This window comes from Amycolatopsis sp. NPDC051903, assembly GCF_044452505.1.
Classification (GTDB): Bacteria; Actinomycetota; Actinomycetes; order Mycobacteriales; family Pseudonocardiaceae; genus Amycolatopsis.
Genome location: NZ_JBITBT010000003.1, coordinates 1 through 114,643, shown reverse-complemented (window position 1 = coordinate 114,643; position 114,643 = coordinate 1). Strand labels below are relative to the sequence as shown.

Here is a 114,643-nt window from a genome sequence, read left to right as displayed (position 1 = left end):
GACGACCGCTCGACGTTCCGTGCGGGACAGGGTGAAGTTGAAGCCGCTACCCGCGAAATCTCTTACCCATTGACCAATCTCAGTCGGTGGACGTCAGCTACTCCGGTGCCCACGGGCACGTTCCGCTGGCCCTGCTGCCGGCCGCGGTGGCGGGCGTCCTACCTCACCGGGCTGTCGGGCAGTGCGCGGATCATGCAGTTGCGCGCGACCGCCCGCAAGCACCGCCGGGCCGACCGCAGGGCTGTGAAGGCCGAGGCCAAGGACTCGTCGAAGGCCCGGCGGTAGCCCGGACTACCGGGAGCCCGCCACAGGGTGCGGCTTGTAGAAGGACTCCTCCAGGTAGGCGGCCTCGTGCGGCTGGTAGGGCTCCGCCAAGTAGGCGGCCTCGTCTTCGTCGAGTTCGACATCGACCGCGGCGAGGGCGTCGGCCAGCTGGGCCGGCTTGGTGACCCCGACGATGGGCGAGGTCACCGCCGGGTTGCGCATGACCCAGGCCAGGGCGACCTGGGCCGGGGACAGACCCCGCTTGCCCGCGATCTCGTGGACGCGCTCGGCCACTGCCTGGTCCCCGTCGCGGTAGAGGATCTTGCCGCCCTCGTCGGTCTCGGCCCGCGCCGTGGCGGTGTCCCGGGTCCGCGTCAGCCTGCCCCGCGCCAGCGGGCTCCACGGGATCACGCCGATGCCCTGGTCGGTGCAGAGCGGGAGCATCTCCCGCTCTGCTTCTCGGTGGATGAGGTTGTAGTGGTCCTGCATCGACACGAACCGGGTCCAGCCGTTCAGGTCAGCCAGGTACAGGGCCTTGGCGAACTGCCAGGCGTGCATGGAAGAGGCTCCGAGGTAGCGGACCTTGCCGGACTTGACCGCGTCGTGCAGCGCCTCGAGGGTTTCCTCGATCGGGGTGTCGTAGTCCCAGCGGTGGATCTGGTACAGGTCGATGTAGTCGGTCCCCAGTCGCTTCAGGGAAGCGTCGAGCTCGGCGAAGATCGCCTTGCGGGACAGCCCGGCGCCGTTCGGGCCGGGGCGCATCCGCATCCAGACCTTGGTGGAGAGGACGACCTCCTCGCGCCGGGTGAAGTCCTTGACCGCCTGGCCGACGATCTCCTCGCTGCTTCCGGCGCTGTACCCATTGGCCGTGTCGAGGAAGTTGACGCCGCCCTCGAGGGCCTGCTTGATGATGTCCCGGCTGGCGTCCGCGCCCAGCGACCAGGGCTCGCCGCCCCGGTCCGGCTCGCCGAAGCTCATGCAGCCGAGGGTGATGGCGGAGACTTCCAGTCCGGTCGTTCCGAGTTTGATGTATCGCATGCTGCCGAACCTAGGAGCTGGAGTGCGCTCTAACGCAACACGTCTCGGTCCGGAATTCGGAGGCGTGGGGCATGTGTGCCCCTGTCAGGTTTCGTCCGTTTCGGCCAGAAGCACCAGAGAACCCCGTGGTAGCGAGTGACAAACTGTCGATTCTCGGCCGAGCGCGTGGGGCACTACTCAGCCCCCCGACGGCAAATCGCCCTCGCGGGTCCGTCGCCACGACCGATCATCGCTCGATCACCCAGGGATTCCGATGGTCCGGGCGGCGGTATCGCGGCGCTCGCGACGGCACCCCACCCGCGGGATCTCCAAGACTCCGACGGCTTTCCGCCACCCGCACCGGCTTCGCACGGGCGGAGACGATTGTCCGGACCGGGCGTGCGGGGTCGAGGGGTGCACCGTGCCATGGGCTTCGAGCCGGCGGCGGGCTGGGTGTCCCGACCCGCCGTATCCGTCGGTTCGGTCAGCCGCGACGTCGGCGGCTTTCCGCCACCCATACCGGCTTCGTACGGGCGGAGACGATTGTCCGGACCGGGCTTGCGGGGTCGAGGGTGCACCGTGCCATGGGCTTCGAGCCGGCGATGGCGGGCCGGGCGTCCCGACCCGCCGTATCCGTCGGTTCGGTCAGCCGCGACGTCGGCGGCTTTCCGCCACCCGCACCGGCTTCGGAGAACCGTGGCCGGGCCGGGTTTCGGAGCACAGCGTGCATCGCGGGCATGGGCCACGTCGGCGGAGTCGACGTGTCGGCCCCGAAGCTCGTGCATAGCTGGTTGTCCGGACCGGGCCCGCCGGGGGTCGGGGCGAGCGCACCCGCGGCGTCGGCCCGGAAAGCCAGGCCGGGCTGCGCTGCGGGCAGCCCGGCCGACGAGGTGGCGGCCGCGGGTCAGCGGCGGGGCTTCGCCCGCAGGTACTGGTCCGGCCAGGTGACCTCGCCGCCCAGGGTGTGGGCGGCGCGCTGGGGCCAGTGGGGGTCGCGCAGGAGGGCGCGGGCGAGGAACACCGCGTCGGCCGCGCCGGTGGCGACGATCTGCTCCGCCTGCTCCGGTTCGGTGATCATGCCGACCGCGCCGACGGGCACGGCGGTCTCGCGGCGGATCCGCTCGGCGAACGGCACCTGGTACCCCGGGCCGATGGGGATCTTGGGGTGGGGCACGTTGCCGCCGGAGGAGACGTCGACGAGGTCGGTGCCGCGGTCGGCGAGCAGTTTCACCAGGTGCACGGAGTCCTCGACGGACCAGCCGCCGTCGGCCCAGTCGCTGGCTGAGATGCGGGCGAGCAGCGGCACGTCGGGGCCGATCTCCTCGCGGACGGCATCCGTGATCTCCAGCGCGAGCCGCGTGCGGCCCTCGAAGTCGCCGCCGTAGCGGTCGGTGCGGGAGTTCGACAGCGGGGACAGGAACTGGTGGCCCAGGTAGCCGTGCGCGAGGTGCAGCTCGACCAGGTCGAACCCGGCGGCGAGGGCGCGGCGGGCGCCGGCGGCGAAGTCGGCGGGGATGCGGGCGACCTCGTCGGTGCTCAGCGGGCGCGCCGGGGCGTAGTCGCCGAACGGCTGGTCGTCGGCGCCCACGCTCTGCCAGCCGCCCTGGTCGGCGGGCACGGTGCCGGTGCCCTCCCACGGCCGGTGCGTCGACGCCTTGCGCCCGGCGTGCGCGAGCTGCGTGCCGATCACCGTGCCGCGCGCGTGCACGAACTCGGTGATCCGGCGCCAGGCGGCGACCTGGTCGTCGTTCCAGATTCCCGCGTCCTGCGGGCTGATGCGGCCTTCGGGCGTGACGGCGTTGGCCTCGGTGAGGATCAGCCCGGCGCCGCCGGTGGCGAACTGGCCCAGGTGGACGAGGTGCCAGTCGTTCGGCAGCCCGTCGGTGGCGGAGTACTGGCACATCGGCGAGACCCACACGCGGTTGGGCAGCGTGACGCCTCGCAACGAGATCGGGGTGAAGAGTCGGCTCACGATTCGATGTAACACCCAGTGGTGGTGGTCTCGTCCCGGTGCGGTGGCGATACTCACGAGTAATGTCAGTGACATGGGTCTTGCGGCAGACGAGCGCCAGGCGCTGAGCGCGCTGTTCGAAGAGGTCGGCCCCGAAGCGCCGACGCTGTGCGAGGGCTGGACCGCCCGCGATCTCGCGGCGCACCTCGTCGTGCGCGAACACCGGTTCGACGCCGCGCCGGGCATCATGGTGCCCGCGCTCGCCGGGTACACGCAGCGCGTGCAGGACCGCTACGCCGCCAAACCGTGGCCGGTGCTGGTGGACCAGGTCCGCCGCGGCCCGTCGCCCTGGTGGCCGACGGCCATCGGCCCGCTGAACGAGCTCACCAACGGCGCCGAGTTCCTCGTCCACCACGAGGACGTCCGCCGCGCCCAGCCGGACTGGCAGCCGCGCCCCGCGGACCCCGCCCGTGACGAAGCCGCGTGGCGCCTCGTGCGCCAGTCCGCGAAGCTCAACCTGCGCAAGGCGCCCGTCGGCGTCGTCCTCAAGCACACCGACGGCCGCACCGCGCAGGTGAAGTCCGGCACCCCCGTCGTCACGATCACGGGCGATCCTGTGGATTTGCTGCTGTTCGCCTTCGGCCGCGACGCCGTCCACGTCTCGTTCGACGGTGACCCCTCCGCGGTCGACCGCTTGAAGGCCATGAGCCGCGGCCTCTGACCCGGTGGTCTGGAGTTCGTGAGCACCCGTCCGGATCGGGCTGATCACGGCGTCAGTACGATCCGTCCCGATGCTCATCAACGCGCGCCGTGCTCCCGGCTGGGTCAACGGGACCGGCTGGAAGGTGCGGCTGCGGGAGGTCCGCCCGTCGGACCGGCGCACCCTCACCGGCTTCGACCGCGACGCGGACAACCCGGGCGGCTACCGCCACTGGGCCCGCCACCGCCGCGGCGCCGATCTCCACTTCGCCATCGAGGCGCTGCACAACCGCACGCTCGTCGGCTCCATCTGGGTCTCGGCGGACCCCACCACGGGCACCTTCAGCTACGGCATCGGCGTCGGCGCGCAGCACCGCCGCTGCGGCTACGCCGCCGACGCCGTCACCATCCTGCTCACGCACATGTTCGGCCGCTGCGGGTACCGCAAGTGCGAAGTCAGCGTCAGCGGCAGCAACTTCGCCTCGTTGTCCCTGCACGGCGAACTGGGCTTCCGCGAGGAAGGCCGCCCCCGCGACACCGAACTGCTGCTCGGCGAGGTCAAGTTCCCCGTGCTGATGGGCCTCACCGCCGCCGGCTTCGCCGCGCACCACCCGGCCTTCACCGCCTCCCGCGTCCCCCCGCGCCCCACCCGGGGCCGCCACTGGCGCACCCCCCGCCGCGGCCGGCACTGGCGCGCCCGCACCGCCGCGGCCTGAACCACGCCCTGGCCCGCCCTTCGCTCGACGAGCAGAACGGCGCCGGCTTCTCACGCCTCGGCTGGTGCCTGGCGCGGGTGTGCCTTCGCGCGCGGTGGCAGTACCCACCCTCCCGGGGCCTGCCCATGATCCATTTTACCGCCGAGCACCGACAAAACCCGCTGCTCAGCCGACCTGTCCACACCCGACGCGAGTTGTGGACAAGCCCGCAGCGCTGGAATCCGGACGAGGCGGCTGCGAAGGAGTCTCGACAGCCCCGCCGCGAGTTGGGCACGGGCCCGCAGCGCTGGAATCCGGACGAGGCGGCTGCGAAGGAGTCTCGACAGCCCCGCCGCGAGTTGGGCACAGGCCCGCAGCGCTGGAATCCGGACGAGCCGGCCGTGAAGGAATCTCGACAGCCCCGCCGCGAGTTCGGCACAGGCCCACAGTGCTGGAACCCTGACGAGTCGACTGCGAAGGAATCTGGACAACCCGCCGGCGGGGAGACCTGGAATGGCCTTGCACAAAGGAATCCGGACAAGCCCGCGGCGAAGGAATCCGGACAATCTGCCGCGTGGCGAATCGGGCGAGCGCTCCTCGGCGGCTGCCCGGTGACTATGCGCTTCGCGCGTCGGCAGCACAGCGCTGCCTGCTCATGCCTCGCCGGACGCCAGGCGAATGTGACCTTTGCGCGAGGGCAAAACGGCGCCAGCTGCTCGTGCCTCATCGCCTCCTGGGCGGGTGTGCCCCGCGCGCGATGTCAGCACCCACCCTCCCGGGGGCCGCCCATGATCCAGTGTACCGCCCCACACCGACAAAACCTGCTGCTCAGCCGACCTATCCACACCCACCACAAGTTGTGGACAACCCCACCAAACCCCCACCTAACCCGCCCGCAACCGCTCCGGCCACCGCAACTCCAGCGGCTCGGCCGAAGACGCCCACTCACCACCCAGCTCCGCCAAAATCGAAGCCACCCGCCGCACGTCCGCTTCCGCGTACGGGCACGGCTCGGCGCGCAGGATGCCCCAAGCTTCGCGCACGTCGCGCAGCAATAGCCGCCGGTGGGTTTCCGCGGCGGAGTGGGCGACGCCGACCAGGGATTCCGCCAGGGAGATCGACCGACGGGCCGCGCGGAGCACCGACGTGCTTCGCGCGCGGGCGTCGCGCCGGGGGCGGCCGGACAGGACGGTCATGTTCGAGAACACCGCGCCCGCGGCGATGCAGCCGAAGATGCCACCCGGGAGGTCCAGCGCGCGTTCCACGGCGAAGTGCGCGAGGTCGTGCGGTAACCGGAACTTGCGCGACACCGAGGGCAGCCCGAGGACAACGCCGTCGACTCGGGTGAGCCGCGTGTACGACTCGCCGCGCGGGTCGTGGGAGAAGGTCACCAGCACCACCCGAGGATCGCGCCCCGGGTGGTGCGGTGCCAGCGAATTTAGCCGATGGCGCGCAGCGCGAAGTGCACTTCGATCGACGTCTGCTTGATCGTCTCGGCGATCACGAGCGAACCGTGGCCGGCGTCGTAGCGGTAGAACTCGTGCGGGGCGCCGCGGGAGCCCAGGCGGTCGAGGTAGTTCTCGATCTGCCGGATCGGGCAGCGCGGGTCGTTGTCGCCGGCCAGGATGAGGACCGGGGCGGCGACGGCGTCCACGTAGGTGATCGGCGAGCACTCGCGGTAGACGGCCGGCACGTCGGCGGGCGCGCCGCCGAACAGCGCGCGGTCGAAGGAGCGCAGCTGCTCCATCTCGTCCTCGTACGCGGCCACGTAATCGGCCACCGGAACGCCCGCGACGCCCGCCGCCCAGCGCGTGGGCTGCGTGCCCAGCGCGAGCAGCGACAGGTAGCCGCCCCACGAGGCGCCGTTGACGACGCACTTGTCCTTGTCGGACAGTCCACTTTCGACTGCCCAGTCCTGCACCGCGGCGACGTCCTCGAGCTCCGTCAGTCCCGGCCGGCCCTCGATCGCGTCGCGCCACGCCGAGCCGTAGCCCGTGGATCCGCGGTAGTTCACCTCGACCACCGCGAACCCGGCGTCGAGCCAGGTCGCGCGGTACGCGGAGAAACGGTCCTCGTCGGCGGCGTGCGGGCCGCCGTGCAGGGAGAACACCGTCGGCAGCGGACCGTCGGGCGCGTCGACCGGACGCGAAACCAGCGCGTGGATCTGCCCGCCGATGCCTTCGACGAACGCGTCGGTCACCGACGCCGAACCCGGCGCCTGCTCACCCGGCGGCGCCAGCAGCACGGCGTCGGCACCGTCGGCCGCTCGCCGGCGCACCGCCGTCGGCTCTGCGGCGCTGGACCACGAGTACTCGATCGTCCCGTCGGGCCGCACGCTCGCACCGCCGATCCGGCCGGGCGGAGTGTCCAAAGAGGACAGCTCGCTCTTGTCGAGATCGTAGCGGTACAGCGAACTCCGGCCCTGGTGGAAGTGCACCACCAGCAACGCGCGGCCGTCCGGGTACCACTCGGCCACGACCTCGCCGGGCAGGTCGATCTTGAGCTCGGTCTCGGTGTCCGCGCGCACGTCCCAGATCAGCAACTCCTCGCGACCGCGCCGCTCGTGCAGGACGAGCAGCCGCTGATCGCCCGGCAGGGGAGAGAACTCCAGCGCCGACAGGCCCTTGCCGTCGCCGTCCCACTTGTCGGCGACGGTCGCGAAGCCGTCCGTCGACAGCACGCGCAGCGCGGGGTGGCGCGAGTCGCCGTGCTCGGAGTGGGAGATGGCAACCAGGCTCTCGTCCCGCGAGAGCGACGCGACGCCGGCGTCGTCGGAGTGGCTGTAGAACCGCTTGGTCTCGTCGCCGATCTTCGCGAACAGTTCGCTGCCGTCGTCGGTCGAAACGCCGACGGCGATCACGCGCTGGCCGAGTTCGAGGCCGGCCGGGTAGCCGTCGTGCACTTCCGGCAACGGCTTGACCGCGGCGGTGCTGTCGCCGTCGAAGGGCTGGCTCACCCACGACCCGAACTCGTCGCCGTCGGTGTCGTCGAACCACCAGATCGCGGAGCCGTCGGGGGCGGGGGTGGCGTGGAGGGTGCCGTTGGGCCGGTCGGTGACGCGGCGGTGACTGTCGGTGGCGCGATCCCACGCGTAGACCTCCCAAACGCCGCTGGCGTTGGAGACGTACACGTTGGCGTCGGGGGCGTCGCGGGCCCATTCGGGCACGGAGATGCGGGCCGCGTGGAAGCGGGCTCGCCAGCGGGACTCGGCGTCGGCGTCGGCGAACAGGCGGTCGGGGACCACCGCGGGCGGATATTCGTTGCCTGACTGCGTGCTCACCCCTCGATCCTGCCACCTCCGGGGCCGTACTGTGTGCCGGGTGGTGGAGGGAAACCCGCGGGACGCGGAGTCGAGGCGAGCGGCACGCACGGCGGTGGAGCGGGCGGCGTTCGCCCAGCCGCTCTTCGCGCCGGGCATGCGGGTGGTCGACCTGGGCTGTGGCCCCGGCGCCATCACGCTGGGTTTCGAAGCCGACGGTTCCACAGTGGACTACTTCGAAGCGTCCCCGCTCGACCTCCCCTTTCCCGACGCCTCGGCCGCCGTCGCCTTCTCGCACGGTCTCCTCGAACGCGTCGCGGACCCCGTGGCCGTCCTGGCCGAGCTGCGCCGGGTGCTGCGCCCCGGCGGCAGGCTCGCGCTGTCCACTTCGGACTGGAGCCGCGCCCGGCTGCGGCCAAAGACCGCCAACGTCGACGCCGCCCTCCGCGGTTACTACCTCCTCCTGCGCCGCACCGGCGCCAACCCGTTCGCGGGCCGCGCCATCGCGGACCAGGTCTCCGACGCCGGCTTCACCGCCGTCGTCCCGCGCACCCGCCACCGCTCCGATCTGGCCTACCGCGACCTGGCCACCTTCGTCGAAAACGCACTGGCCACCGCCTTGGCCGACCCCGCGCACCCCGACCGCGACCAGCTGACCTCCGCCGCCCGCTCCGCCTACTCCTGGACGCGCACCGCCGGCCCCGGCGACTTCCTCCAGTGCTGGACGGAGCTCACCGCCACCCGGTAGCCCGCTCGCACCCGCGGCGCCGAAAACGGGGCTCACCACCAGCGCTCCCAGGCCACCGTCGACCTTCGGCTATCGCCACAACCCCGGCTGCACCGAGTTCGGCGTCGTATACACGCACCTCAACATCGCCAACGCGATCCGCCAAACGCCCTCACGGCCTTCCTCCCCCCATACCTCACCGATCCGCACCTCACGACCATGACCGCCGCGCAGGTCACGCGCCTGACCTTCGAGTTCGGGCAACACCAACACACCGTCACTGATGATCGACGACCGCTGCGACCGGCTGATCTTCGATACCCGACGTTGCCAACGCAACCACGCGCCGGGGGTCCAGGGGGCGAAGCCCACCTGGCGGGGGTCTGGGGGTTCGACCCCCAGAAGACACACGAGGAAGGCCCCTAGTCCGCGCTTTCCGCGGACAAGGGGCCTCCGGACTTACTCGTCGGGGTGGCGGGATTTGAACCCACGACCTCCTCGACCCGAACGAGGCACGCTACCAAGCTGCGCCACACCCCGAGGTACTGCTTAACGGGTCGTGGAGAAGTTTAGCGGATGGTCTTGGCGGCTTTGCGCGGGGCTGTCGTTACGGCGTCTTCCGCGCTGACGCCGCGCGGGACCAGCGTCAACAGGCTGGCTTCCGGCGGGCAGGCGAAGCGCGCGGGCGCGTACGGCGAGGTGCCCAGACCCGCGGAGACGTGCAGCCACATGTGCGCGCCCCAGCGAGAGGCGCCGCGGGCGCGGGTGCGGTCGAGCTCGCAGTTGGTGACCAGCGCGCCGTAGCCGGGCACGCGCAGCTGGCCGCCGTGGGTGTGGCCGGCGAGGACGAGGTCGTAGCCGTCCGTGGCGAACGGGTCGAGCACGCGCGGCTCGGGCGAGTGCGTGACGCCGAGCCGCACCACGGCGCTCGCGTCGGCCGCGCCCGCGATCTCGCCGTAGCGGTCGCGGTGCAGGTGCGGGTCGTCGAGACCGGCGGCGAACACGGCCCGGCCGCCGACGTCGATGGTGCGGCGCACGTGCGTGAGGTCGGTCCAGCCGTGCTCGACGAACGCGGCGCGCAGGTCGCGCCACGGCAGCTTGGTGCCGTGGATGCGCTTCTTCTTGCCCTTCGGCATGAGGTAGCGCGCGGGGTTCTTGGGCTTGGGCGCGTAGTAGTCGTTGCTGCCGAAGACGAACACGCCGGGCCGGTCGAGCAGCGGGCCGAGCGCGCGCAGCACCGACGGCACGGCCGTGCGGTGCGACAGGTTGTCGCCGGTGTTCACGACCAGGTCGGGTTCGAGCTGGTCGAGCGCCGCGACCCAGCGCTGCTTCGCGCGGTGTCCGGGCAGCATGTGCAGATCGGAGACGTGCAGGATCGTGAACGGCTTCGAGCCCGGCGCGAGGACCGGGAGCTCGGCCGTCCGGAGGGTGAACCGCCGCCGCTCCACCCCCACGGCGTAACCGAGGGTCGCGGTCCCGAGGGCGAGCGTCCCCACCGTGAGCTTCTTGACGGTGCTGGTGTTACTGAGCGTGCGCACGACCGCGAGGATACGTGTTCGACGGTGGTCCGCGTCGGCGCGGGGACACCGGGCTGCGGTGATCACGCAGCGTGCGCGCGAGCCTCCGGTTGCGTGCTCAACAGGTGGCTGAAGGCGGCCGGTTCGGGGGAACGGGCTGGTTGGCATCCGCGTCGGCTCGGTGACAGGTGGGCAAGCCGGGGCGAGCACGATGGAACAGTCCGGGCAGCACCGGATCGAGGCGTTGCTGGGCCTCTCGTACGACAACCTCGCACGACCGCGTGGTGGCGCTGAAGTGGCTTTCGGAGGCGTACATGGCCGACGAGAGGTACCGCGCGCGGTTCCGCCGGGAGTCGCGGGTGGTGGCGCGGCTGCGCGAGCCACACGTGATCCCCAGACACGCCTACGGCGAGATCGACGGCTACCTCTACCTCGACCTGCGGCTGGTCGAGGTAGAGGACCTCAAGGACATGATCGCGGCGGGACCGCTGGCGCCTTCGCGCGCGGCTGCCTTGGTGACGCAGCTGGCCAGCGTGCTCCTGCAGCTCGCCACCAAAAAACGCCGGCCGGGAGTCGAGGCTCCCGGCCGGCGTTCGGATCAACGTCCGGTGTACTTCGGATCCTCCGGTGGCAACGGGGCGATCGGCTGGCCGGCCATGATCTTCGACATCGCGCCGAACCAGGTTTGCGCGGGGGTTTTGCCGCCGAACATGTTGCCGGTGCCGCAGGTCGTGACGGTGCCGACGGAGCGGAAGCAGAGGCCACCGGAGCCGCCTTCGGGGCGGAAGACCATGGCGACGCCGGCCATCTGGGGCGTGCCGCCGACGAAGGTCGCGGAGCCGTTGTTCTGGGTGGTGCCCGTCTTGCCGAGGATCGGGCGGTTCCAGCCGACGGCCGCGGCCGCCGCGGCGGAGGTGCCACCCGGCTGGTCGTCCTTGCTCATGCCGACGACCATCGAGTTGGCCAGCCCCTCGGGAACGGCCTGCTGACACGCTTCTTCCTTGTACGACACGGGTTTCCCGTTGCGGTCGCTGATTCCCGCCAGCGGGGTGGGCGGGCACCAGACACCGCCGCTCAGCAGCGTCGCGGCGACGTTCGCCAGTTCCAGACCACTGGTCGGGCTGAAGCCCAGCGTGAACGCGCCGAAGCCGGGGCTCTTGTCAGTCGGGCCGTACGCCTTCGACTGCGACACGCTCTTCGGGTCCTTGGGGTCGACCGGGTTGCCGCCGGTGTCGCTGGCCATCGTGTTCTTCATCCCGAGCCGGCTGGCCATGTCGATGCCCGGGCCGGTGCTGCCCAGCCTGTCTTCGAGAGCCACGAACGCAGTGTTCGGCGAAGTCGCCAGCGCGCCCTGCAGCGTGTTGGAAGCGCCGTAGTGTCCGGCGTTTCCAACGCAATACCACCGCGACCGCAGCGGCGGGCCCGTCGGCGGACATTGGTCACCACCACCGGGGAACACGTGCGACACGTAGCCGTCGCCGACCGGGATGTTGCTGTAGATCCCCGCGATCCCCCGGTCCAGCACCGCCGCCGTGGTGAAGATCTTGTAGCTCGACCCCGCGCCGCCGGTGTTGTAGACGCCCGAAGGCAGCGCGTAAGTGGTCTGGCCCTCGTCCGCGTCGATCCCGTAGTCGCGGTTCGCCGCCAGCGCGACGACTTCGTGCCGCGTTTTCCCGGGCCGCACCAGGGAAAGCGTGTTGGCCACGTTCTTCTGCGTCTTCTTGACCTGCGTCTCGGCCGAGACCTTGGCTTCGTGGTTGGCTTTTTCGTCCAGCGTGGTCTTGATCGTGTAGCCGCCGGTGTACAGGTCGTCCTTCGAGAAGCCCGCCTTCAGCAGGTAATCCTCGACGTACTGGCAGAAGAAGCCGTTCTCCGGGCCGGCGCCGGTGCAGTTCGAGGCGGGCTTCGCGGGCGCGTCGGGGACCACGTTCAGCGGTTCGGCCTTGAAGCGCTCGGCGTCGGCCTTCGCGAGCTTGCGGTTGTCGACCATGCGGTCCAGCACGAGGTTGCGCCGCGCGGTCGCCTTGTCCGGGTGCTTCCACGGGTCGTCGCCGATCGGGTTGTTCACCAGGCCGGCGAGCAGCGCCGCCTGCGGCACGGTCAGCGCTTCCGGCGTGGTGTTGAAGTACGCGTGCGCGGCCGCGCCGATGCCGAAGATCTGGCGCGAGAACTCGACGACGTTGAGGTACCCGGCGAGGATCTGCTGCTTCGACAACTTCGTCTCGAGCTGGATCGCGATCCGCGCTTCCTTGAGCTTGCGCGCGAGCGTCTGCTCCTGCGCCTTCTCCTGGCCGGCCTTGTCGCCGCGGTAGACGACGTTGATCAAGTAGTTCTTGACGTACTGCTGCGTCAGCGTCGAGGCGCCCTGCGTGTCGCCGCCGGTGCTGTTGGACACCGCGGCGCGCAGCGTGCCCTGCCAGTCGACGCCGTGGTGCTCGTAGAAGCGCTTGTCCTCCACCGAGACCAGTGCCCACTTCATGGCCTCGTTGATCTGGTCCGCCGCGACCGGGATGCGGTACTGGTCGTACAGCGTCGCGATCGGTTTGCCACCCGAGTCGGTGATGGTCGTGACCAGCGGCGGCGGGATGTCGGCGAGGTCGGACGACGTCTTCTCCACCGTCTCGCTCGCCTGGTTCGAAGCCACCCCGGCCGCGCCCACCACGGGGAACAGGATTCCGGCGACGAGCACCCCCGCGAGCAGACAGAGGCCGATGAGCTTGAAGAGACCGTCCGTTTTGCGCACGCAGCCAGGGTACTGAAGACCGGTGGTGCCGCCGTGACCCTCACACCCGAGCGTGGCGGTCAGCGCCGGCCGGCGTCGGTCAACGGTGACAAAACGGACCCCAAGAGGTGACTTCCGGTAACGGAATGCATGCTAGGGCTTGGCGAGGGGAACCGACGACCCCTACAGTCCGTCAACGTCTCACGAAGAATTGCCGACGGACGGACCAGCGCGAGAGGGAGCTGTGCTGGGCTGAACGGAGGCAGCGGCACCGGGGAGGTGCCGTCACCGACGTGGGACGCAGAGGGAGACACGCTCGCGGGGGTGGGAGCGGGAGCTTCGCCTCCGCTGGTGTCGAACACCAGGGTAGGGAGCTGGGGGTATGGAGACCAACCAGTCGAGCTGGCGCGTGAGCGCTTCGTGCCGGGACGCCGATCCCGACGGGCTCTTCGTGCGCGGCGCCGAGCAGAACCGGGCGAAGGCCGTGTGCCTCGGGTGCCCGGTCCGCACGGAGTGCCTGGCCGAGGCGCTCGACGGCCGGATCAACTTCGGGGTCTGGGGCGGGATGACCGAACGGGAGCGTCGCGCGCTGCTGCGCCGGCGCCCGGACGTGATCAGCTGGACCGAACTGCTGGAAGCGGCGAAGCGCGACGCGTTGGAAAGCGCCCGCGTCAGCTGATCAGACGTGAGGGTCGCGCGCCGGACACCCGGCGCGCGGCGCTCACGAACTCTTCGCCAGTTTCGCCCCGATGTCGCGCAGGCCCTCGAGGTCGTGCACGTCGCCGGCCAGCGCCGGCACCCGCACCAGCGGCACCTCCGGGTGCGCCTTCGTGAACCGCGAAAGCAGCCGGTTCTCGCGTTCGGCCAGCGCCACTCGGTCGGCGTGCAACCGCAGCACGGCCTCGGCCAGCGGCGCGCTCGTGTCGCCCTTGTGCAACGACTCCGCGGCCGCGAGCGCCTCCGAAGCCGACAGCGGCGCCAGCACCGGGTGCGTCCGGTTCGCGACGAGCCCCGCCAGCGGCATCGACTCACTCGCCAGCCGCTCGACGAAGTACGACGCCTCGCGCAGCGCATCGGGCTCCGGCGCGGCGATCACGAGGAACGACGTGCCGCTGGACGCCAGCAGCTCGGCCGTTTTGCGCGCGCGTTCGCGGAACCCGCCGAACATGCTGTCGAAGGCCTGCATGAACGCCGACGCGTCGGCCAGCAGCTGGCCGCCGATGATCGTCGACACGGCCTTGGCGAACATCGAGAACCCGGCGCTCACGACCTTGCGCAGGCCCCAGCCGCCGGCCTTCGCGGGTCCGGTGAGCAGGCGGATCATGCGCCCGTCGAGCGCGCTGGACAGGCGCGTCGGCGCGTCCAGGAAGTCGAGCGCCGAACGGCTCGGCGGCGTGTCGACGATGATCAGGTCCCACTCGTCGGTGGCGGCGAGCTGGCCCAGCTTCTCCATCGCCATGTACTCCTGCGTACCGGAGAACGACGTGGAAATGGTCTGGTAGAAGGGGTTCTGCAGAAGCTGCTCGGCCCGCTCGGGCCCGGCGTGCACGCGCACCATGTCGTCGAACGTGCGGCGCATGTCGAGCATCATCGCCCACAGCTCGCCCTTGGGGTCGAACCCGTCGACCTGCACCTGCCGCGGGTGGTTGCCCAGCTCCCGCAGGCCCAGCGCCTGCGCCAGGCGGCGCGCCGGGTCGATCGTGAGCACCACGGTCTGCCGGCCGCGTTCGGCGGCGCGCAACGCGAGCGCCGCGGCGGTGGTCGTCTTGCCGACGCCCCCGGAGCCGCAGCACACGACCACGCGGTTGGCCGGGTCGTCGAGCAGGGCGTCGACGTCGATCGCGCTCTCGGCGGTGGTCATCAGCGCACCCCCTGAGCCAGCAGCGCTTCGGCGAGGTCGTAGAGCGCGGCCACGTCGACGCCCTCGGTGACCTCCGGTAGCTCCAGCGTCGGCAGGTCGGCTTCGGCGAGTTGCTCGCGCGCCCGCTGCTCGGCGGCCACGCGTACGGCGTGCTCCACGGTCTCCTCGACGAGCGCGTCGAGGGTCTCGTCGGGCAACTTCAGCCCGGCCGACGCGAGGCCGGAGCGCACGCGGCCGGCGTCGACGCGGCCGTCGGCGGCCGCGGTCACCGACCGCGCGGGCAGCCGCGGCGGGCGCACGCGGTTGACCATCACCGCGCCGGGCCGCAGGTCGGCGCCGTCGAGCTCGGCCACGGCCTCCACGGTCTCGCGCACCGGCATCTCCTCCAGCAGCGTCGTGAGGTGCACGACGGTCTCGCCGGAGTGCAGGAGCCGCACCACGCCGTCGGCCTGGCCGCGGATCGGGCCGGTCTTGGCGAGGTCGGTGAGCGCCTTGGTGACGTCGAGGAACTTGACCACGCGGCCGGTGGGCGGGGAGTCGACGACCACCGCGTCGTAGGTGTGGCGGCCGTCGGACTCCGTGCGGCCCACGCACTCCTTGATCTTCCCGGTGAGCAGGACGTCGCGCAGGCCCGGCGCGAGCGTGGTCGCGAACTCGATCGCGCCCATCCGCCGCAGCGTCCGGCCGGCGAAGCCCAGGTTGTAGAACATCTCGAAGTACTCGAGCAGCGCCGCCTCGACGTCGATGTGCAGCGCGCGCAGTTCGCCCCCGCCGGGGACGGACGCGATGCGCTGCTCCGCGTACGGCAGCGGCTCCGTGTCGAAGAGCTGGGCGATGCCCTGGCGGCCCTCGACCTCGATCAGCAGCACCCGGTGGCCCTCGCGGGCGAGAGCCAGCCCCAGCGCCGCGGCGAGAGTGGTCTTGCCGGTGCCGCCCTTGCCGGTGACGAAGTGCAGCCGGGCCCGGGTGAGCTCGTCGGGCCAGCCGGCGGAGGGTGTGGTCACGCCGTCAACACTAAACCGGCCCTCAGCTGGCGAGCACCATGACGCCGACCGCAGCCGCGGTCGCCGCGACGAGGGTCCAGGTGAGCGCGGCGGGCAGCACCGTCAGCGTGAGCACGCCCACCACCACGAGGGCCGTGAACGTCACGGCGCCGCCGATCGCGACCTGCGCCGAGCTGTTCACGCGGTCGCGCACCTTGGCCATCACCACGAGCACGAGCGGCAGCCCGGCCGCGGCGAGCAGGGCGGTCGCGACGATCCGCCACGTCTCCACCCCGCCAACCGTAACGGCTGTGACGGCCCTTCACAGACGCAAATTCCTTCAGTGCACTCTTCGCGGAACCAGCCGCCAAAACCAGCCGACCTTTGCCGACCAAAGCGCGAGATCGCGCCGGTGCTCAAAGGCGATCTCGCACGCCCCGGCGGAGCCGGGGCCAAAAATACAGCTACGCTCCCCGGTCATGAGCGCCACCAAATGGGAGTACGCCACCGTCCCCCTGCTGATCCACGCGACGAAGCAGATCCTCGACCAGTGGGGTGAGGACGGCTGGGAGCTCGTCACCGTGCTCCCGAACCCGAGCGGCGAACAGCACGTCGCGTACCTCAAGCGCCCGAAAGACTGAGGGGGAAACACACGTGACCTGGAGTTCCCGGCTCGCCGAGCTCGGCATCGAGCTGCCCGGTGTCGCCGCGCCGCTGGCCGCGTACGTGCCGGCTGTGCAGAGCGGCGCGCACGTGTACACGTCCGGGCAGCTGCCGTTCGTCGACGGCACGCTCGCCGCGACCGGCAAGGTCGGCGCGGAGGTCAGCCCCGAGGAGGCCAAGGGCCACGCCCGCACGTCGGTGCTCAACGCGCTGGCGGCGGTGCACGCCCTCGTCGGCATCGACTCGGTGGTGCGGATCGTGAAGGTGGTCGGCTTCGTCGCGTCCGCGGAGGGCTTCACCGGCCAGCCCGCCGTGATCAACGGTGCGTCCGAGCTGCTCGGTGAGGTCTTCGGCGACGCGGGCAAGCACGCCCGCTCGGCCGTCGGCGTCGCGGAGCTGCCCATCGGGGCGCCCGTGGAGGTCGAACTGATCGTGGAGGTGAAGTGATGGACCCCGACATCGAACAGTCCCTGCACGAGCTGCTGATCCGGCTGGCGGGCCGTACGCCCGACCAGTTGCTGTGGCGGTTCCGCGACTGGCTCGGCGAAGGCGCCATGGGGACGCTCGCGCGCACCCTGCCCAGGTCTTTGCTTAAGCACAGGATCGATTTGGACCAAACCGAGTACCGCCTGCTCGTCGCGGGTCTCATCCCGCACGGCGCCGACTGGCACCAGGTGAGTTCCACGCTGGGGGTAGACGACGTCACCGAGACCAGGTACACATTCACGCAGAGTGCGCCCGAATGGGTGAACTCCGTCGACTCTGTGTCCGTCTTGCTCCACGCAACGTTGCGGGGACGCGCGGATGTGGGGGAAGTGCGGCAAAGCTGGCGACACCTCGGTGTGGTCGGTGAGGGTGGGGCCAAGCGTGTCCTGCTGGTGACGGCGACGTCGGGCCTGCCGAGGCTCACCGGCGAGCTGCAGCGGGTGCTGCGGGTGCTGGGGGACGAGGAACCCAGCGTCGAGGTCATCCCGCCGCGCTTCGACCTTCCCGGGTACCACCGGGCCGCGCTCGCCAACTCCGAGCTGGTCTGCGTCGGCGCCGCGGGCTCCGGTAATCGACTCGTCGCCGCTTAACGCTCGTGCCGCCAGGCGAGCTGGGAGGAGCAGAGCAATGGTGGAGGTTCACGACGGCCCGCCGATGGACGGGTTCTCGGTGCCCCTGCGCCTGCACAACTTGTTGCTGGCCCTGGCGGGCCGCATCGACGACAGCGCGCTGACCGAAGCGCGCGAGCTGATCGCCCGCGCGCACATCGACGAAGCGGTGGAGCTGACCACCGGCACGCTCATCGCGGGCCGCATCCCGGTGAGCTCGACCGAACAGCGTGAACTGGCGCTGGTGCTCGAGATGAGCCGGTCCGATGCGACGCTCGCCAACGACCTGCTGGTCGACGAGGCCGAGCAGGTCCACGGCCACCGCTTCACCGGGGACAACCAGCCCGAGTTCGGGCTGGCTGAGGCGCTCGACCGCACCCTGCAGGTGCTGCCGGACGTCCGCTCGGTGCACGCGGTGTGGCGCAACACGCCGGCCGGCAGCGTGCCGGGCGCGTTGCCGCAGCGCGTGGTGCTGGTGGAGCTGGGCCCCGAGGGCAACCCGCCCGCGGTCGCTTTCCGCGTCGACACGGCCCTGCGCCGCGCCGGCATCCGCTCCGTCGTCGAGGTCAGCGGCCCGGGCGTCGCGCGGTCCGACTACCACCAGTCGGCCTCGGCCGTCGCGACACCGGTGTGGGTCACGGGCAGCACGCACACGACCACGGACTACCGGCCCGAGCCGGTGGTGACCCCGCCGCCGCCGGCCCCCGTGCCGACGCCGGCGCCGGCCCCCGTGGTCGAGCCCGTCGTCGAGGCCCCGAGCCGGCACAGCATGCGGGCGGAGCCGGACCAGCCGGTCGCGCCCGTGGTGCCGATCGTGCAGAACCCGCCGGTTTCGCAGACGGACAACCCGCGCAAGTCGCGGTCGGAGACGCGTGCCGAGCGCACCGCCGACCTGACGCCCGCCGAGGTCGCCCAGCTGCGCCAGGCGCTGGCCGAAGACCCCGAGAAGGGCCGCGAGATCGCCGCGGGCAAGCCGAGCCTGCACGAGGTCGTCGAGCTGCCCGCTCTCGACCTGGACGACCCGAGCCTGTCCGAACGCGATCGCGCCCTGCTGCGCGAGCTGCACGAGGAGCTCGCCGAGCGCGAGCGCGCCGAGGCGGCTCGCCTGCGGCTGAACGGTGCGTCGCGCTCCGGCGGTGGCGACCAGCGGTGGTCGTCGTCCTGACGGTCTGACGCTCGACGCAGCCCCCGGCCCGCTTGCGGCCCGGGGGCTGCGCTGCGTCGGCGATATGTCACAAGTTGCGGGCGTCAGGTCACGGCTGCGAGGTATGTTGCCCCGGTGGATCGGCCGCGTGAATTCGTCTTCGACATCCCCGTGGGGGCCGGCGTGGGCACGAAGGCGAACGCCGACGGGCCGCCCGTGACACCCAAGGACGCCGCGACGGTGATCCTCGTGCGCGACGGGTCCCAGGGCGTCGAGGTCTTTCTCCAGCACCGCGTCAAGGGCATGCCCTTCGCCGGCGGCATGACCGTGTTCCCCGGCGGCGGGGTGGACCCGCGCGACGCCGACGCGTCCGTCGCGTGGGCCGGGCCCCCGGCGAGCTGGTGGGCTGGGCAGTTCACGTGCGACGAGAGCCTCGCCCGCGCGCTCGTGTGCGCGGCGGTGCGCGAGACGTTCGAAGAGTCCGGCGTGCTGCTGGCGGGCACCGAAGACGCCGTGGTCGCCGACGTCACGCCGTACGGCGAAGCCCGCAAAGCCTTGGAGAGCCGGGAGATCTCGCTCGCCGCGTTCCTCGAAGACGCCCGGCTGACGCTGCGCGCCGACCTGCTGCGGCCGTTCGCGCACTGGGTGACCCCGCCGCAGGAACCGCGCCGCTACGACACGCGGTTCTTCTCCGCGAAGCTGCCCGAGGGCCAGCGCGCGGACGGCGCGACGTCCGAAGCCCACGCCACCGGCTGGCAGCGCCCCGCCGCCGCGATCGGCGACGCGCGCGAGGGCCGCCGCACGCTGATGCCGCCGACCTGGCTCACCCTCACCGACCTCGACGAGTTCGCCACGGCCGACGACCTGCTCGCCGCGCCGCGCGAGATCGTGAGGACCATGCCGACCCTGATCCAGGACGGCGACAAGTTCCGTGTCGTGCTCGACCCGACGGAGGCCTGAAGGTGACCGCTCCCGCGTACGGCGTGCTGCGCCGCGTCTCGGAGAACGCGCAGGTGCTGCTGGAGAACAACCCGTCGACGATGACGCTCGAGGGCACCAACAGCTGGGTGCTTCGCGCGCCCGAGGCGTCGGCCGCCGTGGTCGTCGACCCGGGGTACCACGACCTGGAGCACCTGGAGAAGCTCGCGGCTGTCGGCGCTGTCGAGCTCGTGCTGCTGACCCACCACCACGCCGACCACGCCGAGGGTGCGCCGTGGTTCGCCGAGCGCGTCGGCGCGCCGGTGCGGGCGTTCGACGCGTCGCTGTGCCTCGGCGCCGACCCGTTGGCCGACGGCGAGGTGCTCACCGCGGGCGGGCTCGAGTTCCGCGTGCTGCACACGCCCGGCCACACCGACGATTCCGTGTCGCTGCACTTCGCCGGCCGGCTCCTCACCGGTGACACGATCCTCGGCCGCGGCACGACCGTGCTCAAGGACCTCGGCGACTACCTGCGGTCCCTGCGCAAGCTCATCGAGCTGCCCGACGGCACGCCCGGCCTGCCCGGACACGGTCCGGAGCTGCCGAACCTGCCCGCGACGGCTCGCGAATACCTCGCCCATCGGGAACAGCGGCTGGACCAGGTGCGTTCGGCGTTGAAGGTGCTCGGGGCGGACGCGTCGCCGCGACAGGTCGTGGAGATCGTGTACGCCGATGTCGACCGGGCGCTGTGGGCGCCCGCCGAGCAGAGCGTGCGGGCGCAGCTGGACTACCTACGTGCTTCGGAGGACGGGCGATGAGTGACGTCGAGGTCGAGTTCTACTGGCGGCCGGGCTGCGGCTTCTGCGCGGCGCTGCGGCGGCCGCTGATGGCGAGCGGCCTGAACGTCAAGGAGATCAACATCTGGGAGGAGCCGGGGGCGGCCGAGCGAGTGCGCGCGGTGGCGGACGGCAACGAGACCGTGCCGACCGTGATCATCGGTTCGACCGCGCTCGTGAACCCGACGTTCGACGAGGTCGAGGCCGCGGTGAAGGCCGAGTCCGCCGCCTGATCGCTTGCGCGAGGGCCGCTCACCGGTGGTGGTGAGCGGCCCTCGTGCCGTTCGGCACTGTCGTGTTCAGAACGCGGTGAGCAGCGGGCTGTCGATCACCGGCCGTTCGCCGTGCAGGAACTGTCCCCAGATGCGCCGGAGGTCCCCGACGTCGGGGAGGCCTTGGGGGGCGCCTTCGAGCAACGCCGCACCCGGCGTCTCGTCGTGGGTGCCGAAGAGGAACGGGACGTCGATGCAGTGCGCGGCGCCGTACGGGTTGCCGGGCGCGCCCCAGTCGAAGCGCATGAGCGTCGCGTCCGGCCCGAACTGCTTGGCCAGCCTCGGCAGGTCGCCGCTGAACAGCGCGGTGGTGCGCCGCTCGATCTCCTCCGGGGGCGCGTCCGGTCCGTAGGCGCGGACCTCGTCGCGGGTCCAGCTGAGCAGGGCGCGCCCCGGTTTCGCGGCGGCGATCAGGTCGCCGGCGACGAGGTCGTCATCGGCGACGAGCTGGAACGGCGGGACGATCTGGCCCTGCAGTTCCTTGGCGAGGACGCCGAGCCCGTCGAGCAGCCGGTCGGCCGGCAGGGTGGCGAGATCGGTGGGCCCGGCGCCGAGAGCGGCGAGGTACTTCTCCGCCCAGCCCGCGGCTTCGGCCGGGGTTTGCGGCGCCAGGCCGACCGGGGCGCTCTGCAGCGCCACCTGGTGCACGAGGCCCTGGGCGCGCGGGGCGGACCAGAGCGTGAGCGTCGACTGCGCGCCCGCCGACTGGCCGGCGAGCGTGACGCGGCGGGGGTCGCCGCCGAACGCCGCGATGTTGTCGCGCACCCACTCCAGGGCCGCGAGCTGGTCGGCGATGCCGAGGTTGGCCGGGGCGACGCCGTCGAGCGCGAGGAACCCGAACACGCCGAGGCGGTAGTTGATCGTGACGACCACCGCGTCGGCGTCCTGCGCCAGCCGCGTGCCGTCGTACCAGTCCTGGCCGCCGGAGCCGGTGACGAACGCGCCGCCGTGGATCCACACGAGCACCGGGCGGCTGCCGGTCGTCGAGGGCGTGAAGACGGTGAGGGACAGGCAGTCCTCCGACTGCGGCAGCGACATCGGCCCGATCACGGGCGCGAGCCGGGACGGCGGCTGGACGGCCGCGGGGCCGGGTTCGAGCGCGTCGCGCACGCCGGTCCAGGGTTCGGCCGGGGTGGGCGGCTGGAAGCGGCGCTGCCGGGCGTATGGGATGCCGCGGAACGCGCCGTTCGCGCCGCGGACCTGGCCGGTGCTGGTTTCGACGATCATCGTGCTCACCTTTCCGCGAAGCCGAGGGCCGCGCCGCCCGCGTGGGCGGCCGGGACGAAGAAGCCGTCGCGCGTGTCGACGGTGGGGACGCCCGCTTCGGCGGCGAACTTCCTTGCCGCATCGAGGTTTTCGACGGCGACGGTCTGCGCCGCGAAGTACGGCAGGCGGGGTGCTAGCTCACCGGGGAGCACTTCGTCGAGCCGACCGGCGGGGACGAGGTCGAGCCGGCCGGTGCCGAGCGGGAACGACGTCCCCGAGGGCGGCCGGCCGAGGATCTGCTCGTAGCGCTCGAGGTACGCGGGCAGTTCGGCGTCGGCGACCACGAGCTGCACGCTGTGGAGACCCTTCGCGCCGTTGGGGTGGGTGAGGTAGCGGGGCTGGTGCACGTATTCGGGCGTGAGGTGCTCGGCGGTGTGCAGGATGCCTTCGGGGGTGCGGTCGCGCCGGAGGTGAACGCTGCGGAAGCGTGCGGTGCGGGGGCCTTCGGGCAGGTCGACGTCGCGCTGGAGGGCGAGCACGCCTGAGGTCGAGAGCCCGGCTTCGCGCAGCCGTCGTTCGGCGGTGGCGGAGTCTTCTCCGCCGAACGAGAGGCCGTGCAGTCCGTCGCCGAGCGCGACGATCGGGAGGACGTGCCACGGGTCGCCGGCGTCCGCGTCGACGATGCCGATCAGCTCGATGAACGAGTCGCCGAAGTAGGCGCAGCGGTTGGCGGTGCAGCTGAGCGCGGGCTCGCTGCCGCTCGTTCGGGCGGCTTTGTGCCGCGAGGGCGGGCTGAGGGTGAAGCCGAGGCGCTCGTGCAGCTGCCAGACGGCGGCGTAGTCGCGAGCGAGGAAGACGGTGTGGTCGAGGTTCATGGGGGGCTCCGTTCTGACTCCGTCGACTGTCGCCTTCCTTGGCGGTTCGGACTGGTCGTGGACGAGATGTGCTCGATATCCGACAGGATCTAGGCTGTTCTGGTGGATTCCGATCAGCTGGACGAGCTCGACCGGCGGCTCGTGCACGCGTTCCAGCTCGACGGGCGCGTGCCGTTCAGCCGGCTGGCGCAGGTGCTGGACGTGTCGGACCAGACGGTGGCGCGTCGCTACCACCGGCTGCGCTCGACGGGTGTCGTGCGGGTGGTCGGTGTGCCTGAGGTGACGGTGCTGAGGCGCGTGCAATGGCTCCTGCGCGTGCGCTGCATGCCCGAGGCCGCCGGGGCCATCGCCACCGCCCTCGCGCGCCGCGACGACACGACGTGGGTCAGCCTCACCTCGGGCGGCACCGAGATCGCGTGTTACACGTCGGCACCGCGCCAGGAGGCCGATTCCGGTCTGCTGCTCGGCCAGTTGCCGCGCACGCCGCGCGTGGTGTCCGTGACGGCGCACCGCTTGCTCCGGCGCTTCGCGGGCGGCCCGTCGGGGTGGCCCGGCCGGGCGAGCGCCCTGTCGCCGGAGCAGGTTGCCGCGCTCACGCCTTCGCCCGCCGCTGTGCCCCTGCGTTCGGAACCGGGCGACGAGGGCCTGTTCGCCGCGCTGGCCCACGACGGGCGTGCCGCTTTGTCGACCTTGGCCGCCGCGTCGGGCCGCTCGGAGACGACCGTCCGCCGCCGCCTGGACCACCTCCGCGCCTCGGGTGCCCTGTACTTCGACGTCGAGGTCGACGCCGTTCGGCTCGGGGCCTCCCTGTCGGCGCTGCTGTGGCTCAGCGTCACGCCCGCCCGTCTCGACGCGGTCGCGCGCGAGGTCGCCACCTACGCCGAAGTCGCGCTCGTGGCGGCCACCACCGGCCCCACCAACCTGGTCATCTCCGTCGGTCTCCGCGACGACGACGCCCTCTACACCTTCCTCGCCACCCGCCTCGGCTCCCTCCCGGGCGTCCAGCACATCGAGACGGCGCCGATGATCCGGACGATCAAGCGGTCCGGCAGTTGGCAGTCCTGAGGCCGGAGTCAGCGGGGCAGCATCGGCATCAGCAGGTACGTCAGGTCCACCTCCTGCTCTTCGGCCGCCCGCACGACGCACGCCCGCAGCCCCGGCTGGATGGCCAGCCGGACGGTGGTGCCGGAGAAGGGGGCGAGGGCGTCGAGGAGGTAGCGGGCCTGGAAGGACGGCGAGGTGCGGCCGCCGCAAACGTTTGCCTTCAGGGTTTCCTCGGCTTCGCCCGTGTCGGCACGGGCGCTGGCCAGGCGGACGTGCGAGTCGCCCACTTCGAGCGTGAGGACGCGGCGGTCTTCGGCGTACACGCCGACTCGGCGGACCGCCGCGGCGAGCGCGTCGGCGGGCAGCGCGACCTCGGTGTCGACGGCGTCGCGGGGGATGGTGTCGGCGGAGAGGAAACCGGCGTCGAGGACGGCGGTGGTGAGGGTGCCGCCGGGCCAGCCGAGGCCGAAGTGGGCGGGGTCCGCGTGGAGGCTGACCGGGCCCGACGCCTGGCGCGTGGCCTCGGTGAGCAGGCGCGCGGGCACCAGGACGTCGAGCGGCCCCCACGCCGCTCGCACCGGCACCCGCGCCACCGCCATCCGGTAGCGGTCCGACGCGGTGAGCACGAGGTCGTCGCCGTCGGTCTGCACGCGCACGCCCGTGAAGACCGGCAGCGGGTCGTCCTTCGCGGCCGTGCCGGCAACCGTGCGCACGGCCGCCGCGAACACCGATCCGTCTACTTCGGACAGTCGCGGTGGCTGCGCGGGCTCCACCCGGGCACCCCGGTCCAGCAACGGCAAGGCGAAGCGCGCCCCTTCCACGCGCACCGCCAGCCGGCTGCCCTCGACGACCAGCCGCACCACGTCGGCGTCGAGCATCTTCACCGTCTCGGCCAGCGGGGCCGCCGGCACGAGCACCTCCCCGTCGACGTGGGTCGTCGCCGGGCACGCCAACCGCACCGACAGGTCACGGTCGCTGGCGGCAACCTCGAGCCCACCCGCATCGGCGCGCAGCCGCACCGCCACCCGCGGCACCAGCCGAGCCGCGGCGTTCACAGCCGCGGACAACCGCCGCGTCGGAGCCGTCACATCCATGCCCGACAAGCTAGCGATGGGCACCGACAAAACCGCGGGCCGGACCGTTGACCAGTGAAAACGAGCAAACGATCGACCTCTCCGGGCCCACCGGACCCGGCTGCGGCAGCCATCCGCCGACACGCCTCGAAGCTCACCGAGGTGGCTGAGCTCGGAAGGTGCCGCGAGGCTGCAGGCTCGCTGAATTGGCGGAGCCGCAGCCCAGCCAAGGGCCGGTCGCTCGGACACCGTCGCGCACAGCCCGGCCGATTGCGACGTCGGGCCCCGCAGTCGCCTGCCGGACCCGTCGCGCGATCCAAGGAGTCGCAGCTGACTCCGCTGACTTGGCGGAGCCCCGCCGCGCGCAGCCTCGGCTGAGCACGAAAACGGGCCCGGCACTCACGCGCCGAGCCCGTCTCCGCATACCGCCAGCGGCCTACCGCCCCGCGGGCACCAGTTCGCCCGAGTCGGTCGGTTCCGGGGCCTGCTGCCGCACCGTGCCGCGCATCAGCCAGACGACCGCGGCCAGCGCGAGGCCGGCCGCGCCGGCCGCCAGGAACGAAGCGCTCGGGCCGGCGTGTTCGACCAGGTAGCCGCTCACGGACTGGCCCGCGGCGAGGCCGAGCGTCACCGCCGTGAGGACCCAGCCGAAGGCCTCGGCCGCGGTGCCGCTCGGGGCGACGACCTCGATGGCGGTCGAGTGGGTCGTCGACTGGGGCGTGATGAGGGCACCGGCGAGCAACATCAGCAGCGCGAGGCCCCACAAGGACGACGGCAGCGCCAGCAGCGCGACCAGCGCCCCGAACCCGCCCAGCAGCGCGGGCAGGCGCAGGCCGAGCCGGCGCGGCCAGGGGTGCAGGCTGTAGGCCACGCCGAACGCCACCGACGTCAGCGACCACGCCGACAGCAGCAAGCCGCTCAGCGCGGCGTGGCCGGATTCGGTTGCGGCGGCGGGAACGGCCACCTCCACGAAGCCGATCACCACGCCGAAACCGAGCGCGGCCACGGCCAGCGTCCGCATGCCCGGGCCGGCGAGCGCACCCAGCAGCCGGGACTTCGCCCGCGGCGCCGGGCCCCACGCGCGCACCGCCGGGCTCAGCGCGAACACCGTCGCGCCCGTCGCCATCGCCGCGGCGCCCACGACCATGCCGGTGCCGGCCCACGGCGCCGTGATCAGCAGACCCGCGATGCCCGGGCCGAGGATGAAGAACACCTCCATGCTGATGGCTTCGTACGAGAAGGCCGCGTTGCGCGCGGAGCCTTCGGGCAGCAGCTTCGTCCACAACGCTCGCGAAGCCGAGCCGATCATCGGCTCCGAAAGGCCCGTCGCGGCGGCCAGCGCGACCAGCACGAACGTCGCCGCGTGTGCCTCGATCGCGACGGCCAGCGCGGCCATCGACACCACGAACAGCGCCACCACGGCCAGCAGCGGACGCGTCGGCCCGTAGCGGTCGATCAGGCGCCCCTGCACCACCGCGCCCACGGACACGCCGACGAGCGAGCTGGCGGAAACCAGCCCCGCTGCAGCGAAAGAACCGGTTTCGCGCTGCACGTACAGCAGCGCGGAGATGCCGATCATCGCGATCGGCAAGCGCGCGAGCACCGACGCGACGACCGGGCGGCGAGAGCCGGGCGCCCTCAGCGCGGCACGGTAGTCGGCGAGCGTTGTGCGGCCTTCGGAGTGAGCAGAGTGGGACACGCGTACCAGTATGCCGGGGAGTGGTACGAAAGTACCAGTTATTTTCCGGTCAGCTGCGTCACCGTCGGACCGGGGCCGGGAGTTACGCCGCTGAGGTCTCGATCCTGTAACGCTCTATGGATTCTCAGTGAACTCGTGCAACGAAATGGCCGAAGGGGCGTCCTTGAGAGTGAATGGCCTTGAATTCGTGGGTAGGGGCCATGATGGTTGAACAACAGCACAAACCCAGCTCCCTCCGGCGTACGGGTCGGGGCCTGAACCGGAGGGCGGGGAGCGCGGATCGTCGGGGGATGGTCCGCGCGCACGCGAGGAGCCGGTGCGCCACGTCGGGGGTGGCGCCCGGCTCCTCGTCATTTTTTGCCCTTCGCGTCCCAAATTCCGCGCGCGACACGGCTCGAACCGCCGAGTCCGCTCGTGTGGGGGACGGGCATCACTCCGGGAACGCCGAAGGCCACCCGCCGCGCGAACGCGAGGGGTGGCCTTCGAACGAGACGAAACTCAGCGAGCGCGCCGCGCCAGCCGCTCCGGGTCGAGGATCAGCACGCTCTTGCCCTCGAGCCGCAGCCAGCCGCGGTGGGCGAAGTCGGCGAGGGCCTTGTTGACGGTCTCGCGGGAGGCGCCGACGTACTGGGCGATCTCCTCCTGCGTGAGGTCGTGGGTCACGCGCAGCAGGCCGGCCTCCTGGCTGCCGAAGCGCTGCGCCAGCTGAAGCAGCGCGCGCGCCACGCGGCCGGGCACATCGGTGAAGATCAGCTCGGCGACCATGTTGTTCGTCCGGCGCAGCCTGCGGGCCACGACGCGCAGCAGCTGCTCCGCGATCTCCGGCCGTGTCGAGATCCACTGGCGCAGCGCCGGGCGGTCCATGGTGACGGCGCGGACCTCGGTGACCGTGGTCGCGCTCGACGTGCGGGGGCCCGGGTCGAAGATGGAGAGCTCGCCGAACATGTCGGACGGGCCGAAGATCCCCAGCAGGTTCTCGCGGCCGTCCGGTGACTTGCGGCCGATCTTGACCTTGCCGGACTGGATGATGTAGAGCTTGTCGCCCGGCTCGCCCTCGCTGAAGATGACATGGCCGCGGGGGAACTCCACGGATTCCAAGGTTTGGGCCAGCGCCTCAGCGGCTGCCGGCTCAACACCCTGGAAAATGCCCGCACGGGCCAGGGTTTCGTCCACCTCGGGTGCCTCCTCGTCGAGAAACGATCACTTCCTCCGCAGGTCGGAGGCAGTGTCGCCGATCACTTTCGCGTCAGTCTAGGGCGTGTCGGCGAGATCGCCCGTCGGCTCGCCGCGCAGGGCGCGGGGGTCGGAGACGATCTCGCACGAACAGGGAGCCTAACTCCGCACGCGTCGCGCGCGTAGCCTGGCTGCCCGTCCGCCCAGCCTGCGGAGCCGGAACAGCTCCAGCGCACGGCCGATGCCGTGGCCGTACAGGGCCCTGACCTCGTTGGGTTGTGCCTGCTCCAGGAACTCCTCGACCTCGTTCTCCTGCACCGCGACGTGCTTGAGACGGCTCTCCACGCGCTCCATGAACAGCGCGAAGAACATGATCACCAAGGGGACCAGGATCACGAACCACGCGGTCATGACGCGGATCCACTACTGAAAGTAAGCATCGCTCCAGATCCTCGCTCCTCGCGGCACACGGTGCGCCGAGGTGGTGCTCTGGCGTGTCGGCCGTCCACCGGCGGGTGCTCCCGCCCGGCTCGTCCGACGCGCCCGTAGGCTATCGGGGTGCCACCTGCCGTCACGAACGCCCCCCGAGAGGACGCCGGTGAGAGCCGGCTCGCCTTGGTGAGACGCGCCCGGCGTATGAAGCGTTGCCTCGACGAGGTTTATCCGGACGCGAAAGCCGAGCTCGACTTCACGAATCCGCTGGAACTGCTGGTCGCGGTCGTGTTGTCGGCGCAGACGACCGACGTCCGCGTGAACATGGTCACGCCCGCGCTGTTCAAGCGCTACCCGACCGCGGCCTCCTACGCGGGCGCCGATCGCACCGAACTCGAGGAATTCCTCAGGCCCACCGGGTTTTTCAGGGCCAAGGCCAACTCGGTGATGGGACTCGGCGCGGCGCTCGTCGAGCGCTTCGACGGTGAGGTTCCCAACAAACTGGACGATCTCGTCACGCTGCCCGGCGTGGGGCGCAAAACGGCCAACGTCGTGCTCGGCAACGCGTTCGGCAAACCCGGCATCACCGTCGACACGCACTTCGGCCGGCTCGTGCGCCGCTGGGGGTGGACGGTCGAGGAGGACCCGGTCAAGGTCGAGTTCGCCGTGGGTGAGCTGATCCCGCGCAAGGACTGGACGATGCTGTCCCACCGTGTGATCTTCCACGGTCGCCGCGTGTGCCACGCCCGCAAGCCCGCCTGCGGTGCCTGCCCGCTCAAGAAGGACTGCCCCTCCTACGGCCTCGGGCCCACCGAGTTCGAGGTCGCCGCGAAGCTGGTCAAGGGCGAGGAGCGTGAGCACATCCTCGAGCTGGCGGCGCGCGGGTGACAACGGTCACCAAGTGGGCACTCGGCGTCGCGGTCCTGGTGGTCGCGGTGCTCGTTGCCGTGCTCACGACGCGCGGGGGCTCGAAGGACGCGCCGGCGGCGACCGGTGACCTCACCGCCGCCCGCGCCGCGGCCGCCCTGCAGGCCTGCCCGCCCGCCGCGTCCGGTCCGGCCGTCGGGCAGCTCTCCGGCATCCAGGCCGACTGCCTCGGCGACGGTTCGCGCGTGGCCGTCAGCAAGATCCTCGCCGGCGGCCCGACGCTGGTGAACGTGTGGGCCTCCTGGTGCGTGCCGTGCCGCACCGAGCTGCCGGTCCTCCAGCGCTACGCGGCCGAGCCCGGCGCCGTGCGCGTGGTCGGAGTGCAAACCGCCAGCCCGGCCGCCGACGGCCTCGGCCTGCTGCACGACCTCGGGGTCCACCTGCCGTCGGTCTACGACGGCAACGACCAGGCCGGGCCGATCCGCACCGCGCTCAAAGTCCCCTCGCTGCCCGCGTCGTACGTGGTGACGCCCGACGGCCAGGTGCACTTCATCTCGAACCCCCGCACGTTCGACAGCACCGACCAGGTGCGCGCAGCCGTGAAGGACTACTCATGACCGGTCCCCTCGTCGAGCCCGAAGCCGTGCCGGAGTGGCTGCGGCCGCTGGTCAAGGTGGCCGGTGACGTCGACAGCCGCACGTTCACGCGCTTCGACCTCGACCCCGAGCAGCTCACGCGCTCGGCCGCGGTGCTGATCCTGTTCGGCGAGCGCGCCGACGGTCCCGACGTGCTGCTGCAGCGCCGCGCCGACACCCTCGGCTCGCACGCGGGCCAGGTCGCCTTCCCGGGCGGCGGCGCTGAGGACGGCGACGGCGGACCCGTCGGCACGGCCTTGCGCGAGGCCGAGGAGGAGACGGGTGTGGACCCTTCCGGCATCCTGCCCGTCGCGATCCTGCCGCAGCTGCCCGTGCCCGTCTCGCGCTTCGCGGTGACGCCGGTGCTCGCCTACTGGCACACACCTTCGCCGGTGCACGCGGTCGACCCCGGTGAGACGGCGGCCGTCGCGCGCGTTTCGATCGCCGACCTCGCCGACCCGGCCAACCGCTTCCGCGTGCAGAAGCGCGGCAGCTCGTGGCGCGGACCGGCGTTCGACGTGGAGGGCCTGTTCGTGTGGGGCTTCACCGCCGGTCTGCTGTCGGTGCTGCTGTCGCTCGGCGGCTGGGAGCGCGAGTGGGACACCGGCGACGTGCGTGACCTTGACGTAGCGTTGGCCGAACACCGGGCCAGAAACGGGGCGCCGGGAAGGGCGGACGAGGGGTGACGGCGTGAACTGGGTCGATGTCCTCGTGGTGGTGCTGGCGGTGCTGGCGGCCGTCTCGGGGGCGGTCCAGGGCGTGATCGTCGCCTTGCCCGCGCTGATCGGGGTCGCCATCGGCGCCGTGCTCGGGGTGAAGCTGGCGCCGTTCGTGATCGAGCTGTTCGACAACCCCGTGGCGAAGGTGGCGTTCGCACTCGCCGTGGTGGTGTTCCTCGTGGTGCTCGGGGAGACGCTCGGCGTGTGGGCCGGGCGGAAGCTGCGCCAGAAGATCAGCCCGAACCGGGTGTCCGGAGTGGACAAGACGCTGGGCGCGATCGTGCAGGCCGCCGCGGTGTTCGTGGTGGCGTGGCTCGTCGCGAACCCGCTGACGACCGTATCGGCGATCCCGGGACTGGCGAAGTCCATCAACTCCTCGGTCGTGCTGGGTGAGGTCAACGACCTGATGCCGGCCGAGGCGCAGGGCCTGCCGAGCGACCTGCGCAAGCTGCTCGACGCGTCGGGTTTCCCGTCGGCGCTCTCGCCGTTCGAGAAGGCGCCGGCGGCGGACACCGCGCCGCCGGACACGTCGATGAACGTCACCGCGGTCGCGCGCCGGGTGCACCCGAGCGTGGTGAAGATCCGCGGCAACGCGCCGTCGTGCTCGAAGGCGCTGGAAGGCAGCGGGTTCGTGATCGCGCCGCAGCGCGTGATGACCAACGCGCACGTGGTCGCCGGCACCGACGAGGTCGGCATCGAGTCGACCCGCGGCGACTACCGAGCCCGTGTCGTGTACTTCAACCCCGAGGTCGACATCGCCGTACTGGCCGTGCCGGGCCTGAGCGCCCCGACGCTGCCGTTCGCGCAGGAGACGGCCAGCGCCGGGGACAACGCGATCGTGCTCGGCTACCCGCTCGACGGTCCGTACACCGCGACGCCCGCCCGCGTGCGCGGCCGCATCAACCTGCGCGGCCCGGACATCTACGACGCGAACACCGTGCAGCGCGACGTGTTCACCATCCGGGCCACCATCCGCAGCGGCAACTCCGGCGGCCCGATGATCACGCCGGACGGCGACGTCATCGGCGTGGTGTTCGGCGCCGCGGTGGAGGATCCGGACACGGGCTTCACGCTCACGGCGGACCAGGTGCGCGCGGAGGTCGCGGCGGCGCCGTCGCAGACGACGAACGTCAGCACCGGCGCCTGCGCGAGCTGATTACCAATCCGGCTACAAGTAGGCCACCCCCGGGGCGCGCCGTAACCGTTGCTACGCAAGTCGATGGCCGTGGCTGCGGTCGGATCAGTGATGAACGGCGCAGTAGCCGAGGAAGTCCACAACGGACTTCGTCACGCGGTCCGGTTCCTCCAGGTGCGGGAAGTGCCCGACGCCCGGCCAGATGCGCGGTTCGCCGTGCGGCCCGGCCCAGTGCACGGACTCGCGCGCGGTCTCCGGGACGATGCACGTGTCCACGGCGCCGTGCAGCTGCAGGACCGGCGCGGCGACGCGCGTGCCCACCGCGTCGGTGAAGCGGCGGCCCTCGCCGCGGAACTGGGCGCGGAAGGCCCAGCGGTAGTACTCCAGCGCGGAGTGCGCCACACCCGGCACGAGCATCGCCTGGCGGAACAGCGCCATCGAGGTGGCGAAGTCCGAAGAGGACCGCCACGCCGGTCCGGACCAGGCGTGGAAGAGCGCTTCGACGTTGGCGGCGCCGTCGCGCACGAGCCACCGCTCCGGCGCCACCGGCACCTGGAAGCGGAACAGGTGCCCGGCCGCGCGGGCCTGGCCGCCACGCGGGCGCAGGGCCGACCGGAGCACAGCGGACTTGAGCGCGAGCGGGTGCGCGGCTCCCACGGCCGTCACGGAAGCCACGAGCCGGGGGTGCAGGGAGGCGACCGTCCACGCGAGCATGCCGCCCCAGGCGTGCCCGACGAGGTGGGCGCGGCGCGCGCCGAGGGCCTTGATCAGGCCGCCGACGTCACCGGCGAGGGTCCACGCGTCGTAGCCGCGCGGGGGCTTGTCGGAGTCGCCGTAGCCCCGCAGATCCACGGCCACGGCGCGGAAACCGGCATCCGCGAGGCCGCGCAGCTGGTGGTGCCACGTCCACCAGAACTCGCCGAACCCGTGGAGGAACAGGACCAGCGGTCCGGTGCCGGCTTCGGCGACGTGCAGCCGGATGCCGTTGGCGGAGACGTCGCGGTGCGTCCACGGCCCGTCGATGCGGACGACCGACGGGTCGGGCGTGAGCTGCACTGGTTCGCACCAGGCCGAGCGCGTCAGGGACGCGTCGCCGGCAGGTCGTCTTCGGCGCTCCGGCGCGGCTTCAGCGCGGCGGCCGTCTCCTTGACGCTGTCGATCGTGCGCTCGGGCGCCTTGATCTTCTTCACCTTGCGCCAGCCGAGGAACGCCGTGATCGCGGTGGTCAGCAGCATCAGGCCGAACACGGTGAGGAACGCCGGCCAGCGCACGCCCCACCAGTCGGACAGGATCTCCGCGATGAACAGGAACAGGAAGTAGGTGCTGTAGAGCCCCACGGCGAGGGCGATGAGGAAGTAGACGCCACCCTTCATGCCCTTCTTCGCCTCGCCGACCAGCTCCGCCTTCGCCAGCTCGACCTCGGCCCTGACCAGCGTCGACAGGTGCTGGGTGGCGTCGCCGACGAGTTTGCCGACGGACTGTTCGGCGGCTGCGGCCTCTTCGTCACTCGACAGGGGCAGGTACGGCACGGCCCCCACGCCGTCGGGGCCGGTGCGTCCGTGTTTGGGGCTGCTCACCGGGTCATCGTGCCACGGACCCCTTCGCCAAGCGCGGCGGACCGCCGGGAGTGTCGGGATCAGGTCCGCCGAGCGTGTGCCCGGCTGCGCCGCAGCAGCAGTCCGGCCGCCGCCAGCGAGGCGATGGCCGACGCGATCAGCACCGCCGCCTTCGCCAGGTCGGTGTCCGGTCCGGTGAGCGCGAGGTCGGCGATCAGCAGGCTCACCGTGAACCCGACACCGCCGAGCGCCGCGAGCGCGCACAAGTCGCGCCAGCTCGTGCCCGTCGGCTTCTCCGCCACGTGCAGCTTCACCGCCAGTGCGCTCGCGCCGAGGATGCCCACGAACTTGCCGACGACCAATCCGAACAGGACGGCCAGCGGCAAGGCCGTGGTGAACACGCGGCCCAGCGCGTCACCGCTCACCGAAACACCGGCGGCGAACAACGCGAACACCGGCACCGCGACGCCGGCGGACCACGGCTGCAGGCGGTGCTCCAGGCGCACAGCGGGCGCTTCGTCCTCACCCTCGTCGGGCTTCACGCGCGTGAGCAGCCCGAGCGCGACGCCGGCGATCGTGGCGTGGATGCCCGCCGAGTGCACCGCGACCCACGTGACCACCGCGAGCGGCACGTACAGCCAGGGAGTGCGCACGCGCTTGTGCTGCAGGTACGCGTATAACCCGAGCGCCACCACGGCGACGCCCGCGGCCACCAGGTTGAAGCCCGCCGTGAAGACGATCGCGATCACCAGGATCGCGCCGAGGTCGTCGACCACCGCCAGCGAGAGCAGGAAGACCCGGGCGCTGGCGGGGAGGTTCGACGCGGTCAGGGCCAGCACGCCGAGCGCGAACGCGATGTCGGTGGCCACCGGGATCGCCCACGCCTGGCCGAAGCCCGGCGTTGAGCTGCCGATGGTGAACGCCACCACGGCCGGTACGACCATTCCGCCGAGGGCGGCGATCACGGGCAGCACCGCCTGCTTGACCCGCGACAGCTCGCCGACCACGAGTTCCCGCTTGAGCTCCAGCCCGGCGACGAAGAAGAACAACGCGAGCAGGCCGTCCTTCGCCCAGTCGCCGACCGAGAGGTTCAGGTGGAGGAACTCCGGCCCGAGGTGGAAGTCGCGCACGGCCCGGTAGACGTCGCCGGCCGGCGAGTTCGCCCAGATCAGCGCGACGGCCGTGGCGACCAGCAGGATGATCCCGCCGGTGGTCTCCGTGCGCAGGTAGCGGGCGAATTCGGCGGCGGCTCGGCGGGGTGCGTTCACGGGCAGGACCTCCGGGTACGGCAATCGGTACGGACTGTTGCCGACCAGGCTTCCCGGCACACCTTGAACTCATCTTAACGAACGCGAAGTGTCCGTAAGCGGCGCAAATGACCCTTCCCACACCCGGTCCGGTGTTCCGTTCACGCGTTTGCCTTCTAGCATGCCAACCAGAAACGACAACGTTGTCCAGGACAGGAACGAGACAGTTGTGAGCACCTCCATCGAGGTCCAGCAGGACACGAGGTTCTTCGGGCACCCACGAGGACTGGCGAACCTCTTCGGCGTCGAGATGTGGGAGCGGTTCTCCTACTACGGGATGCTCGGCATCCTCGCCATCTACCTCTACTACTCGGCCGACAAGGGCGGCCTCGGCATCGACCAGGGCGCCGCGCTCGGCATCGTCGGCGCGTACGGCGGCACGGTCTACCTCGCCACCGTGATCGGCGCGTGGGTCGCCGACCGGATCCTCGGGTCCGAGCGCACGCTGTTCTACAGCGCCGTGCTGGTCATGCTCGGCCACATCGCCCTCGCGCTGCTGCCGGGCATGACGGGCATCGGCGTCGGTCTCGCGTGCGTCGCGGTCGGCTCCGGTGGTCTGAAGGCCAACGCGACCGCCGTCGTCGGCACGCTCTACGCCGAGGGCGACGAGCGGCGCGACGCCGGCTTCACGATCTTCTACATGGGCATCAACCTGGGCGGGTTCATCGGCCCGCTGCTGACCGGGCTCGCCCAGTCGGAGGTCGGTTTCCACCTCGGGTTCGGCCTCGCCGCGATCGGCATGGCGCTCGGCCTGATCCAGTACACGCTCGGCCGCAAGAACCTCGGCGCGAAAGCCTCGGAGGTCCCCAACCCGCTGCAGCCGTCGCAGCGCTGGCTCTTCGTCGGCATCGCGGTGGTCATCGTGGCCGCGATCGTCGCGCTGATCCTGTCCGGGGTCGTCGGCCCGGAGAACCTCGCCGACGTCGTCGTCTACGTGGTCATCGCGATCTCGGTCGTGTACTTCGTGGTCATCCTGACGAGCCGGAAGATCACCTCCGAAGAGCGCAGCCGCGTGTTGTCGTTCATCCCGATGTACATCGCGAGCGCCGCGTTCTTCTCGCTGTACCAGCAGCAGTCGACCGTCGTCGCGGCCTACAGCGACCAGCGGCTCAACCGCGACCTGTTCGGCTGGCTCATGCCCGTGTCGTGGGTCAACTCGATCAACCCGGTCTTCATCATCATCCTGGCGCCGATCATCGCCGCGATCTGGACGAAGCTCGGCGACCGGCAGCCGTCCACGCCGATGAAGTTCGTGCTCGGCACGGTGCTCATGGGCATCGCGTTCCTGCTGTTCCTGCCGATGACCGGCACCGGCCAGAACGGCAGCCCGCTGATCGCGCTCGTCGGCATCCTGCTGGTGTTCACGGTCGCCGAGCTGATGCTGTCGCCGGTCGGGCTGTCGCTGTCCACGAAGCTCGCGCCCAAGGCGTTCCGGACGCAGATGGTGGCGCTGAACTTCCTGTCGGTCTCACTGGGCACCGCGATGTCGGGCAAGCTCGCCGAGTCCTACGACGTGCACGACGAGACGCCCTACTTCAGCATCATCGGCGGCGTCGCGATCGTCGTCGGCCTGGTGCTGCTCGCGTGCATCCCGTTCATCAAGAAGCTGATGAAGGGCGTGCACTGATCATCCGACGGTGGTGCCGAACAGCACCCCGACGAAGTAGGTGACGAGCATGGTGAGGGCGCCGACGCCGACGTTGCGGAGGATCGCGCGCCCCACCTGCGCGTTGCCGAGCTTCGCGCTCACGAACCCGGTGAGCGTCAGGCCGACCACGACGGCCAGCGCGCACGCCCACACGCGCACGGACACGGCCGTCCACGCGATGGACAGCAGCGGCAGCAGCGCGCCGATCGTGAACGCGAGCAGCGAAGCCCACGCGGCCTGCCACGGGCTCGTGAGGTTGTCCGGGTCGATGCCGAGTTCGGCCTCGGCGTGCGCCTGCAGCGCGTCCTTCTGCGTCAGCTCCTGGGCGACCTGCGCGGCGAGCTCCTTCGACAGGCCCTTCTCCTCGTAGATCCCGGCGAGTTCGCGCTCCTCGGCCTCCGGCATCGTTTTCAACTCGTGCTTCTCGAGCCGCAGCAGGGCGCGTTCCGTGTCGCGCTGGGTGCTCACGCTCACGTATTCCCCGCCGGCCATCGAAAACGCACCGGCGACGAGCCCCGCGATTCCGGCGGTGAGGATCGCCGTGCTGCTGGTCGTGGCACCCGCGACCCCCACCACGATGCCGGCCACGGACACGATGCCGTCGTTCGCGCCGAGAACCCCGGCACGCAGCCAGTTCAGCTTGCCGCCCACGTCGTCGTGCGGTTCGTGGGAGAAGTGGGATTCCATCGTGTCCACCGTTTCGGTCACGAGAATAGTGAAACACGGAATTCCCCCGGCCGCGACACATTGTCCCTGTCGGCTGGACTACATTAAGCCAGGGTTTCCTTATTTAATTGTGCCTTGCCTACGCCCGAATTCAGCCGATCGGCTCGGGCAGCGGCGCCACGGTGTAGGCCAGGTCGATGACGTCGCCGGTGGCGGGGTCCGTCATCGCCACGCGCCAGCTCTTGCCGAACTGGTCCACGGCCGGGTCCATCGGCAGCGTGCCCGACAGCAGCGCGGTGCCCGGCGTCGCCAGGCCGCGCTCCTGGAGCACCGGCAGCCAGTACGCCGGCGGGAGCAGTTCGGCGAGCGTGCCGTCCTGCAGCAGCACGCCGTCGACCCACGACTGCAGGCGGACGGCGTCGAGGTCGGCGAGGTCGGCGAGCCGCCACGCGCGCCGAGCCAGCACGTCCGGGGCCGCGTTCTTGCTCCAGGCCACGCCGTGGACCTCGAGCGCGCGGTCGGTGTGGTCGCACGCGGCGGTGAGCAGCACGCCTTCACCGGTGATCACGAGCGCCCACTCGGCTTCGCCGGACGTGCGCGCGTGCTGAGCCGGCACCGTCTCCGTCTGCTGCGCGAGGTACGGCGCGATCGGGTACAGCGCGGGTGTCACCGACGGCGCGGGCACGCCGAGTTCGGCGAGTTCGCGCACGTGGGCGGCCACGTCGTCCTGGCCGCGCCCGGCGTAACCGGCGTTGAGCAGGGTGTGCACGGACGTCGTCACTTCCGAGCCGTCGAGCAGGGTGAAGCGCACGTGGAACCTCCGGGAGTCTTGCGTCGGGCCGTGTATACATGGAGTATATCCGCACGGCCACAGATGTCACCACGGCCGCGAGCCCCGTGTTCTGCCCCGCGGGCGGTCAGCGGCCACGTCGGGGTGGCGCAGGCGAGGAGGTCCGCGGAATGAGCTGGCAGGAAGTGTCCACTGTGGAAGGACAGGCGCTCGTCGGCGGCACAGCGTTCGTCCGCGAACGCGAGCGTGCGGCGCACGGCCTGGTGTACGAGATCCGCTACCCGGCGGGGGTCGTCTCACCTGTGCACAGCCACGACCACGACAGCGTCAGCTACGTCCTCGAAGGCCGGCTCACCGGTGAGGTCGACGGTGAGCCGGGCGAGTTCGGACCTGGCGACACCGTGGTGCACCCGCGGGGCGTACCCCATCGCGTGACGGCCATTGTGGACAGTCGTTGGCTCGAGTTCAAAGCCCCGCTGCCGGGAAACCCGCCCCTGGCATGACGAAGGCCCGGCACCGCGAAGTGCCGGGCCCTCGGTCAGAACTGTCAGACGTCGAGGTCGGCCAGCGCCGCCTTGGCGGCCTCCAGCTCGGCCTCGAGCTGCGCGACCTTCGCGGCCTGCGCCTCACGGGCCTGGTTGATGACCTCGTCGATCGGAGCCGACAGGTCCTCGTGCAGCTCCCGCGCGGCGCGCGAGACGGCGGCGGCGGGGATCTCCAGGCCCTTCGCGACCCACTTGCTGCCGTTCTTCAGCTCGGCCTGCCACTCACCGTCGGCCGTGCCGGTGACGGTGAGGGTGAGCTCAACCGTGCGGGTCTTCTTCGCCGTGGACGCGGCGGCCTTCGGCCGGCCGCGCTTCGGCTTCGGTGCTTCCTCGGCGGGCTTCTCCTCGGAAGCGGGGGCCGGCTCCGCCGAATCGGAAGACGACGCCGCCGGGGTGGCGGGCTCCGTGGCCTCCGGGGATTCGGTGGCCTGCGCTTCGCCCGCAGTGTCCTCGTCGTGCGTCAAGGCTTCCACGGTCATTCGTGTCGTCTCCTTGCCCGGGTAGGGGTGGGTACCGCGGCACATCTTAGAACAAGCGTTCGATGTCCGCCATTCAGGGTAATCGCGCAGGAAGGGGCCCTCCCGGCCGGGAGAGCCCCTTCCTGACGACCGAGAACTTACCCCTACTCTTCCTTGCCCGACTGCAGGCCGGACGAGATCAGGTCCATGACCGAGGAGTCCGCCAGCGTCGTCACGTCGCCGATCGCCCGGTTCTCCGCGACGTCGCGCAGCAGGCGGCGCATGATCTTGCCCGAGCGCGTCTTCGGCAGCTCCGGCACCACCATGATCTGGCGCGGCTTCGCGATCGGGCCGATCTCCTTGGCGACGTGGTTGCGCAGCTCCTGCACGGCCGCTTCGCCACCGTCCACGGCGTTCCCGCGCAGGATCACGAACGCGACGATGCCCTGGCCCGTCGTCGGGTCGGTCGCGCCGACCACAGCCGCCTCGGCCACGGTCGGGTGCGAGACCAGCGCCGACTCGACCTCGGTGGTCGAGATGCGGTGGCCCGACACGTTCATCACGTCGTCGACGCGGCCCAGCAGCCACACGTCGCCGTCGGCGTCGTACTTGGCGCCGTCACCGGCGAAGTAGTAGCCCTGGTCGGCGAAACGCGACCAGTACGTCTCGCGGTAGCGCTCCTCGTCGCCCCACACGCCGCGCAGCATCGACGGCCACGGCTTGTCGAGCACCAGGTACCCGCCGCCGCCCTTGGCGACCTCGTTGCCCTGGTCGTCCACGACCTTCGCGGAGACACCCGGCAGCGCGCGCTGCGCCGAGCCCGGCTTGGCGGTGGTGACGCCCGGCAGCGGCGAGATCATGATCGCGCCGGTCTCGGTCTGCCACCACGTGTCGACGACCGGCGTCTTGTTCGCGCCGATGGTCTCGCGGTACCAGATCCAGGCCTCGGGGTTGATCGGCTCGCCGACGCTGCCGAGCACGCGCAGCGACGTCAGGTCGTACTTGGCCGGGATGTCCGCGCCCCACTTCATGAACGTGCGGATCAGCGTCGGCGCGGTGTAGTAGATGGAGACCTCGTACTTCTGCACGATCTCCCAGTGCCGGCCCTCGTGCGGGGTGTTCGGCGTGCCTTCGTACACGACCTGCGTCACGCGGTTGGCGAGCGGCCCGTACACGATGTAGCTGTGGCCGGTGATCCAGCCGATGTCGGCGGTGCACCAGTACACGTCCTCGCCCGGCTTGTGGTCGAACACGTTGTGGTGCGTGTACGCGACCTGCGTGAGGTAGCCGCCGGAGGTGTGCAGGATGCCCTTCGGCTTCCCGGTGGTGCCGGAGGTGTAGAGGATGAACAGCGGGTGCTCGCTGTCGAACGCCTCGGGCTCGTGCTCGGCCGACTGGCCGTCGACGAGTTCGTGCCACCACAGGTCGCGCCCGTCGGTCCAGGGCACCTCGCCCGCGAGGTCGCTGCCGGTGCGGCGGACCACGATGACCTTCTCCACGGTCTCGGCACCCTGCAGCGCCTCGTCCACATTGGCCTTCATCGCGGCGGCCTTGCCGCGGCGGTACTGGCCGTCGGAGGTGATCACGATCTTCGCCGCCGCGTCGTCCACGCGGGCGCGCAGCGCGGTCGGGGAGAAGCCGCCGAAGACCACGCTGTGGAGCGCGCCGATGCGGGCGCACGCGAGCATCGCGAAGATCGCCTCGGGCACCATCTGCAGCTGGATCGCGACGACGTCGCCGGCCTTGACGCCGAGCGAGGTCAGCGCGTTGGCGGCCTGGGAGGCCTCGTCCTTCAGCTGTGCGTAGGTGATGTCACGGGTGTCGCCGGGCTCGCCGACCCAGTGGATGGCGACCTGGTCGCCGTGGCCGGACTCGACGTGCCGGTCGACGCAGTTGTAGGCGACGTTCAGCTTGCCGCCGACGAACCACTTCGCGAACGGCGCATTGGTCCAGTCCAGTACTTGGGTCCACTTCGTGTCCCAGCTCAGGCGCTCGGCCTGCTCGGCCCAGAACTGCTCCCGATCGGCGTCCGCCTTGTCGTACATGCCGGCTTTGGCGTTGGCCTGAGCGGCGAACTCGTCGCTCGGTGGGAAGGTGCGGCTCTCGGTGAGCAGGTTGTCCAGAGCTGGGGACTGCTCGGTCATGGTTGCAAGGCCTCCTGTAGTGCGAACCCGCGGCTCACGGCACGCTAGCGACGTTAGTCCGCCCAGGACAAGCTTGCAGCCGTGTCGCGGGCCGTCAGGCGAGGCGGGCCAGCAGCCGGGCGCGTGCGCCGGGCCATTCAGCTTCCGTCATCGAGTACACCACCGTGTCGCGCGACGTGCCGTCCGGGCGGATCCGGTGGGCCCGCAGCACGCCCTCGCGCAGGGCTCCGAGCCGTTCGATCGCGCGCTGTGAACGCAGGTTCCGGCTGTCGGTCTCCCACGCCACGCGCTGGGTGCCGAGCACCTCGAACGCGTTGCGCAGCAAGAGGAACTTGGCTTCCGTGTTGAGCGCGGTGCGCTGCCAGCGAGGGTCGAGCCAGGTGTGCCCGATCGACAGGATCCGGTGCTGGGGCACGATCTGGTAATACGACGTGGTGCCGGCGACGAGGCCGGAGGCGAGGTCGACCTGCGCGAACGCGCGGCGGTCGGGGTCGGCGACGGCCGTCTCGACGTACCGCTCGGCGTCGGCCGGGTCTTCGAACTGCCGGGAGCTCAGCCACGCCCAGATCGCCGGATCCTGTCCGGCTTCGAACAGGCCCTTCACGTGGTCCGGCCGCAGCGGTTCGAGGCGCACGTGGGTGCCGGACAGGGTCGGGTGCTCGCTCCAGTCGCTCACGGATCCAAGTTACGGGCGCAAGTGGTCCCGTCTGATAGCCAACTCTCGATCATTTCACCAGTCCACTTTCCGGTTGCTTATGCTCCCTGGACCGACGGAACGGAGAGGGCGCGGCATGGCTGACGAGCGGGAAGAGCTCACCTGGGAGTTGTTCGGCGGCGCCAGCCGGGAGCTGGCGGAGCAGGTGGCAGCCGACGGCTTCGAACCGGACCTCATCCTCTCCATCGCGCGCGGCGGGCTGTTCGTCGCCGGCGCCCTCGGGTACGCGCTCGACGTGAAGAACCTGCACGTGATGAACGTCGAGTTCTACACCGGCGTCGACCAGCGCCTCGACCTGCCGGTGATGCTGCCGCCGGTGCCCAACGTCGTGGACCTGAGCAACAAGAAGGTGCTCGTCGCCGACGACGTGGCCGACACGGGCGCCACGCTCAAGCTCGTGCGCGACTTCTGCGCCGACCACGTGGCCGACGTGCGCTGCGCCGTGATCTACGAGAAGCCGCGTTCGACCGTGCAGAGCGAATACGTGTGGCGGCGCACCGACCGGTGGATCAACTTCCCGTGGTCGGTCCTGCCGCCCGTCGTCAAGCGCACGGGCCAGGTGCTCGACGCATGAGCGACCCGCTGAAGCCGCTGCTGGACCTCGACGGCGTCGCGGCCGCGGCCAAGGCGGCGCAGGACGCGGTGTTCGCCGTGCACCGGCTGCCCGCGAACCTGCGCGGCGGCGCGGAAACGGCCGCGGAAGCGTCCGTGCGCGCGGCCCGCGCGTCGGCCGGGATCGACGGCGCGAACCCCGAACTGCCGGCCGACGGTTCGGTGGCCGATCCGCTCCTGGCCGGCGCGCTGCGCGTGGCCGAGACGCTCGAGTCCATGCTGCCCACGTGGCGGCGCGCGCCGTTGCAGGCGCTGGCGCGGCTGCACGTGCTCGCGGCGGCCGACGTCGTGACCGACCAGAACGCGCTCGGCCGGCCGCGCTCCGGCGGCGAACGCCTCGAACTGCTGGCCCAGCTCGTCACGGGCGCGACTTCGGTGCCCGGCGCGGTGCTCACGGCCGTGGTGCACGGCGAGCTGCTCGCGCTGCGGCCGTTCGGCTCGGCCGACGGGGTGGTCGCCCGCGCGGCGGCGCGCTTGTCGATGGTCGCGACGGGGCTGGACCCCAAGTCGCTGACCGTGCCGGAAGTGGCGTTCTTCCGGCGCGTGCCGAAGTACGTCGAGCTGGCCGAAGGCTTCGCGACCGGCACGCCCGAGGGCGTGCGCGAGTGGCTGCTGTTCTGCTGCGAAGCCTTCGAAGCGGGCGCGCGCGAGGCCCGCAGCATCTCCTCGGCGGCCGGCTGAGGCGTGTGGCCCGGCCACACTGGATCTTGCGGTTCTGTGGTGGCTCGGCACATGGTCGGCGGGGTCGGCGCACCTTAACCTCGTAGCCCATGACCAGTGGTGCACGTCACAGCTCGCCCCGTGATCTCGACGGCCGGGTCGCCTTGGTGACCGGTGGAGCGGGCGGCATCGGCCTCGCTTGCGTGCGGGCGCTTGCGGCGGCGGGGGCCAAGGTGCACGTCGTCGACGTCGACGCGGCCGGCGCCGAAGCGGCCGCGGCCGAAGCCGGCGGCTGGGCGCACGTCGGCGACCTGACCGACCCCGCGGTGATCGACGCGCTGCCGACCGAACTCGACGTGCTCGTGAACAACGCGGGGGTGCAGCACGTCGCCGCGCTCCACGAGTTCCCGCCCGAGCAGTTCGCGCGCATCCAGGCCCTGATGGTCACCGCGCCGTTCCTGCTGATCCGCCGCTCGCTGCCCGCGATGTACGCGCGCGGCTGGGGCCGGATCGTCAACCTCTCCAGCGTCCACGGCCTGCGCGCCAGCCCGTACAAGGCCGCGTACGTGACGGCCAAGCACGCGCTCGAAGGACTGTCCAAAGTGGCCGCGCTGGAGGGCGCGGAGCACGGCGTGACGAGCAACTGCGTGAACCCCGGCTACGTGCGCACGCCGCTGGTCACCGCCCAGCTCGACGCGCAGGCCGCCGAGCACGGGCTCGACGCGGAAGACGTCGTCGAGCAGGTGCTGCTGCGGCGGGCCGCGATCAAGCGGCTCATCGAACCGGCGGACGTCGCCGACCTCGTGGTGTGGCTGTGCGGCGAACACGCCGGCCACGTCACGGGCGCGTCGCTGCCCCTGGACGGCGGCTGGTCGGCCGCCTGAACCCCCTGTCCCCACAGCGAAGTGGAGTCCGAAGTGGACAACGTGACGACCGCGCCGAGGTCCGGGCTGCTCCGGGTCGTCGGCGCCAGCCTGATCGGCACCACCGTGGAGTGGTACGACTTCTTCCTCTACACCTCGGCCGCCGCTTTGGTGTTCAACAAGCTCTTCTTCCCGACGGCCGACCCGCTCACCGGCACGTTGCTGGCGTTGCTGACCTACGCCGTCGGCTTCCTGGCGCGGCCCATCGGCGGGCTCGTGTTCGGCCACTTCGGCGACCGCATCGGGCGCAAGCGCCTGCTCGTGGTGAGCCTGGTGATGATGGGCGGCTCAACGTTCCTCATGGGCGTGCTGCCCACGTACGGCGCGGTCGGCGTGCTCGCGCCGGTCCTGCTCACACTGCTGCGGCTCGTGCAGGGCTTCGCGCTCGGCGGTGAGTGGGGCGGCGCGGTGCTGCTGGTGTCGGAGCACGGCGACGACCGGCGGCGCGGGTTCTGGGCGTCGTGGCCGCAGACCGGCGTGCCCGCGGGGAACCTGCTGGCCACGGCCGTGCTCGCGATCCTCGCCGCGGTGCAGTCCGACGCGACGTTCACCTCCTGGGGCTGGCGGATCCCGTTCCTGCTCTCGGGTGTGCTCGTGGCGATCGGGCTGTGGGTGCGGCTGGCCGTGGCCGAGTCGCCGGTGTTCGTCGCCGCGAAGGCCGCCGCGGGCGAGCAGGAGCGCGCCCCGATCGTCGACGTGTTCCGCGGGCACTTGCGCGGGCTGGTCGTGACCTTCGGCGCGCGGCTGGCGGAGAACGTGTCGTACTACGTGATCACCGCGTTCATCCTCGTGTACGTGACCACCGGCCTCGGGATGCCGAAGGCGACCGGGCTGACGGCCGTGCTCGTGGCCTCGGCCGTGCACTTCGTGACCATCCCGCTGTGGGGCCTGCTGTCGGACCGGATCGGGCGCAAGCCGGTGTACCTGTTCGGCGTGCTCGGGATGGCCGCGTGGGCGTTCGGCTTCTTCTGGCTGCTGGACCTGCGCACGACGGGCGCGGTGATCGGCGCGGCGACGATCGGGCTCGTGGTGCACGGCGCGATGTACGGGCCGCAGGCCGCGTTCTTCGCCGAGCAGTTCCCGACGCGCGTGCGCTACACCGGCCTGTCGGTGGGCGGGCAGCTGTCGTCCATCGCGGCGGGCGCGATCGCGCCGATCATCGCCGTGGCGCTGTTCCAGGCGTACCACACCACGGTGCCGGTCTCGATCTACGTCGCCGCCATGTGCGTGCTGTCGCTGCTGGCCCTGCTCGCCGCGCGTGAAACGCGCGGCGAGTCGCTGCACGATTTCCCGGCTGACGCGGGGCGGTCTTCAGTGACAGCATGACCCGCGTGGACGCCAACCGCCGGCTGCTCGAGCTGCTCGCCACCGGGGCGAGCAGCGAGCAGCTGGCGCACGCGGCCCGCGCGGCCGGCGGCGACGCGGCCGAGCTCGCCCTGCGCATCCGCGAAACGCTCACCGAGCACCAGCGGCGCGAAGCCGAGCTCACCGCGTTGTTCGACACCGCGAGCGACCTCGCGCGGCTGCGAGACCCGGACGCGGTGCTGCGGTCGATCGTGCGGCGCGCCCGCACGCTGCTCGGCGTGGACGTGTCGTACCTGAGCCTCAACGACGAAGCCGCCGGCAAGACCTACATCCGGGTGACCGACGGCTCGGTTTCGGCGCTGTTCCAGCAGATCGTGCTCGGCATGGGTGAGGGGCTGGGTGGGCTCGTGGCGCAGACGGCGCGCCCGTACGCGACCGCGGACTACTTCGCCGACGCGCGCTTCCGGCACACGGCCCCGATCGACACCGGTGTGCTCGAGGAGGGGCTCACGGCGATCCTGGGCGTGCCGCTGGCGATCGGTGGCAAGGTGCTCGGCGTGCTGTACGCCTCGGACCGCTCGCCACGCGAGTTCTCGACGGCGGAGGTCGCGCTGCTGTCTTCGCTGGCCAACCACGCGGCGATCGCGCTGGACAACGCGCACCTGCTCGACGAGACGCGGCAGTCGGCGGCTGAGCTGAACGCCGTCAACGCGACCATGCGCCGCGCCGACGAAGCGCACGACCGGCTCATGGACCTCGTGCTGCGCGGCGGGGACCTGCCGGAGGTCGCCGCCGAGGTGGCCGGCGTGCTGCGCGGGGAGATCGCCGTGCACGACGCGTCGGGCGAGCTGCTGGCGGGCTCGCCGTTGCCGTTCGACGGGCCGGCCGTGGCGTCTTCGCGCGCGAGCGGGCGGGCAGAGTCCACAGAGGACACCTGGGTGTGCGCGGTGCAGGCGGGCCAGGAGCTGCTGGGGAGCCTGACGCTCGCGGGCCGGCCCGAGCTCGCGGGCGCCGACCGCCGGCTGTTCGAACGCGCGGCCGTGGTGACGGCGCTGCTGCTGATGCTGCGGCGGTCCGTCGCGCAGGCCGAGGACGAGGTGCGCGGCGAACTGCTCACCGACCTGCTGACCGCGCCGGCGCGCAACCCGGCGTCGCTGACGGCCCGCGCGCGCCGGCTGGGGGTCGACCTGGCGGCCCCGCACGTGGTGCTGGTCGCCCACGCGCCGGGCACGTCCCGGCGGGCCCTGGCGTCGGCGTGCGCGCGGTTCGGTGACCTGGTGGGGGTGCACGCCGAGCAGGTCGTGGCGCTCGCTCCTGCCGGGGTCGCGGCCGCCAAGGTGGCGAGTGAGCTCCGGTCCGTTGTGGACTGTCCGGTCACGGTCGGTGCCGCCGGGCCCGCGAAGGGACCCGCCGCGCTCGCCGAGGCGTACAGCGAGGCCGTGCGCTGCGTCAGCACGCTGCTGGCGCTCGGGCGTGAAGGCGACGGCGCGGCGATGGCCGACCTGGGGTTCCTCGGCGTGCTGCTCGGCCGCCACGCCGACCTGCCGGCCTACGTCCGCGCGACGCTCGGCCCCGTGCTGGACTACGACGCCCGCCGCGGCACGGACCTCGCCGGCACGCTGCGGGCGTACTTCGCGACCGGCGGGAACCTGGCGCGCGCCAAGGACGTGCTGCACGTCCACGTGAACACCGTGGTGCAGCGGCTCGACCGCGTTTCGGCGCTGCTGGGCGACGACTGGCGCGACCCCGGCCGCGCGCTGGAGATCCAGCTCGCGCTGAGGCTGGCCGAACTCGGCCCTACTCAGCCGGGTTGAGCCGCGCCGACCACTTCTCCTCGATGCGCCCGAACCGCCACACGGCGAGCGCGACCAGCCACGTCACCACGAACAGCCCGATGATCCCGAAGCCCACGTAGTCGAGGTTGATGTCCGCGATCGCCGCGAGGGGACCGTTCGTGATGTCCAGCTTCTCCGTGAGGATCGACACGAGCTCGATCGTGCCGATCACCAGCGCGACGGCCACGGACAGCGCCGTGACGGTGATGTTGTAGTAGATCTTGCGGATCGGCCGCGCGAACGCCCAGCCGTAGGCGAAGTTCATGAACACCCCGTCGGCGGCGTCGAACAGGCTCATGCCGGCGGCGAATAGCACCGGCAGCACGAGGATCGCGTACCAGGGCAGGGCGAACGCGGCCGCGCCGGCGGCGAGCACGAGCAGGCCGATCTCCGTCGCGGTGTCGAAGCCGAGTCCGAAGAGGACACCCACGGGGTAGATGTGCCACGGCTTGCGCACGGCTTTCGTCGCGCCGCGTAGCAGCCGGTTCATCAGACCGCGGTTGTCGAGGTGGCGCTCCAGGGCTTCCTCGTCCAGCTCACCGCGGCGCATCTTCGCGAAGACCCGGATGATCCCGACGAGCACGACGAGGTTCATGATCGCGATGAGGTAGAGGAAAACGCCCGAGACGGACGTGCCGATCAGGCCCGTCGTCCGGTGCAGCGCGGACGAATCGTCCTGCAGCTGCCCGGCCACCGCGCGCACGCCCAGCGACAGCAGCAGGCACAACCCGAACACGATCGTCGAATGCCCCAGGGAGAACCAGAACCCGACCGACAGGGGCCGCCGGCCGTCGGCCATGAGCTTGCGCGTGGTGTTGTCGATCGCGGCGATGTGGTCGGCGTCGAACGCGTGCCGCATGCCCAGCGTGAACGCCGTGACCCCCAGCCCGATGCCGAACGCGCCCGACGCGCCGAGGTCGTAGTGGTGCGGGGCGATGACCAGCACCAGCACGCCCCAGCCCAGCAGGTTCAGCAGCAGGATCACCGCCGCCATCCCCGAGATCGACCCCCACTCCCGCCTCGTCAGCGGCTTCCTGCCGGACGTGGGCGGTGCGGCGACCCCGGCCATGCGAACCTGCCTTCTCTCGCGGGCAACACCTGAGAGAGTAAGCAGATGAAAAGATGATCCGCAATACGCGAAGGTTCACAACACGAGCCCCTCACCACCCGAGGTGAGGGGCTCTTCGCCGAATTCCGGCACACCACCGCAGCGATCGCGAGATCTACCTCCCTCGCCACAGCGCGAGATCGCGCCGGTTTCTGGACTGAGCGATGTGCTCGGCCCCCGGCCGAGCACATCGTGAGGGAAGAAACCGGGTCTCAGCGATCTCGCCGCCTCGGCGGAGCCGAGGCAGACAATTCAGCCCGCGCGTAAGTGCAGGGAGTCCAGCGCCTTGCGGACGTGGCCGCTGTTCGCCTCCAGGGCGGCCGCAGCGTGCTCGACGTCGGAGCCGGACAGCAGGTGCACCAGCGCCACCTTGAGGTCGCCGCCGGCGTCGGTGAGCGCGTCGGAGCACTCGGCCATGGTCAGGCCCGTGGCTTCCTGAAGGATCCGGATCGTGCGGCCGCGCAGCTTCGCGTTGGTCGCCCGCATGCTGACCATCAGGTTCGAGTACGTCTTGCCCAGCTTGATCATCGTGGCCGTGGAGAACGACGTGAGGATCAGCTTCTGCGCAGTGCCCGCCTTCATCCGGGTCGAGCCGGCGATCACCTCCGGGCCGGTGGCCACGGCGATGAGCACGTCGACCCCGGCCGGCTTGGCCGCGCGGGGGTTGGCCGAGACCAGGCCCGTGTGCGCGCCGAGGCGGCTCGACGCCTCCAGGGCGCCGAGCACGAACGGCGTGCGCCCGGACGCGGCGAGGCCGAGCACGAAGTCACCCGGCCGGACGGAGGCGGCCAGCTCGGCCGCACCCGCCTCGTCGTCGTCCTCCGCGTTCTCGACCGCCTGGCGCAGGGCCTTCTCCCCGCCGGCGTGGTGCGCGACGAACCAGTCCGCGGGCACGTTGAACGTCGGCACGAGCTCGGCCGCGTCCAGCGTGGCCAGCCGGCCCGAGGTGCCCGCCCCCACGTAGTGCACGCGGCCGCCGGCCCGCAGGGCTTCGACGGCGTAGTCCACCGCGCGCGCCAGCTGCGGCAGCACGGCGGCCACCGCGTCGGGCACCCGGCGATCCTCGGCGTTGATCGAGCTGAGGATCCCCATGGTGGACATCAGGTCGATGTCCACCGTGCGGGGGTTGCGCTGCTCGGTCGGCGAATCGACGTGCACCGCCTGGCAGGGGACGGTCATCATGCGCCTCGTTTCTGAGTTCACTTACCGGTTTCCCGCGGACGGCGGCGACCGTCGGGCCTGACCCCGAGCCGGTGCGAGCCGACCGCGTCCCTCGTCGCGTCCAGCGCGCTGACGGACTCCTCCATGTGCCGCTGCGCGACACCGATGAACAGGCAGTCGATGACGGTGAGCTGGGCGATGCGGCTCGCGGTCGCCCCGGAGCGGAAGGTGGTTTCGCGGGCCGCCGTGGTGAGCACGTGGTCGGCGACCTCCGTGATCGGCGAGCGCGGGAAGTTCGTGACCGCGACGGTGATGGCGCCGTGCTCACGGGCGACCCGCAGGGCCTCGACGGTGTCGGTGGTCGCGCCGGTGTGCGAGACACCGATCGCGATGTCGCCGGGGCTCAGGACCGCGGCCGAGGTGAGCATGATGTGCGTGTCGGACCACGAGAAGCTCACGCGGCCGATGCGGTGCAGCTTCTGCTGCAGGTCGGCGGCCACGAAGGCGCTCGCGCCCACGCCGTACACGTCCACGCGGCCGGCCTCGGCCACGAGGTCGATCACGCGCTGCAGCTCGGCGACGTCGAGCTGGTCGGCGGTCTCCTCCACGGCCCGCGCGTCGGCGAAGCTGACCTTGCCGATCACGGCGGCCAGGTCGTCCTCGGGACCGATTTCGCCACCCAGGTTGCGGGTGGTTCTGGCTTCGGTGCGGGCGGTGTCCGCGGCCAGCGCGATGCGCAGCTGCGGGTACCCGCCGACGCCGACGGCCTTGCAGAACCGGGTGACCGTCGTCTCGCTCGTGTTCGCGGCGAGCGCGACCTCGGTGATGCTGCGCCGCGCGACGGACGCGGGGTCTTCCAACACGACCTTCGCGACCCGCTGTTCCGCGCGGGCGAGACCCGGCAGCAGCGACCGGATGCGGACCAACGGGCTGGCGTCGGCGTCACGCACGGTGGTCTGAGCTGCGGACTCTCCGGACGGTGCCGGGATGGTTACGGAATCGGCATCGTCGACCGTCGGAAAGTTACTAACCGCTGGCATTTGCGACAAGGCTACCCACATCCTTCGGCAGGATCGCAACCCGTCCGTGTCTGCGGACTTCGATTTGCGATTAATCGTTGACCAGAAAGTCGCTAACCAGGTCGTGGGTGTTAACGACCTCAAGCTAACGACTTGGCAACTTAGTGTCGCGCTGCAAAAGGCTTCGGATCGCTGAGTGGGAGGTTCAGTTCGGCGCTGCGCGACAGCGCGGTCACCGGGTGCTCAACTTCCACCCGATCGCGGTGAGCGCCGACGGGTTCCGCTCACCATCGAGAACTGTCCGGCCGCGTTCGGTGACTTTCACACCGTCTAGAGAAACTCCGCGTCCGGTGTAACTCGGATCGGTGCTGTAACGCCAGCGGAGGCTCGTAACGCCGCCGGCCGGCACGTCGGCCGTCACCCGCCACCAGGCGCGGTGCCCGTGGCCCGAGAGCGACGTCACCTCTCCCGGCGGCGCGCCCGGTCCCGTCGCGTGCACGGCGACCGGTTGCCAATTGACGCCGTCGGAGGACGATTCCAGCTGAAGTGGATCAGAAGGTCCCTCGGTGTCCACGAAAGCGTAGAAGGAAACCTGCCACGCACCAGTGGATCGCGGTGTCAAGGGCTGCGTACTCAGCGTAGCCGTGGACTTGTCACCGAGGCCCGAGTACCAGGCGTCGCGGCCGACCTCGGGCCGGACGGCCATCGCCTGGGCCAGCGAGGTGGCCCAGACCTGGCGAGCGGTGTTGATGGACCCCCAGTTGCGGGTGGGGTGCACCCGGTTGGTCAGCAACAGCGCGAAGGAGCGCGACTCCGGGTCGATGACCAGCGTCGTGCCGGTGAAGCCGGTGTGGCCAGCGGTGACGGGCGAGGACAGGGCGCCCATGTACCAGGGCTGGTCGAGCTCGAAGCCGAGGCCGTGGGAGTCGTCGGGGAACTGCTGGTTGTAGTTCGTCAGCATCTGCTCGACGGTGTCCGGCCGCAGGATGCGCGTGCCGCGGTAGGTACCGCCGTTGAGGATCGTCTGGCACAGGATCGCCAGGTCGCTCGCGGTGGAGAACACGCCGGCGTGCCCGGCGACGCCGCCGAGCGACCACGCGTTCTCGTCGTGCACCTGGCCGCGCACGAGCCCGCGCGGTGGGTTGCTTTCGTACTCGGTCGCGGCGATGCGGTCCAGCTTCGAGGCCGGCGGGTTGTAGCCCGTGTCGACCATGCCGAGCGGCGCGGTGATCCGGTCGTGCACCACCTGGTCCAGTGGCTTTCCGGTGAGCTTCTCGACGACGAAGCCGAGGGTGAGCATGTTGAGGTCGGAGTACAGGTACGTCGTGCCCGGCGCGTTCTTCAGCGGGCTGTCGAGCACGGCCTTGCGGCGCGACGGGAGGTCCGGGTAGCCCTCCCACAGCGACGGCGCCGGATCGGCGTCGAAGCCGGACGTGTGCGTGAGCAGCTGCTCGATCGTCACGTCCTGCTTGCCGTTCACGCCGAACTCGGGCAGGTAGCGGACCACGGGCGCGGTGACGTCGAGCTTGCCCTGGTCGACCAGCTGCAGCGCGGCGATCGAGGTGAACAGCTTCGAGATCGACGCCAGGTCGAAGATGGTGTCGTCGCGCATCGGCACCTGCTGCTCGGGCGGCAGTTCGGTGCCCGCGGCGTCGGCGTAGCGCACGGCGCCGCCCACGGCGTAGCGGTCGACGACCACGCCGTCGTGCGCGAGCAGCCCGACGGCGCCGGAGAAGTGCGGGTGGCCGCTCGCGTCGGGTTGCGTCCAGTTCGCCAGGAACTGCTCGGCGCCCCGGATCGGGCCCGGGTCGAGCCCGACGTCCGCCGGCTCGCCCTCGCGCAACGTCGTCAACGCCGGCGCGAACCCGTGCCGGGGCACGTCGAAACGCCCGGCGAGCGGATCGTGCTGCGTGGTGGCGATGGCGGGGGCTCCTGCGGTGGTCGAGGCCGCGACGAGCACGGCAACCGTCGCGACGAGCACCTTCCTAGCACGCATGACCGGTCTCCTCAGCGGTAGATCAGGTAGGGCCGGCGTCTGCGGTCGAACGCGGCGAGCTCGGCGCGCCAGGCGCCGGTGACCTCGTCGACCCCGGCGCCGGCGTCGATGGAGGTGCGCAGCCGGTCGGACCCGGACAGCAGGTCGATGGCGTGGTCGGGCCGCCAGCCGAAGGTGGCGGGGGCGATCTGCTTGGCCGTGACGAGCATGGCCACGGCCGTGGTGATGGCGTCGAAGGACCGCGGGTCGGTCACCGTCAGCTCGACACCGCCGCAGGTTTCGTTGACGAACTTGCTGAACGTCGGCACGAAGTACGTCTCGCGGAACTTCACGCCCGGCAGGTCCAGGGCTTCGAGCTTGTCGCGCCAGTGCCAGTCGACGCCGGGCGCGCCGATGATCTCGAACGGGCGCGTGGTGCCGCGGCCCTCGGCGAAGAGCGTGCCTTCGAACAGGCAGGTGCCGGGGTAGACGAGCGCCGTGTCGAACGTCGGCATGTTCGGGCTCGGCATGATCCAGTCGAGCCCCGTGCCGGGGAAGAGCACGTCGCGCCGCCAGCCGCGGACCTCGACGATCTCCAGCTTGTCGAGCTTCACGCCTTCTTCGGGCAGGAACTCGGCGGCGTACAGGCGCGCCAGCTCGCCGACGGTCATGCCGTGCTGCTGCGCGATCGGCTTGCGCCCGACGCCCGACGCGAACTTCGGGTCGAGCACCGGCCCGGCGACGCGGCCGCCGATCGGGTTCGGGCGGTCGAGGACCACGAACGCCGCGCCGACTTTGGCGGCGGCGACCATCGCCGTGTAGAGCGACCAGATGTAGGTGTAGAAGCGGGCGCCGACGTCGGCGATGTCGAACACGACCGTGTCGAGCCCGGCCTTGGTGAACAGGCCCGCGAGCTTCGTCGCGTCGGCGCCGTACGCGTCGTACACGGGGATGCCGGTGCGCGGGTCGGTGTAGTCGCCTTCGGACCCGCCGGCCTGCGCGCTGCCGCGGAACCCGTGCTCCGGGCCGAACGCCGCGACGGGCCGGACCCCGGCGGCGACCATCGAGTCGACGACGTGGTCCCCGCTCGCCAGCACGCCCGTCGGGTTGGAGAGGACGCCGAGCTTGCGCCCGGCGAGCGGCCGCCACTGCTGCGCGGCGAGCTGTTCGGCGCCCGTCAGCACATCGCGCTGGAGCGGGTTCTGCGCGGGCGCGGCCTGCGCGACGGCCGAGCCGCCCGCGAGCACCGGCACGGCGAGCGCGGGGACGGCGAGGAACTTCCTGCGGTTTACGGTCACCAGCTCAGTCCATGTCCGAAGGGGTACTTGACGGTGTTCACGTCGGCGCCGGCCGGGACGTCGACCGGCAGCTTGCCACTCGGGGCCGTTTCGCCCAGCACGACCTTCGCGAGCGCCTCCAGCGAAGGCGTGATGTAGCCGTAGGTCGCGAGCCAGGTCGGCACGGGGTTGGCGTACCCGGCGTCGTACGGGATCTGCGCGGCCACGGCGACCACGGGCTTGCCGGTGGCCATCAGTGCCTGCAACAGCTTGGTCTGCAAGGGAAAACCGCCGATGTTGTTCGTGAGCACCACGACCAGGTCGGTATTCGCGGCGGCCGCGGCGGCCTGGGCGATGGCCTCGTCGGACGGCGTCTGGCCGGTCTGCAGCGCGGTCGCCTTCGTGCCGTGGGCGGTGAGGCGGTCGGCGAGCGTCTGCGTCGAGGCCACGCCCCAGCCGGTGACGAGCGCGGTGGCGGGCTTCTGCTTGAGCGGCAGCACGCCGGCGTCGTTGGCGATGGCGGTGATCGACTTGTCGGCGATGCCTTGCGCGGTGGCGAGGTGCGCCGGCGTGCCGACCTTCTTCGCCACCAGCGCCGGGTTGTCGAACGGCGAGGTGAGGATGCCGCGCCCGAGCTTCAGCTTGAGCACGCGCAGCACGCTCTGGTCGATCCGCTGCATCGGCAGGTCGCCGGACTTCACGGCGGTGATCACGGAGTTGATCGCGACGTCGAGGTGCACCGGCATGAGCAGCTGGTCGACGCCCGCTTTCAAGGCGAGCACAGGGATTTCGGCGTCGCTGTGCAGCTCGCGCACGCCCTCCATCTCGAGGGAATCGGTGATCACCACGCCGTTGTAGCCCAGTTCGTCGCGCAGTTTGCCGGTGATGATCGGCTTCGACAGCGTGGCCGGCTCACCCGACGGGTCGAGGCTCGGGAACTGGATGTGGGCGCTCATGATCGAGTCGATGCCGGCCGCTATGGCGGCCTTGAACGGCGGCACGTCGATCTTGCGCCAATCGGCTTCGCTGCGGTCGATGCGCGGCAGGCCGGTGTGGCTGTCGGTGGCCGCGTCGCCGTGTCCGGGGAAGTGTTTCGCCGTGGAGGAAACGGTTTCGGACGGTCGCCCGGAGTCCTGGTAGCCCTTGACCTCGGCCGTCACGAACTGGCTCGCGAGGCCCGGCTGGCCCGCGAACGAGCGGACGCCGATCACCGGGTTGGCCGGGTTGGAGTTCACGTCGGAGTCGGGGGCGAAGTCCTGGTTGATCCCGACGGCGCGCAGCTCGTGGCCGATGATCGTGGCGGCCTGCTTCGCCGCGTCGGTGCTGCGGCCGGCGGCGATCGCCATCGAGTTCGGGAACTCCGTGGCGGGCGCGCCCATGCGGGTGACGGTGCCGCCCTCTTGGTCGGTGCCGATCTGCAGCGGGATGTGGGCGCCGCTGGTGACGGCGGCCTGCTGGAGGCCGTTGGAGAGCTTGGCGACCTGCGTGGGGTCGTCGAAGTTGTCGCGGGTGTCGTTGTTGAAGTAGATGACGCCGCCGAGGTGGTACTTGCGGATCACCTGCGCGGCGGTGTCGACGCCGAAATCGGCCTGGTTCTTGGGGTTCACCTCGTCGGCGGACTTGCCGTTGACCCAGGTGACGAAGAGCTGGCCGACCTTCTCCTCCAGCGTCATGCCGTGGAGCGCCTGCCGGGCGGCCGCGTCGGTGGCCGTCACGGGCGGGGCCGCCGGGGTGCTGCCGGACGCGGTCGACGCGGTCGCGCCGAGACCGGCGACGGCGAGCAGCCCCGCGAGGGGAACAGCGAGCGCATGGGTTCTCCGCGGGCGCGTGCGCGCGAGTCGGTTCGTCACGAAAGGCCTCCCAGTGTCGTGCGCCGCGGGTGGTGAGAAGTCCACCTGGCGGCGCCGGTATCGGGAAGCTACTCACCGGCTAGGGCGTTGTCCATCGGCCGAGCGCAGGAACGTAGTGGTTCACCTGGGATTTCTTCTGGAAACACTGGCGGCGCCCGTCGGCCGAAGCCGGCGGGCGCCGCCTGCAAGCGCGGAACATCTCGGGCGACCAAGCGTGCAACTCTGGTCGTACCTTCATGGACTCGGCGTCCGGCGTCCCGGTACGCAGTCCCTAGACGACGAGCCTCCCGCGGCGTGCTGCGCGTGGGTACCCGGAGTCCGCGCACGGAGGTCGCCCGGGGTGGTAGAGGCTTCTCTTCTACCTCTGCCCTGGCCGGCTCGACGTCCGCACCTACTTTCTACGCCGTGAGCCCGGTCACTTCAAGAGCGTGGACGGGTGCACCGGCAAAAGAGGCTCGATCCGGTGAGTCAAGCACCCTCAGCAACTGCCGATTCGGCTCTGCGCTGGGAAAATCCGGGTCCGGTACCGCCGTGTGGGTGCTCAGCTCGGCGGGGTTCGGAACCGTCGGCGACGGCTCAGGCTGTACCACGTCGCGCCCGCCGCGACGGCGCCCACGCCGAGCGCCACCATCCCGGCCGAACGAGCGGGGATCCGGCCGCGCAGCGACATCGGGCGCTCGAACGCGAGGATCGGCCAGCCGCGCTCGCCGGCCTCGCGGCGCAGGAGCTTGTCGGGGTTCACGGCGTGCGGGTGACCGACGACCTCCAGCAGGGGGATGTCCGTGCTCGAATCGGTGTAGGCGTAGGAGTCCGCGAGGTCGTACCCGTACGTCGCGGCGAGCTGCTTCGCGGCGACGGCCTTGTTGTCGCCGTAGCAGTAGAAGTCGACTTCGCCGGTGTAGCGGCCGTCGGCGATCTCCATGCGCGTCGCGACGCACCGGGTCGCGCCGAGCATCGCGGCCACGGGCGCGGCGACCTCCTCGCCGGTCGCGGAGAGGATCACGACGTCGTGGCCGTCGGCGAGGTGGCGCGCGATGAGATCGGTGGCCTCGACGTACACGAGCGGGTCCACCACGTCGTGCAGCGTTTCCCGCACGATCGCCGAAACCTGCGAGACGTCCCAGCCCGCGCACAGCTTCGAGACCTCGGCGCGCATGCGTTCGGTCTTGTCGGCGTCGGCGCCCGAGAGGGAGAAGACGAGTTGTGCGTACGCGCTACGCAATGCCGCGCGGCGGTTGATCAGCCCTTCTCTGAGCAATGGTTTGCTGAACGCCAGCGCGCTGGAAGAAGCGATGATCGTCTTGTCGAGATCGAAGAACGCGGCGACGGCTCGCCGGGGTTCCCCGGGGGCGGATTCGCGCGGCGGTGCGCTGCTGGGTTCGGCCACGTGATCAGGATAGGAGAACTCGCGCGCCCCTTGACGCGTTGATCGAACACCGGCGCGCCCGCCCGGCGGAAAATCCATGACAAGACAGGGCATCCGGCTCTGGATGCCGTTACCGAATCGTAGGTGTCACTCACAGCGCCAACCGGTGCCCGGCGGAGTTAAAGTGTGGGGACCCGGTGTCCAACCGGGCCGGTTCAGTCCGACCCCCCGGGGCTGAACCCACGGCGGCCCTCGTCCCTCCCCCCTGGCGAGGGCCGCCCTCTTTTGTGGGGGCTAAGTACTTTTTCCTTCGCAGGCGTGGATCGCCGGGAGCTTTTCCGTCGAAATTGCGCCGCCCCCGGAATTCCCCGCTCCGTTTTGCTCCGCGGGGCCGCGCATTGTGCCCCATCCACCCGGCCACGCGCTCCCGGTGGCCGGTTTTGAGCGCGAGTTGTCCACAAACCCCCAGTTGTCCACAGGCAGCCCCCTCGCCCATTGCCGACACCGCCGCCCCCCGGCGACCGTGGAACCACGCCCGGTGTGCCTCACCTGGGCCCCACCAAGGGGGAGACCCGTGCAACGCCCACACCCACCCCGGCCTCGGTCCACTTCGGCCAGTCCCCGCGCGTCGAGCCGGATGAAATCACGTGCTTACCTGCGACTGCCTGCTCCTGGCTTACTGAATACACTTGGGCGGGGCTGCCTGCGATTTCGTTGTCGAGGGAGCCCGAAGGGAGCCGTCCGTTTACCTTCCACCGCAGCGGTGCTGCGTGAATGGACTCGTTCAGCATTGGCTTGGTTTCGCGGGTTCGATCCCGAAGAAAAGCGTCCGCTTACATCCGGACGTACGGCTTCTCTGCGAATGACCGCCCTATACCGAATCTGGTTCGCGTTCGGGACGGTCTCTGCGAGAACCGTTCGTACCTGCCGCCGGCGGCCAGCGCCCGACGAAGAGCCTCGCCACGCACCGACTCATCCGACGCGAGCCGCGAGGCTGACCCGCCCGTTTGCTGTCGAATCCGCGCTAATCAACAAAGGTTCGTCGTGACGCGGCGATCTCGATGAGCCGGATCCACCCGGCTGCAACCCGCCGAACCCGCACTGCTCAAACGAAACGACTCGCTCGATACCGACCGGATCTCGCCCTGGAGGGAACCCTGTGAGAACCAAACGCCCATGTCGCACCGGCGCCACGCCCGATGGATGGCCTCGGCGCCGACCGGGCCTCGTTGCCGCAGTCCGAGCCCCTTGAACCCGCCTGCCCGCGCGCTGCTGAATCCGTGTCGGTGAACGAATCGACCCGCTGGACGGTGACTGCGTTTCGCTCCGGGGGTCTACGAGAGTCATCCGCTGACCTGCCGCTAGCGGCGCCAGGTTTGATGGATGGCATCGACTCCAGCTGGGGTTCTCGCGCGGGTCCAAGCCCCATGAACCCATCCGCCCGCGCGCCGCTGAATCCGCGCCACTGAAACGAATCAACTCGCTCGGCGCTGAGCGCGTTAGCTCCCGGGCGGCCCAAGGGACCATCTGCGGGCCTGCCTCCAGCGGCGCCAGGCTCGATGGACGGCCTCAGCGCCAACCGGACTCGGTCGCGGCCGAGTCCATGAACCCAACCCGCCCGACCGCCGCTGAATCCGCGTTACTGAACGAATCGACCCGCTCGGCCTGGCCGCATTTCGCTTCCGTTGGCTGGTGAGCACCGTCCGCCGACCTGTCGCCCCGGCGTCATGCTCGAGGGAGGGCTCCGGCGCCAACCGGGTTTTTACCCGCAGTCCGAGCCCCATGAACCCAACCCGCCCGCGCGCCGCTGAATCCGCGCCACCGGCCCAACCGACCCGCTCGGCCCGACCGCATTTCGCGTCCGCTGGCCGATGAGAACCGTCCGCCGACCTGCCGCCAGCGGCGCCACCCGCGGCGCATGGCCGAGGCGCCAACCGCGCCTCTCAGCCGCAGGCCGAGCCCCACGAACCCACCCGCTGAATCCTGCACTGCTCAACAAAACCACCCGCCCAATCACGGACCGGGTCTTGCCACTGGGGGAGAGCCAGATGAAAACCGCCCGCCCGCTTGTCGTCGCGTCCGAGGGCGCTGTGCTCGAGGAGATCCTGCGCGTAGCCGCCGTGGCGGGGTGCGAGCTTGATCGCGCGCCCGACCTCGCGGCCGCCCGGTCGCGCTGGACGCGCGCGCCGCTCGTGGTGATCGAGGAGGACTGCGCCGACGACCGCGTGGTCATGCCGCGCCGCGACGGGGTTTTCGTGGTGTGCAAGGGTTCTGCCGATGTGGAGGTCTGGCGCCGGGCCGTCTCCGTCGGCGCGCGGCGCGTGTTCTGCCTTCCCGACGACGAGTCGGAGCTGACCGTCGCGTTCGCCGACGTCACCGACGCCCCCGCCGATTCGCCCGGGCCGGTGATCGCCGTCGTCGGTGGGCGCGGCGGGGCCGGCGCGTCTGTGCTGGCGGCCGCGCTCGCCGTCGAAGCCGACCTCACCACGCCGGCGCTGCTCATCGACTGCGACCCCCTTGGCGGAGGCCTGGATCTGCCGCTGGGCTTGGAAAACACCCCAGGCCACCGGTGGCCCGACGTTCGCCTCTCCGGCCGCGTTTCCCTCCCGTCGCTGATCGACGCCCTGCCCCACCGAGGCACGCTGCCCGTGCTGTCCTGCGGCCGCACCGCCGCCGGCCCCGCGCCGCGGGCCCTCACCGCCGTTGTGTCCGCCGCCCGGCGCGCCGGCCGTGTCGTCGTCTGCGACCTGCCCCGCCACCTCGACGAGGGTGCCCTCGCGGTCGCGGAACTCGCCGAGCTCGTCGCGCTGGTCGTGCCGATCGAGTTCCGCGCCTGCATGGCCGCCAAACAGGTCCTGCACCGCCTCGCCGCCCACACCGACCGTCTCGGCATCGTCGCAAGTGGACACCCGCGCGCGGCCGCTCCGCCGTCCCGCACTGCGGCCCTCCTGGGCCCCCCGCTGCTCGCCACCGTGGCGCCCGAGCGCCGCGTCGCCGCGACCCTCGAAACCGGCGAGTTCGACATCCCGCCCAAGGGTTCCCTGGCCACCACCGCCCGCGCCCTCCTCGCCGAGGTCCGGCCCAAGCCGGCCCACCTCACCGCGGCCGCCTGATCCGCCGAACCACGTCTGGAGAACTCCCGGCATGACCACCGATTTCGTCGAGCGAGTCCGCCACCGGCTGGCGGGCGGGAGCCGCCTCGCCGACCCGGTCGCCGTCGCCGAGGCGGTGCGGGCCGAGGCCGGCGGCACGCTCAGCCACGACGCGGTGCTGGACGCCGTCCGCCAGGCCCGCGACGAGTTCGTCGGCGCCGGCCCGCTCGCGCCGCTGCTCGAAGACCCCGCCGTCACCGACGTCCTCGTCACCGCCCCCGACCAGATCTGGACCGACGGCGACGCCGGCCTCATCCGCACCCACCTGCGGTTTCCCGGCGAGGAAGCCGTCCGCCGCCTGGCCCAGCGCCTGGCCCTCGCCGCCGGCCGCAGGCTCGACGACGCACAGCCCTATGTGGACGGTTGGCTTCCGGCCCCGGGCGGCCACGTCCGCGTCCACGCCGTCCTGCCACCGATCGCCCCGAACGGCACCTGCCTGTCCCTGCGCGTCCTGCGCCCCGCGACGCACACGCTCGACACCCTGACCACCCTCGGCGTCGTCACCGAAGAGGGCGCCGAACTCCTCCGCTCGATCATCACGCGACGCCTCGCGTTCCTCGTCACCGGCGGCACCGGTGTCGGCAAAACGACACTCCTGAGCGCCCTCCTGAGCGAAGTCGACCAGCGTGAACGCATCGTCTGCGTCGAAGACGCCGGCGAGCTCCGGCCCACGCACCCGCAGTTCGTCAGCCTCGTCTCCCGCCCGGCCAACGTCGAAGGCGCCGGCGCCGTCGAACTCCCGGAACTGGTCCGGCAGGCCCTCCGCATGCGCCCCGACCGCCTGATCGTCGGCGAAGTCCGCGGCGCCGAGGTGTGCTCCCTGCTCAACGCCCTCAACACCGGCCACGACGGCGGCGCCTGCACCCTCCACGCCAATTCCCCCTCCGAGGTCCCCGCGCGCCTCGAAGCGCTCGCCTCCCTCGGCGGCCTCACCCGCGACGCCCTCCACAGCCAGCTCTCCGCCGCCATCCGCGTCGTCCTCCACCTCAAACGCGACCCCGACGGCACCCGCCGCCTCACGGAAATCGCGGCCCTCGACCGCGCCCCCGGCGAGGTCCACCCCACCCCCCTCTGGCGCGACGGCCACTGGACTTCCCACCGCCACCTCTTCGACGAGGCCACGTCATGACCCGCGCCTCCGCCCGCACCAGCCACCTCCGCCGCCGCCCCGGCAACGGCCCGGCCGGTGAAGCACACGTCGCCGGCACCGTTGGCTCGTCACTCGGGGCGCTTGGAATTCGCCGGCTTCGCGCCAACGGCCCAGCCACGACCGGCCACGTGAATGTGCGTGGCGCGGAGAGCTCGCCACTCAAGCCGGACGGTGTTCGCCGGCGTCCCGGCAGCCGCCCGGCCACAACGGGCCACGCAAGCATTGCTGGCACCGTCGGCTCGCCGCTCGGGGCGCGCGGAATTCGCCGGCCTCGCGGCAACGGCCCAGCCACGACCGGCCACGTGAATGTCGGTGGCGCGGAGAACTCGCCGCTCAAGCCGGACGGTGTCCGCCGGCGTCCCGGCACCCGCCTGGCCACAACGGGCCACGCACACACTGCTGGCACCGTCGGCTCGCCGCGCGAGACGGGCGGATTTCGTCGGCTCTGCGGTAGATCCGCCGACGTTCCCGGAAACTGGCCCGTCATGGCCGACCACCCGCTGGCCTCTCCGACGAGCGCCACCCGCAATTACGGATGCTGCCGCGCCCATCGCCACCACGTGACCCAATTGCCCCTCGCCCGTCCGAGTTCCTCCCAGCGAAGAGGCGACCTTGTGATCGCAGCCATCGGGCGAGCCATCCGCGCCAACCTCAACCGAAGGCCGCCTGATCGCCCACAGCTCAGCAGTACCTCCGCCACCCGGCTACTAGCTCACCAACCTCACCACAGGGAAGCCACCAGATAATCGACTCCTGGCCCTTCCTTTGCCTCGGCACCGCGCTCCTCGTCTGGCCCACCCTGCCGACCCGCCTCAGCCCGCCGTGGCGGCCCACCCTCACCATCCCGCGCCTGCCGCGCCGAGTCCGCTGGTTCCTGCCCGCCCTGGCCGCCATCCCGATCGCCGGGCCGGGGGCGGCGTTGGCTGTCGCGGTCGTCACCGTCGCGGTGAGGCAGGAATGGCGTAGCCGCACGGAATCCGCGGCGGCCGTCGCGCGGGGGGAGCAGACTTCGGCCGCGCTCCGGGCGATGGTCGCGGAGCTTCGGGCGGGTGCGCACCCCGTGCTCGCGGCCGAAGCGGCGGCCGACGCCGTACCGGCGCTCTCGGCCGAACTCGGCAACCTCGCCACCGCCGCCCGCCTCGACGGTGCGCTCGAATCCCGGCAACTGCCCGAACTCGCCGCAGCCTGGGGCCTCGCCCGCAGGCACGGCCTGCCGATCGCCGACACCCTCGACGCCACCCGCCGCGACACCGACGCGGCCACCGCGTTCGCGAGACGCCTCCACGCCAAGATGGCCGGCCCGCGGATGAGCGCGACCGTCCTCACCGCGCTCCCGGTCGTCTGCCTCGCCATGGGCCAGGCCATCGGCGCCGATCCGCTGACCGTCCTCACCCGCACGCTCCTCGGCCAGCTCTTCCTCGTCACCGGCGCCGTCCTGATCTGGGCCGGCACCGCCTGGTCGCGCGCACTGACCGCCCCACGCCGGGAGGCGCCATGACTCCGTACCTCCTGGCGGCCGCGGCGCTCCTCATCTGGCCGAGCGCACCGCCGCCACGCAGCCTCGCCGAACACGGCAAATGGCGCCCCAAGCTGCCCAGCCTCCGCACCCGCCACCTCATCGCAGCCGTCCTCGCCGGCGCGTCGGTTGCCGTGTTCGCCGGTCTGCCCGGTGGCGCCCTCGCCGGTGCCGGGTCGTGGTGGCTCCTGCGCCGCTCGCGCCGCCCGAAGGCCGACGACGTCAGCGAACGCCTCGCCTCCGCCGCCACGCTCGATCTCCTCGGCGCGTGCCTGCGAACCGGCCTGCCGGTGCCGACGGCCCTCGAAGCCGTCAGCACCACCGCACCCGGCCGAACGGGCACGGCGCTGCGAGCCACCGCCCACCTCCTCGCCCTCGGGGCCGGCCCGTCCGAGGCGTGGGCGCCGACCAGAACGCGGCCGGGGTTCGAGGAGCTGGCCGTGGCCGCCACCCGCACCGCGCGGTCCGGGGCCGCGCTGGCCGCGACGGCCGACGGAATCTCCCGCCGCCTCCGCGACGGGCTCGGCGTCGAGGCCGAAGAACGCGCCGAACGGGCCGGGGTCGCGCTGGCGCTGCCGGTCGGGCTCTGCTTCCTGCCCGCGTTCTTCGTCCTCGGCGTGCTGCCGGTGGTGCTCGGCCTCGCCGGGCAGATCGGCGGCCTGCTGTAGATGAATCCACAATGGATAGAAAGGAACCGGAATGGACTTCCCCAGGCTCCCCGGAGACGAGGGAACCACCACCGCGGAGTACGCGATCGGCACCGTCGCCGCCGCGGCGTTCGCCCTCGCGCTGCTCGTCCTGCTCAGGGGCGACGCGATCGGCGCCGCGCTCTCGGGTCTCGTACAACGGGCCCTGACGGTGGCGAACTGATGGCGGGCCGTCGCCGGGACGGGGGCTTCGTCACGGTCGAAGCCGCCCTTTCACTCGGCGCGCTCATGGCCGTGGTCGCGGCTCTGCTCGCGGGCCTCGCGGCGGTGCTCGGGCACATCCGGTGCCTCGACGCCGCTCGCGAAGCCGCGCGGCTGACCGCCGCCGGGCAGCCGGGTGCTGCCGAAGCCGTCGTGCAGACGATCGCCCCGCACGGGGCGCGGCTCACGGTGACCCGGGCCGGCGACGGCATCACCGCCGTCGTCACCACCGACACCCTCGCCGGCCTCCACCTGGGCGCCAGCGCGTACGCCGTCGCCGAACCGGGAGCGCAGACGTGAAGGACGACGAAGGCGTGGCGACCGTCTGGACGGCCATCGTGATCGCCGCGCTGATCGGCCTCGCGGCGGCCGGTGCCTGGCTCGCCGCGGCGGTGGCGGCCCGGCACCGCGTCGAAGCCGCGGCCGACCTGGGTGCCCTGGCCGCCGCGTCCCACGCCGCCGACGGGCCGGCGCGAGCCTGCGGCCGCGCCCGTGAGGTGGCCGACCACGAGGGTGCCGTGGTCACGGCCTGCGGCTGGCGGGAACGGGACGCGCTCGTCGAAGTCCGCGCCGCGAGCCCGCCCATCCCGGGGTTGCCGCCGCCGTCGGCGCGGGCCAGGGCGGGTCCGGTGGGCCCGCCGGACTGACCGTGGCGCCGCTCGTCCGCGGCGCTGTCGACGAGTGGCGGGCCGATGTTGATCTCCGCGGTGAGCGCCCGGCGGGCGGGCGACGACGAGCGGCGAAGCCGGCGAGCAGCGGTAGCTGCCGCACGGCGAACGGTCGAAACCCGAGGTCAGAGCTGTAAATCAACAAGGTGCCGCGCGGGGCGCGAGACCGCTGTCGAACGTGTCCGGCCCCGTTCGACGGCGGCCGAGCGGCGGTTCAACGGCCGGTGATCGGCAGCCCGGTATCGGTCGAGCGGTGCACTACTTGGCGTTCATCGCCCAGTAACCACCGGTTGTCGCGAGCCCCTTCCGCGCAATGTGCAAATTGCCGTTTAGTGAGACGTGCGCCACCAACGGCCCCGACCCGGGTGGCGCGAAACCGGAACTTGAAGGCAGGAAAGCAATGTTGGACGCGAATTGGCCGGACAGCTGGCGGAGCGCCTTCCGCATCGAACTGCGGGCGGAGGCGATCGGCCTCGCGTGGCGCGGCTGGCCGGTGCTCCCGGGAGCGACCCCGGCGCCGATCACCGGTGACGACGACCTCACGTGGCGCCGCCCGGTGCCGGCCCGCGACGACTGGCGCGAGCTGATCGGCACGCACGCCCACGAGGTCGCCGCCTGGTTCTCCGACCGCACCCACAGCCTGCTCGTGGCCACCGGCACCGAACTCGACGCCATCGAGGTCGACGACGAGCTGGGCAAGCGCGCCGCCCGGCTGCTTCGCGCCGTCGGCCACCCCGCGCCGATCGTCGCGATGCCCAACGGCCGCTGGCTCTTCCTCACCACGCCCGCCGAGAGCCTTCCGGCGGAGCTCGCCGCGCAGGCTTCCGTGCAGTGGCACGGTGCCGGCAGCTACATCCCGCTGCCGCCCTCACCGTTCCAGCACGGCGTGGTCCACTGGCGCGTGAAGCCCGAGGTGTGCGGCTGGCAGCTGCCCGACCCGGCCGAGGTGCACGACGTCCTCGTGCGCGCCCTCAGCGACGAGCACGCTCCGCTGCTCGTGGAGACCACCGCTGCGTGATCGGTTCCACCCCGGCACCGCAGCGTTGACAACTGAAGAGGTTCACGAACCACCGTGGCCGCACTGTTCCCCGTGCTGACGCAACGCCCCGAGCACGGCATCCAGAACGGCCACCGCCCCCGCCTTGTCCAGCGGATCGTTGCCGTTCCCGCACTTCGGCGACTGGACGCAGGACGGGCACCCCGTCGGGCACTCGCAGGAGACGATCGCCTCCCGCGTTGCGGCCAGCCACGGGACAATCGCGGCATAACCGCGGTCGGCAAATCCCGCACCCCCGGGATGCCCATCGTGCACGAACACCGTCGCCTCCCCGGTGTCCTCGTGCCACGCGGTAGACACCCCGCCGATGTCCCAGCGGTCGCACGTAGCGAACAGCGGTAGCAGGCCGATCGCCGCGTGCTCGGCGGCATGCAGAGCGCCGGGGACGCGCGCCGGGACCAACCCGGCGCCCCCCGGCGCCCTGCCGACACCCCCGGTCCCCACCGGCGCCACGTTCCCCACCGGTGGCACCCCGGGCCCCCGCTCCTCGGGCCCGGGTGCCTCAGCTTCCAACAGGCCCCGCTCCACGGCCTGGGCCGAAGACTCCGCAGGCGCACCCGAAGCCGCCTCCCGCTTCGGCGCGCCACCGGAACCCCCACGGCCGGCCCCACCCGCGTCGGGGGGGGGGGGGGGGGGCCGCCCCCCCCCCCCCCCCCCGCCCCCCCCCCCCCCCCCGGGGCCCCCCCCCCCCCCCCCCCCCCCCCCCCGCGGCCGCCGGTCTCGGCGCCACCGGCAACTTGGCCGCCGGTGGCGCCGGCACCGCGGCCGGCCGAACCCCCGCTGCCCGACCCGGCCTTGCCAGAACGATCCGCGTCGGCTGCGGCGCCACTGCTGGATTCCGCGCCAGCCGACGCAGTTCCAGCCACATCACGCGCGGAAGCGGTGGTTTCCGAGTCGGCGACACCACCGGCGGGGCCGGAATCAACGGAGCCGCGGTCGGCCGAGCCGGCGTCCGGCGAGCCGGTTTCACCCGAGCCGCCGTCAGACAACGCCGCGGAATCGCCGGGCGCGCCGGAGCTTGAAGTACCACCCGCATCGAGGGCCGCCCCCGGTTCGGTCCCCGCTCGGACGCGCCCGGTTCCCAGGCGGTGTGGGGGGCCGAGCAGGTCGTCGGAGAGCGTGTACCAGACGGCGCGCGTGTGGAGGCTCTGTTCGGGCAGGTCGAGTGGCGTGTGGTCCAGCACCTCGCCCGACGGGCGGCGCCGTAGGTAGCCGACGACCTGCGAAGTGACGGCGACTTCGCCGAGGCACACCGTGACGCCGCCGTGGCGGCATTGCTGTTCGGTGGCCAGCACGGAGATGTCCACGACCTCCCGCGGCGACGTGTGCCAGTCCGGGTCCTCCGCGTGCACGAGCGCCAGCCCGGTCTCGAGGTCGAGCTCGTCGACGACGTACGACGAGCCTTGGTGCAGGTACACCGCGCCCGGGTGGACCGCGTAGCACGCCGAGCCCGGGTCGACGGTGCCGAGCATGCGGCCGGAGTCCGCTTCGACGACGGCGACCTGGTCGCCGCCCGAGCCGCGGATGCCGACCTCCGCGTGGGGGCGGTCGCGGGAGGTCCAGTACCAGCCGCTGGAGCGGCGGCGCAGGAGCTTCTCCGCGGCCAGGTCCGCGAGCACGTCGCGAGCCGCGGCTCCGCCGAACATCGCGAGTTCCGGCTCCGTCAGCGGCAGTTCCGCGACGGCGCACGCGAGCTGCGGACCCAGCACGTACGGGTTCGTCGGGTCGAGCACCGCCGTCTCCACGGGACGCTCCAGCAGGGCCGCCGGGTGGTGCACGAGGTAGGTGTCCAGCGGGTCGTCGCGCGCGATGAACACGACCAGCGCCTCGTCGCCCGACCGGCCGGCGCGACCCGCCTGCTGCCAGAACGACGCCAGCGTGCCCGGGTACCCGGCGAGCACCACCGCGTCGAGCCCCGCGATGTCGACGCCGAGCTCCAGCGCGTTCGTCGTCGCCACGCCCAGCAGCCGCCCCGACAGCAGGGCCGACTCCAGTGCTCGCCGCTCCTCCGGCAGGAAGCCGGATCGGTACGCTGCAACCGTTTCCACCAACGCGGGGTCCACTTCGGACAGCAGCCGCCGAGCGCCGAGCGCCGTCAGCTCCGCCCCGCGCCGCGAACGCACGAACGCCAGCGAACGCGCGCCCTCCACCACGAGGTCCGTGAGGATCCGCGACGCCTCCACACCTGCCGACCGCCGGACCGGCGCGCCGTTCTCGCCCGTCAGCTCGTCGAGCAGCGGCGGCTCCCACAACGCGACCGTCCGCGCGCCCCGTGGCGACGCGTCCTCCGTCACCGCCTCGCACGCCACCCCCGTGAGCCGCGACGCGAACTCCGCCGGCGACGCCGTGGTCGCCGACGCCAGCACGAACACCGGCGAAGCCCCGTAGTGCGCCGCGACCCGGCGCAGCCGGCGCAGCAACAGCGCGACGTGGGAACCGAAGACCCCGCGGTAGCTGTGGCACTCGTCCACCACCACGTACGCGAGGTGCTTGAAAAACTGGGTCCACCGCGAATGCGCCGAGAGGATCCCGCGGTGGAGCATGTCGGGGTTCGTGAACACCCAGTTCGCGTGCGCGCGCACCCAGTCGCGCTCCGTCATGGGGGTGTCACCGTCGTACGACGCCGCGCGCACCCCGGGCAAGTCCAAAGAGGACACCGAACGCAGCTGGTCGGCGCCCAGCGCCTTCGTCGGCGACAGGTACAGCGCGGTCGCGTTCGAACCCGTGGCCAGTTCGGACAGCACGGGCAGCTGGTAGGCCAGCGACTTCCCCGACGCCGTGCCCGTCGACACCACCACGTGCGCGCCCCCGTGCGCGTGCGAGGCCGCCGTGACCTGGTGCTGCCACGGCTTTTCCACTCCGGACCCCGCGAACGCCGACACCACCGCCGGCGCCGCCCACTCCGGCCACGGCGCGAACCCGGCCGGACGCGCGGGCAGGTGCGCCACGTGCGTCACCGGGTTCTCGTTCACCGGCACCCCCGCCGTGACCCGGCTGAGCAGCCTCCGTCCTCGCTCGACCACGTGCCGAAGCTTCGCACAGGGCACCGACAAAACCGGCCCGAGATCGATCAAGTGAGCAATCACACAAGGTCACAGAACGTACTGTCACCGGGACGCGTTGCAGGGCCGCTGAGCACTACCAATACACTCCCGCAATCCACACCCTCTGTGGCGAGCGTCATGTGAGACGTGCATTGCCCGCACGGCTAGCGTGTCGATCGGTACAGATCCCATGCCAGCGCAGGCACGGCGGGTACGACGAGTCCGCGCTGGCCAACGGCGTTCCCAGGAGGACGAATGTCCCGGCAGTTCCTCGCGGAGGGCGGTCTCACGCTCTCCGGGGGTGGCTACACCATCGTCGGTGTGGTCGCCGTGGTCGCCCTTGCCGCACTCGCGATCGGTTACGTGCTGCTCAGGGAGGTGCTGGCCGCGGGCCAAGGCACCGCCAAGATGCAGGACATCGCCAAGGCGGTGCAGGAAGGTGCGGCCGCTTACCTGAAGCGGCAGCGCAACACCCTCGCCATCTTCGGCGTAATCGTGTTCCTGCTGCTCTTCGCGCTCCCCGCCGACGACTGGAACGAGCGCATCGGCCGCTCGATCTTCTTCCTCGTCGGCGCGGTGTTCTCGTTCACCATCGGCTACCTCGGCATGTGGCTCGCGACGCAGGCGAACCTGCGCGTGGCGGCCGCGGCGCGCGAGGAAGGCGGGCGCGAGATCGCGATGCGCGTGGCGTTCCGCACCGGTGGCGTGGTCGGCATGATCACCGTCGGCCTCGGCCTGTTCGGTGCCGCGATCGTGGTGCTCGTCTACACGGGCCAGGCCCCGAAGGTGTTGGAGGGCTTCGGGTTCGGCGCCGCGCTGATCGCCATGTTCATGCGTGTCGGCGGTGGCATCTTCACGAAGGCGGCCGACGTCGGCGCGGACCTCGTCGGCAAGGTGGAGCAGGGCATCCCGGAGGACGACCCGCGCAACGCCGCGACGATCGCCGACAACGTCGGTGACAACGTGGGTGACTGCGCCGGGATGGCGGCGGACCTCTTCGAGTCCTACGCGGTCATGCTCGTGGCCGCGCTGATCCTGGGCAGCTCCGCGTTCGGTTCCAGCGGCCTGATCTTCCCGCTCATCGTGCCCGCCATCGGTGTCATCACCGCCGTCATCGGCGTGTACATCACGAAGGCGCGCGCGGGCGAAGGCGGTCTCGTCACGATCAACCGCTCGTTCTACATCTCCGCGGTGATCTCCGCCGTCCTCTCGGCCGTCGCCGCGTTCGTGTACCTGCCGAGCAGCTTCTCCGACTTCGGCGCGGAGTTCGCGAACACCAGCGGCAACCCGGCGGTCATCGCGACCGTCGCCGTGATCATCGGCATCGTGCTCGCCGCGATCATCCTGAAGCTGACCGGGTACTACACCGGCACCGAGAACAAGCCGGTCCAGGACGTCGGCAAGACGTCGGAGACCGGTGCTGCGACGGTCATCCTGTCCGGCATCTCGGTGGGCTTCGAGTCCGCTGTGTACACCGCGCTCGTGATCGGTGCCGCCGTGTTCGGCGCGTACCTGCTGGGCGGCGCCGTCGCGCTGTTCGCCGTCGCGCTCGCCGGCACCGGCCTGCTGACCACCGTCGGCGTCATCGTCGCGATGGACACCTTCGGCCCGGTCTCCGACAACGCTCAGGGCATCGCCGAGATGTCGGGCGACGTCGACGAGAAGGCCGCGCAGATCCTCACCGAGCTCGACGCGGTCGGCAACACCACCAAGGCCATCACCAAGGGCATCGCGATCGCCACGGCGGTCCTGGCCGCCACGGCGCTGTTCGGGTCCTATTCGGACGCGATCACGAAGGCTGTCGGCGGCACGGGCACGTTCCTCGCGAACATCGTCAGCCCGCCGACCCTGGTCGGCGTGATCGTCGGTGCGGCCGTCGTGTTCCTGTTCTCGGGTCTCGCGGTCAACGCGGTTTCCCGCGCCGCGGGCGCGGTGGTGCAGGAGGTGCGCCGCCAGTTCCGCGAGATCGCCGGGATCATGGAGGGCACCACGCGGCCCGAGTACGGCAAGGTCGTGGACATCGTCACCCGCGACTCGCTGCGGGAGCTCGCCACGCCGGGTCTGCTCGCGGTGTTCGCCCCGATCGCCGTCGGCTTCGGCCTCGGCACGGGTGCTCTCGCCGGCTACCTGGCCGGTGCGATCGCCACCGGCACCCTGATGGCGATCTTCCTCGCCAACTCGGGTGGGGCCTGGGACAACGCCAAGAAGCTCGTCGAAGACGGCAACCACGGCGGCAAGGGTTCCGAGGCGCACGAGGCCACGATCATCGGTGACACCGTCGGTGACCCGTTCAAGGACACCGCCGGCCCGGCCATCAACCCGCTGATCAAGGTCATGAACCTGGTCTCGGTGCTGATCGCGCCCGCGGTCGTGACGCTCTCGGCCGGCGGCGGCGTGGACACCACCTGGCGCATCGTGATCGCGATCGTCGCGGTCGCGGTCGTCGTCGCGGCGATCGTCGTGTCCAAGCGGCGCGGCACGGTCATCGCGGACACCCCGGCGGAGGCGAAAGCCTGATCCGCCGAAGCACGAACACCGGAGGGGCCCGGCACGTCGCGCGCGTGCCGGGCCCCGACGCGTGCGGTGACTCGTTCCGCACCCCGAAGAGCGACTTGCGAATGAATCTCGGATCGGTACGGTCGGGGGCACCTGGACGTCGACGGGCAGGAGGTGTGGGGGTGCGGCCGCGGTTGACCGTTCTAGCCGCGCTGGTGACGGGACTCGGGATCGGCCTCGCCGGCTGCGGGCAGCAGCCACCGGTGTCGCACACCCAGCCGGGTGGGCAGGCGGACGCCGCGAGCCAGGCCGATCCGGCCGCGAGATGGGCGGACGGCTACTGCGCCGCCGTGACGCACCTCGTGCGCACGCTCTCGGACCTGCCCACGATCGACCCCAGTTCGCCGGCGCAGGCGTCCAGGACGTCGAGCCGGCTCCTGTCCTCGGTGGTCGACGGCATCGACCAGACCGTCGCCGGGCTCGACAGCGTGGGGCCGCCACCGGTGCCGGGCGCGGACAAGGCGCGGGCGGATCTGCTCAGCCGGTTCTCGTCCGTGCGCCAGCGCGCCGACTCGACCCGCGAACGCCTCGACACGGCCACCGGCGCGGCCGAGACGAGAACCGCCCTCGGCGACGCCAAGGCGAGTCTCGACGACGTCGCCAAGCTCGACGTCCTCGAGGTCCTCAACGCGACGCCGGAGCTCTCGGCGGCCGGCAAGCGCGCGCCGGGCTGCCAGCAGCTCGTGGTGCCGCCGGCGCCGCGCTAGCTGTTGGGCTCGTCGGCGACCCTGCTTTGACGATCTTGGCAGGGGTGAGGACCCCGGGTTTCGGTGTGGATCACCACAACCTGCACCGAATCCCGGGTCCTCACGGTCCACGGTGATGCCTCGCTGACGCCAACCGGCAGGCCGCGGCCGATCGGTGTGTCATCGAGCGGGTGGGCCATTGCAGCCGGCGGCTGAGCGGTTCCAGGTCACATCGACCACGGGTCGTGGCGGGCCGAGCGCTATCGCACGGTCCGAGCGTCGGGAATGGCCGGCCTCATCGCAGCCAGAACCGGACTACCGATGCGGTCGGGCCACGTCGTGGCATTGCGCCCTGTCCGCAGGGATCGGGCCAGCTCGGCCGGCTGTGCGAACGCCGGAATCGCGCCGGAATCCGATCCGCCGTCCTCCACACCGCTCTCGACGATCGCTCACGCCTGGCGTATACCGAAACGCTGTCCGGCGGCACCTGCGCAGCCTTCCTGGTTCACCACGCTGGGCATCCCCATCGAGCAAGCACTCACCCACAACGCCTGGGCCTGCCACAAAACCACCTGGCCGACCACCTGCGCCGAGCTGGCCATCCAACCCCGCTGTGCCGGTCCCTGGCGGCCGGCCGACAAGCAAGAAAGCCGAACCCCTCCACCGCGCCCTGCTCGACAAACAGGCCGACGAGCAGCCCTACCCCTCAGGAAGCGCCTGCCCGTAAGCATTTCCCCACTGGCTCGACCGGGAACCACCACCGACCCCACACCGCGATCGGCAACCACACCCCCGCCGGCACCGAGCAACACAGCTAGAGCTCTCCGGCCAGCCGCACGAGGTAGCTGGCGAAGCGCCGGCGATCGGCAGCCGTCCAGGTGGCGGTGAGTTCGTCGAACGTCCGCCGCTGCCACTGGTGTGAAGCGGCGAGCAGCTCGCGTCCGCTGTCGGTCAGCTGCAGCGACGCCCGGCGCCGGTCTTGCCCCGACGTGCCGCGGGTGAGGTAGCCCGCCGCGGTCGCGTCGCGGACCAGGCGGCTGGCGCCCGAGTGGTCGAGCCCCAGGTGGTGCGCGACGGTCGCGACCGTCACCTCGCCTGGGTGCGCGCTCGCCGTGTCGACGGCCTCCACCGCCAGGATGTGCTGAACGTGGCGCTGTTCGCCCGGCAGCTCGGCCGACGTGCGGGTGGTCCACCGCCGTGACCAGTGTCTGACCAGGCGGAACAACGCGGGTCCGGCTTCTTCGAGGGGAGCTGTCACGGAACTCAGCTTACCTTGACTGTGTGCGTTTCGCATGCATAACGTGTGCGATATGCATGCAAATCGACAGGGACGCGACGCCGCGTTCGCCGCGCTCGTGCTGGGGATGCTGATGGCGTCGCTGGACACCAACGTGGTCGTCGCGGCGCTGCCGGCGATCGCCGCGGACCTCGGCGGGGCCGACGCGGTGGGTGGCGTGACCGCGGCGTACCTGCTGGCGGTGGCCGTGGCGACGCCGGTGCACGGCAGCCTCGGCGACCGCTGGGGCCGGCGACGGACCTTCGCTGGGTCGGCGGTGGTGTTCGCCGTCGGGTCTCTCGCGTGCGCGCTGGCGCCGGACGTGCCCGCGCTGGTCGCGTTCCGCGCCGTGCAGGGGCTGGGCGGCAGCGGGCTGATCGTGGCCGCGGTGGCGGGGCTGGCCGAGCTGTTCGACCGCACGGAACTGGTGCGGCGTCAGGGCTGGCTCACGGCCGTGTTCGCCGTGTCGTCGATCGGGGGCGCTCCGCTGGGCGGCCTGCTGGCCGCGACGGCCGGCTGGCGTTCGGTCTTTGTGGTGAACCTCCCGCTCTGCGCTGTGGCGCTGTTGCTGGGCGCGCGAACGGTCCCCGGAGCCCGGCGCGTGAGCCGAACCGGGTTCGACTGGAGGGGCGCGCTGCTGGTCGCGGTGGCCGGTGGCGGAATCGTCGTGCTCGGCAGTGCCGGCGCGATCGCCCGCGATCTGCTGCGGGCGTCGGTGGTGGTGCTCCTCGTCGGCATCGCGACGGTCGCGTTCGTCCGCGTCGAACGCCGCGCCGCCGCACCACTGGTCCCGCCGCGCCTCTTCGCCGACGCTGGGCTCGCGCGCGCCATCGGAGTCACCTTCCTCAGCGGGGTCGCGCTCTTCGGCAGCTTCACCTACGTCCCGCTCGCCCTCGGCGCCGCGCCGGCCGCAACGGGTCTGCTGCTCCTGCCGATGAGCGCCGGGCAACTGGTCGTGACCAGCGGGTTCGCCGCGTTCGCCCGCCGGTTTCCCCGGCTCACGGCCTGGGGCCGGCTGGGCCTGGCCCTCGGCGTCGCGGGGCTCCTCGCGACAGCCGCGATCCCGCTCCTGCCGCCGGGCGGGATCCGGCTCGCCGTGATCGTGGCCGGACTGGCTTGCAGCGGCGCCTCGCTCGGCCTGTCCATGCAGGTCTACGCGCTGCTCGCGCAGTCATGGGCGCCGGTGGACGTCCTCGGCTCGGCGATGGCCACGCTCACCTTCACGCGCCAGATAGGCGGCTCGCTCGGCATCGCCCTCTTCGGCCTCCTGTCCGGGCCCGCGGTGTTCGTCGCGGCCGCCGGCGTGCTGCTGGCCGGCTGGATTTTCGCGCCGCGGGCCGCACACGACCGGGTGGTGCGGTGATCGCTCGATCGGCGAAAATCCGGGGCGCAAGTCTCGCGTGCGATCGAACTTGTGTTCTATCATGCTCCGCGTGGATCGGACGATCTCGCTGTTCTCGGCTGAGGCGAGCGGCCCCGGGCTCCCGGACCTGGCCGGCCTGCTGTGCTGCCAGGGACAGATCACCGGCTTCGGGCGCACGGCGGCGCGGCTGTCCGTGGTCGTCGACGAGCAGTGGCGCGCGGGGGCGCTGGCGCGCGAGTGCCGCCGGCGTGGCGCCGACGCGCAGGTGACCGTCGCCGACTGCGGCCGGCCGCAGGTGCGCACGTCGTTCCGCGTCGATCTGCTGCCGCTGGCGGCGCGGTGGCTGCGGACGGGGTGCTCCGGTCCGACCGAAGACGATTCGGGCAAAGCGGTGCCCGACGGGTTCCGGCTGAGCGGCGCGATGCTGCGCATGTGGGCGCTCGCGGCGGGCCGGCCGGGCCCGTCGGGCTACCTGCTCGGCATGGACCCGCTCGCGCCCGGGATGCACGAGGAACTGCTGGGTGCGCTGGAACCGCTCGGGGTGCAGGCGCGGCTGCTGGGGCCGAAGGCGGAGGAGCCGGGCGTGCGGGTGTCGGGCCGGCGCCGGCTCGACGGGTTGCTCGAGCTGATCGGCGAACCGCCCGCGGGCGCGGAGGCCGCGTGGCCCGAGCTGCCGGAGCCGAAGGAAGCGGCGGCTTGGTCCGGGCGGGCCCGGCCCGCCGCCGAACGCGCCGAAGGGGACTCCCGTCGTGACGAGAGTCCCCTTCAGTACTTGCTGGAGGCCGTTGGTTAGAAAACTCGTCCGGCCGCCGGTTTCGGCAGCGCGCAGCCGGGGCGGCCGAGGTCGATCTCGCTGGCCGGCGTGAGACAGGCGGGAATACCGGCCGTCTCCTCGCCGTACTTGGTACCGGGGTGCACGGTGACGTTGCCGGACCCGTCGACCTCACACGGGTTGTCGAGGGTGCAGCGCTCGCCGTTCTCGTTCGACGTGTTGTTGACGCCGACCACCTTGCCCGTTGCGGTGTCGACGATCGGCGAGCCGGACGTGCCGCCGACGGTCTCGCACTCGGGCGTGTAGCGGATCGAGTCCTTCCAGACCCAGCCGTTCTCGTGCAGCTCGTTCACGAACCCGTCGATCGAGCAGGAGTAGATGGTCTTCCAGTAGCCCGAAACCACGTCGATGTGCGTGCCCGCCACCGGGTGCGTGCCGGCGAGTTCGAGCGGGGAGATCCGGTACGCCTGCTTGATCTGCGCGTAGCTGGTGTCGAGCTGGTAGAGCGAGACGTCGGTGTCGGTCATGGTCGCGTACACGACTTTTTTGGCCTTCAGGGTGCCCAGGCTCTGCTTGCCGTCCGGCGACAGCAGGCTGAACGTCCGAGTGGACTTCTGCCCCACGATGACCTGGCCCGGTTTCGGGAACCCCGACTCCAGGCAGTGACCGTTGGACATCACGAGCGCGGGCGCCGTGTCGGGCGTGTCGGCCGGTTTGACCACCGATCCGGAGCAGTTGGACAGCGCCACCGCCCCGGCGAACGTGGTGGTCGCCGCACTCGCCTCGGGTGCTGTGACCAGGGCGAACGCGGCCACGGCGGCGACCACGCCACCGAGCAGGCGTCGGGTCATGGTGGTTCCTTTCGACTTGACGAGGTAGTAAGTGAAGCGGTGTCGACGCCAGGCCCACCACCGTCGAACGGAGGGTATCGACGTGATCGCGAGATACCCTGCACGGCACGTGTCCGGAATCACGTGCTAGGTCTGGATAGGAAACATCGTCGAGGTCAGCGGCGATCCGACGGGCAGGGGCGGGACGGCGTGTCAGGCCACCTAGCCGCTGTCGGGCTGGTGCGAGCGTGCACACTGGCTGGTCGAAGACGCGGGCGCAGCACCCCTCGTCGAGGGGTAAGGGAGTGCCGCCGCCATCGTGGGCGATGGCGCGGAGATGAGTGGAGAGCAGGACAGCGTGGCAGGAGCACGGACCAAGAAGAACGGCACCGGGACGGACGGCGCCGGGCGCCGGCGGCTGGTGATCGTCGAGTCGCCCACGAAGGCCCGCAAGATCGCCCCGTACCTCGGCGGCAACTACGTCGTGGAGTCCTCCGTCGGGCACATCCGCGACCTCCCGCGGGGTGCGGCCGACGTTCCCGCCCAGTACAAGGGCGAGTCGTGGGCGCGGCTCGGCGTCGACATCGACAACGACTTCAAGCCCCTCTACATCGTCACGCCGGACAAGAAGTCCAAGGTCACGGAGCTGAAGGGGCTGCTCAAGGACGTCGACGAGCTCTACCTCGCCACGGACCCCGACCGCGAGGGCGAGGCCATCGCGTGGCACCTGCTCGAGACGCTCAAGCCCAAGGTGCCCGTGCGCCGCATGGTGTTCCACGAGGTCACCGAGCAGGCGATCCGCGCGGCCGCCGACGCCACGCGTGAGCTCGACGCCGACCTCGTCGACGCGCAGGAGACCCGCCGCATCCTCGACCGGCTCTACGGCTACGAGGTCTCCCCCGTGCTGTGGAAGAAGGTCATGCCGAAGCTCTCGGCGGGCCGCGTGCAGTCCGTGGCGACGCGCATCGTGGTCGAGCGCGAGCGGGAGCGCATGCGCTTCACCTCGGCGTCGTACTGGGACATCTCCGCGACGATGGACGCCGGCGAGGACGCCTCGCCGCAGACCTTCCCGGCGCGCCTGATCTCCGTCGACGGCGCGCGCCTGGCCACGGGCCGCGACTTCGACTCCAACGGCCGGCTGAAGGGCTCCGCCAACGAGATCCGCGTGCTCGGCGAGACCGACGCGCAGGCACTGGCGCAAGGACTGGCCAACCGCGACTTCCGGGTCGCGAGCGTCGAAGAGAAGCCGTACACGCGCAAGCCGTACGCGCCGTTCATGACCTCGACGCTGCAGCAGGAGGCGGGCCGCAAGCTGCGGTTCACGTCCGAGCGCACGATGCGGATCGCGCAGAAGCTGTACGAAAACGGCTACATCACCTACATGCGTACCGACTCGACGACCCTGTCGGAGTCGGCGATCTCGGCCGCGCGCAGCCAGGCGACGCAGCTGTACGGCAAGGAGTACGTGTCGCCTTCGCCGCGGCAGTACACGCGCAAGGTCAAGAACGCGCAGGAGGCCCACGAGGCGATCCGCCCGTCCGGCGAGGTGTTCCGCACGCCGGGCCAGGTCGCGGGTGAGCTGGACTCCGACGAGTTCCGCCTGTACGAGATGATCTGGCAGCGCACGATCGCGTCGCAGATGGCCGACGCGAAGGGCACCACGATGTCGGTGCGCATCGTCGGCACCGCGACCTCGGGCGAGGAGTGCACGTTCGCCGCGTCCGGTCGCACCATCACCTTCGCGGGCTTCCTGAAGGCCTACGTCGAGGCGGTCGACACCGAGGCCGGCGGCGAGGCCGACGACAAGCAGAGCCGCTTGCCGGTGCTGGTCAAGGACCAGGGCCTGACCGCTTCCGACCTGTCCGCCGACGGCCACACCACGTCGCCGCCCGCGCGCTACTCCGAGCCGAGCCTGGTGAGCAAGCTCGAGGAGCTGGGCATCGGCCGGCCGTCGACGTACGCGTCGATCATCAAGACCATCCAGGACCGCGGGTACGTGTGGAAGAAGGGTTCCGCGCTGGTGCCCTCCTGGGTCGCGTTCGCCGTGATCGGCCTGATGGAGCGGCACTTCGAGCGGCTGGTGGACTACGACTTCACCGCCGGGCTCGAGGACGAGCTCGACCGCATCGCCAACGGCGACGAGCACCGCGCGCAGTGGCTCTCGAAGTTCTACTTCGGCGGCGACTTCGGCGTGGAGGGCTCGGTCGGCCGGCTCGGCGGGCTGAAGAAGCTGGTCGACGGCAGCGTCGAGGGCATCGACGCGCGCGAGATCAACTCGATCCCGCTGTTCAACGACGCCGACGGGCACAAGGTCGTCGTGCGCGTGGGCCGCTACGGGCCGTACCTCGAGCGCGAGGTGGACGGCCAGTCACAGCGCGCCAACCTGCCCGAGGACCTGCCGCCCGACGAGCTGACGTCGGAGATCGCGGAGAAGCTCTTCGCGACGCCGCAGGAAGGTCGCCAGCTGGGCACCGACCCGGTGAGCGGGCACGAGATCGTGGCGAAGGAAGGCCGCTTCGGCCCGTACGTCACCGAGGTGCTGCCCGAACCGGAGCCGCTGCCCGAGGGCGCGACGGCCGCGCAGAAGAAGGCCGCCAAGGCGAAGCAGCCGAAGCCGCGCACGGGTTCGCTGTTCAAGTCCATGGCGATCGACACGATGACGCTCGAGGACGCGCTGAAGCTGCTGTCGCTGCCGCGCGTGGTGGGCAAGGACCCGGAGTCGGGTGACGAGATCACCGCGCAGAACGGGCGCTACGGGCCGTACCTGAAGAAGGGCACGGACTCGCGGTCGATCCAGACCGAGGAGCAGCTGTTCTCGATCACGCTGGAAGAGGCGCTGAAGATCTACTCGGAGCCGAAGCAGCGCGGCCGGTCGGCCACCGCGAAGCCGCCCCTCAAGGAGCTCGGTGACGACCCGGTGTCGGGCAAGCCGATGGTGGTCAAGGACGGCCGCTTCGGCCCGTACGTGACCGATGGCGAGTACAACGCGACGCTGCGCAAGACCGACAGCATCGAGGACCTCACGGCCGAGCGGGCGGCGGAGCTGCTGGCGGACAAGCGGGCGAAGGGCCCGGCGCCGAAGAAGCGCACGACGACCCGGAAGACGACCACGGCGGCGAAGTCGACCGCGACCAAGACCGCGGCGGCCAAGAAGGCGCCCGCGAAGAAGGCGAGCACCGCGAAGGCCAAGTAGGCGGCGGACTTTCCGTCGGGGGCCACCCGAACGCTTCGGGTGGCCCCCTTCTTCACGTCTGGGGGACGGTGGGTGGAGCGGGTTCAGCGTGCGCGCGCCGCGGTTTCGGTGGTGTTCGCGGTGTGTGGCGCGGCGTTCGCCACGTGGGCGGCGCGGATCCCGGCCGCGCAGGCTCACGCCGGGTTGAGCGCGGGCGAGCTGGCGATCGGGTTGTTCGGGCTCGCGGCGGGATCGGTGGCCGCGCTCGTGGCGGCGGGGCCGGTGCTCGCGAAAATCGGCAGCCGCCGGGGAGTATTGGCCGGCGCGACCGTGCTGTGCGTGGGGCTGCCGCTGGCGGCCCTCGCGTCGGGCCTGGTGCCGTTCGTGGGTGCGCTGGTCGTGCTCGGGATGGGCAACAGCCTGCTCGACGTGTCGATGAACGCCCACGCCGCGCGCGTCGAGGAGGAGTACGGGCGGCCGATCTTCGCGGGGTTCCACGCGTTCTGGAACATCGGCGGGCTGCTGGGGTCCGGTGCCGGCGCGCTGATGGAGACGGGGCGCGTGCCGATCCAGGTCCACTTCACGGCGACCGGCGCGGTGCTGCTGCTCGTCGCGCTGGGCGCGGCGACGCGGTTCCTGCCGGGTGCCGACCGCGGCCAGGGTGAGGCGGCGTTCGCGCTGCCGTCGAAGGCGCTGATCCCGCTGGGGGTGATCGCGTTCTGCGGGTTCGTCGCCGAGGGCACGGTGAACGACTGGAGCGCCGTGTACCTGCGCGACGTCACCTCGGCGTCGGCCGCTCTGGCGTCCTTGGGCTACTTCGCGTTCTCGATCACGATGATCGCGGTGCGGGTCGTGGCGGACCGGCTCGTGGAGCGCTACGGCGTCGTGCCCTTCATGCACACCGCGACGGCGGTGACGGTGCTCGGGTTCCTGCTGGTCGTGGCCGTGCCGGTGCCGGGGTTCGCGGTGGCCGGGTTCGCCGTGGTCGGCCTCGGGGTGTCGGGGATGGTGCCGCTGGCGTGGAGCGCCGCCGGTCGCAAGCAGCCCGACGCGCCGGGCCGGGCGATCGCGGCGGTGGCGGCGTGCGGGTACTTCGGGTTCCTCGTGGGGCCGGTGCTGATCGGTGCGCTGGCGGGCGGGATCGGGCTGCACTGGACGCTGGCCGTGGTCGGGCTGCTCGTCGTGTCCGTCTCCTTCCTGGCGCCGACGATGCGGGTTGCGCCGGCCGCCGCGAGCCGCTGACCGACCGTTCGCCGCACGATCGTGTCGATTCGAACAAAAGTTCGAAAAATTGTCGGTACCAGGGTGTTCAATGGTGGGGTGAGCAGTTCAGCAGCCGTCGTCTTCGACGTCATCGACGAGGTCATCGCGCCGCTCCGCGCCGAGGTTCCGGAGCGGCCATCGGTGATGGAGTTCTACGACCCTCAGTTCAGCGTGCCCCCGGTACTGGTCGAGTCCACCGGTCCTGCGCCGGACGCCGAGCCGCTGAGTCTCGCCGACGAGGTGCGGCAGTCGTTCGGGCCCTCGCTGGGGCCCGGACTCGTCGAGGAGGTGGAGCAGTACACGCGGTTCGTGGCCGGGATGTCGGCGCTCGGCCTGGCGCCCGAAGGAGAGGTCACGCCCGAGGCCGTCGGGCTGTACCGCGTGCTGCGCGGTGGCTTCATCCGCGGGGTCGTCACGGGCGTTTTCCCGACTCGCGAGGAGCCCTGGGAGGTCCGCTTCTTCGGCGACGACGACTACACCACGGTGATGAGCAAGCGGGGCCGCCGCGCGCGCCTGCGGTCCGGCCTGCTCAGCGCCCTGCCCGGCTGGGTCTTCGACGGTCTGCCCGACCACCGGCCCGGGCCGGGGCCCGCCGTCCGCATCGAGACCGACGGCAGCGGGCTCGTCCCGCCCGTCGCGTGGGGCTCGCTCGACGTCATCCGCTCGGCGATCGCCCGTCCCCGCCTCGGCACGGTCCTCGTCGACCTCGCGGTGCGCGACGCCGTCCTCGCCGAGTACCCCCACGGCGCCTTCGGTCTCGTCGACAACGACCAGGGGCGGTACCAGTTCCGGGCGGCGCCGCGCCCGGACGGGGGCTGGGTGGTGACGTGGACGCCGGCGACCCGGGGGACCGCGGAGGCGTGGATCGTCGAGGCGGTGAGGCGGCACGCGTGAGGTGGGGTTGGCGGGGCTCCGGGGCCGGGGTGGGGGCCGGGGAGTGTGGGCGCGATGGTTGGTGGGGAGGCGAGTGATGTTGGCGGGTGGGGGTTGGTGAGGAGGTAGCGGGAGGTGAGGGCGGACCGGTGCGGTGACCCGTGAGGCGGCGACGAGTGTGGTGACGGGCTTCGGCGCGGCGGCCGGCCGGTGTGGTGACAGGCCGCGGCAGGCGACTGGCGGGGTGGTGCCACGGGCCACGGCGCGGTGGCCGGCGGGGTCTTGTGACGGGCTGCGGCAGCGACTGGGGTGCTGTGGCGGGTCGGCTTGGGCGGGGTGGCCCAGAGACCGGCACTGTGTGGCGACCCTCGAGCCGGCGGTTGCGGGGTGGGGGCGCGGCGACAGGCGGATGCGTCGGCGTGCCGCGGCGCGGCGCCGGGCACAGCGCGGCGCCTGGCGGGGCGTGGTGCCTGGTGCGTGGGTGCGTGGTGTCGGCGTGGGGCCGGGCAGGGCGTGGTTCGTGGCGCGGTGCGTGGCGTCGGCATGGCGTGGCGCCGGGCCGGGGGTGGCGGCCGGGCTGGGCGTGGCGCCGCCGCGGGCTGGGCGCGGCGCGTGCCGCCGGCAAGGCGTAGTGCTGGGCAAGACGTTGTGCGTGGCGTGTGGTGCCGGACAAGGGCGTGGTGCCGGGCTGCGGGTTTGCCGCCGGGCCGCGGGGCGGCGTGGGGCAGTGCGTCGGGCGGGTGCGGCGACCGCAGGTCGCGGCGTGGGGCAGTGCGTCGGGCGGGTGCGGCGACCGCAGGTCGCGGCGTGGCGACGGCAAGTGCCTACTAGCGCGTCGGGCGGGTGTCGGAGGCGGCGGCGCGCGGTGGGGCTTGCGTCGTGAGGTCGCGCCTCGCGAAGTGGGTCGCGGGTGGCCGGCGAAACGGGCGCGCGGGACGGGCAGGTGAGGCCGGGCGGCCCGGGCAAAACACCCCGGGTCGGTTACGAAGAGTGCCCGATCTCGTGATCGGGATCACCCGGGGAGGACACCCCCGGCGGTCGACCGCGAGGGCCTGTGCCTGCAGACTGCTGCGGGATCGGCTGGTGCGCCGCGGGGATTGTGCGGCCATTGGGCGGATGCGGGAGCCGGTAGTGTCGCCGACACTGGAAGGCGAGGACATTCCGTAGTGAGGTGGTCACCATGAGCACGAGCGGTGGGGCTCCTTTCTTCAGTGCCCCCGAACCGGAGCGCGACGGGACGCTCCAGGGCAGCGTCACGGGGGAGCGGTTCGCCGATCCGCTTTCCGGGTTGGTCACCGCGGCTGACGCGGCGCCCGCGACGACGCCGGACAAGGCGTTGCCGACGGCGCGGCCCGTGCAGCACGACCCGGAGGCCGTGAAGCGGATGGTCGAGGCCGCGCTCAAGGAGGAAGCGGCGCAGACGCCCAAGGAGATCCCGCCGTTGAGCGGCGACCGGCCGGACAACGTGCCGCTGGGGTTGCTGCCCCGGCAGCGCACGTGGCCGACGCGCGCGCCGCAGCTGCTCAAGAAGGTCCCGCGGCCCCGGCCGAAGGCCAAGGCGGAGGTCGCCGACGACGACATCGAGGCGGAGCTCGCCGAGCGGCAGGCGAAGGGGCGCCGGTTGCCCACCATCGGCGTGCCGAACCTCGGCCGTCCGTCCACGAGCACGGCGGGCGTGCTGCTCGCTGTCGTGCTGCTCATCGTGTTCGCCGTCGTCGCGTTGCTGATGTTGTCGAGCCTGGTCAACAGCGTGAGCGGGCTGTTCGGCTGACCTCGCGACACCACCGCCACACCCGGGCCGGTGCCGGGCCCGGATCGGTGATCGGGCTACCCTGACGACACGGTCGGGGGATCCGGAACAGGGTTTCCCGACGCCGCCGTGACGAGTGGGGTGGGCGTATCAGCGAGGGCGTGCGGTCAGTACCCGGCGTCGATCCGGGTGGGTCGGCGGGTGCTGAGGTCTCGACGATCCACCGGGTCAGGCGCGTGCTGGCCATCAAACCGTTCCGTCGGCTCTGGGGCGTCACGTACCTCTGCAGCGTCGCCGATTGGCTGAACCTGCTGGCGCTGACCAGCCTGAGCACCAAGCTGCTGGACAACTACACCGCGCAGAACTTCGCGTTCGTCGGCGTCGTGCTCACGAACCTGCTGCCGGGGCTGCTGTTCGCGCCGATCGGCGGCCTGCTCGCCGACCGCTTCGACCGCCGCAAGGTGATGGTCGTCTGCGACTTCCTCCGCTGCGGCTTCCTGCTCTCGATCGCGATCGTCGGCGCGCCGTGGTGGCTGTTCGTCGCGAACTTCCTCGTCGGCTGCTGCTCGATCATGTGGATCCCGTCGAAGGACGCGGCGGTCCCCAACCTGCTGCGCCGCCCCGATCAGGTCGAGACCGCCAACCAGCTCGGCATGGTGATGACCTACGGCCTCGCCGTGATCACCGCCGCCGGCGCCAACGCCCTCATCCTCGGCGCGAACACCACGTTCCATCTGTTCCAGGGCGCCACGGCCGACCTCTACATCGCGAAGATCGTCGTCGTCGTCAACGGTTTGCTGTACCTGACCAGCGGCATCCTCATCGCGACGCGGATCCCCGAGCTGTCCCTGCGCGACGTCCACAAGCTGCCGGACCAGAAGGTCAAGAAGGCCGACGAAGAGAAGTTCGGCTTCGGCGACATGGTCCGCGACGGCCTCCGGTTCGTGAAGAGCACGCCCCTGGTCCGCGGCCTGCTGATCGGCGCGTTCGGCGCGTTCGCGGCGGGCGGTGCCGTCGTGGCGTCGGCCAAGCCGTACTCGTCGTCGCTGCTGGCCGGCGACGCGGCGTTCAACCTGCTGGTCCTCGCGGTGTTCCTCGGCCTCGCCACGGGCATGGCCATCGCGCCCAAGCTCGCGCGCCGCCTGCCGCACGACCGGCTGTTCGGCCTGTCGATCGTCGTCGCCGGGCTCTCGCTGGTGATCATCGCCCTGTCGCCGCACCTGGCGATCTCGGTGGTCGCCGTGGCGCTCACGGGCGTCTGCGCGGGCACGGCGTTCCTCACCGGCGTCACGATCATCGGCTCGCGGGTCGAAGACGCGATCCGCGGCCGGGTCAATGCGATCTACCAGTCGATGCTGAAGATCGTGCTGTTCGGCTCCACGATCATCACGCCGGCGCTCATCGGCCTCGTCCGGCCGCACCAGATCAACGTGTGGGGCAGCCCGGTCACGATCGACGGCACGCGCCCGGTGATGATCGGCGGCGGGGTGCTCGCCGTGCTGCTCGGCGTGATCGCCTACCGGCAGATGGACGATCGCCGCACCGAGAAGATCCTCACCGACCTGCGCAACGCCCTGCGCCGCGCGCCGCGGCGCGTCAACGGTTTCCTCATCGCGCTCGAGGGCACCACCGCCATCAACACGGCCAGCCAGGCCGCGCGCCTGTCGCGCTGGCTCGGCACCGGCACCCGGCCCGTCGTGCTGGCCGCCGACCCCGCGCTCGACGAGCGGCGCTTCCGCTCCCTGATCTCCGACGCGTCGCTCACCGGTGCGCGGGCGCAGGCGCTCGTCGCCGCCGCGGTGCGGGCCGAGCTCGTGGAACGCGAGATCCAGCCCGCGCTCGACGCCGGGCACGTCGTCGTGATGGAACGCTTCGTCGACTCGCCGCTCGCGCAGCTGTGCACGGTCGCGGGCCTCGACACCGGCGAGGCCGAGGGCCTGGCCGACTGGGCGACCGGCCGTCTGCGCCCCGACCTCACCGTGCTGCTCGACGCCGCACCGGGCGCGCGCGAGGAGAACTCGTCGGTGTCGATGAACGACCAGTGGCGCATGCAGCACCTGCTCGCCGAGATGGCCGCCGCCGATCCCGACCGCTACGTGGTCGTCGACGCCGACGGCACCGACGACGAGGTGGCGGCCCGCGTGCGCACAGCCGTGCGAGCGGTGTTCGTCGGCCGGCTCTCCGGGCTGGCGCCGACGGAGCCCGCCGAGCGCGTCGACGCGGGCAGCGACGCGCTGTCCGTGGCGACCGCCGACGTCGTCGAAGGCGAAGCCGCGGAGGCCGAGCTCGCGCCCGCGCGCGAGCAGGAAGTGTCCGAAGTGGAGGCCAAGTGACCGGGCCGATCGGCGTCTGGGCCGAGCTCGTGGGTCAGGAACCGGCGGTGGAAACGCTGTCGTCGGCGGCCTCAGCTGCGGCGAAGATCGTGGCGGGGGAACCCGTCGCGCCGGCCGCGATGACCCACGCGTGGCTGATCACGGGCCCGCCCGGCTCCGGCCGCTCGGTCGCGGCGCGCACGTTCGCCGCCGCGCTGCAGTGCAGCACCGGCACGGGCTGCGGCGCGTGCCCCGGGTGCCGCACGACGATGGCGGGCACCCACGCCGACGTCCGGCTCGTGGTGCCCGAAGGCCTGTCGATCTCCGTCGCCGAGATGCGCGCGTTGGTGCAGGCCGCCGCGCGGCGCCCGACCACGGGCGAGTGGCAGGTCGTGATCATCGAGGACGCCGACCGGCTCACGGAAGGCGCGTCGAACGCGCTGCTCAAGGCCGTCGAGGAGCCGCCGGAGCGCACGGTGTTCCTGCTGTGCGCGCCCTCGGACCACCCGGACGACGTGTCGGTCACCATCCGCTCGCGCTGCCGGCTGGTGACGCTGCGGACGCCGCCGCCCGAGGCCATCGCCCAGGTCCTCGTGGCGCGCGACGGCGTCGATCCCGAACGCGCGCAGTGGGCGGCTGCCGTGTGCAACGGCCACGTCGGCCGCGCGCGCCGGCTGGCCACCGACGAGTCCGCCCGCCAGCGCCGCGCCACCGTGCTGCGGATCCCCACGGGCCTGCGCCGTCCCGCCGACGTCTTCACCAGCGCCGACCAGCTGATCAGCGCCGCGGAGGCGGACGCGGGTGAGGAGAGCAAGGCCCGCGACGAGGTCGAACGCTCCGAGCTGCGCACCGCCATGGGTGGTGACGGGGTCGGCAAGGGCGTCGCCGGCGCCAAGCGCGCGGCCGAGGCCGCCGTGAAGCAGCTGGAAAAGCGCCAGAAGTCCCGCGCGACCCGCACGCAGCGCGACACGCTGGACCTCGCGCTCGTCGACCTCGCGGGCTTCTACCGCGACGTCCTCGTCACCACGTCCCGCTCCGGCGCGACCCTGACGCACCCGGACCACGCCGACGAGATCCGCTCGGCCGCCGCGGCCTGGACGCCGGAATCCACGCTGCGCCGCCTGGAAGCGGTCCTCGGCTGCCGTGAGGCGATCGAACTGAACGTCAAGCCACGTATCGCCGTGGAGGCGATGGTTACCGCCCTGCGCCACGGCTGAGCGCGAACCGGCCCGGCCACCGTTCGACGGTGACCGGGCCGCGTCGGCGAACTCCCGGACGGCTCAATCGCGCGGGTGCGGCGACGGCTTGAACGGCTTCGGGTCCTGCTTCTTCACCGTGGCCGGGACGACGCGGCGGCGGTTCGGGAACGCCGCGACCAGCACCACACCGAGCAGCAGCATCGCCGTACCGGCCCAGAACAGCGGCACCGTGTCGTAGGCAGTGCCGGTGTAGGCGAGGTTCTTGACCGGGCCCTTGGGCGCCTGACCGCCCGCGGGCGGCGGGGCGGCGGCCGTGCCGCAGACGACACCGCCGGTCGGGGCGTAGGCACGGGCGACCTGCTCGCCGAGCGACAGCTGCGCGAGCGACGACGGCAGGTTGTCCCCGGCGCCGCCGGGCAGCAGGGACTTCAGGTTCTTCGTCGGCAGCACTTGCAGGTCGAACAGCCGCGCCGACGCGCCCAGCTGGTAGCCCTTGAACGGCGTCGTCGCCGCGGTGGCCTTCTTGTCGAGGCCCGCGATCGACAGCCTCAGGACGCCGAGGTCCAGCACGGTGCCGGCGGTGTCGCCGACCTGCTGGAGACCCTTCGTCACCGTCGAGACGAGACCGCCGACGACGGGAAGCGAGTTCAGCTGACCGAACTGGTCGGACAGGCCCGCGAGCGGCAGCCCGATCGGGATGTCCTTGGTCGGGTGCGCCGCGTCGAGCGTGTACAGCGTTTTGCCGCCGGCCTGGATCGACAGGACGGGCGCGGTGTAGTCGACCTTGGACGTCTTCTCGTCGCCGGTCGAGGTCACCGTGAGCGTCGGCTGGCTGGTCACCTTGATCGACAGCTCCAGCGGCGTACCCTTGAGGACGTCGATGTCGGCGGCCTGCAGCGTCGACGTCGACTGCACCGCCTTGTTCTTCGACCCCGGGATGTCCACGAGCTTCACCTGCGACCGCGAGGACAGCGTGCTCGGCAGGCTCAGCAGCGAACCGGTGCCGTCGGGCGCGGTTTGGCCGCCGCCCGAGAGCAGGCCGCCGAGGCTCTGCAAGCCCTTGGCCGGGTCGAAGCCTTGCGCGAGCTGCGCGCTCTGCGGCAGCTGCAGCCCGCCCTGGCCGAGCATGGGGATCTGCGGGAGCGTCGGAATCACGTTCAGCAGCGAAAGGCTCGCTACCGACGTGCTCGAGTCCGCGATCGTGTCGACGCACGGCCCCAGCGACTCGCTCCAGCGCGCGTGCGCCGTGCCGTTGAGCAAGCCGATGTTCAGCAGTGGGTTCTGGGGCGCGTTCAGCCCGCCCGACAGCTGCTTCGGGTTGTCCGGCAACGCGGTCTGCACCACGCTGCCCGGCGTCTGCGGCGCCTGCCCGCCCACGGCCAGCCCGAACGGCGACGCCTGCGCGATCGACTTCTCGTAGCTCAGGTACGCCTCGGAGTTCGCCGACGCGCTGGACAGGCCCATGCCCGCCTCCAGCGCCGACTGCTTCGGCAACGTCTGCCCGAAGCCCGGCAGGATCGTGTCCGTCGGCACGGAGTTGGGCAGCAGGCGCAGCACGCCGAGCGCGGTGCCCGCGTCACCCACCGCGTGCCCCAGCGGCTGCGGCCCGATCGGCGCGGACGCCGGGGCCTGCGTGGGGTTCACCGGCTGCGGGATCGGCGTCGTCGGAATCTCCTGCGCGCCCGCCGGACCGGCGGTGAGCAGCAGCAACGCCGCTGCCGCGGGCAGCGCCACCGCGCGGGGCAGTCTTCGCCGCATGGGCCGGGTCCTCCAGGTCGTCGGGCGGTCGGGGACTGAGACCGAGGTCATAGGACCCTAACGACGCGGCCCCCGCAAGGTGACGCCCCGTGCCTCCGCTACACTGATCCCGTCGGACGGCACCAGCCACCCGACGCGCCGCCTTAGCTCAGTCGGCCAGAGCGATTCACTCGTAATGAATAGGTCGGGGGTTCGATTCCCCCAGGCGGCTCCGCAGGTCAGGGCCCATCCGAGACACCTCGGATGGGCCCTGATTCGTGTGGTGGGTGACTAAGCGGCCTGGCTCTGCCCGCCGGGCGCCGCCTGGCGAAGGTCACCCGCCGAGGGGACCGGCCGATCCGTCGCGACGGCGCAGGACTGGACCACTCGGCGGAGCTGCTGTGCGCGGACCAGTTCCGTGCTGTTGTGCCCGACCGGGCGGGGAGATCTCCTTGATCGGCATCCCCCGTCCGACCGCTGCTGCGGGACCATCGTCCGACGTGGTCGGGCTTATGGAGATGCCGGTACGAGTCAACATCCGGTCCATGTCGTGGAAACCCGCAGCGCACGCGGCTCGGATGTCGGGGTAGCGGTCGCTGGACTCGGCGAACAGCAGCAGGAACCACGGGTCGAGGGTGTCGGGGCTGTCGATCTGTACCTCGACGACCGCCCCGCTGGTCAGGCTTTGGAACCGGCAATGCTCGCCGTGGAGGTGCAGCGACCAGCGTTCCCCGTTGGCCTCTAGTGACTCCGGGTGATCGAGGTCCTGTTCGTAGGCCGGTTCGACGAGTTGCCGGAACACGGCGATGAGCTGCCGGGCCAACTCGCGGAACTCCGTGACTAGCGATTCGAGCCGGTCACGGAAGCGCTCGATGTCGTCGTTGCCGATCAGGTGCAGGACCGTCAGCGACGGTGGTTGCCTAGTGCCTGCCGGAGATGCGATGACGAGCAGGTCGTCCTCGGCCAGTTCGGCTTGCAGTGCTCGTGCGGCGGCGTTCGTTTGCTGCCAGTTCAGTTGAGGATCGAGCGGGAACCGGGCGGGACGCCCGCGCGCCACGAGGCCACGGACCCTCTCGGGCGACGGAACACCGCCCGACGGCGACGAGGCTCCCGCGAAGGCCTCACACACGACAGCAAGTATCCCCGCAAGTAGGCCGGCCTCTCCAACGCACGTCGAGGGGACGGCCCGATCCGTCGCGACGGCGCAGGACTGGACCACTCGGCGGAGCTGCTGTGCGCAGACCAGCCGAAGCGGTCCGGCGGGGCCGCCTGTCCGCTTGACCGCGTTCGGACACGAGCCGACGATCGAACGGCTGCGGGGCGAAATTCCTGCCGCCGGCACCGATGAGTTCGGCGGCTTCCTCCGGTAGGTACCGGTGTCGAGCCACCCGGCCGGCGAGGGGATACCGAACGAAGGAGTCCGTCATGGGCGACCTGATCGTGATCGAGTTCGTGACGCTGGACGGCGTGGTCGAGGACCCGGACGGCTCGGGCGGCACCGCGGCCGGCGGCTGGGCGTTCCGGCACGGCCCGGAGGCGGTGGCCGGCGACAAGTTCGAGCTCGGGCCGCTGCTCGACACCGGCGTGATGCTGTTCGGGCGGACGACGTGGGAGCTGTTCGGCAAGATCTGGCCGGGCCGGACCGACCCGTTCTCGGCGAAGATGAACGCTATCCCGAAGCTCGTCGCGTCGCGGACGCTGAGCAACACCGAGGCGTGGCAGAACTCGTCGCTGGTCGAGGGTGATCTCGTCGCGGCGGTGCGGGAGCGCAAGGCCCGGCAGGACGTGATCGTCACCGGGAGCGTCAGCCTGGTGCACGAGCTCGGTGAGCTCGTCGACGAGTACCGCCTGATGGTGTTCCCGACGGTCGTGGGCCGGGGGCAGCGCCTGTTCACCGACCGGACACCGCCGACGGAGCTGCGGCTCACGTCCGTCGAGCAGAAAGGTGCTGCCGCGCTCATGCACTACCGGAAGGCCGGCTGATTCCACCCGTCCGAGTGACGCTGATCGTCGGGAGTTCAGTGGTCGCAGCTGCCGGCGCACCGTCCACAGTGGAGACCGGAGGTGGGTCGGCCATCCGGCCACCCGGCTCCGGCCGGAAGTTCGATGCCGCCACGGGCGGGCGCGGATTGACTCGGTGTCATGAACGAAATCGGGAAGACGGTGATCTGGTTCGCCGCCGCCGCGGCGGCCCTGGCGACGATCACCGCGTGCAGGCCGGACGGGCCGGACCACGTGAAGAACGTCTCGTACGACACGGGGGCCGCGGGCAAGGCCGACGCCGACGCCCGCTTGCCGAGCTGGGTGCCGGACGACGCGACGGCCGTCACGGAGGCCATCCGCACCACCGGGTCCGAACGGATCCTGCGCTACACCCCAGGCACGTCCGCGCTGCCGGCCACGTGCGTGCCGGGCACCGCGGCGACCGAACCGGCGACCCTCTCGGCCGACTGGTGGCCCGCCGGGCAGGAGAAGCGCACGGACCGCGTCTGCGCCGGCGACTGGCACGTCGTCGAGGACCAGGGCGCGATGTACGCGTACAAGCCGGAGACGCTGTCGCAACGCTGACCGCGAACCGAGCTCGCGAAAAGGGGATCGGGCTGCCGGGACGTGAAGTCCGGCAGCCCGATCCGCGGGTCCGAAGTGGTCAGTCCTTCGGCGGGGTCAGCTCGATCACCGTCGCGGTCGTCTCGCCGCGCGGGGTGCGGTAGGTGATCTCGTCGCCGGCCTTCGCGCCGACGAGCGCGAGGCCCAGCGGGCTGTCGGAGGTCACGGAGTCGAGGTCGTCGCCCGGGAGCGTCACGACGTTGAGCACCTCTTCGTCGCCGTCGGCGAACCGCAGCGAGACGCGCGTGCCGTCCGGGAGCAGGGAACTGTTGTACGCGCCGTGTTCCAGCTTCGCGGACACTTCGGAAATCTGGCGGTCCAGCCGCGCGGCGGCCTCGGCGCGGTCGATCACGTCGGCCTGGTCGGCCGCGTCCCCCGTGCGTTCCTGCTCGCCGGGCTGCGGCGCGAGCGCCGCCCGTTGCGCGCGCAAGTCCGCGATTTCCTTCTGCAGCTGGCGGCGCGCCGCCTCGCTGAGCCCCTTGTCCCCTGAGATCACCATGCCGGGCATTGTCCGCTGCGCGGACCGGGGTGGCCAATCCGGTTTTTCACCCGGAGGGGCCCGATGGGACGACTGCCCTAGGATTCGGGCCTGTCGTCCTGAATAACGTAACGAGGATCACCGTGACCGCCGTTCCCGGCCGCAGCGAGCAGCTGTCGCCCAACCAGCTGCAGAAGCAGGAGCAGATCGTCGAGGCCGCACGGGTCGTGCTCGCCAGAGACGGGCTGGCCGGGTGCACCGTGCGCGCGATCGCCGACGCCGGCCCGCTCACCAAGAGCGCGATCCACTACTACTTCGCCGACATCGACGTGCTCATCGACCGAGCGATGGCCGCCCACATCACGAAGTTCGCGGCGAACCTGCGTGCGGTGGGCGAGAAGCGCGAGGACCCGCGCGAGCGGCTGTTCGAGGTGACGCGCGCGTACCTGGCGGAGTTCGCGGACCGGCCCAACGGCGCGTTCGTCTGGTTCGAGTACTGGATCGCGGCCGGGCGCGCGCAGCACCCGCAGGCGATCGACGCGATGCTGACGTCGATCACCGAGCTGTTCGCGGAACTGCTGGCGCCGCTGGACGTCGACGACCCGCGCGCCCGCGCCCGGGCGCTGCTGAGCTACCTGCTCGGCGCCGTCGTGCAGCAGCGCGTGCGGCCGCGGCCGTTCGAAAGCCTGCGCGGGGACGTCGAGGCGCTCTGCTTCGCCGGTTATTAGGGTGCTGGCATGCCTCTGTTCTCGTTCGAGGGCGCCAGCCCGCAGGTCCACCCGGACGCCTGGATCGCCCCCACCGCCACCCTGATCGGCGACGTGACCGTCGAGAAGGACGCGTCCGTCTGGTACGGCGCCGTGATCCGCGCCGACTTCGGGCCGATCGTGATCCGCGAAGGCGCCAACGTGCAGGACAACTCGGTGATCCACTGCGGCGGCACGGTGACGGAGATCGGGAAGAACGTGACCGTCGGGCACCAGTGCCTGGTCCACGACTGCACGATCGGCGAGCAGGCGCTCATCGGCAACGGGTCGACGGTGCTGGACAAATCCGTGATCGGCGCGGGTTCGCTCGTGGCCGCGGGCTCGACCGTGACGCCCGGCACGGAGGTGCCCGCGGGCGTCATCGCGATGGGCAGCCCGGCCAAGAAGTTCGTGCCGCTCACCGATTCGGCGCGGATCTGGGTCGACCACAACGCCGCGATCTACCAGGACCTCGCGCGTCGGCACCGGGAGGGCTCGAAGCCGGTGTGAGCGCTTTCGGCGTGCACTAAACTCCTGCTCGCAGCTGCGACTGGCGCCATCAGAGGTGGAGCACCACCGGGAAGCGACGACGAGGCCGGCACCGCGCGCCTGGGTGCCGGGCCACAGCAGAGCCGGAGTACGCCATGACACACCAGCCCGCCCTTTCCACGCTCGCCGCGACGGACCCGCAGATCGCCGGGCTCGTCGAGGACGAAGCCCAGCGCCAGCACGACAAGATCCGCCTCATCGCGTCGGAGAACTACGTCTCGCGCGCGGTGCTCGAGGCCACGGGCACGGTGCTCACCAACAAGTACTCCGAGGGCTACGCCGGCAAGCGCTACTACGAGGGCCAGCAGTTCATCGACCCGATCGAGACCCTCGCGATCGAGCGCGCGAAGGCCGTGTTCGGCGTCGACCACGCGAACGTGCAGCCGTACTCCGGCTCGCCGGCGAACCTGGCCGTGTACCTGGCGTTCGCGAAGCCCGGTGACACCGTGCTCGGCATGGCCCTGCCCGACGGCGGCCACCTCACGCACGGCTGGTCCGTGTCCGCGACGGGCAAGTGGTTCAACGCGGTCCGCTACGGCGTGCGCAAGGAAACCGGCCGCGTCGACTTCGACCAGGTGCGCGACCTCGCGCTGGAGCACCGCCCGAAGCTGATCTTCGCGGGTGGCACGGCGATCCCGCGCACCATCGACTTCCCGAAGTTCGCGGAGATCGCGCGCGAAGTCGACGCCGTCCTCGTGGCCGACATCGCCCACATCGCCGGCCTCATCGCGGGCGGTGCGCACCCGTCGCCCGTCGGCCACGCCCAGGTCATCACCACCACGACCCACAAAACCCTGCGCGGCCCGCGCGGCGCCATGATCATGTCCGACGCGGAGCACGCGAAGGCCCTCGACAAGGCCGTGTTCCCCGGCCTGCAGGGCGGCCCCCACAACCACACGACGGCCGCCATCGCGGTCGCTCTGCACGAGGCGCAGCAGCCGTCGTTCGCCGACTACGCCCACGCCATCGTCGCCAACGCCAAGGCCCTCGCCGACGCCCTGCTCGCCCGCGGCTACGACCTCGTCTCCGGCGGCACCGACAACCACCTGCTCCTGATCGACCTCACGAACAAGAACGTGCCCGGCAAGCCCGCCGCCCAGGCCCTCGACCGCGCCGGCATCGAGCTGAACTACAACACCGTGCCCTTCGACCCCCGCAAGCCGTTCGACCCGTCGGGCATCCGCCTGGGCACCTCCGCCATCACCACGCGCGGCCTCAAGCCCGAGCACCAGCCCCAGGTCGCCGAGTGGATCGACCGCACCATCACCGCCGCCGCCACCCAGGACGAGGCCGTTCAGGACACCATCGCCGCGGAAATCCGCGAATTCCTGGCCCCGTTCCCCATCCCCGGCTACACCGCCTGACCAGAACCCTCGGCGGCGGACAAATCAGGCTGAACTACGAAACCGTCGGCCGACTACGGGTCGTGTGGGACCGCCCAGCCCCCTCCCTGCCGCCCCGATCCGCAGCCGCCACACGTTTTGGGGCCGTTCGTCAAGGTACGCTTTCCCGCCTTGACGAACGGCCCCAAAACGTAGTCACACTCGGCTGTCGGGGTGCCGTCCCCCGCCCACCCGAAACCACGCGGCCAGGCGATCCGGACGCCACGCGCCCAACGTGACCCGACCCCCACAGCCGGCGACCGTGGCAACCCAAGACCCACGGCCAACCAAAATGACCGAATGCCGACCACCCTCCCCACCACTCTCGTCATCCGCTACCGCGCCGTAGACCGCGAGCGGATCGGCTCCGCCCTCGTCGACACCCCCCGCCACCTCGACGCCCTCACCGCCGACATCGCCGAGCACGGCATCCACACCCCGCTCCGCCTCGGCTTCAACGAGCACTTCGCGATCCTCGACGGCAACCACCGCATCGCCGTCGCCCTCCGGCTCGGCCTCGTCGAAGTCCCCGTCGCCCTCGTCCGAGAGCCCCTCACCCCTCGCCCGGGTCACGCCCAGCCGATGCGCCTCGAGGACTTCGCCCTGCTCAGCCCTCACTTGTGACCGCTGCGATCACGATCACAACGAAAAAAACTTGTCCGATACAACCTTTTGGGGAACAGTTGCGTCCAGCAAGTAGTTGATAGATGCAAGCAACTACCTGACCGGATCTGAGGGAGAACCACCATGAGCGCCACCACCACCGCGGAAGGGGGCCGGCTTTCGCACCGCCAGATCCTGACCGTGTTGTCCGGGCTGATGCTCGGCATGTTCCTGGCCGCGCTGGACCAGACCATCGTGTCGTCGGCGATGAAGACGATCGCGGACGAGCTGCACGGGCAGAGCCTGCAGGCGTGGGCGACCACGGCGTACCTGATCAGCGCGACGCTCTCGACGCCGTTGTACGGCAAGCTGTCCGACCTGTTCGGCCGCAAGCCGATGTACCTGACGGCGATCTCGCTGTTCCTGGCCGGCTCGCTGGCCAGCGGGTTCGCGGGCTCGATGTACGAGCTGGCCGCGTTCCGCGCGTTCCAGGGGCTCGGCGCCGGTGGCCTGATGTCGCTCGCGCTGGCGATCATCACGGACATCACCGCGCCGCGTGAGCGCAGCAAGTACCAGGGCTACTTCATGGCGGTGTTCGGCATCTCGAGCGTCGCGGGACCGGTCGTCGGCGGGTTCTTCGCGGGGCTGGACTCGTTCGCGGGCGTCACTGGCTGGCGCTGGGTCTTCCTGGTCAACGTGCCGATCGCGCTGGCCGCGCTGGTCGTGGTGAGCAAGGTGCTGAACCTCCCACACACCCGCGTGCAGCAGCGCGTGGACTTCCTCGGCGCCGGCGCGCTGACGCTGGGTCTGGTGCCGCTGCTGGTCGTCGCGGAGCAGGGGCGCGAGTGGGGCTGGGGCTCGCCCGCCGCGCTGGCGATGTACGCGATCGGGCTCGTCGGCGTGACGCTGTTCGTGCTGCAGGAGCGCCGGATGGGCGAGGCGGCCCTGCTGCCGCTGCGGCTGTTCCGCCGCCCGGTGTTCCGGATGGCCACGGTGGTCACGCTGATCCAGGGCGCGGGGATGTTCGGCGCGATGATGTCGCTGCCGCTCTACCTGCAGATCGTCAAGGGGGCGACGCCGACGCAGGCGGGTCTGCAGATGCTGCCGCTCACCCTCGGGATCATGGTCGCGAGCATGGGCAGCGGCGCGATGATCTCGCGGACGGGCCGCTACAAGGCGTTCGCCGTCGCCGGCCTCGGCCTGATGGCCGCCGCGCTGTTCGGGCTCTCGACCATCGGCGCGACCACGCCGCTGGGCGTCGTCATGGCGATCGCGTTCGTGATCGGGCTCGGCCTCGGCGCGTCGATGCAGACGCTGCAGCTGGCCGCGACCAACGACGTCTCACCGCAGGACATCGGGGTGGCCACGTCGTCGGCGACGTTCTTCCGCCAGATCGGCGGCACGGCCGGGACCGCGGTGTTCCTCTCGATCCTGTTCGGCACGGTCGGTGACCGGATCGCCGCGGCGGTCCGCTCGGCGATGAGCACCCCGGCGTACGTCGCGGCGCTCGCGCAGCACCCGGAGTTCGCGCAGCAGCTGGCGGGTGGCGCCGTCGACGTGAACGACACGTCGTTCTTGTCGCACCTCGACCCGGTGCTGGCCCGGCCGATCCTCGACGGGTTCGCCGGCTCGATGAGCACGGTGTTCTTCGTGGGCGGGATCGTCCTGACCATCGGGTTCGCCCTGGTCTGGTTCCTCAAGGAGAAGCCGCTGTCGGACAAGTCGGCGATGGAGCAGCGGTCGGAGGAAGCCGCGCTCGCCCTGGCCTGAAACACCGAAAGGGCCGTTCACCCCGGAGGGGATGAACGGCCCTTTCGCGCGTTCGGCGTGGGACTCGGCGGCTCTCAGTGAGCCGGGCCCTCGACCTCTTCCTTGGCGAGCCGGTCCTGCTCCCGCTCGTACGACCGCGAGATCTCGGCCTCGGCCTCCGCGCGGCCCACCCACGTGGAGCCCTCGACGCTCTTGCCCGGCTCGAGGTCCTTGTAGACCTCGAAGAAGTGCTGGATCTCGAGCTTGTGGAACTCGTTGAGGTGGTGGATGTCGCGCAGGTGCTCCAGGCGCGGATCGTTGGTCGGGATGGCCAGCACCTTGTCGTCCGGGCCCTTTTCGTCGGTCATGCGGAACATGCCGATGGCGCGGCAGCGGATCAGGCAACCCGGGAACGTCGGCTCCTGCACCAGCACCAGCACGTCGAGCGGGTCGCCGTCCTGGCCGAGGGTGTCGTCGATGAAGCCGTAGTCCGCCGGGTACTGCGTCGCCGTGAACAGGGTCCGGTCGAGCTTGATGCGGCCCGTCTTGTGGTCGACCTCGTACTTGTTGCGCTCCCCCTTGGGGATTTCGATCGTGACGTCGAACTCCACGGCCGTCCTCGCTGCTTCTCGAATCTCGGTATCCCACGCGTCGTGGGCGGCAACCGTAATCACCTGATTGACGTCACTAGTGTGGACTACGCTCCGCCGACGGGTCCCACGGATGTCGGCTAGGCGGCATGTGACCTTGGCCCCTTCCGGGCAGGTGAGAAGGAGTGGTGGGTGCCGGACAACGATCAGCCGATGTGGCCTGAGGGTGACGAGGACACGTCGTCGCGCAGCGCCGGGGCGACCGCGCGCTTCCCGATCCCGAAGCCCGGCCAGACCGTCACGGACCAGCTCGCCGTGCCGAAGGTCACACCAGCCTCACCCGTCACACCCGCCCCGTCCGGCGAGCGCCATCCGGGCACGTGGTTCAAACCGAACGTCCCCCCGACGCTGATCCCCGGCGTCAACACCCCGATCGAACCGCGCCCCGCGGGAGCGCCGTCGTGGCCGCCGAGCGCCGGCAAGAGTGGACCGGGCCGGCAGCCGGGGCCGGGTGGACAAGGTGGACAGCCGGCTGGTTCGCAGTCCGGCCAAGGTCCGCGGTCGCAGTCTTCGCAGCAGAACCAGCCGCAGCCGGGCAAGCCGTCGCCGACCGGGCCGGACCAGCCCAAGCAGGACCTCGCCGACCGGCTGAGCGGGTCACGGCCCGGTGAGCCGCGCGTCGAGCAGGGGCAGCCGAAGCAGAGCCAGCAGCCGGCGCGGCCGCAGTGGGCGCAGCCGCAACCGCAAAGCAAGCCGCAACCGCAGCAGAGCCAGCCACAGAGTCCGGGCCGGCAGCAGGCACGGCCGCAAAGTCTGTTCCAGGACCAGCACCAGAGCAGTTCGCCGGGACAGGGCGAGCAGGGCCAAGGCCAGGACCGGCAACAGCAGGGCCAGGGGCGCCCGGACCAGGGCGGCCAGGACCAGAGCCGCCGCCCCGGTGAGCAAGAGCAGCGCGAGAGCGGCCAGGAGCAAGGCCCCGCCCGCGACCAGCAGAGCCGGCCGCAGGAGCGATCCGACCAGTCGACCCAGCAGTTCCCGGTCCGCCTGCCGCAGGCGCCGATCGTGCCGGTGGAGCGTCCGGCCCGGCCCGCGGACAGTGCCCGCGATGCCGGGCAGGGCCGCACGGGGCAAGAGGCGCAGAACCGGAGCGAAGCCCCCGCTGACCGCGCGCGGGATGCCCAGTCCGGCGATCGCGCGGAGCAGCCGACCGGCGACCAGAGCCGCGCCGGTTCTTCCGTGCAGAGCGCCTCGGTGCAATCCCGGGGTGAGCAGCCGCGCGGCGACGAGGGCTCCGGTGCGCGGGGCCGGGGTGCCGAGGACCGCGGCGAGCGGGCCGAAGAGCAGCGCCGGCCGGCTTCGTTGTTCCAGCCCGTGCCCGGTCCGGAGCCGGAAGAGGACCCCGAGCCGGACGAGTTCCGGGAGAGCAACGAGTCCACCCAGTACATCGACCCGACCAAGTTCGTCTTCCGCCCCGAGCCGGCGCGTCCCGAGGCCGCGCGGCCGGAACCGCAGCGGGAAGCACCGCCGGAAGAAAGCGTCGAGACGACGCAGCGCTGGAGCGTCTTCCACACCGCCCAGAACCCGGACCCCCAGTACGGCGCCCCTCAGTGGGACAGCCTGGCGAACGGGCCCTCCGGAGTGCCGTCGGCGTCGGCGGTGCCCGCGCGGCCCGAGCGGATCGAGCCGGCGTCGGAGGCGACGGTCGGGATCGAACGGCCGGCCGAAGGGTTCGGGGAGCCGGCCGCGGCGCCCGAGGAGCAGGCCGCGCCGCCCGAGCAGAAGACCAAGCGGGGCAAGAAGAAGCTCGTCGTGCTCGGGATCGTCGTGGTCCTGGTGCTGGCGGCCGCCGGGGTGGCCGCGGCGATGCCGAAGGTGTCCAACCGGCTGGGGCTGCCGTGGGCGCCCAACGCGCCGAAGGGCGACCTGCCCGACCCCGCGTCGGTGAGCCTCGCGCTGCACGGACCCGACACGACCGGACAGGGCCCGACGGCGAGCGGCGTCGCGTCCGCGCTCTCCGGGCCCGCGGGCGCCCCGGCGCTGTCGCAGCTCACCGGCAGCGTGATCGACCCCGTGACCGGCGACGTCCTGTGGGACCACGGGTCCGCCCAGCCGATCACGCCGGCGTCGACGACCAAGATCCTCACGGTGTCGGCGGCTCTGCTGTCGATGGACCCGACGAAGCGGATCGTCACGAAGGTCGTCGAGGGCTCGGACCCCGGAACCGTGATCCTCGTCGGCGCCGGTGACCCCACGCTCACGGCGCTGCCGATCGGCACCGACTCGCCGATCTACCCCGGCGCCGCCCACGTCGACGACCTCGTCGCCCAGATCAAGAAGGCCGACCCGGACGTCAAGCGGGTGCAGGTCGACGTCAGCGCCTACACCGGCCCCACCACCGCGCCCGGCTGGGAAGCGAGCGACGCGCCGTCCACGTACGGCGCCCCGATCGTGCCCGCGATGGCCGACGGCGGCCGCGGCAACCCGTCGGTCGACGAGACGATGCGGTCGGGCAACCCGGCCACCACGCTCATCCAGCTCATCGCCGACAAGCTGGGTGCGCAGCCCGGCGGCACGGTGAAGGCGCCCGCCGACGGGAAGGTCGTCGCGCAGGTGCAGTCGGCGCCGCTGCCGGACCTCGCGTACGCACTGCTGCAGATCTCCGACAACGTCCTGGCCGACGAGCTCGGCCGCCAGGTCGCCATCACCGCCGGTGCGGACCCGTCGTTCGCCGGCGCGGCCGCGTCGGTCAAGAAGGTGCTGGCCGACCACGGGTTCGACGTCACCGGCCTGCAGCTGTCGGACACGAGTGGACTGTCCAACCAGAACAAGGTGCCGGCCCGCCTGCTCGCGCAGGTGCTCGCCGCGGCCGCGGCGCCGGACGGCAAGAACCCCAACACCCCCAGGCTGCGTCCGCTGCTGGCGGGCCTGCCGGTGGCGGGCAGCCCGGCCGGCACGCTCGGCCCCCGCTACGGCACGCCGAACACCCTCGCGGGCAAGGGCTGGGTGCGCGCCAAGACGGGCACGCTCACGGCCGTGAACACCCTCGCCGGCTACGTGCTGGACAGCGACAACCGCGTGCTCGCCTTCGCGTTCATGTCCAACGGTTCGCAGAAGGATCCGGGTCAGGCGGCGCTCGACGTGCTCGCCACGACGCTGCGCAAGTGCGGCTGCCACTGAACCGAACGCTGAACACACCACCGAACGCCGCACCGAGCCGCGACCCCGGGCACTAGGCCGATCGGCGCCGACTTCACCGGCGCCGGTCGGGAAAAACGTCCGGATGCAGGTAGCGTCGGACGCGTGAGCCAGGAAACCGAGACCCGACGGCCGATGGTCGACTGGGACCTCGCGGCGTCCACCGGCGCGCGGCTGGTGCGCGGCGGTCCGCAGGTGCCCAAGGAAGAGGCCGCCCGCGCGGTCACCGACCTGCGTGACCTCACGGCTGAGGCCGAGGGCCACGTGCGGGAGCTGACCGGGCTCGGTCAGGACCTGCCGCTGCTGCCGGGCACGGTCGTGGACCGGCCCGGCTGGGTGCGTTCCGCCGCGTCCGGGCTCGGCGCGTTGACCGGCCGCGCGCTGCCCGAAGCGCAGGGCGGCGCGCTCGGCCCGATCCTGGCGTCCGGCGCCGGCGTGCAGACGGGGCTGGTGCTCGCGTTCCTCGCGTCGCGGGTGCTCGGCCAGTACGACCCGTTCGGCGGGCCCGGACGCGAGGGCCAGCTGCTGCTCGTGGCGCCCAACGTCGTCGCCGCGGAGCGCGCGATGAAGGTGCACGCGCCCGACTTCCGGCTGTGGGTGTGCCTGCACGAGTGCACGCACCGGCTGCAGTTCACGGCCGTGCGCTGGCTGCGCGACTACTTCGCCGACGAGGTCGAACGCCTCGTCACCGGCATCGCCGGCCATTCGGCCGACGGCCTGTCCGACCTCGTCGGCCGGCTGCCCGACGCGCTCAAGCAGCGCGGCAAGGGCGTCGGGCTCGCGGAACTGCTGCAGTCGCCGAAGGAACGCGCGATCTTCGACCGCCTGCTCGCCCTGTCCACGCTGCTGGAAGGTCACGCGGACTACGTGATGGACGCCGTCGGCCCGCGGGTCGTGCCCACCGTCGACACGATCCGCTCGAGGTTCAGCGCGCGGCGCCAAGGCGGGGGCGTCTTCGACCGGCTGCTGCGCGCCCTGCTCGGGCTCGACGCGAAGATCCGCCAGTACGAAGAGGGCGCGAAGTTCACGAAGCACGTGGTGGACGCGGTCGGCATGGCGGGCTTCAACGCGGTCTGGCGGTCGCCGAACACGCTGCCGACCCGGGCCGAGATCAGCGATCCCGCTGCCTGGGTGCGGCGCCTGCACGGGTGAACGCGCTCGCGGCGGTCCGCCGGGCCGTGCGGGAGTTCCTGACGACGGCCGAGCCGCCGGCCGAGGTGTGCGTCGCCGTGTCCGGTGGCGCCGATTCGCTGGCGCTCGCCGAGGCCACCGCGTACGCCGCCCGCCGCCGGCAGCTGCGCACGCGCGCGCTCGTCGTCGACCACGGGTTGCAGGACGGCTCCGCCGAAGTCGCCGCGCGCGCGGCCACCACGGCGAAGGAGCTCGGCCTCGACACGGCCGAAGTGCTCAGCGTGTCCGTCACGGGCAAGGGCGGCCCCGAAGCCGCCGCGCGCACCGCGAGGTACCGCGCGTTGCGCGAAGCCCTGCCCGGCGGCGAAGGGCTCGTGCTGCTCGGCCACACCCTCGACGACCAGGCCGAAACCGTCCTGCTGGGCCTCGGCCGCGGCTCCGGACCCCGTTCGCTGGCCGGTATGCGCCCGCACGACCCGCCGTGGGGCCGTCCCCTGCTCGCGATCACGCGCGCGCAGACCCGCGCCGCCTGTGCCGAACTCGGCGTCGAACCGTGGCAGGACCCGCACAATGACGACCCGCGCTTCACCCGCGTCCGGTTGCGCGTGGAAGTGCTGCCGCTGCTGGAGGACGTGCTCGCCGGCGGCGTCGCGGGCGCGCTGGCCCGCACGGCCGCGCAACTGCGCGAAGACACCGAGGCGTTGGACACAGTGGCGGACAGGATTCTCACCCGCGTGGGCGGCGCCGAAGGGCTGGCGGTGGCGGTGCTCGCGGACGAGCCCGCGGCGGTGCGGCGACGGGTTCTGCGCAGGTGGCTGCTGGCCTCCGGGGTGCGCGAGCTGACCGACGCACACCTCCGTTCGGTCGACGCGCTCGTCGCCCGCTGGCGCGGCCAGGGCGGCGTTTGGTTGCCGGGCAACTTGGAGGCTCGGCGGTGCCGTGGCAGGCTCACGCTTGCCGGACCCGAACCCACCACCCGAGGGGAATGACCCGTGTACGAGGGCGAGATCGCCTCCGTGCTCATCACCGAGCAGCAGATCAAGGACAAGATCGCGGAGCTGGCGGCCAAGATCGCCGCCGATTACCCCGAGAACGGCCAGGGTGAACTGCTCCTGGTGGGCGTGCTCAAGGGCGCCGTGATGTTCATGACCGACTTCGCACGAGCCCTGCCGCTGCCGACGCAGCTGGAGTTCATGGCCGTGTCGTCGTACGGCTCGTCGACCTCGTCCTCGGGGGTGGTGCGCATCCTCAAGGACCTCGACCGCGACATCGCGGGCCGCGACGTGCTGATCGTCGAGGACATCGTCGACTCGGGGCTCACCTTGTCGTGGCTGCTGAAGAACCTCGCGAGCCGGAACCCGGCGTCGCTCGAGGTCGTCTCGTTGCTGCGCAAGCCCGAAGCGGTGAAGGTCGACGTGCCGGTGAAGTACATCGGCTTCGACATCCCGAACGAGTTCGTGGTCGGCTACGGCCTCGACTACGCCGAGCGCTACCGGGACCTGCCCTACATCGGCACGCTCGACCCGCGCGTCTACACGTCCTGAACCGGGGTGAACCCCGCGGCGCTTCCGCTCGTGTGAACAGCGGAAGACGCCGCCGACAAGGTGTTGCGGCGATCACACCTGGTGCGGAACCCTGGGTTCGGCGATCGCGTCATAGGTGCGGACCAGGTGCGTTAACCTAAGCGAAGACCATGCCGATGCGGGCGGGGAGCTCCCGCGGGGGAACGGAGAGAGGGCAATGGGCAACAGCAGCTTGGCCGATGCCAACGCGTTCAAGAACGCCGCCGTCAACGGCCAGCTCGGGGTCGACCCGGACGCGGCGCAGGCGGTGCTGAAGAAGATCCGCACCGGCAAGGACTCGGTCGAGGCCCTGCTCAACGGCGCGGGCTCACTCGCCCAGCCGCCGAAGCTCGGCGCGAACCCGGTCGGCGAGGCCATCTCGACCAAGTTCGTCCAGCGCGCCGACGGTGGCGGTGACTCGTACACCTCCGCGTTGCAGAACCTCCTGAGCCAGTACCAGGCGGCCGAGGAGGGCATCGTCGCGGCGATGTCGCGCTACCACGAGATGGACCAGTCCGCGGCCGGTTCGCTCAACCAGGGCTGACGAGGGGGATCAGGAAGTCATGGCTCCGAACTACGACAGCAGCGGCTACGGCCAGCAGCCGCCGGCGCAGACTCCGCCGGCGAGCGGCTCCGCCGTGCCGCTCGGCGACAACTCCGCCGCGCAGAGCGTCGTCGCCACGGCCCGCAGCCGGGCGGGCGGCTTCGAGATGGGCGGCGACCGCGCGATCGCGAACCCGCCGAACTGGAACGCGCAGGAGAGCCACCAGCTCTACAACGGCGCCATCACGAACAACGACCCGGGCACGGCCGAGGCCACCGGTCAGCAGTGGGCCAAGCACGGCACCGCGCTGAAGACGGCGTCGGACGACCTGTACACGGCGATCGGCGAACTCGGCAACGCGTGGGTCGGTGAAGGTGCCGCGGGTGCGCAGGGCGTGCTCGTCGCCATCGCCAACTCCGGCACGCAGGCCTCGGACGCCGCGCACACGATGTCCGACCGCCTCGCGAAGCAGGCCGCGGCCGCCGCCGAGGTCAAGAAGATGCCGGCGCCGGTCGACTACGACCCGAAGCAGGCCATGTCCGCGGCGCTCGCCGGCGGTCCCGCCGCGATGGCCGCCGACCAGAAGGCGCAGGCCGACGCCGCGAACGACGTGAAGGCGCAGCAGGTCGCGTTCTTCAACGCGTACACGCAGTCGATGAAGGAGATCGACAACTCGACCCCGAGCTTCGGTCCCGATTCGCTCGGCATGAAGGCCACGCCCACCCACTTCAACGGCAACGACTTCGCCGGCGGCGGCTCGCACGGCGTTTCGGTCAGCGGCCCCGGCGCGCTCGGGGTCGGCGGCGGCAGCTACGCGCTCGGCGGTGGCGGCTACGGCGGTCACGGCGGCGGTGCGGCTTCCTCCGGTGCATCCGGTGCGGGCGGCGGTGCCCACGTCACGGCCGAGTCCGGCACCTACGGCACGTCCGGGTACGACGGCGGCATGGCCGCCGCGGCGAGCACCGGTTCGGGCGCCGCTCCGGCTCCGGCCGCCTCGGCTCCGGCCCCGAGCGGCGGTTCGTCGGGCGTCGGCCAGGCGCTGGGAGCGAGCGCGCTCGGCGGTGGCCTCGGCCTCGCCGGCGGCAAGCTCGGCCAGGGGTCGCGCAGCGGCTCGCGCAATGACGAAAAGACGTCGGCGGCAGCCGAGCACCAGGGCGGCCAGGCCGCGCCCGCGCCGCAGCAGCAGGGCGTCGTCTCGGCGGGTGGCACGATCGGCGGCCAGCCGGCACCGGGGATGAACCCGATGGGCGGCGGCATGGGCGGCATGGGTGCCCACGGCGCCGGCCAGGGCCAGGAGGACGAGGTGCACACCCACGCGTCGTTCCTCATCGAGCCCGACCCCGACGACGCGTTCGGCGCCAACGAAGCCACCCCGCCGCCGGTCATCGGCGCGTGGTCGGACGACGACGACAACTGATGTGCTTACCCCGGGCGCGCGGCCACCTCGGCCGCGCGCCCGTGGCTGTCTCGAACACTGTCCGTCCTGAACGACGCTAGGCGTTGGGGGGTTTGGTCGATGCCGAACGCGGAGCTGCTCACTCCGGCCGAGGTGGACTTCCTGTGGGAGTCGGCCGCGCTGGGTGAGCTGCCCTACCCGCTGCGGATCAGGTCGCACGGGGCCACCGTCGACGAACGCGCCGCGCTGCGCACCCGCACGTTCGCCGGCCTCGTCGAGCGCGGTGTCGCCGACGGTCGCGGCCGGCCCGCGCCGCACGTCGAGGAGTACTTCGGCATCCTCGCCTCACCCGACGTCAGCCTGGACACCGTGCAGCTGCTCGACCCCAACGCCGAGCCGCTGCTCGCCGTCGCCGGCGCGATCGGTGACCAGGGTCTGCTGGCCGTGCAGGACCAGCGCGGCCTGCACCTGCAACCGTGCCCGGCCGACGGCCTCGCCACCGCCGTCGTGTCGCTGCTGCCCGGCTCCCCGCGCGGCACCGAGAAGTCGATCACCGTGCCGCTCGAACAGCTCGTGGGCAGCTCGGGCGTCGATTTCATGCAGCGCCGCGGCAACACCGTCGACGCATCGGGCCGCGCGAGCGTGGACGAGGACCGCAAGGCACTCGCCCGCCTGCACACCCAGCCGCGCCTGCGCGGCGGCCAGATCGGCGCCAACGCGCGCAACCGCCTCGGCGGGCGCACGCGCACGCCGGTGCTCAGCTGGTTCGACACCGAAACCGGCCGCTACTTCACCCAGGCCACCCGCGGCCGCGACGGCCGTGACTGGATCACCATCGCTCCCGCGGACGCCGCGACGCTCCGGTACCGGCTCGGTGAGATGCTGTCGGGCGCGGCGGAGCAGGCGAGCGCGGCGGCGTTCTGACGGCTGCGGCGCTTCCGGGCCGTTCCCGCCCGCGGTCCGCCCGCGCTACGCTGAGCGAGAGTTCGATCCTGGAGGGTGAGCACCACCGCATGCACCAAGAGTTCTTCTCGCTGCTGGCGTTCGATTTCCTCTGGGAGTCCGCCGATCTCGGCGAGCTGCCGTACCCGCTGCGGGTGCGTTCGCACGGCGCCACCGAGGACGAGCGCGTCTCGTTGCGACACCGGGTCGACGTCGAGTTCAAGGCCCGCGGCATCCGCGATTCCCGGGGCCGCCTGGAGCCGCCCGTGGAGGAGTGGCTGAATCTGCTGGCCCGCGCGCCCCTGTCGATCGACGCGCTGCACATCCCCGAGTTCCAGGCTCACCCGGTCGCGCTGCTCGGCGCAGGCGACGAGCGCACCGGCGTGGTGGCCGTCCAGGACGCCGACGGCGTCTGGCTGCGCGAAACCCCGGCCGACGGACTGGTCTCCGCGATCGTCGACCTGCTGCCGGCCGGCCGCCGCGGCAGCGAGGCGTCCGTCACACTCCCGCTCGACGAGGCGTTGCACACCCGGCCGATCCGCGTGCCCGTCGCGGCCGGCGGCCTCGGCGGCGCGCCCGAGGAGAAGGGGCGGCGCGCGAAGCGCCAGTCGCTGAGCGACCGCGTGAACGTGGACCCGCGCGAGACGTACGGGGTCATCTCCGGCCAGCCGCGGCTGCGCGGCGGTCAGCTCGCCGCGAACAGCCGTACCCAGCTCGGAGCCCGGCAGCGGTCCCGCGTGCTGGGCTGGTTCGACACCGCCACCGGCCGTTATCTGAGCCTGTCGCGGGCGGGTTCGGACGGGCGCGAATGGGTGACCGTGGCGCCCGCGGATCCCGCGACGTTGCGCACGCGACTCGGCGAGATGGTCGCCTCAGTGGCTACGGACACACGCTAGGGTGACCTGGACCGGCACGATCCGGGAACCCTCCGGCGGTACCACCCGTTGACCTGCGTGAGGCTCACAAGGGTCGATCGTCCGAACGGACGGTACCCTGGTGGGACGGGTGCCAGGGGCACCTGCGGGTTGTCAAGATCGTGATGGCGGGTATCACAGGAGCCGCCCAACCAGGGAGGGTCGAGGCCACAAGGGCCGAGTCGTATGAACCGGAAGAGCGTGCTCAGGAACCCACTGCTGTGGATCGTCGCGGGGTTGCTGGCGTTGTTCGCCTACAACACGATCTTCGACAGCGACCGGGGCTACACCCAGGCGCCGATCTCCGTGGCGAACCAGCAGATCAAGGCGAACCACGTCAAGGAAGCCAGCCTTGAGGACAAAGAGCAGCAGCTCAAGCTCTCGCTGACGCAGAAGATCGACGTCGACGGCACCCAGACCGACCAGATCGTCGCGCAGTACCCGGCTGACGCCACGAACTCGATCTACACCGAGTTGACGAACGCGCAGCTGAACGGGCAGCCGATCAAGTTCACCACCAAGGTGACGCAGCAGGGCATCCTGACGCAGATCCTTATCTTCGCCATCCCGCTGGCCCTCGTGCTGGGCCTGCTGATGTGGATGATGAACAACGCGCAGGGCGGCGGGAACCGCGTCCTCAACTTCGGCAAGTCCAAGGCCAAGCAGCTGAACAAGGACATGCCGAAGACCACCTTCGGTGACGTGGCGGGCGCCGACGAAGCCGTCGAAGAGCTGTACGAGATCAAGGACTTCCTGCAGAACCCGGCGCGATACCAGGCGCTCGGCGCGAAGATCCCGAAGGGCGTGCTGCTCTACGGGCCGCCCGGTACCGGTAAGACGCTGCTCGCGCGAGCCGTCGCCGGTGAGGCGGGCGTGCCGTTCTACACGATCTCCGGCTCCGACTTCGTCGAGATGTTCGTCGGTGTGGGTGCGTCCCGCGTCCGCGACCTGTTCGAGCAGGCCAAGCAGAACGCGCCGTGCATCATCTTCGTCGACGAGATCGACGCGGTCGGCCGCCAGCGCGGCGCCGGCCTCGGCGGTGGCCACGACGAGCGCGAGCAGACGCTGAACCAGCTGCTCGTCGAGATGGACGGCTTCGACGCCCGCGGCGGCATCATCCTGATCGCGGCCACCAACCGGCCCGACATCCTGGACCCGGCGCTGCTGCGCCCGGGCCGGTTCGACCGCCAGATCCCCGTGTCGGCGCCGGACCTGCTCGGCCGCAAGGCGATCCTCGAGGTGCACTCGAAGGGCAAGCCGATCGCGCAGGGCGTGGACCTGACGGGTCTGGCCAAGCGCACCGTCGGCATGTCGGGTGCGGACCTGGCCAACGTGCTGAACGAGGCCGCGCTGCTCACCGCCCGCGAGAACGGGCACGTGATCACCGACACCGCGCTCGAGGAGTCGGTCGACCGCGTGGTCGGCGGGCCGGCGCGCAAGAGCCGGATCATCTCCGAGAAGGAGAAGAAGATCACGGCCTACCACGAGGGCGGGCACGCGCTCGCCGCGTGGGCGATGCCGGACATCGAGCCCGTGTACAAGCTCACGATCCTCCCGCGCGGGCGCACCGGCGGGCACGCCCTGCTCGTGCCGGAGGACGACAAGCAGCTCATGACCCGGTCGGAGATGATCGGCCGCCTGGTGTTCGCCATGGGTGGCCGCACGGCGGAGGAGCTCGTGTTCCACGAGCCCACCACCGGTGCGTCGTCCGACATCGAGCAGGCCACGAAGATCGCCCGCTCCATGGTCACCGAGTACGGCATGAGCGCGCGGCTGGGCGCCGTGAAGTACGGCCAGGAGCAGGGTGACCCGTTCCTCGGCCGCTCCGCGGGCCGGCAGGCCGACTACTCGCTCGAGGTGGCGCACGAGATCGACGAGGAGGTGCGCAAGCTCATCGAGACGGCGCACACCGAGGCGTGGCACGTGCTCAACACCTACCGCGACGTGCTGGACAACCTCGTGCTGGAGCTGCTCGAGAAGGAGACGCTGCAGCGCAAGGACCTCGAGCGGATCTTCGCAACCGTCGAGAAGCGCCCGCACATCACCGTGTTCAACGAGTTCGGTGAGCGCACCCCGTCGGACAAGCCGCCGATCAAGACCCCGGGCGAGCTGGCGATGGAGCGCGGCGAGCCGTGGCCGCCGCCGGAGAAGGAGCCGAAGCCGGTCCTGCAGCCGGAGCCGACGCCCGTCGGCACCGCCGCGGGGGGCGGCGACCTCCCCGGTGGCCCGCCGTACCCGGCTCCGGCGCCGGACCCGAACGCCAATCCGTACGCCCCGCCGCAGCCGAACGGCGGCCGTCCGAATGGTGGGCCGAACGGCACCGGACGCTGGCCGCAGTCGTATGGTGGTCAGCAGCCGGGCGGTCCGGCGGGCGGCTACTACCCGGGTGGCCCGGGTGGTTCGCAGAGCGGTCCGCCCAACTACGGGGCGCCTCCGGGCTGGACCCCGGCGACGTCCCCGGGCAGCCAGCCGTGGCGCCCCGCCGAAGACCGTCCGCGTGAGCAGGGCTGGTTCGCCGACGGCGCGAACGGCCAGCAGCCGGACGAGGGGCAGCAGCGGCGTGACGTGGACGGAACCGACAACAAGCAGTGACGACGGCCTCCGCCCGGTCCCGGTCTTCGACCAGGGCCGGGCGGAGCGTGCTATCCGGGAACTCCTGCTGGCCTGCGGTGAAGATCCCGACCGTGACGGCCTCCTCGAAACACCGGCCCGCGTGGCCCGCGCGTACCAGGAGATGTTCGCCGGCCTCTACACCGACCCGGACGAGGTGCTGGCCAAGACGTTCGACGAGTCTCACGAGGAGCTGGTGCTCGTCACGGACATCCCGCTGTACTCCTTCTGCGAGCACCACCTGCTGCCCTTCCACGGTTTCGCCCACGTCGGGTACATCCCGAACGCCGACGGGAAGGTCACCGGCCTCTCGAAGCTCTCGCGGCTCGTCGACCTGTACGCCAAGCGGCCGCAGGTCCAGGAGCGCCTGACGTCGCAGGTCGCCGACGCGCTGGACCGGCGGCTGGGGCCGCGCGGCGTGATCGTGGTGATCGAGGCCGAGCACCTGTGCATGTCGATGCGCGGGATCCGCAAGCCGGGCGCGCGAACCGTGACGTCGGCGGTACGCGGGCTGCTGCGGACGTCCGCGACGTCGCGCGCCGAGGCCATCGAGCTGATCAAGGGGCGTCGGTGATCTCGGGGCTGCCCCGGCCCGGCCGCTGCGCGGTGGTGGGCGTGCTGAACGTGACGCCCGATTCGTTCTCCGACGGGGGCCGCTACCTGGACCTCGACCAAGCGCTGGAGCACGCGCGCGAGATGTGGGCGCTCGGCGCGGACCTGATCGACGTCGGCGGTGAGTCGACGCGGCCCGGCGCGCTGCGGGTGGACGCCGAGACGGAAGCGAAGCGCGTGCTGCCCGTGATCCGGCAGCTCGCGTCGGAAGGGGTCGTGCTGTCCGTCGACACCACGCGCGCGGCGGTGGCGGAAGCCGCGGTCGAGGCGGGCGCGCGGGTGATCAACGACGTCTCCGGCGGCCTCGCTGATCCCGGCATGGGGCGCGTCGCCGCGGAGTGCCGCGTGCCGTGGGTGCTGATGCACTGGCGCGGCCACAGCAAGGACATGAACGCGCTCGCCACCTACACCGACGTCGTCGCCGAAGTGCGGGCCGAGCTGGTGTCCAGAGTGGACGATGCGCTGGCGGCGGGGGTCGACGAGAGCGCGATCGTGCTCGACCCCGGGCTGGGGTTCGCGAAGCACGCGGAGCACGACTGGGCGTTGCTGCACGCTCTGGATTCCGTGCTGTCACTGGGTTTTCCTGTGCTCGTGGGTGCTTCGCGCAAGCGGTTCCTCGGCCGGCTGCTGGCCGACAAGGACGGTGAGCCGCGGCCGCCGGACGGGCGCGAGAACGCCACCGCGGCGATTTCCGCACTGGCCGCAGCGGCCGGGGCGTGGGGAGTGCGGGTCCACGAGGTGCGGGCGTCGCTCGACGCGGTCGCCGTCGCGGCCGCGTGGCGGAAGGGGCGGGCCGATGGCTGACCGCATCACGTTGACGGGGCTGCGCGTGTTCGGCCACCACGGCGTGTTCGAGCACGAAAAGCGCGACGGGCAGGAGTTCGTCGTCGACATCACGGCCTGGCTGGACCTCGGGCCGGCCGCCGCGTCCGACGACCTCACCAAGACGCTGCACTACGGCGAGCTCGCCGAGCTGGCGGCCGGGATCGTCGCGGGCGAGCCGTACGACTTGATCGAGAGCGTCGCGGGCAAGATCGCCGACGAGGTGCTGCGCGACGAACGGCTGACCGCCGTCGAGGTCACCGTGCACAAGCCGGCGGCCCCGATCCCGCTGACGTTCGACGACGTCGCCGTGACCGTCCGGCGCGACCGGTGAGCCGCGCCGTCCTTTCGCTCGGCTCCAACCTCGGCGACCGGCTGGCGTACCTGCGCATCGCGGTGGACGCCGTCGGGCCGGCGCTCGTGGCTGTGTCGAGCGTGTACGAGACGAAGCCGTGGGGCGTCGAGGATCAGCCCGACTTCCTCAACGCGGTGTGCGTGGTCGACGACCCGGCCCGCGACCACTGGGCCTGGCTCGCGACGGCCCAGGCGGCCGAGCAGACGGCCGGGCGCGTGCGCGAGCTGCGCTGGGGCCCGCGCACGCTGGACGTCGACGTCGTCACGGTCGCGGGCGTCACCTCCGACGATCCGCGGCTCCTCCTGCCCCACCCCGGCACCCCCGAACGCGCCAGCGTGCTCATCCCGTGGCTGGAGATCGAGCCCGCCGCCGTCCTGCCCGGTCGTGGTCCCGTCGCGGATCTCCTGCGGCGCCTGCCGGAGGACGACAAGGCGGGGGTCGTCCTCCGGCCGGACCTGCGGCTCGCCTAGCCCCCGACCTGCGGTTGTGGCGACTCGGCGCCGTTCACCCGCCGTTCACCGATTCGGCGGTAACGCGGTCACTGCCGCAACGCCGCCAGCATGAACGCGACCTCCGGCTGGGCCGTGGGAATGGGCGGCCAGCCGTTGATCGTCGCCAGGAGCTGCCAGTAGCGCTCGGCCCGCGGGTCGCCGCCCTGGGCGAACTTGTCGGCCAGGGCGCGGCGGAACGCGGGGTCCGCCGGGTCGTCGCCGGGGCCCGCCGACGCCGTGGCGATGGCGGCCGCGAGCTCCTGGCCCCGGGCCGAATCCGGGCCGGCGCCCGCGTCGAGCGCGGCGCGGGCCTCGGCGCTCCAGGCGAACCAGTGATCGCGCTGGGCCTCGGTGACCTGCGTGGCTTCGCCGGTGGCGCGGTCGGCCGCGTGGCGCTCGCTCATGCCTCGGATGAGGCGGCGGAAGTCCTCGTCCTGCACGAGCTCGGCGAACTCGATCCAGGCCTCGAGCTGCCCGGGCGACGGGTCGTCCGGCAGGTCGGGCTTGGCGGAGCCCATGCGCTCGTAGAAGGCGGGGTCCACGTCGAGCCCCTCGGTCATCTCGGCCCAGAACTCGTCGACGAGGCGCTTGCGCTCGTCGTCGGACATCTGCGCGAGGCGGTTCATCAGCTTCACTTCCTCCAGTTCGGAATCTCTCTTCGCCACCGCCCGCAGCACGGCCCGGCGCAGCCGGAGCCGGCGGATCTGCTCGTCGAGGGCCTCGACGTGGCGCACGGCCAGGTCGCGCACCGACGTCTCGCGCTGCAGTGCGCGTGCGACGTCGGCGAGCCCGACGCCCAGCTCACGCAGCGTCCGCACCAGCTCGAGCCTGGCGAGCGCGTGCGCGTCGTACAGGCGGTAGCCGGCGTCGGTGCGCTCCGTGGGCGGGAGCAGGCCCTCGTCGGAGTAGTAGCGGATGGTCTTGACCGGCAGCCCCGTCCTCCGGGACAGCTCGCCGATCGTGAAGACCGCGGTGGCACCCACACGTCGCATGGTGGAGTCTCCAGTCGCTGGAGGGTCAAGTGTTGCAGGTCGCGCTCGGTACGGTGGGCCCATGCACTTCACCCGGCCCCGAGACCTGGTGGTGGCCGCGGTTCTCGGCCTCGTCCTCGGGTACGCCCTGTTCCAGTTCGCCTACGGTGACCTGCCCCGACTCCCCACGCTGGCCGGAATCACGTTCGCATTACTCGCAGTGGTCGAGGCGATCATGGGCTACACGATCAGGTCGAGAATCAAGGCCGGACGGGTGACTGCATCGATCGGTATCGCACGCTCCGTAGCGCTCGCCAAGGCGTCCTCGCTCGCCGGCGCCTTCATGGCAGGGGGTTGGCTGGCCGCGTTCGCGTATGTTTTTCCCCGACGTGACGAACTCGTCGCCACCATCTCCGACACCCGTGCCGCGGTGGTCGGCGCGGTGTGCTCCGCACTGCTCGTAGCTGCGGCTTTGTGGCTCGAACACTGCTGCCGGACCCCCCACGACGACGAGCGGCCGACGACACGTGGGACGACCGGTTAGCGACCAGATCCTGCCGCTCGAAGTACCGACTAGGTCTCGTTCGGATCACTAGACGGTACGGTGTCAGACATGACCGGCGTGGGTGACGACTCGCGGGGCCGCCTACTGGGCAGGCCGTGGCTTGTCGTCGGATTCCTCCTCGCCATCGGAGCCACTCTCGCACTGGTGCTCAGCGACGACCTCCGGTTCCTCCGGCTCGGCATCGTCGCGGCGCTCTGGGCCGCCTTGATCGGCGCCTTCCTCGCCGTGAGGTATCGCAAGCACGCGGCGCACAGCGAGGACGAGGTCGCCGAGGCGCAGGCGGTGTACGAGTTGGAATTGGAACGCGAGATCGCGGCTCGGCGGGAGTACGAGCTCGAAATCGAAGCCGAGACGAGGGAGGCCGCGGAGGCCAAGTCCCGCGAGGAGCTCGACGCGTTGCGCGCCGAAGTGGCGTCGCTGCGCGAGAGCCTGCAGTCGCTGTTCGGCGGCGAGGTGCTGCTGGAGCGGGTCGCGCTCACCGCGCAGGCCACGCGCATGCGCGCCCTCAACGACGAACAGCGGCTCGTGTCGGCGGGGTCGGAGTCGAAGAACGGCAACGGCAAAACGCCGGCTCAGCTGCTCGCGCCGAAGAAGCCGGTGGTCGAGGTCAACGAACGGCCGACCGAGCTGATCGACCGCGTCGTCGACGACCCGAGCACCGAGCGGCGGCGCAAGCTGGGCAACGGCGCGGTTCCGCATGGTCCGGGCGCGCAGCACGGACCCGGCCAGGGGCAGGGCCCGAACGGCAAGCCGTCGTCCACCGTCCAGCACACGCAGCAGCTGGCGCGGCAGAAGCCGGTCGGCCGGCCGCAGCCGTCGGCTCAGGCGCAGGCCGAGTCGGAATCGGCCGCCGCGCGTGCCGTGAAGGCGGCGGAGCTGCGGGCCGAGGCCGCGCGGCGCCAGGCCGCCGAGGCCGCGCAGCCGACGCGCACCGTCCCGCCCGTGCCGAAGCCCGACGCGCTCGAGGCGACGCGCCAGGTGCCGCGCGCTGAACTGCAGGGAGAAACTTCGCGGCCGGCCATGCGCCCCGCTTCGCGGGCCGAGGCTTCGCGTCCGGGCCTGCGCCGGGTCGAGTCCCCGGCGGAGGCCTCACGGCCGGCGATGCGCCGGGTTGAGTCTCCGGCCGAGGCTTCGCGGCCGGCGATGCGTCGGGTTGAGTCTCCGGCGGAGGTTTCGAGGCCGGCGATGCGCCGGGCCGAGTCGCCGTCGGAGGTGTCGCGAGGGGACCTGCCGCGGGTGGGCCGGCCGTCGGCCGAGCCGGTCGGCGAGTCGACCGGCGCGTGGAAGCCGGCGTGGGACGCGTCCGCCGACTTCGGCGAGCGCCGCTCCACGGGCGGCAACCCGCCGAAGCCGCGCGAGCCGACGACGTCGCGGACGGATCTGCAGCCCGTCACCGAGACGCCGCAGCCGGCTGCCGAAGAGCCCGCGCCGCGGAAACCGTCGCGGCTGGAGCAGTTCTCGCGGGCGGACCTGTCGCCGCTGGCGGAGTCGGGAGCCTCGACGCGCCACGGCGCGCATTCGACGGAAGACGCGCAGCCGGAGGAGCCGGCCGTGAACCCGACGCTGCCGGAGTCCGTGCGCAGCAGTGTGGCGAAAGGGAAGTCCGGCGGGCGCCGGCGTCGGTCGTCGGACGAAGCGGCTGACAGCGCGGCCGGTGGCCGCCGGCGGCGTCCGGACGGAGAGCCGCCGGCTTGGGAAGGCATGGTGTCGGAGCGGGCGTCGCAGAGCCGCCGGTCGATGCCGGCGGTCGAGGTCGAGGACGAGGCACCCGGGCGGCGTGGGGCGGATGCCGGATCACATGCGGCTGGGCGGTCGGTGACGGAGTTGCTGGCGGCCAACGGGGCGAAGAAGGAAGGTTCGCCTCGAAGGCGAAGGCGTGCTGAGGATTGAGCAGTGGGTGAAAGCCCCGGTCATCGGTTGGTGGCCGGGGTTTTTGCTGTTTGGGGGTGTTGCGGGTTCGGGTTTTGGGGGTGCGGCTCGTTGCGCTGGCGCGCAACGTCGCGCACGGGTCGTCCGTGGGGGCACCCCGATTTTTGTTGTGACGACGGTCTGGATCACCTTGTCAAGGCTGGAAAGCGTGCCTTGACAAGGTGATCCAGACCGCGTGGAAGGCGGGGATCGAGGTGCAGGGCGGGGGCTGGGTGC

At 71.6% G+C, this 114,643-nt stretch carries 101 protein-coding genes, 2 tRNA genes and 1 pseudogene; 65 read left to right on the top strand and 39 right to left on the bottom strand.

The genetic code is table 11. From position 1 onward, the window contains the following. Nucleotides 1-105 precede the first annotated feature (105 nt). Nucleotides 106-285 (top strand): hypothetical protein, encoded by a 180-nt coding sequence (locus tag ACIA77_RS08165; protein WP_395885087.1) that lies wholly within the window; start codon nt 106-108, stop codon nt 283-285. A gap of 6 nt (nt 286-291) precedes the next feature. Here ACIA77_RS08165 and ACIA77_RS08160 read toward each other — a convergent pair whose 3' ends face one another. Both ACIA77_RS08160 and ACIA77_RS08155 read right to left on the bottom strand, forming a co-directional pair. Next, nucleotides 292-1,302, bottom strand: coding sequence for an aldo/keto reductase (locus ACIA77_RS08160; protein WP_395885086.1), 1,011 nt, complete (start codon nt 1,300-1,302; stop codon nt 292-294). 883 nt (nt 1,303-2,185) lie between these two features. Continuing rightward, nucleotides 2,186-3,253, bottom strand: coding sequence for an NADH:flavin oxidoreductase/NADH oxidase (locus tag ACIA77_RS08155; protein ID WP_395885085.1), 1,068 nt, complete (start codon nt 3,251-3,253; stop codon nt 2,186-2,188). 73 nt (nt 3,254-3,326) lie between these two features. Here ACIA77_RS08155 and ACIA77_RS08150 point away from each other — a divergent pair, with 73 nt between their 5' ends. Together ACIA77_RS08150 and ACIA77_RS08145 are read left to right on the top strand one after the other, a co-directional pair. Next, nucleotides 3,327-3,953 (top strand): TIGR03085 family metal-binding protein, encoded by a 627-nt coding sequence (locus tag ACIA77_RS08150; RefSeq protein ID WP_395885084.1) that lies wholly within the window; start codon nt 3,327-3,329, stop codon nt 3,951-3,953. Between the two features lie 70 nt (nt 3,954-4,023). After that, nucleotides 4,024-4,647 carry a GNAT family N-acetyltransferase gene (locus ACIA77_RS08145; RefSeq protein ID WP_395885083.1) on the top strand — a complete coding sequence of 208 codons (624 nt, stop codon included), beginning with the start codon at nt 4,024-4,026 and terminating at the stop codon, nt 4,645-4,647. A gap of 863 nt (nt 4,648-5,510) precedes the next feature. On the opposite strand, the gene ACIA77_RS08140 is transcribed toward ACIA77_RS08145, so the two are convergent. Together ACIA77_RS08140 and ACIA77_RS08135 are read right to left on the bottom strand one after the other, a co-directional pair. Then, nucleotides 5,511-6,017 (bottom strand): hypothetical protein, encoded by a 507-nt coding sequence (locus ACIA77_RS08140; RefSeq protein WP_395885082.1) that lies wholly within the window; start codon nt 6,015-6,017, stop codon nt 5,511-5,513. 47 nt (nt 6,018-6,064) lie between these two features. Continuing rightward, entirely contained in the window at nt 6,065-7,906 is a 1,842-nt protein-coding gene (locus tag ACIA77_RS08135; protein ID WP_395885081.1) for a prolyl oligopeptidase family serine peptidase, read from the bottom strand. Between the two features lie 40 nt (nt 7,907-7,946). Between ACIA77_RS08135 and ACIA77_RS08130 the strand changes: the two genes are divergently transcribed. Further along, on the top strand, nt 7,947-8,633 hold the full coding sequence (locus tag ACIA77_RS08130; protein ID WP_395885080.1) for a class I SAM-dependent methyltransferase: 687 nt from the start codon (nt 7,947-7,949) through the stop codon (nt 8,631-8,633). A gap of 445 nt (nt 8,634-9,078) precedes the next feature. On the opposite strand, the gene ACIA77_RS08125 is transcribed toward ACIA77_RS08130, so the two are convergent. From ACIA77_RS08125 to ACIA77_RS08115, 3 genes are all read right to left on the bottom strand, one after another. Then, nucleotides 9,079-9,152: transfer RNA gene (locus ACIA77_RS08125), tRNA-Pro, on the bottom strand. Between the two features lie 29 nt (nt 9,153-9,181). Further along, nucleotides 9,182-10,150, bottom strand: coding sequence for a metallophosphoesterase (locus ACIA77_RS08120; RefSeq protein WP_395885079.1), 969 nt, complete (start codon nt 10,148-10,150; stop codon nt 9,182-9,184). Nucleotides 10,151-10,727: 577 nt separating this feature from the next. Continuing rightward, on the bottom strand, nt 10,728-12,872 hold the full coding sequence (locus ACIA77_RS08115; protein ID WP_395885078.1) for a transglycosylase domain-containing protein: 2,145 nt from the start codon (nt 12,870-12,872) through the stop codon (nt 10,728-10,730). Between the two features lie 361 nt (nt 12,873-13,233). Between ACIA77_RS08115 and ACIA77_RS08110 the strand changes: the two genes are divergently transcribed. Beyond that, a complete protein-coding gene (locus ACIA77_RS08110; protein WP_204092828.1) occupies nt 13,234-13,530 on the top strand; it encodes a WhiB family transcriptional regulator in 297 nt (98 codons plus the stop codon). Between the two features lie 42 nt (nt 13,531-13,572). Here ACIA77_RS08110 and ACIA77_RS08105 read toward each other — a convergent pair whose 3' ends face one another. Genes ACIA77_RS08105 through ACIA77_RS08095 form a run of 3 tightly spaced genes read right to left on the bottom strand, consistent with a single transcriptional unit; the run spans nt 13,573 to nt 15,987 of the window. Next, nucleotides 13,573-14,712, bottom strand: a complete 1,140-nt coding sequence (locus ACIA77_RS08105) for an ArsA family ATPase (protein ID WP_395885077.1) — start codon at nt 14,710-14,712, stop codon at nt 13,573-13,575. Continuing rightward, a complete protein-coding gene (locus tag ACIA77_RS08100) occupies nt 14,712-15,716 on the bottom strand; it encodes an ArsA-related P-loop ATPase (protein ID WP_395885076.1) in 1,005 nt (334 codons plus the stop codon). The genes ACIA77_RS08105 and ACIA77_RS08100 overlap by 1 nt, the downstream gene beginning before the upstream one ends. Nucleotides 15,717-15,738: 22 nt before the next feature. Then, complete coding sequence (locus ACIA77_RS08095; RefSeq protein WP_395885075.1) at nt 15,739-15,987, bottom strand: hypothetical protein; 249 nt, start codon at nt 15,985-15,987, stop codon at nt 15,739-15,741. A 187-nt stretch (nt 15,988-16,174) separates the two neighbouring features. Here ACIA77_RS08095 and ACIA77_RS08090 point away from each other — a divergent pair, with 187 nt between their 5' ends. The 7 genes from ACIA77_RS08090 to ACIA77_RS08060 all read left to right on the top strand — a co-directional run bounded on the left by ACIA77_RS08090 (nt 16,175) and on the right by ACIA77_RS08060 (nt 20,583). After that, nucleotides 16,175-16,336: a DUF4177 domain-containing protein gene (locus ACIA77_RS08090; protein WP_005466698.1), complete on the top strand. Its 162-nt coding sequence runs from the start codon at nt 16,175-16,177 to the stop codon at nt 16,334-16,336. Between the two features lie 13 nt (nt 16,337-16,349). Continuing rightward, complete coding sequence (locus ACIA77_RS08085) at nt 16,350-16,805, top strand: RidA family protein (protein ID WP_395885074.1); 456 nt, start codon at nt 16,350-16,352, stop codon at nt 16,803-16,805. Further along, nucleotides 16,805-17,434 (top strand): hypothetical protein, encoded by a 630-nt coding sequence (locus tag ACIA77_RS08080; protein ID WP_204092833.1) that lies wholly within the window; start codon nt 16,805-16,807, stop codon nt 17,432-17,434. Before ACIA77_RS08085 ends, ACIA77_RS08080 begins: the two co-directional genes overlap by 1 nt. Before the next feature lie 37 nt (nt 17,435-17,471). Further along, nucleotides 17,472-18,617 (top strand): hypothetical protein, encoded by a 1,146-nt coding sequence (locus ACIA77_RS08075; protein WP_395885073.1) that lies wholly within the window; start codon nt 17,472-17,474, stop codon nt 18,615-18,617. A 114-nt stretch (nt 18,618-18,731) separates the two neighbouring features. Continuing rightward, nucleotides 18,732-19,556 (top strand): NUDIX hydrolase, encoded by an 825-nt coding sequence (locus ACIA77_RS08070; protein ID WP_395885072.1) that lies wholly within the window; start codon nt 18,732-18,734, stop codon nt 19,554-19,556. Nucleotides 19,557-19,558: 2 nt separating this feature from the next. Next, entirely contained in the window at nt 19,559-20,332 is a 774-nt protein-coding gene (locus ACIA77_RS08065; protein ID WP_395885071.1) for an MBL fold metallo-hydrolase, read from the top strand. Beyond that, nucleotides 20,329-20,583 (top strand): glutaredoxin family protein, encoded by a 255-nt coding sequence (locus ACIA77_RS08060; RefSeq protein WP_395885070.1) that lies wholly within the window; start codon nt 20,329-20,331, stop codon nt 20,581-20,583. The genes ACIA77_RS08065 and ACIA77_RS08060 overlap by 4 nt, the downstream gene beginning before the upstream one ends. A 66-nt stretch (nt 20,584-20,649) precedes the next feature. Here ACIA77_RS08060 and ACIA77_RS08055 read toward each other — a convergent pair whose 3' ends face one another. Next, nucleotides 20,650-21,849 (bottom strand): carboxylesterase/lipase family protein, encoded by a 1,200-nt coding sequence (locus ACIA77_RS08055; protein ID WP_395885069.1) that lies wholly within the window; start codon nt 21,847-21,849, stop codon nt 20,650-20,652. Between the two features lie 5 nt (nt 21,850-21,854). Then, complete coding sequence (locus tag ACIA77_RS08050) at nt 21,855-22,703, bottom strand: VOC family protein (protein WP_395885068.1); 849 nt, start codon at nt 22,701-22,703, stop codon at nt 21,855-21,857. A 102-nt stretch (nt 22,704-22,805) separates the two neighbouring features. On the opposite strand from ACIA77_RS08050, the gene ACIA77_RS08045 reads away from it, so the two are divergent. Continuing rightward, on the top strand, nt 22,806-23,768 hold the full coding sequence (locus ACIA77_RS08045; RefSeq protein WP_395885067.1) for an Lrp/AsnC family transcriptional regulator: 963 nt from the start codon (nt 22,806-22,808) through the stop codon (nt 23,766-23,768). 8 nt (nt 23,769-23,776) lie between these two features. Here the strand turns inward: ACIA77_RS08045 and ACIA77_RS08040 are convergent, their stop codons facing one another. The 4 genes from ACIA77_RS08040 to ACIA77_RS08025 all read right to left on the bottom strand — a co-directional run bounded on the left by ACIA77_RS08040 (nt 23,777) and on the right by ACIA77_RS08025 (nt 28,103). Beyond that, the gene (locus tag ACIA77_RS08040) at nt 23,777-24,841 is read right to left on the bottom strand and encodes a DNA polymerase III subunit beta (protein ID WP_395885066.1); all 1,065 of its coding nucleotides are present in this window, start codon (nt 24,839-24,841) and stop codon (nt 23,777-23,779) included. Between the two features lie 415 nt (nt 24,842-25,256). Beyond that, a complete protein-coding gene (locus ACIA77_RS08035) occupies nt 25,257-26,519 on the bottom strand; it encodes an MFS transporter (protein ID WP_395885065.1) in 1,263 nt (420 codons plus the stop codon). Nucleotides 26,520-27,017: 498 nt separating this feature from the next. Then, complete coding sequence (locus tag ACIA77_RS08030; protein ID WP_204092840.1) at nt 27,018-27,692, bottom strand: Crp/Fnr family transcriptional regulator; 675 nt, start codon at nt 27,690-27,692, stop codon at nt 27,018-27,020. Nucleotides 27,693-27,851: 159 nt separating this feature from the next. Next, nucleotides 27,852-28,103, bottom strand: coding sequence for a hypothetical protein (locus ACIA77_RS08025; protein ID WP_204092841.1), 252 nt, complete (start codon nt 28,101-28,103; stop codon nt 27,852-27,854). Nucleotides 28,104-28,328: 225 nt separating this feature from the next. On the opposite strand from ACIA77_RS08025, the gene nth reads away from it, so the two are divergent. Genes nth through ACIA77_RS08005 form a run of 4 tightly spaced genes read left to right on the top strand, consistent with a single transcriptional unit; the run spans nt 28,329 to nt 31,501 of the window. Next, a complete protein-coding gene (gene nth, locus ACIA77_RS08020) occupies nt 28,329-29,012 on the top strand; it encodes an endonuclease III (protein WP_395885064.1) in 684 nt (227 codons plus the stop codon). Next, nucleotides 29,009-29,608 (top strand): TlpA family protein disulfide reductase, encoded by a 600-nt coding sequence (locus tag ACIA77_RS08015; RefSeq protein ID WP_395885063.1) that lies wholly within the window; start codon nt 29,009-29,011, stop codon nt 29,606-29,608. The genes nth and ACIA77_RS08015 overlap by 4 nt, the downstream gene beginning before the upstream one ends. Then, nucleotides 29,605-30,312 (top strand): NUDIX hydrolase, encoded by a 708-nt coding sequence (locus ACIA77_RS08010; RefSeq protein WP_395885062.1) that lies wholly within the window; start codon nt 29,605-29,607, stop codon nt 30,310-30,312. Before ACIA77_RS08015 ends, ACIA77_RS08010 begins: the two co-directional genes overlap by 4 nt. A 4-nt stretch (nt 30,313-30,316) precedes the next feature. Further along, a complete protein-coding gene (locus ACIA77_RS08005) occupies nt 30,317-31,501 on the top strand; it encodes a MarP family serine protease (protein ID WP_395885061.1) in 1,185 nt (394 codons plus the stop codon). A gap of 84 nt (nt 31,502-31,585) precedes the next feature. Here ACIA77_RS08005 and ACIA77_RS08000 read toward each other — a convergent pair whose 3' ends face one another. The 3 genes from ACIA77_RS08000 to nhaA are packed head-to-tail and all read right to left on the bottom strand — an operon-like array spanning nt 31,586 to nt 34,304. Then, on the bottom strand, nt 31,586-32,536 hold the full coding sequence (locus ACIA77_RS08000) for an alpha/beta fold hydrolase (RefSeq protein WP_395885060.1): 951 nt from the start codon (nt 32,534-32,536) through the stop codon (nt 31,586-31,588). Between the two features lie 23 nt (nt 32,537-32,559). Then, nucleotides 32,560-33,057, bottom strand: coding sequence for a phage holin family protein (locus tag ACIA77_RS07995; RefSeq protein ID WP_395885059.1), 498 nt, complete (start codon nt 33,055-33,057; stop codon nt 32,560-32,562). 59 nt (nt 33,058-33,116) lie between these two features. Further along, complete coding sequence (nhaA, locus tag ACIA77_RS07990; protein ID WP_395885058.1) at nt 33,117-34,304, bottom strand: Na+/H+ antiporter NhaA; 1,188 nt, start codon at nt 34,302-34,304, stop codon at nt 33,117-33,119. Nucleotides 34,305-34,512: 208 nt separating this feature from the next. Here nhaA and ACIA77_RS07985 point away from each other — a divergent pair, with 208 nt between their 5' ends. Beyond that, nucleotides 34,513-35,970: a peptide MFS transporter gene (locus tag ACIA77_RS07985; protein ID WP_395885057.1), complete on the top strand. Its 1,458-nt coding sequence runs from the start codon at nt 34,513-34,515 to the stop codon at nt 35,968-35,970. Here the strand turns inward: ACIA77_RS07985 and ACIA77_RS07980 are convergent, their stop codons facing one another. Then, entirely contained in the window at nt 35,971-36,699 is a 729-nt protein-coding gene (locus tag ACIA77_RS07980; RefSeq protein ID WP_395885056.1) for a VIT family protein, read from the bottom strand. Between the two features lie 109 nt (nt 36,700-36,808). Next, nucleotides 36,809-37,468 (bottom strand): DUF2848 domain-containing protein, encoded by a 660-nt coding sequence (locus tag ACIA77_RS07975; RefSeq protein ID WP_395885055.1) that lies wholly within the window; start codon nt 37,466-37,468, stop codon nt 36,809-36,811. 149 nt (nt 37,469-37,617) lie between these two features. Here ACIA77_RS07975 and ACIA77_RS07970 point away from each other — a divergent pair, with 149 nt between their 5' ends. After that, nucleotides 37,618-37,950 carry a cupin domain-containing protein gene (locus tag ACIA77_RS07970; protein ID WP_395885054.1) on the top strand — a complete coding sequence of 111 codons (333 nt, stop codon included), beginning with the start codon at nt 37,618-37,620 and terminating at the stop codon, nt 37,948-37,950. A gap of 44 nt (nt 37,951-37,994) precedes the next feature. On the opposite strand, the gene ACIA77_RS07965 is transcribed toward ACIA77_RS07970, so the two are convergent. From ACIA77_RS07965 to ACIA77_RS07955, 3 genes are all read right to left on the bottom strand, one after another. Next, nucleotides 37,995-38,471, bottom strand: a complete 477-nt coding sequence (locus ACIA77_RS07965; protein WP_395885053.1) for a DUF6319 family protein — start codon at nt 38,469-38,471, stop codon at nt 37,995-37,997. 143 nt (nt 38,472-38,614) lie between these two features. Beyond that, complete coding sequence (gene acs, locus ACIA77_RS07960) at nt 38,615-40,594, bottom strand: acetate--CoA ligase (protein WP_395885052.1); 1,980 nt, start codon at nt 40,592-40,594, stop codon at nt 38,615-38,617. A 94-nt stretch (nt 40,595-40,688) separates the two neighbouring features. Further along, entirely contained in the window at nt 40,689-41,270 is a 582-nt protein-coding gene (locus ACIA77_RS07955) for a GNAT family N-acetyltransferase (RefSeq protein WP_395885051.1), read from the bottom strand. A gap of 115 nt (nt 41,271-41,385) precedes the next feature. Here ACIA77_RS07955 and ACIA77_RS07950 point away from each other — a divergent pair, with 115 nt between their 5' ends. The 5 genes from ACIA77_RS07950 to ACIA77_RS07930 all read left to right on the top strand — a co-directional run bounded on the left by ACIA77_RS07950 (nt 41,386) and on the right by ACIA77_RS07930 (nt 46,623). Continuing rightward, entirely contained in the window at nt 41,386-41,883 is a 498-nt protein-coding gene (locus tag ACIA77_RS07950; RefSeq protein WP_395885050.1) for a phosphoribosyltransferase, read from the top strand. Continuing rightward, nucleotides 41,880-42,602 (top strand): oxidoreductase, encoded by a 723-nt coding sequence (locus ACIA77_RS07945; RefSeq protein WP_395885049.1) that lies wholly within the window; start codon nt 41,880-41,882, stop codon nt 42,600-42,602. Before ACIA77_RS07950 ends, ACIA77_RS07945 begins: the two co-directional genes overlap by 4 nt. 89 nt (nt 42,603-42,691) lie before the next feature. After that, the gene (locus tag ACIA77_RS07940) at nt 42,692-43,465 is read left to right on the top strand and encodes a 3-hydroxybutyrate dehydrogenase (RefSeq protein ID WP_395885048.1); all 774 of its coding nucleotides are present in this window, start codon (nt 42,692-42,694) and stop codon (nt 43,463-43,465) included. 42 nt (nt 43,466-43,507) lie between these two features. Continuing rightward, nucleotides 43,508-44,830 carry an MFS transporter gene (locus ACIA77_RS07935; RefSeq protein ID WP_395885621.1) on the top strand — a complete coding sequence of 441 codons (1,323 nt, stop codon included), beginning with the start codon at nt 43,508-43,510 and terminating at the stop codon, nt 44,828-44,830. Then, nucleotides 44,827-46,623 carry a helix-turn-helix domain-containing protein gene (locus ACIA77_RS07930; RefSeq protein ID WP_395885047.1) on the top strand — a complete coding sequence of 599 codons (1,797 nt, stop codon included), beginning with the start codon at nt 44,827-44,829 and terminating at the stop codon, nt 46,621-46,623. The genes ACIA77_RS07935 and ACIA77_RS07930 overlap by 4 nt, the downstream gene beginning before the upstream one ends. On the opposite strand, the gene ACIA77_RS07925 is transcribed toward ACIA77_RS07930, so the two are convergent. The 7 genes from ACIA77_RS07925 to ACIA77_RS07895 form a co-directional block, all read right to left on the bottom strand. Continuing rightward, nucleotides 46,607-47,638, bottom strand: coding sequence for a HoxN/HupN/NixA family nickel/cobalt transporter (locus ACIA77_RS07925; RefSeq protein WP_395885620.1), 1,032 nt, complete (start codon nt 47,636-47,638; stop codon nt 46,607-46,609). The two genes, ACIA77_RS07930 and ACIA77_RS07925, sit on opposite strands and share 17 nt — an antisense overlap. 366 nt (nt 47,639-48,004) lie before the next feature. Beyond that, complete coding sequence (gene murQ / locus ACIA77_RS07920; RefSeq protein WP_395885046.1) at nt 48,005-48,934, bottom strand: N-acetylmuramic acid 6-phosphate etherase; 930 nt, start codon at nt 48,932-48,934, stop codon at nt 48,005-48,007. 17 nt (nt 48,935-48,951) lie between these two features. After that, a complete protein-coding gene (locus ACIA77_RS07915) occupies nt 48,952-49,953 on the bottom strand; it encodes a MurR/RpiR family transcriptional regulator (protein WP_395885045.1) in 1,002 nt (333 codons plus the stop codon). 211 nt (nt 49,954-50,164) lie between these two features. Continuing rightward, complete coding sequence (locus tag ACIA77_RS07910; protein ID WP_395885044.1) at nt 50,165-51,928, bottom strand: serine hydrolase; 1,764 nt, start codon at nt 51,926-51,928, stop codon at nt 50,165-50,167. Nucleotides 51,929-51,939: 11 nt separating this feature from the next. Continuing rightward, entirely contained in the window at nt 51,940-53,205 is a 1,266-nt protein-coding gene (locus ACIA77_RS07905) for an exo-beta-N-acetylmuramidase NamZ domain-containing protein (RefSeq protein ID WP_395885043.1), read from the bottom strand. Beyond that, nucleotides 53,202-55,034 carry a glycoside hydrolase family 3 protein gene (locus ACIA77_RS07900; protein ID WP_395885042.1) on the bottom strand — a complete coding sequence of 611 codons (1,833 nt, stop codon included), beginning with the start codon at nt 55,032-55,034 and terminating at the stop codon, nt 53,202-53,204. Before ACIA77_RS07900 ends, ACIA77_RS07905 begins: the two co-directional genes overlap by 4 nt. 541 nt (nt 55,035-55,575) lie before the next feature. After that, complete coding sequence (locus ACIA77_RS07895) at nt 55,576-56,421, bottom strand: HAD family hydrolase (RefSeq protein ID WP_395885041.1); 846 nt, start codon at nt 56,419-56,421, stop codon at nt 55,576-55,578. Nucleotides 56,422-58,448: 2,027 nt separating this feature from the next. On the opposite strand from ACIA77_RS07895, the gene ssd reads away from it, so the two are divergent. The 8 genes from ssd to ACIA77_RS07855 all read left to right on the top strand — a co-directional run bounded on the left by ssd (nt 58,449) and on the right by ACIA77_RS07855 (nt 64,812). Continuing rightward, the gene (ssd, locus tag ACIA77_RS07890) at nt 58,449-59,513 is read left to right on the top strand and encodes a septum site-determining protein Ssd (RefSeq protein WP_395885040.1); all 1,065 of its coding nucleotides are present in this window, start codon (nt 58,449-58,451) and stop codon (nt 59,511-59,513) included. 31 nt (nt 59,514-59,544) lie between these two features. Beyond that, nucleotides 59,545-60,681: a TadA family conjugal transfer-associated ATPase gene (locus tag ACIA77_RS07885; RefSeq protein WP_395885039.1), complete on the top strand. Its 1,137-nt coding sequence runs from the start codon at nt 59,545-59,547 to the stop codon at nt 60,679-60,681. 940 nt (nt 60,682-61,621) lie between these two features. Then, nucleotides 61,622-62,200 carry a type II secretion system F family protein gene (locus ACIA77_RS07880; protein ID WP_395885038.1) on the top strand — a complete coding sequence of 193 codons (579 nt, stop codon included), beginning with the start codon at nt 61,622-61,624 and terminating at the stop codon, nt 62,198-62,200. Beyond that, nucleotides 62,197-62,886, top strand: a complete 690-nt coding sequence (locus ACIA77_RS07875; RefSeq protein ID WP_395885037.1) for a type II secretion system F family protein — start codon at nt 62,197-62,199, stop codon at nt 62,884-62,886. Before ACIA77_RS07880 ends, ACIA77_RS07875 begins: the two co-directional genes overlap by 4 nt. Before the next feature lie 31 nt (nt 62,887-62,917). Beyond that, nucleotides 62,918-63,088, top strand: coding sequence for a DUF4244 domain-containing protein (locus ACIA77_RS07870; RefSeq protein WP_395885036.1), 171 nt, complete (start codon nt 62,918-62,920; stop codon nt 63,086-63,088). Further along, on the top strand, nt 63,088-63,426 hold the full coding sequence (locus ACIA77_RS07865; protein WP_395885035.1) for a TadE family type IV pilus minor pilin: 339 nt from the start codon (nt 63,088-63,090) through the stop codon (nt 63,424-63,426). The genes ACIA77_RS07870 and ACIA77_RS07865 overlap by 1 nt, the downstream gene beginning before the upstream one ends. Beyond that, entirely contained in the window at nt 63,423-63,773 is a 351-nt protein-coding gene (locus ACIA77_RS07860; RefSeq protein WP_395885034.1) for an Rv3654c family TadE-like protein, read from the top strand. The genes ACIA77_RS07865 and ACIA77_RS07860 overlap by 4 nt, the downstream gene beginning before the upstream one ends. 421 nt (nt 63,774-64,194) lie before the next feature. Continuing rightward, nucleotides 64,195-64,812 carry a bifunctional DNA primase/polymerase gene (locus tag ACIA77_RS07855; protein WP_395885033.1) on the top strand — a complete coding sequence of 206 codons (618 nt, stop codon included), beginning with the start codon at nt 64,195-64,197 and terminating at the stop codon, nt 64,810-64,812. A 69-nt stretch (nt 64,813-64,881) separates the two neighbouring features. Here ACIA77_RS07855 and ACIA77_RS07850 read toward each other — a convergent pair. Continuing rightward, a pseudogene (locus ACIA77_RS07850) lies at nt 64,882-67,874 on the bottom strand (DEAD/DEAH box helicase); the annotation flags it as partial. Between the two features lie 276 nt (nt 67,875-68,150). On the opposite strand from ACIA77_RS07850, the gene ACIA77_RS07845 reads away from it, so the two are divergent. Both ACIA77_RS07845 and ACIA77_RS07840 read left to right on the top strand, forming a co-directional pair. Next, the gene (locus ACIA77_RS07845; RefSeq protein ID WP_395885032.1) at nt 68,151-70,412 is read left to right on the top strand and encodes a sodium-translocating pyrophosphatase; all 2,262 of its coding nucleotides are present in this window, start codon (nt 68,151-68,153) and stop codon (nt 70,410-70,412) included. Between the two features lie 173 nt (nt 70,413-70,585). Further along, nucleotides 70,586-71,158 carry a hypothetical protein gene (locus tag ACIA77_RS07840; protein WP_395885031.1) on the top strand — a complete coding sequence of 191 codons (573 nt, stop codon included), beginning with the start codon at nt 70,586-70,588 and terminating at the stop codon, nt 71,156-71,158. 793 nt (nt 71,159-71,951) lie between these two features. On the opposite strand, the gene ACIA77_RS07835 is transcribed toward ACIA77_RS07840, so the two are convergent. Continuing rightward, nucleotides 71,952-72,395: a MarR family winged helix-turn-helix transcriptional regulator gene (locus ACIA77_RS07835; RefSeq protein WP_395885030.1), complete on the bottom strand. Its 444-nt coding sequence runs from the start codon at nt 72,393-72,395 to the stop codon at nt 71,952-71,954. A 52-nt stretch (nt 72,396-72,447) separates the two neighbouring features. Here ACIA77_RS07835 and ACIA77_RS07830 point away from each other — a divergent pair, with 52 nt between their 5' ends. Then, the gene (locus tag ACIA77_RS07830; RefSeq protein ID WP_395885029.1) at nt 72,448-73,776 is read left to right on the top strand and encodes an MFS transporter; all 1,329 of its coding nucleotides are present in this window, start codon (nt 72,448-72,450) and stop codon (nt 73,774-73,776) included. A gap of 70 nt (nt 73,777-73,846) precedes the next feature. After that, on the top strand, nt 73,847-74,569 hold the full coding sequence (locus ACIA77_RS07825; RefSeq protein ID WP_395885028.1) for a hypothetical protein: 723 nt from the start codon (nt 73,847-73,849) through the stop codon (nt 74,567-74,569). On the opposite strand, the gene ACIA77_RS07820 is transcribed toward ACIA77_RS07825, so the two are convergent. After that, a complete protein-coding gene (locus ACIA77_RS07820; RefSeq protein ID WP_395885027.1) occupies nt 74,566-75,399 on the bottom strand; it encodes a serine protease in 834 nt (277 codons plus the stop codon). The genes ACIA77_RS07825 and ACIA77_RS07820 overlap by 4 nt on opposite strands. 316 nt (nt 75,400-75,715) lie before the next feature. Here ACIA77_RS07820 and topA point away from each other — a divergent pair, with 316 nt between their 5' ends. The 6 genes from topA (at nt 75,716) to ACIA77_RS07790 (ending at nt 85,965) form a co-directional block, all read left to right on the top strand. Beyond that, nucleotides 75,716-78,571, top strand: a complete 2,856-nt coding sequence (gene topA / locus ACIA77_RS07815; protein WP_395885026.1) for a type I DNA topoisomerase — start codon at nt 75,716-75,718, stop codon at nt 78,569-78,571. A 72-nt stretch (nt 78,572-78,643) separates the two neighbouring features. Next, the gene (locus ACIA77_RS07810; protein ID WP_395885025.1) at nt 78,644-79,792 is read left to right on the top strand and encodes an MFS transporter; all 1,149 of its coding nucleotides are present in this window, start codon (nt 78,644-78,646) and stop codon (nt 79,790-79,792) included. Between the two features lie 63 nt (nt 79,793-79,855). Continuing rightward, on the top strand, nt 79,856-80,707 hold the full coding sequence (locus ACIA77_RS07805; RefSeq protein ID WP_395885024.1) for an ESX secretion-associated protein EspG: 852 nt from the start codon (nt 79,856-79,858) through the stop codon (nt 80,705-80,707). A gap of 1,159 nt (nt 80,708-81,866) precedes the next feature. Beyond that, on the top strand, nt 81,867-82,457 hold the full coding sequence (locus ACIA77_RS07800) for a hypothetical protein (RefSeq protein WP_395885023.1): 591 nt from the start codon (nt 81,867-81,869) through the stop codon (nt 82,455-82,457). A 140-nt stretch (nt 82,458-82,597) separates the two neighbouring features. Next, nucleotides 82,598-84,769: a bifunctional MFS transporter/dTMP kinase gene (locus ACIA77_RS07795; RefSeq protein WP_395885022.1), complete on the top strand. Its 2,172-nt coding sequence runs from the start codon at nt 82,598-82,600 to the stop codon at nt 84,767-84,769. After that, nucleotides 84,766-85,965 (top strand): DNA polymerase III subunit delta', encoded by a 1,200-nt coding sequence (locus tag ACIA77_RS07790; RefSeq protein ID WP_395885021.1) that lies wholly within the window; start codon nt 84,766-84,768, stop codon nt 85,963-85,965. Before ACIA77_RS07795 ends, ACIA77_RS07790 begins: the two co-directional genes overlap by 4 nt. 63 nt (nt 85,966-86,028) lie before the next feature. Here the strand turns inward: ACIA77_RS07790 and ACIA77_RS07785 are convergent, their stop codons facing one another. Then, nucleotides 86,029-87,705, bottom strand: a complete 1,677-nt coding sequence (locus ACIA77_RS07785; RefSeq protein ID WP_395885020.1) for a hypothetical protein — start codon at nt 87,703-87,705, stop codon at nt 86,029-86,031. A gap of 137 nt (nt 87,706-87,842) precedes the next feature. Here ACIA77_RS07785 and ACIA77_RS07780 point away from each other — a divergent pair. Then, a tRNA-Thr gene (locus ACIA77_RS07780) sits at nt 87,843-87,916 on the top strand. A gap of 102 nt (nt 87,917-88,018) precedes the next feature. Here ACIA77_RS07780 and ACIA77_RS07775 read toward each other — a convergent pair. Continuing rightward, on the bottom strand, nt 88,019-88,741 hold the full coding sequence (locus ACIA77_RS07775; protein ID WP_395885019.1) for a DUF6896 domain-containing protein: 723 nt from the start codon (nt 88,739-88,741) through the stop codon (nt 88,019-88,021). A gap of 368 nt (nt 88,742-89,109) precedes the next feature. Between ACIA77_RS07775 and ACIA77_RS07770 the strand changes: the two genes are divergently transcribed. After that, nucleotides 89,110-89,667 carry a dihydrofolate reductase family protein gene (locus tag ACIA77_RS07770; protein WP_395885018.1) on the top strand — a complete coding sequence of 186 codons (558 nt, stop codon included), beginning with the start codon at nt 89,110-89,112 and terminating at the stop codon, nt 89,665-89,667. Nucleotides 89,668-89,826: 159 nt separating this feature from the next. Beyond that, the gene (locus ACIA77_RS07765) at nt 89,827-90,252 is read left to right on the top strand and encodes a hypothetical protein (protein WP_395885017.1); all 426 of its coding nucleotides are present in this window, start codon (nt 89,827-89,829) and stop codon (nt 90,250-90,252) included. A 79-nt stretch (nt 90,253-90,331) separates the two neighbouring features. On the opposite strand, the gene ACIA77_RS07760 is transcribed toward ACIA77_RS07765, so the two are convergent. Next, nucleotides 90,332-90,790 (bottom strand): GreA/GreB family elongation factor, encoded by a 459-nt coding sequence (locus tag ACIA77_RS07760; protein WP_395885016.1) that lies wholly within the window; start codon nt 90,788-90,790, stop codon nt 90,332-90,334. Between the two features lie 122 nt (nt 90,791-90,912). Between ACIA77_RS07760 and ACIA77_RS07755 the strand changes: the two genes are divergently transcribed. The 5 genes from ACIA77_RS07755 to ACIA77_RS07735 all read left to right on the top strand — a co-directional run bounded on the left by ACIA77_RS07755 (nt 90,913) and on the right by ACIA77_RS07735 (nt 95,819). Then, entirely contained in the window at nt 90,913-91,497 is a 585-nt protein-coding gene (locus ACIA77_RS07755) for a TetR/AcrR family transcriptional regulator (protein WP_395885015.1), read from the top strand. Between the two features lie 9 nt (nt 91,498-91,506). After that, entirely contained in the window at nt 91,507-92,025 is a 519-nt protein-coding gene (locus ACIA77_RS07750; RefSeq protein ID WP_395885014.1) for a gamma carbonic anhydrase family protein, read from the top strand. Between the two features lie 134 nt (nt 92,026-92,159). Next, the gene (gene glyA, locus ACIA77_RS07745) at nt 92,160-93,428 is read left to right on the top strand and encodes a serine hydroxymethyltransferase (protein ID WP_395885013.1); all 1,269 of its coding nucleotides are present in this window, start codon (nt 92,160-92,162) and stop codon (nt 93,426-93,428) included. Nucleotides 93,429-93,746: 318 nt separating this feature from the next. Continuing rightward, the gene (locus ACIA77_RS07740) at nt 93,747-94,070 is read left to right on the top strand and encodes a ParB N-terminal domain-containing protein (protein ID WP_395885012.1); all 324 of its coding nucleotides are present in this window, start codon (nt 93,747-93,749) and stop codon (nt 94,068-94,070) included. 123 nt (nt 94,071-94,193) lie between these two features. Further along, nucleotides 94,194-95,819 (top strand): MDR family MFS transporter, encoded by a 1,626-nt coding sequence (locus tag ACIA77_RS07735; protein WP_395885011.1) that lies wholly within the window; start codon nt 94,194-94,196, stop codon nt 95,817-95,819. A 74-nt stretch (nt 95,820-95,893) separates the two neighbouring features. Here the strand turns inward: ACIA77_RS07735 and ACIA77_RS07730 are convergent, their stop codons facing one another. Continuing rightward, nucleotides 95,894-96,409: an inorganic diphosphatase gene (locus ACIA77_RS07730; RefSeq protein WP_395885010.1), complete on the bottom strand. Its 516-nt coding sequence runs from the start codon at nt 96,407-96,409 to the stop codon at nt 95,894-95,896. Between the two features lie 171 nt (nt 96,410-96,580). Between ACIA77_RS07730 and dacB the strand changes: the two genes are divergently transcribed. The 13 genes from dacB to folK all read left to right on the top strand — a co-directional run bounded on the left by dacB (nt 96,581) and on the right by folK (nt 110,941). Next, nucleotides 96,581-99,565 (top strand): D-alanyl-D-alanine carboxypeptidase/D-alanyl-D-alanine-endopeptidase, encoded by a 2,985-nt coding sequence (gene dacB / locus ACIA77_RS07725; protein ID WP_395885009.1) that lies wholly within the window; start codon nt 96,581-96,583, stop codon nt 99,563-99,565. 153 nt (nt 99,566-99,718) lie between these two features. Further along, nucleotides 99,719-100,735 carry a zinc-dependent metalloprotease gene (locus ACIA77_RS07720; protein ID WP_395885619.1) on the top strand — a complete coding sequence of 339 codons (1,017 nt, stop codon included), beginning with the start codon at nt 99,719-99,721 and terminating at the stop codon, nt 100,733-100,735. Further along, nucleotides 100,732-101,703 (top strand): tRNA lysidine(34) synthetase TilS, encoded by a 972-nt coding sequence (tilS, locus tag ACIA77_RS07715; protein WP_395885008.1) that lies wholly within the window; start codon nt 100,732-100,734, stop codon nt 101,701-101,703. Before ACIA77_RS07720 ends, tilS begins: the two co-directional genes overlap by 4 nt. 3 nt (nt 101,704-101,706) lie before the next feature. After that, entirely contained in the window at nt 101,707-102,258 is a 552-nt protein-coding gene (gene hpt / locus ACIA77_RS07710; protein ID WP_204092890.1) for a hypoxanthine phosphoribosyltransferase, read from the top strand. 196 nt (nt 102,259-102,454) lie between these two features. Next, nucleotides 102,455-102,820 (top strand): hypothetical protein, encoded by a 366-nt coding sequence (locus tag ACIA77_RS07705; protein WP_395885007.1) that lies wholly within the window; start codon nt 102,455-102,457, stop codon nt 102,818-102,820. Nucleotides 102,821-102,839: 19 nt separating this feature from the next. Beyond that, nucleotides 102,840-104,237: a hypothetical protein gene (locus ACIA77_RS07700; protein WP_395885006.1), complete on the top strand. Its 1,398-nt coding sequence runs from the start codon at nt 102,840-102,842 to the stop codon at nt 104,235-104,237. A 99-nt stretch (nt 104,238-104,336) separates the two neighbouring features. Continuing rightward, complete coding sequence (locus tag ACIA77_RS07695; RefSeq protein ID WP_395885005.1) at nt 104,337-105,140, top strand: ESX secretion-associated protein EspG; 804 nt, start codon at nt 104,337-104,339, stop codon at nt 105,138-105,140. An 89-nt stretch (nt 105,141-105,229) separates the two neighbouring features. After that, nucleotides 105,230-106,054: an ESX secretion-associated protein EspG gene (locus ACIA77_RS07690; protein ID WP_395885004.1), complete on the top strand. Its 825-nt coding sequence runs from the start codon at nt 105,230-105,232 to the stop codon at nt 106,052-106,054. Nucleotides 106,055-106,258: 204 nt separating this feature from the next. Continuing rightward, a complete protein-coding gene (ftsH, locus tag ACIA77_RS07685; protein WP_395885003.1) occupies nt 106,259-108,664 on the top strand; it encodes an ATP-dependent zinc metalloprotease FtsH in 2,406 nt (801 codons plus the stop codon). Beyond that, entirely contained in the window at nt 108,633-109,256 is a 624-nt protein-coding gene (gene folE / locus ACIA77_RS07680; RefSeq protein WP_395885002.1) for a GTP cyclohydrolase I FolE, read from the top strand. The genes ftsH and folE overlap by 32 nt, the downstream gene beginning before the upstream one ends. Further along, on the top strand, nt 109,256-110,098 hold the full coding sequence (gene folP, locus ACIA77_RS07675) for a dihydropteroate synthase (RefSeq protein WP_395885618.1): 843 nt from the start codon (nt 109,256-109,258) through the stop codon (nt 110,096-110,098). Before folE ends, folP begins: the two co-directional genes overlap by 1 nt. Then, the gene (folB, locus tag ACIA77_RS07670; RefSeq protein WP_395885001.1) at nt 110,091-110,450 is read left to right on the top strand and encodes a dihydroneopterin aldolase; all 360 of its coding nucleotides are present in this window, start codon (nt 110,091-110,093) and stop codon (nt 110,448-110,450) included. The genes folP and folB overlap by 8 nt, the downstream gene beginning before the upstream one ends. After that, complete coding sequence (folK, locus tag ACIA77_RS07665; protein ID WP_395885000.1) at nt 110,447-110,941, top strand: 2-amino-4-hydroxy-6-hydroxymethyldihydropteridine diphosphokinase; 495 nt, start codon at nt 110,447-110,449, stop codon at nt 110,939-110,941. Before folB ends, folK begins: the two co-directional genes overlap by 4 nt. Before the next feature lie 68 nt (nt 110,942-111,009). Here folK and ACIA77_RS07660 read toward each other — a convergent pair whose 3' ends face one another. Further along, the gene (locus tag ACIA77_RS07660) at nt 111,010-111,945 is read right to left on the bottom strand and encodes a MerR family transcriptional regulator (protein ID WP_395884999.1); all 936 of its coding nucleotides are present in this window, start codon (nt 111,943-111,945) and stop codon (nt 111,010-111,012) included. Nucleotides 111,946-112,015: 70 nt separating this feature from the next. Here ACIA77_RS07660 and ACIA77_RS07655 point away from each other — a divergent pair, with 70 nt between their 5' ends. Together ACIA77_RS07655 and ACIA77_RS07650 are read left to right on the top strand one after the other, a co-directional pair. After that, a complete protein-coding gene (locus ACIA77_RS07655) occupies nt 112,016-112,477 on the top strand; it encodes a DUF3180 domain-containing protein (protein ID WP_395884998.1) in 462 nt (153 codons plus the stop codon). 69 nt (nt 112,478-112,546) lie between these two features. Then, on the top strand, nt 112,547-114,388 hold the full coding sequence (locus tag ACIA77_RS07650; protein ID WP_395884997.1) for a DUF6779 domain-containing protein: 1,842 nt from the start codon (nt 112,547-112,549) through the stop codon (nt 114,386-114,388). Nucleotides 114,389-114,643: the final 255 nt, after the last annotated feature.

Bases quoted from the DNA above. Each gene is read 5' to 3' on its own strand.
- ACIA77_RS07945 (WP_395885049.1), top strand. From the start codon at position 41,880: ATGAGCGACCCGCTGAAGCCGCTGCTGGACCTCGACGGCGTCGCGGCC.
- ACIA77_RS07885 (WP_395885039.1), top strand. From the start codon at position 59,545: ATGACCACCGATTTCGTCGAGCGAGTCCGCCACCGGCTGGCGGGCGGG.
- ACIA77_RS07875 (WP_395885037.1), top strand. From the start codon at position 62,197: ATGACTCCGTACCTCCTGGCGGCCGCGGCGCTCCTCATCTGGCCGAGC.
- ACIA77_RS08110 (WP_204092828.1), top strand. From the start codon at position 13,234: ATGGAGACCAACCAGTCGAGCTGGCGCGTGAGCGCTTCGTGCCGGGAC.
- ACIA77_RS07830 (WP_395885029.1), top strand. From the start codon at position 72,448: ATGCATGCAAATCGACAGGGACGCGACGCCGCGTTCGCCGCGCTCGTG.
- ACIA77_RS07770 (WP_395885018.1), top strand. From the start codon at position 89,110: ATGGGCGACCTGATCGTGATCGAGTTCGTGACGCTGGACGGCGTGGTC.
- ACIA77_RS07690 (WP_395885004.1), top strand. From the start codon at position 105,230: ATGCACCAAGAGTTCTTCTCGCTGCTGGCGTTCGATTTCCTCTGGGAG.
- ACIA77_RS07655 (WP_395884998.1), top strand. From the start codon at position 112,016: ATGCACTTCACCCGGCCCCGAGACCTGGTGGTGGCCGCGGTTCTCGGC.
- ACIA77_RS07765 (WP_395885017.1), top strand. From the start codon at position 89,827: ATGAACGAAATCGGGAAGACGGTGATCTGGTTCGCCGCCGCCGCGGCG.
- ACIA77_RS07700 (WP_395885006.1), top strand. From the start codon at position 102,840: ATGGCTCCGAACTACGACAGCAGCGGCTACGGCCAGCAGCCGCCGGCG.
- ACIA77_RS07865 (WP_395885035.1), top strand. From the start codon at position 63,088: ATGGCGGGCCGTCGCCGGGACGGGGGCTTCGTCACGGTCGAAGCCGCC.
- acs (WP_395885052.1), bottom strand. From the start codon at position 40,594: ATGACCGAGCAGTCCCCAGCTCTGGACAACCTGCTCACCGAGAGCCGC.
- ACIA77_RS08040 (WP_395885066.1), bottom strand. From the start codon at position 24,841: ATGGATGTGACGGCTCCGACGCGGCGGTTGTCCGCGGCTGTGAACGCC.
- ACIA77_RS07950 (WP_395885050.1), top strand. From the start codon at position 41,386: ATGGCTGACGAGCGGGAAGAGCTCACCTGGGAGTTGTTCGGCGGCGCC.
- ACIA77_RS07870 (WP_395885036.1), top strand. From the start codon at position 62,918: ATGGACTTCCCCAGGCTCCCCGGAGACGAGGGAACCACCACCGCGGAG.
- ACIA77_RS07820 (WP_395885027.1), bottom strand. From the start codon at position 75,399: ATGACCCGACGCCTGCTCGGTGGCGTGGTCGCCGCCGTGGCCGCGTTC.
- ACIA77_RS08060 (WP_395885070.1), top strand. From the start codon at position 20,329: ATGAGTGACGTCGAGGTCGAGTTCTACTGGCGGCCGGGCTGCGGCTTC.
- ssd (WP_395885040.1), top strand. From the start codon at position 58,449: ATGAAAACCGCCCGCCCGCTTGTCGTCGCGTCCGAGGGCGCTGTGCTC.
- ACIA77_RS08075 (WP_395885073.1), top strand. From the start codon at position 17,472: ATGGTGGAGGTTCACGACGGCCCGCCGATGGACGGGTTCTCGGTGCCC.
- ACIA77_RS07705 (WP_395885007.1), top strand. From the start codon at position 102,455: ATGGGCAACAGCAGCTTGGCCGATGCCAACGCGTTCAAGAACGCCGCC.
- ACIA77_RS08055 (WP_395885069.1), bottom strand. From the start codon at position 21,849: ATGATCGTCGAAACCAGCACCGGCCAGGTCCGCGGCGCGAACGGCGCG.
- ACIA77_RS07760 (WP_395885016.1), bottom strand. From the start codon at position 90,790: ATGGTGATCTCAGGGGACAAGGGGCTCAGCGAGGCGGCGCGCCGCCAG.
- ftsH (WP_395885003.1), top strand. From the start codon at position 106,259: ATGAACCGGAAGAGCGTGCTCAGGAACCCACTGCTGTGGATCGTCGCG.
- ACIA77_RS07925 (WP_395885620.1), bottom strand. From the start codon at position 47,638: ATGGCGGCGGTGATCCTGCTGCTGAACCTGCTGGGCTGGGGCGTGCTG.
- ACIA77_RS07720 (WP_395885619.1), top strand. From the start codon at position 99,719: ATGGTCGACTGGGACCTCGCGGCGTCCACCGGCGCGCGGCTGGTGCGC.
- ACIA77_RS07940 (WP_395885048.1), top strand. From the start codon at position 42,692: ATGACCAGTGGTGCACGTCACAGCTCGCCCCGTGATCTCGACGGCCGG.
- ACIA77_RS07970 (WP_395885054.1), top strand. From the start codon at position 37,618: ATGAGCTGGCAGGAAGTGTCCACTGTGGAAGGACAGGCGCTCGTCGGC.
- ACIA77_RS08050 (WP_395885068.1), bottom strand. From the start codon at position 22,703: ATGAACCTCGACCACACCGTCTTCCTCGCTCGCGACTACGCCGCCGTC.
- ACIA77_RS07910 (WP_395885044.1), bottom strand. From the start codon at position 51,928: ATGCGTGCTAGGAAGGTGCTCGTCGCGACGGTTGCCGTGCTCGTCGCG.
- ACIA77_RS08150 (WP_395885084.1), top strand. From the start codon at position 3,327: ATGGGTCTTGCGGCAGACGAGCGCCAGGCGCTGAGCGCGCTGTTCGAA.
- ACIA77_RS07735 (WP_395885011.1), top strand. From the start codon at position 94,194: ATGAGCGCCACCACCACCGCGGAAGGGGGCCGGCTTTCGCACCGCCAG.
- murQ (WP_395885046.1), bottom strand. From the start codon at position 48,934: ATGATGACCGTCCCCTGCCAGGCGGTGCACGTCGATTCGCCGACCGAG.
- ACIA77_RS07930 (WP_395885047.1), top strand. From the start codon at position 44,827: ATGACCCGCGTGGACGCCAACCGCCGGCTGCTCGAGCTGCTCGCCACC.
- ACIA77_RS08160 (WP_395885086.1), bottom strand. From the start codon at position 1,302: ATGCGATACATCAAACTCGGAACGACCGGACTGGAAGTCTCCGCCATC.
- folB (WP_395885001.1), top strand. From the start codon at position 110,091: ATGGCTGACCGCATCACGTTGACGGGGCTGCGCGTGTTCGGCCACCAC.
- ACIA77_RS07855 (WP_395885033.1), top strand. From the start codon at position 64,195: ATGTTGGACGCGAATTGGCCGGACAGCTGGCGGAGCGCCTTCCGCATC.
- topA (WP_395885026.1), top strand. From the start codon at position 75,716: ATGAGTGGAGAGCAGGACAGCGTGGCAGGAGCACGGACCAAGAAGAAC.
- ACIA77_RS08025 (WP_204092841.1), bottom strand. From the start codon at position 28,103: ATGACCGCGTGGTTCGTGATCCTGGTCCCCTTGGTGATCATGTTCTTC.
- ACIA77_RS08090 (WP_005466698.1), top strand. From the start codon at position 16,175: ATGAGCGCCACCAAATGGGAGTACGCCACCGTCCCCCTGCTGATCCAC.
- ACIA77_RS07785 (WP_395885020.1), bottom strand. From the start codon at position 87,705: ATGCGGCGAAGACTGCCCCGCGCGGTGGCGCTGCCCGCGGCAGCGGCG.
- ACIA77_RS07650 (WP_395884997.1), top strand. From the start codon at position 112,547: ATGACCGGCGTGGGTGACGACTCGCGGGGCCGCCTACTGGGCAGGCCG.
- ACIA77_RS08080 (WP_204092833.1), top strand. From the start codon at position 16,805: ATGGACCCCGACATCGAACAGTCCCTGCACGAGCTGCTGATCCGGCTG.
- ACIA77_RS07915 (WP_395885045.1), bottom strand. From the start codon at position 49,953: ATGCCAGCGGTTAGTAACTTTCCGACGGTCGACGATGCCGATTCCGTA.
- ACIA77_RS08010 (WP_395885062.1), top strand. From the start codon at position 29,605: ATGACCGGTCCCCTCGTCGAGCCCGAAGCCGTGCCGGAGTGGCTGCGG.
- nth (WP_395885064.1), top strand. From the start codon at position 28,329: ATGAAGCGTTGCCTCGACGAGGTTTATCCGGACGCGAAAGCCGAGCTC.
- glyA (WP_395885013.1), top strand. From the start codon at position 92,160: ATGACACACCAGCCCGCCCTTTCCACGCTCGCCGCGACGGACCCGCAG.
- ACIA77_RS07695 (WP_395885005.1), top strand. From the start codon at position 104,337: ATGCCGAACGCGGAGCTGCTCACTCCGGCCGAGGTGGACTTCCTGTGG.
- ACIA77_RS08145 (WP_395885083.1), top strand. From the start codon at position 4,024: ATGCTCATCAACGCGCGCCGTGCTCCCGGCTGGGTCAACGGGACCGGC.
- ACIA77_RS07740 (WP_395885012.1), top strand. From the start codon at position 93,747: ATGCCGACCACCCTCCCCACCACTCTCGTCATCCGCTACCGCGCCGTA.
- ACIA77_RS07800 (WP_395885023.1), top strand. From the start codon at position 81,867: ATGAGCACGAGCGGTGGGGCTCCTTTCTTCAGTGCCCCCGAACCGGAG.
- ACIA77_RS08105 (WP_395885077.1), bottom strand. From the start codon at position 14,712: ATGACCACCGCCGAGAGCGCGATCGACGTCGACGCCCTGCTCGACGAC.
- ACIA77_RS07845 (WP_395885032.1), top strand. From the start codon at position 68,151: ATGTCCCGGCAGTTCCTCGCGGAGGGCGGTCTCACGCTCTCCGGGGGT.
- ACIA77_RS07965 (WP_395885053.1), bottom strand. From the start codon at position 38,471: ATGACCGTGGAAGCCTTGACGCACGACGAGGACACTGCGGGCGAAGCG.
- ACIA77_RS07750 (WP_395885014.1), top strand. From the start codon at position 91,507: ATGCCTCTGTTCTCGTTCGAGGGCGCCAGCCCGCAGGTCCACCCGGAC.